This window comes from Nocardia sp. NPDC052112 (assembly GCF_040680135.1).
Lineage (GTDB): Bacteria > Actinomycetota > Actinomycetes > Mycobacteriales > Mycobacteriaceae > Nocardia.
The window spans coordinates 1-115,343 of sequence record NZ_JBFAWD010000013.1 but is presented as its reverse complement, the minus strand read 5'-3'; the positions used below and the strand labels follow the sequence as shown (position 1 = coordinate 115,343).

Sequence of the window (115,343 nt, the reverse complement as noted above, 5' to 3'; positions counted from 1 at the left end):
CGCACCCGCCCCGAAATCCGCCGCCAACGCCGTCAGCGCTCGCACGGCTGTTGGAATCATCTACTCGCGGCACCGCTTTGGCCCAAACACGGTGTCAACCTCGGTACGCTGCTTCGTACCTGCGATGCGGTCGGCGCGTGTATGGCGGTGCCACGCCGTCCCTGGGTGCCCGATGCGCTCGGCCACGGCAATACGCTGCGCCATCGCCAGTGTGTGCACTGGATCGACGGGCGGGTGGATCGATGGCTGCAGCGTCAGCGTGACGGGGGGTCGGCGATCGTTGGCGTGGAACTCACCGACGAATCCGTTCGACTCGCCGATCTGCCCGTCGCGCGCAAACGCACCGTCGTCGTGCTCGGCCACGAATCCACCGGTATCCCACCGGAGGGGCTGGAATTGCTGGATATGGCCGTCGAGATCCCGATGGTCGGCACGGGGCACAGCCTCAACGTCGCTGTCGCCGGTTCTTTGGTGCTCTACAAACTCGCTGGTCTGTGTTGAGGCGATCCGCGCGACCCAACCTCGCTTCCCCCGCGCTCACCATGCCGATCCTCCTCCCGAACGGCAAGGTCGACCTGAATCGAGGCCCCGAACCCGGTATCTCACCCGGAAACGAAGGCGGCGGCTGCGGGGTATTTGGCCAGCGCTTCGCCCGCGGCGATTTCCTCGGCGTCGGCGAGGAATTCATAGATCGTCGCGTTGATGCCGGTGGCGTGGGTTTCGGCGGCACGGGCCAGGATGGCTTCGCGGGATTCGACGGCGTCGCGGTGGTCGCCGAGTACGGTTTGCAGGCGTTTCGCGTCGGCACCGAGGTCCTTCGCGGACCCGCCGAGTACATCGGTCGCGCCTTCGCACGAGTAGCGCAGGCGCTTGGCGCCCTTGCGGATATCGTGCAGCAGTTCGACGCGCTCGGCGGGTGAGACGCTGGGTTCGGCGTAGACCAGCCGCCGCAGACGCTTGCGATCTTTGCGCAGGATGCGTTCGAAGACCTCGGCGGCGGACTGTTTCGACTTGTCGGCATCGAGCGGCGGCTCGGTGCGCCAGGCCGAAAGACGATGGCGCAGTGCGTGATAGCGGTGTTGATCGAGGGCGTCGAGAATCTCCGCATGCGCGCTCGTGTACCGGTCGCGTTCCGCGTCGACCAATTCGGTGCGCACCTGCTCCGTTGTGGCGGGCATATGGCCGTTGCCGGCCGCCTTCGGAACCGTCGATTTCGTTGCGAGCCGGGCGAATTCGCCCTGCGGCGCATGTGCGGCCAGCAGCGCCGTGAACCGTTCCGCCCGCACCTCGGCATCCCGCGCCACACCGAGCAGATCGGCCAGCCACTTCAGCTCATGCTGCATCTCGGCGATCGGCGTGGCTTCGAAGAGCGTGCGATAGGAGCGCAGCACACTGCGCAGTCTGCGCGTCGCAACCCGCATCTGGTGCACCGAATCCCAGGCGTCGGCACGGACGTCCGGTTCGGCGGCCAGCAGCCGGTCGACGTCGTCGCGCAGTGCGGTTACGACAGCGGTTCCGGCCCTGACCATGATCAGCTCACCTTCGCGAATCCGTCGGTTGCTTCGACGAGATGGTGGGTGATTCCCGGTTCCGCCGCGGCATGACCGGCATCGTCGACGATATGCAGTACCGAACCGGGCCAGGCGCGGTGCAATTCCCATGCGCTGGTCGCCGGGCAGACGACATCGTGGCGACCCTGCACGATGACGGCTGGGATATGCACGATCTTGTCGATATCGCGCAGCAGCTGTCCCTCGGCGAGGAATCCGCCATTGACGAAGTAGTGGTTTTCGATCGTGGCGAATGCCAGCGCGAACCGCGGCTCGGCGCTCTCCTGCACCCGATCCGAGTTCGGCAGTAGCGAACTCGTCGCCCCCTCCCAGGTGGACCAGGCAATGGCGGCCGCTTGGGCGACCTGCTGGTCGGGGGAGTGCAGCAGGCGGTGATACACCTGCACGAGATCGCTGTCGCGTTCGTCCACCGGCACCGGAGCCAGGAACTTCTCCCACTCGTCGGGGTAGATGTTGCCCGCGGCGCCGTTGTAGTACCAGTCGATCTCCTTGCGGCGCAACAGGAAGATCCCGCGCAGCACCAGCTCGGTGACTCGATCCGGATACTGTTGCGCATAGGCGAGCGCGAGCGTGGAACCCCACGATCCGCCGAATACCTGCCAGCGGTCGATGCCGAGATGAATACGCAGCGCTTCGATATCGGCGATCAGATGCCCGGTGGTGTTGGTCGCCAGACTGGCCCCGTCCGCGATATGCGGGGTGGACCGTCCGCAGCCACGCTGATCCAACAGCACGATCCGGTATGCGGCTGGATCGAAGAACTGCCGGTGGAACGGTTCGGTGCCGCCGCCGGGTCCGCCGTGCAGGAACACCACGGGCTTACCGTCCGGATTGCCGCTGATCTCCCAGTACACCGAATGGCCGTCGCCGACATCGAGCATGCCGGTTTCATACGGCTGGATCGCGGGGTAGAGAGTGCGCATCAGAAGGCAAGCCCCGAAGCCAGATCGGGCAGTTCCAGCGCCTCGATCGCCTGCTGGTGCACATCGGCGCAGCTCTTGGTGGTGATCCGGTCGATCATCGCCTTATCGGCGAGCACATGCCCGTTGATGCCACCGTTGCGCAGCGCCCATTCGTGTACCAGCGCATTGAGCCCGATCCGGCCCAACGTCGGACCCTGCACCCGCCAATTCGACAGCTCCGGGCGGATCATGTCGCACAGCTGGGTGGCGGAGGCGTCGGAGATCTCCAGGGTCGTCGGCGGTGCGCTGGTGGTCTTACCCGCGCTGGTGGCCGTCGCCGATCCGGTGGTCGAGCTCGAACTGCCGGTGGGCGCGGGGCTCGAGTCGTTCCCGCAGGCGGTGAGCGCCGCCGCGGCGAAAACGCCCGCCACCAGTAGCGTGCAGCGTGAAATCCAACGGGGTTGCGGCATCGGTACCTCTGCTCGTGTCGGTATTGTCGGCTTCGAGTCTGCCATTATTTGCCGCGTGTGGCCCGCACGAGTTTGCCGGGCGCCACCGATCAAGCCTGGTCAAAGCCCGCGCGCAGCTCGTCGAGCAAGCCGTTCAGAAAGCGTGCGAAGCGCGGTGGCGACGCATCGATGGTGCGCCACGGATGCAGGGCGACCAGTGGTGCCAGTCGGTCGGCGAGGGCGATTTCGGTATCGGTGACGGCATCGTGCTGCTGCCACTGGTCCAGGTACTCGGTGCGGTGCGGACCGCGCAGTACGCGCCAGCACAGCAATGGGTGGGTGATCACCGCATCACCCCAGTCGAACAGCGTGTTCGTCTCGGAATTGGTGAACACATTGCCCGGCTGCAGATCATTGTGTTCGATACTCAGCCTGCCGAATTCGGCGAGCCGCGCCGCGGCTTCGGCGATCGTCTCGCCGAGGCCCGGGACGCGTGGTTCGAAATGCCGGTACACCGTGATCAGTCGGGACGGTGGCAGATACGGTGTGCCGGTGGCACGCAGCTCATCGATGTGATCGCCGATCGCGAACTGGAGGTCGGCGTAGTAGCGGACCAACTCGGTCCACGCGGCGGCGCAATCCCGTGCGGTGGCACCGCCGTCGGGGCTGAGGAACCAGCCGTGATCCGGCTGCACTGCAAGGGGTTCGAGCACACTGCCGGGGCGCAGCCGTGCCAGCGCCTGGAGCAACGCCCCCTCGTGCGCACCGGCACGAGCATTGGCCTTCAACCATATCGGGCCCGCATCGGTCGGGATGCGCACGAGCAACGACCATGGCCGCCGTCGCGTTTCCTCCGGCTTCCCAACGATTTTCACGCCGCGATCGGTGAGGACTCCGGTAGCCCAGTCGAGCATCGGTTGCACGGGTCGGCCGAGCAGCGCTGCTGGTGCGTGCACCGCTCGGCCGGTCATCGTGAACTCAGAAGCTGTGCTCGGGGCCGGGGAAGGTGCCTCGACGCACCTCGTCGGCATAAGCGGCTGCGGCGGAACGCAATTCGTCGCCGATCCGGGCGAACCGCTTGACGAACTTGGCCGTCTTGCCGCTGGTGTAGCCCGCCATATCCTGCCAGACCAGTACCTGCGCATCGCATTCCGCGCCGGCACCGATGCCGATCGTCGGGATGGTCAGCTTGCGCGTCACCTGGCCGGCCAGTTCGGCGGGCACCATCTCCATCACCACGGAGAACGCACCGGCCTCCTGCACCGCGATGGCATCGGCGATGAGCTGTTCGGCGCCGTCGCCACGACCCTGCACCCGGAACCCACCGAGGGTATTGACACTCTGCGGGGTGAACCCGATGTGCGCCATTACCGGAATACCGGCCGAGGTGATCAGCGCGATCTGCTCGGCGACGCGCTCACCGCCCTCCAGCTTGACCGCGTGCGCACCGCCCTCCTTCATGAACCGGGTCGCGGTGGCCAACGCCTGCTGTGGCGAGGATTCGTAGGTGCCGAACGGCAGATCGGCCACCACCAGCGCATGCGGTGCACCACGGACCACACCACGGACCAGCGGGATGAGTTCGTCGACGGTGATCGGCACCGTGGTGTCGTAGCCGTAGACGACGTTGGCGGCGGAGTCGCCGACCAGCAGGACCGGAATACCGGCCTCTTCGAAGATGCGAGCGGAGGAATAGTCGTAGGCGGTCAACATGGACCACTTCTCGCCTTCGGCCTTCATCTGCTGCAGATGAGGTACCCGCGTCTTGCGCCTTGCCGGTTTGCCAGCGGCCGGAGCAGCGCCGTAGGCAGGGGTTTCCGCTTCGGATACGGACATCATCGTCCCTTTCGTGGTTGTCGCCTCGAGGCCCGTCCGGGTCCCCGGGTTTCTTGACAACATTCAGTGTGCACCGCGTATCCGGCCCGCTTAAGGCCAAGGGCGGTGCAATTGGTCACATCACAATGCCAACGCGACGACCGTCGGCCAGGTGACCAAGGCTCGAGGCAGCAAAAGATCCGGGGAGGCGGGGAGCACGGTGAGGCGAGCATGCCAGGATCTTCCACATGTCTGTGGTGCGTAGTGGGTCACGCGGTGTGCTGGTCGCGGTGGCGTTGGCAGTGGTGGCGGCCGGATGCAGCGCATCCACGGACGAGGCGGGTAGTCCGCTGCCCGCACCACCCGCCGGCCTGGAGAAGTTCTACAGCCAGACCGCGAACTGGGGTTCCTGCGATGATTTCGGCTCCCCCGACGACCGCCCCGCGCCCAATACCGAATGCACCCGCATCACCGTGCCCGTCGATTACGCCAAGCCCGACGGCATGACCGCGCAGCTCGCGCTGGCCCGAATCCCGGCCAGCGGCAAGCGCATCGGCTCCCTGCTGCTCAACCCGGGCGGGCCGGGGGTATCGGGCCTGTCGATGGCGGGTATCGCGGGTAAGACGCCGCTGGCCGAGCGCTTCGACCGGGTCGGGTTCGATCCGCGTGGTGTCGGCTCCTCGATCCCGACCGTCGCCTGTCTGACCGCACAGCAGAACGACGCCGAACGCGCCGAACCGCCGACCGACAACACCCCGGAGGGCATCACCACGGCCGAGGACGAGAACCGTCAGTTCGTCGGCCACTGCGTCGAGCGCACCGGCACGGAATTCCTGGCCCATGTCGGCACCCGCGAGGTGGTTCAGGATATGGACGTGATCCGTGCCGTACTCGGCGATCCGAAACTCAGCTACCTCGGCTACTCCTACGGCACCAGACTCGGCTCGGCCTATGCCGAGAAGTTCCCGGACAATGTGCGCGCCCTGGTACTCGACGGTGCGGTCGACTCATCGCAGGATCCGGTGCAGGAATCGCTGCGGCAGGCGGCGGGCTTCCAGCAGGCGTTCGAAGCCTACGCCGCCGAATGCGCCAAGCAGGCGGACTGCCCGCTCGGCACCGATCCGGCCCAGGCGGTCGCGCGGTTCCGTGCGCTGGTGAATCCGCTGGAGACCAAACCGGCCGCGACCACCGATCCGCGCGGACTCAGCTACAGCGATGCCATCACCGGCGTGCAGCAGGCGCTCTATTCCGATGATTTCTGGAAGGTGCTCACCCTCGGCCTGTCCGAATTGCGGGACGGGCGGGGTGACACGCTGCTGAAGCTCGCCGATCTGTACGACGGTCGCCGCGACGACGGCAACTACGACAACACGCAAGAGGCCTTCAACGCCATCCGCTGCGTCGATGATCCGCCGATCAGCGATCGTGCGGTGGCGGGCCGACAGGACTCCGAATACCGCAAGGCGGCGCCGTTCCTGGACGACGGTCGCGGCACCGGGGCCGCACCGCTGGAGTTGTGCGCCATCTGGCCGGTGCCGAACACCAGCACACCGCACAAGGTTTCGGCGCCGGGTCTGCCGAAGACGGTCGTGGTCTCGACCACCGAGGATCCCGCGACGCCGTATCAGGCCGGTGTCGACCTGGCCAACCAGCTGGGTGCCGCACTGATCACCTATCGGGGTACCCGACACACCGCGGCGCTGGTCGCCGGTGATCAGTGCCTGGACGACGCGGTGATCTCCTACCTCACCGATCTGAAGGTCCCGGAGGCCGGTCTGACCTGCTGATCGTGTGCTCGTCAAGCGATCTTGTACCCCGTGCGTTTCATTCCGAATGATGGGATTGCAATCCCTAAGCGCGTATGTAACACGGATTTAACGCCAGATGCTTACGCTCGGCGACATGGATCGCCAGAAGGAATTCGTGCTGCGGACGCTCGAAGAACGGGATATCCGCTTCGTGCGTCTCTGGTTCACCGACGTGTTGGGGTATCTCAAGTCCGTCGCCATCGCTCCAGCGGAGCTAGAGGGTGCCTTCGAAGAGGGCATCGGCTTCGACGGCTCGGCCATCGAGGGCTTCGCCCGGGTGTCCGAGGCCGATATGGTGGCGCGGCCGGATCCCTCGACCTTTCAGGTGCTGCCGTGGTCGACGAGCAAGGGCCACCAGCACTCCGCGCGCATGTTCTGCGATATCACCATGCCCGACGGTTCGCCGTCCTGGGCCGACCCGCGGCACGTGCTGCGGCGCCAGCTCAACAAGGCCGGTGACGTCGGGTTCAGCTGCTACGTGCATCCGGAGATCGAATTCTTCCTGCTGGAAAACGGCCCGCAGGACGGCTCGATGCCGACCCCGGCCGATTCCGGCGGCTTCTTCGATCAGGCCGTACACGATTCCGCCCCCAACTTCCGTCGCCACGCCATCGACGCACTGGAGTCGATGGGCATCTCGGTGGAGTTCAGCCACCACGAGGGCGCCCCGGGACAGCAGGAGATCGACCTGCGCTACGCCGACGCGCTGTCCATGGCCGACAACGTGATGACCTTCCGCTACCTGATCAAGGAAGTCGCCATCGACGAGGGTGTGCGCGCGACCTTCATGCCCAAGCCGTTCGCCCAGTATCCGGGCTCGGCCATGCACACGCATATGAGCCTGTTCGAGGGTGAGGCCAATGCGTTCCACGATCCCGATGATCCGATCAACCTCTCGGAGACCGCCCGCGCGTTCATCGCGGGCATCCTGGAGCACGCTCCGGAGATCAGCGCGATCACCAACCAGTGGGTGAACTCCTACAAGCGACTCATCCACGGCGGCGAGGCGCCGACCGCGGCCTCGTGGGGTCGGTCCAACCGTTCCGCGCTGGTGCGGGTGCCGATGTACACCCCGAACAAGGCATCCTCGCGTCGCGTCGAGATCCGCAGCCCAGATTCGGCCTGCAACCCCTATCTGACCTTCGCCGTACTGCTCGCGGCCGGTCTGCGTGGCATCGAGAAGGGCTACACGCTGCCGCCGGAGGCCGAGGACGATGTGTGGTCGCTGACCGCCGCCGAACGGCGCGCCATGGGCTTCCGCGAGTTGCCCGGCACGCTCGACGAGGCGCTGCAGTCGATGGAGCGCTCGGAGCTGGTCGCCGAGACGCTCGGTGAGCACGTCTTCGACTTCTTCCTGCGTAATAAGCGCCGGGAATGGGCCGACTACCGCAGCCAGGTGACGCCGTACGAGCTGAAGGAGTACCTCGGCCTCTAGTCGGTTAAACCGGCGAATCGGCTACGTTTACGACTCCTTTCCACCGTGCCTGGTGGAAACCGATGATCGGGCAACTAAGTTGGACTTATGGTCCGGCCGCCGTCTGCTCGTTCAGCTGTCCCTGGTGTCGGTCGGCTCGGCTTGCTCGAGCCGACCGCCGCCGCCTCGTTACGAGAGTTGGCTTGGGACAATATCGACAGCATTCCGGTGCTGTGGGCGCTGTCCCGCGCGCCCGATGCCGACCTCGCACTGCTGACGCTGACGCGGCTGCAGGCCGCGCTCGGCGATGACTGGTCCGAGCTCGATTCGACGCTGCGCAGCGATACCGCCTTGCGCGGCAGGCTTTTCGCACTCGTCGGATCGTCGAGCGCGTTCGCCGACCATCTGGTCGCCGACCCGGCCGTATGGCGAATTCTGCTGCGGGACAAGCTTCCCGCGCGCGAGGAGTTGATCGCGGACCTGCTCGCGGCGGTGCAAGCCGTACCAGTCGAGAGTCCGCATGCCGATGCCGTACTGCACCGGGCCGAGCAATCCGGTCCCGAGGCAATTCCACTGCTGCGCAAGCGATATCGCGATCAACTCATGCTCTTGGCCGCGCTGGATCTGGCGGCCACCGTGGAGAACGAGCCGGTGCTGCCGTATCAGGTGGTCGGCCGCCACCTCACCGATCTCGCCGACGCGGCATTGACCGCCGCACTGGCGGTGGCGGTGGCCAGGGTCTGCAAGGACGGACCGGTGCCGGTGCGGCTGGCGGTAATCGCCATGGGTAAGAGCGGTGCGTGCGAACTCAACTACGTCAGCGATGTCGATGTCGTCTTCGTGGCCGAACCGGCCGATGCCATCGCCACCCGCTTGGCCGCCGAGATGATGAGCGTGGGCAGCGCGGCTTTCTTCGAGGTCGATGCGGCGCTGCGGCCCGAGGGCAAGGCGGGTGCGCTGGTGCGCACGTTGGACTCGCATATCGCGTACTACAAGCGCTGGGCCAGGACCTGGGAGTTCCAGGCCCTGCTCAAGGCGCGGCCGATGACCGGCGATCTGGCGCTGGGGGAGCAGTACCGCGACGCGCTGATGTCCATGGTGTGGACCGCTGCCGAGCGTCCCGACTTCGTCGCCGATGTGCAGGCGATGCGGCGCCGGGTGGAGGATCTGGTCCCCGCCGATCTGCGCGAGCGTGAACTCAAACTCGGCCACGGCAGCCTGCGCGATGTCGAATTCGCCGTGCAGCTTCTGCAGTTGGTGCACGGCCGGGTGGATGAGACCCTGCACGTGCAGGACACCGTGGAAGCGCTGACGGCATTGGCCGCGGGTGGGTACGTCGGCCGCGACGATGCCGCGAATCTCACCGCCTCCTACGAATTCCTGCGTCTGCTCGAACACCGGCTGCAGTTGCAGCGGCTCAAGCGCACCCATACTCTGCCCGCCGCCGATGACGAGGAGGGCATGCGCTGGCTGGCCCGCGCCGCCCATATCCGCCCGGACGGACGGCAGGACGCGGTCGGTGTGCTCGGCACCGAGATTCGCCGAAATGCGGTGCGGGTGCGGCGTTTGCACGCCAAACTCTTCTATCGGCCACTGCTCGAATCGGTGGTCAAGATGGATCCCGACGCGCTGCGGCTGAGCCCGGACGCGGCGATCCGGCAGTTGGCGGCGCTCGGCTACGCGGCGCCGGAAAACGCACTCGGCCATTTGAAAGCGCTCACCGGCGGGGTATCGCGCAAGGGCCGGATTCAGGCACTGCTGCTGCCGACGCTGCTCGAATGGCTCGGGGACACACCGAATCCCGATGCCGGACTGCTCGCCTACCGGCGCGTCTCGGAGGGGCTGGACGATCAGATCTGGTTCCTGCGCGAATTGCGCGACGAGGGCGCGATCGCACAGCGGCTGATGATCGTGCTCGGCTCTTCGGAATATCTGCCGGATCTGCTGATCAATGCCCCGGACACGATTCGGATGTATGCCGACGGACCCGGCGGGCCGCTATTGCTCAGCCCGCAGCCGGAAGATGTCGCGCGCGGGATCCTTACCGCGGCGGCGCGCTACGACGATCCGAAACGGGCGGTGGCCGCAGCTCGTTCGCTGCGCAGGCACGAATTGGCGCGGGTGGCCTCGGCCGACCTACTCGGCATGCTGGACGTGCCGCAGGTGTGCCGGGCACTGTCGGCGGTGTGGGTCGCGGTGCTGGAAGCCGCACTGCGCGCGGTGATTCGGGCCAGCGAGGCCGAACTCGGGACACCGGCGCCGGCCGATTTCGCGGTGATCGGCATGGGGCGACTGGGCGGTTTGGAACTGGGCTACGGTTCCGATGCCGATGTGCTGTTCGTCTGTGATCCGCGTCCGGGCGCGGACGAGACCAGGGCCGTGAAGTGGGCGATCGGCATCGCGGAGAAGGTGCAGCGGTTGCTCGGTTCGCCGAGTACCGATCCGCCGCTGCAGGTCGACGCGGGACTGCGCCCGGAGGGGCGCAACGGTGCGCTGGTGCGCACGCTGGCCGCTTACGCCGCCTACTACGAGCAGTGGGCGCAGCCGTGGGAGGTACAGGCCCTGCTGCGGGCGCATCAGGTGGCCGGGGATCAGGACCTCGGTGTCCGGTTCCTGCGCACCATCGATAAGGTGCGCTATCCCGAGGGTGGGGTATCGGCGGAGGCGGTGCGCGAAATCCGCAGGATCAAGGCCAGGGTGGATGCCGAGCGTCTGCCACGCGGTGCGAATCCGGCGACCCACACCAAGCTCGGGCGCGGTGGCCTCGCCGATATCGAATGGACCGTGCAGCTGATGCAGCTGCGCTACGCCCACGATGTGCGCGCACTGCACAATACCTCGACGCTGCAATCCCTCGATGTCATCGAGCAGACCAAATTGCTTGCGGTCGAAGATGTTTCACTGTTGCGCGAAGCCTGGATCGCCGCGACCAAGGCGCGCAACGCGCTGGTGCTGGTGCGTGGCAAGCCCGCTGATCAACTACCCGGCCCTGGCCGTCTACTATCGGCCGTGGCGCGGGTCGCGGGGTGGCCGAACGATGACGGCAGCGAATTCCTGGACAACTACATGCGCGTCACGCGGCGGGCGAAAGCGGTAGTGGAGCGCGTCTTCGGGGGCTGAGGTCGGTCAGGGCAGAGCGATACCGGCGCGGTCGGCGCGTTTCCGGCCCCATTCGTAGAGGGCGGTGAGGACCGGGACCAGGCTCCAGCCTTCCTCGGTCAGATCGTATTCGACCTGGGGCGGGACGGTATCGAAGGTGGTGCGGCGGATGAGGCCGTCGGTCTCCAGGTCGCGCAACTGCTGGACGAGCATTTTCTCGCTGGTGCTCGGCATCAGGCGCCGCAGTTCGCCGTAGCGGCGCACACCCTCCTTGAGGTGGGCCAGGATGACCGGCTTCCATTTGCCGTCGATGAGGTCGACGGTCACCTCCACCGCGCAGTAGTAGCGCTTCTCCGGCATCGCTCGCCTCCCGGTACTCACCAAAAAGTGCGTTCTTGTAACACTGTAATCATCGGACTTACATGGAACTCGCACTGCGGCGCGGCCGCACCACATTCTGCAGACATGGAGTTCGATTCCCATGAAAGTCATCGTTTTCGACAGCTTCAAGCCCGGCGTGACGATGGAGACCATCACCCCTTATCTCCCCGAAGAGGTCGCCAATGTGTGGCGGCTGTGGAAGGCGGGCATCGTGCGCGAGAACTACGCCCGCGCCGATGAGCCGGGCGTGGTGATCGTCTTCGAGGTCGACAGCGTCGAGGAGGCCAAGCGCTATGTCGACGATTTCCCGCTGACCAAGGCCGGTCACCTGGAATGGACCTACGTTCCGGTGCAGGCGCCGTTACCGCTGGAGGCGCTGATGGATCCGTCCGCCGATGTCGCCGAGCCCTACGACCGGACGAAGGTGGTGTCGGTCTGATGCAATACGCCTACGGTCTGAGCATTCCGCAGACCCTCCCGGATGCTTGCGATCCGACCAGGATGGCGCTGCTCATCTACGACATGCAGGTCGGCATCGTCCGGCAGCTGCCGGACGGCGACAAGATCGTCCAGACCTGTGTGCAGCTGCGGGATGCGGCGCGGGAGAACGGTTTTCGCGTCTTCTACACCCGGCACATGTCACTGCCGCCCGCGGCGGCCGGTGTCGCGCAACTGCGTACGGCCATGGAGTGGCAGCGGGTCGACAATCCGAACGAGGTGAATTCCAGCTTCCCGCAGGGATCGCCGCAGTATCAGCTGGTCCCCGAGCTGACGCCCGGTCCGAACGAGGTGGTCATCGATAAGATCACCATGTCCGCTTTCGCGGCGACGCCGCTCGATATCGCCTTGCGCGACTTAGGGATCGACGCCTTCGCCATCGCGGGTATCGCCATGGAGGTCGGCATCGAACCCACCGTCCGACACAGTCTGGACCTGGGCTACCTGCCCATCCTGGTGACCGACGCGTGCGGCGCGGGCCATCCGGCCGCGGCCGAACGTGCCTTGGCCACACTGGCTTTCGCCGGAGGCTCGCTCACCACGGACGCCGCCGTGCTCGTCGAGCAGATGCACCGCCACTGAGCGGCAGCCGCGCCGGGCCGACCGCGGTCAGCATCTGGAAGCGGCGCACGAATTCGCGCAGCGCAATGCGGTCCTCATCGTCGAGCGGGCGGTACCCCCGCTCGGCGGTCACCGATACCGTGCTTCCCGCGCGCACCCGCAATTCGTCCCAACACCACGGCAGCACCGGTGTCAGCACGGTGTGCCCATTGCAGGTCACGGTGATTTGCGAGGTGAACCGGCCCGCGGTGGCCGCGAGGTCTTCGGCTGTATCGGCAGTGAGCGCGCCGGTCGCTGTGAACTCCTCGACATACATCGGAACCACCTCACTCTCTGCTGGCCAGTGTAGGAGGCCTGCGCATCCATGGGGTCTCCACAATCGCCGCACTTGGTCTCCATCGGTGCCGGCTAGGGTCTGGGCATGCGTAAGTGGGTGGACCGGGTGCTGCTCGGGCTGGGATGGTGCGCCTCGGCGGCCGGAGTGCTCGGGATCGTGCTGCATTTCGGAACGTGGCGGCGGCAGGTTCCGGTGCTGTTGGCGTCGGGGGCATCGTATTTGATGCTCGCGGCGGTGCTGGGGCTGGTGTTGTTCCTGATCGCGCGGGGATGGAAGAGTGCGGTGTCGGCCGGGGTGCTCGTCGCGGCGGTGTTGTGGACGCAGGTGCCGATGTTCGTGCCGGAGGGGCGGGCGGCGAGTGGGCCGGAAGTTTCGGTCATGCAGTCGAATCTGTTGTTCGGGAGGGGGGATGCGGCGGCGGTGGTTCGGGCCGTGCGGGAGCACCGGGTCGAGGTGCTCACCATCGACGAGTTGACGCCGGAACTCGCGCAGCGACTCGCGGCGGCCGGAATCGACGAGTTGCTGCCACATCAGTTCCTGCAGGCCCGTGGGGGCGGCAACGGTACCGGGATCTACAGCCGATATCCGTTACGGGACACCAAGAAATACGACGGTTTCTGGATGAACAATCTGTCCGCCACCATGGAGCATCCACGACGCGGGGCGGTCGCGGTGTTCGCATTCCATCCGGTGCCGCCATCGGTCGACTTCCCGGCGTGGAGTTCCGAGCTCGACCGGATTCGCGAAATACTGGACGCGCAACAGGGTCCCGCGATCGTCGGCGCGGATTTCAATGCCACCCGCGATCATTCGGCATTCCGTGCGCTGCTGCGCGGACGATTCGTCGCGGCGGCGGATCAGGCTGGTGCCGGGCCGATGCTCACCTATCCGGCGGATCGCCGGTGGGGTCCGGTGATCGGTATCGACCACATTCTGGTCGCCGACGGCACGGCGGCGGAGGTCCGCTCGCTGAGCATTCCGGGATCGGATCATCGCGCGATACTGGCACAGGTGCAGTTGAACGCCTGACGGGCGAATGCGCTCGGACGTATACGCGCGCAGGGGTTTCTGCGATTACCATGTGATCGCTCGACGGGCAGGCGTATGCGATACGCGCACCCATCGGGTCGGGGTTCGCCGAGGACGGACCCCGAGTGAGTTCGGGGAGGAAAGACCTGATGAGGACAAGACGGCTGCGGTTCGGGGTGGTCGCGGTATTGATGCTGGTCGCTGCGGCGCTGGTCGGCTGCGACGGCAAGGCCGGCCAGCAAGGGGCGAGCGCGGTGACCGCGGACAATCCGTGGGACCTCACCGGCGCGGTCTCCAACAATGGGCCGAGCGGCCCGCGCAAGGGTGTTCCGGACGCACCGCTCACCGCGGAGAACGGCGACGGCGGCGCGGTCGACGAACTCGCCCTCAACACCATCGCCGATCTGGAAGATTTCTGGAAGACCGAGTACGGCAAGAACTTTCCCGGCACCTTCAAGCCGGTGAGCCGCTACATCTCCTGGGATGCCAAGGCAGCCAAGGAGCAGGCGATCAAGTTCTGCAAGTCCAGCACCTATCATCTGGTCAACGCGGCCTACTGCAGCGTGGACCACACCATCGGGTGGGATCGCGGTGTGCTGCTGCCGCTGCTGCAGGAGAAGTACAGCGATATGGCGATCGTGATGGTGCTCGCGCACGAATACGGTCACTCGATCCAGGGCCAGGCCAAGATCGCCGGATTCTTCACCGGGACGCTGGTGAAGGAGCAGCAGGCCGACTGCCTGGCCGGTGTCTTCCTGCGCCATGTGGCGGAAGGGAATTCGGCGCATTTCACGCTGAATATGACCGACGGGCTCAATGCGGTCCTCGGCGCGACCATCGCCGTGCGCGATACCGATCCGGATAACCCGAAGAATGTGCACGGCTCCGCTTTCGAGCGGGTGACCGCGGTGCAGATCGGTTACACCGATGGCACCCAGGGCTGCAAGAAGATCAACAAGAAGGAGATCGAACAGCGCCGGGGCACCCTGCCCACGACATACGTGGACGGCGAGCAGGACGCCCAGCTTCCGGTCGACGTGGCGTCGCTGACCAGCCTGAGCCAGGCGCTGGCGAAGATCTTCCCGCTGCAGCAGGCGCCGCAGTACGACTACAACGGGATCACCGAGAATTGCTCGAAGGTGACCGCCACCGAGCCGGTCTCGTACTGCCCGAGTTCGAACAAGATCGGCACCGATGTGCCCGAACTCGCCAAACGCGGCGGGGCGATGAAGGGCGACGACGAACCGCTCTCGGCGGTGGTGGACGGTGACTACAACGCCTTCGCGGTCTTCATCTCCCGCTATGTCCTTGCCGTACAACAGGAACGCAAGCTCTCGATCTCCGGAGCCGAGACCGCCGGACTGCGCACCGCATGCCTCACCGGCGTCGTGACGACCAAGCTGAGCGAGCCCGGCAGTGATCCGCGGCTGTCGGCGAACGACCTCGACGAGGCGGTCTCCGGACTGCTCGCCGACGGTCTGGTCGCCAGCGATGTGGACGGCAAGGTGGTGGCCAGCGGCTTCCAGCGGTTGGAGGCGTTCCGCACCGGAGTCCTCGACGGTGAGCAGAACTGCCTGACGAACTATCGCTAGCGCGGTTCACTCGGCCGCTACGTGGGCCTCCAGCCACTCCAGGACATCGGAGAGCACCTTGTCCTGTTCGGGTTCATTGAAAACCTCGTGGTAGAGGCCCTCGTAGCGAATCACCGTGAGGTCTTTCGAGCCCGCGCCACGCTCGATCAGGTCGGTGCTCGATGGTGCCGCGATGGCGTCCGCGGTGCCGTGCAGCACCAGCACCGGCACGGTGAGCTTGTCCAGACGGCTCTTGACGAATTCGGTGGCGCTCAGCATCTCCATCGCGGTGCGGGCCGGGAGCTTGCCGCGGAAGACCAGCGGATCGTTGTCGTAGGCGCGGATCACCTCGGGATCGTGGCTGATCATCGACGAATCCAGTTTCAGCACACCGATATTCGGCGCGAACCGGGACAGCACTGGGCCGAGCAGGCGCTGCAGCGGATTGCCGACGGCGATATCCAGCGGCGGTGCCGACAGTACGATGCCGTCGACGTCGATCGGTGCCCGGACCGCCAGATACAGCGTGATCAGACTGCCCATCGAATGCGCGAGCAGGAACCGCGGCACATCCGGATGTTCACGGCTCGCGATCTTCAGCATCTCCACCACGTTGTCGGCGGCGCTCGCCATGGAACCGATATTCGCGTTATTGCCCGCCGACTTGCCGTGGCCGAGGTGGTCGAGCGCGTAGACCGCGAAACCGTTGTCCTCCAGGCGCTTTCCGACATGGGTGTAGCGGCCGGAATGCTCCGCGACGCCGTGCACGAGCACGATCACCGCGCGTGCGGTGCTATCGGGAAGCCAAGCCCGCCAAGCGATTCGGCTGCCGATGCCGTCGAATTCGCCGTCGGTGGCCGGTGTCGGCTCAGGGGACTCGCCGGTCGTCGGATCGGTTGTCATGCATCGGCTCCTTGGTTACGTGGCGGCGCCGCGAGCTGATCGATCAGCCGCCGATTGAACTCGATGAGCCGAGCGTAGTTCACCAGGGAGATGCGCTCGTCGGTTCCGTGGATCGTTTCCACATCGGCCTGGCTCAGCAGGATCGGGGCGAAGTTGCAGCGGGTGGTGGCGAGATCGTCGTAGTGCCGGGAATCGGTGGCGCCGGGGACGATGCCGGTGGTCACCGCGATGCCAGGGACGACGGACTCGGCCAGGCTCGCGATCATGTCGAATGCCGGGCCGGGCGGTCTGCCGGGGGAGGGCTCGGAAGTCATGCCGACGAGTTCGATCCGCACCTCCGGATCGCGCACCACCTTGCGGCAGTGCTCGAGCACCGATGCCACCGAATCGCCGGGCAGGATGCGGAAATTCACCAGCGCCTCGGCCTGCTGTGGCAGCACATTGGGTTTGACGCCGCCGCGGATGACCGTCGGCGCGGTCGTGGTGCGCACCAGCGCCTCGGTCTGTGGACGGGCCGCGAGTATCCGGGTGATCACCGGTGTGGCCAGTCCGGCGAAGCGGAGCAGGCGGCGGCGATATTCGGGCATCACCTGCCGCAGCCTGATGACCATGTCGGATACGACCGGCGTCAACCGCAGCGGCATCGGATGATCCTGGATCCGGCCCACCGCGCGGGCGATCCGGCCGACCGCGGTCTGCTTGCCGGGCATCGACGAATGCCCGCCCACCGCCGATACCGAAAGGCGAACGGTCGCGTAACCTTTCTCGCCCACCATGATCGAGGCCACCGGTCGGTCTATGTCGTCGGCGATATCGTCGAGAATGACGCCGCCTTCGTCGAGCAGTAGATCCGCGTGCACACCGGATTCGCGTAGCCGCTGCGCCATTCGCACCGCACCGTGATCCCCGAACACCTCCTCGTCGTGCCCGAATGCCAGATAGATGGTGTGCCGCGGGCGAATTCCCGCGGCGAGTGCGGATTCGACCGCCTCCAGAATCGCGATCAACCGACTCTTGTCATCGATAGCCCCACGACCCCAGATGAATTCGTCATCCACCACGCCCGCGAACGGCGGATGCGTCCACCGACGCAGATCATCGACGGGCACCACATCCTGATGGGCGAGCAGAATCGCCGATACCCGATCCGGCACGACGCCCGGCCAGCGATACAGCCTGCTGTGCCCGAAGCGCTCCAATTCCAGTTCGGCGTGTACCAGCGGGAACGACTGTTCCAGGTGTGCGCCCAACCGGAGGAATTCGGCGTCGCCGGGTTCGGTATCGACGGCGGCGGGCTCGGCGGCGTCCGGATGCTCGTAGGACACGGTCGCGCAGCGCAGGGCCTGCGCGAGGCGTTCGGCGACGTGGGTGTCGACGACCACCGGGCTGGTGTGGGTCGGTGTGGCGTTACCGGTCATCGAGGGCCGGTCTCGGTCGGCAGATTCATGGGCATCACTGCATTGTTCAACACGTCGAGCCCGAGTGCGCGGACCTTCTGGTCGCGCCACTTCGCCCAGGCCTCACTGGTGCCGCCGCTGAGGTCGGGGGTACGCGGGGTGCTGAGCAGGGGCAGATCCAGACGGGCCGCGAGGACGGTGACCTGGGCATTGGCGGCGGCATGGGACCAGACATCGTCGACGACATCGGTGATACGGACGCCGAGACGGTGCCCGGCGCTGATCGGCCAGTCCTGTGCCAGCAGTCTGATATCGGCGGTGTCGGCGACCGGAGCGATGCCACGGGTGATGATGGTGCCGCGGCCGTCGGGAGCGATATCGAACAGCTCGACCGCCGCCGTCGCGGTCGGCGGACCGGACAGGCGCAGCGTTGCCGTCGGAATTCCCGAGATGTGGGCCGTGATACTCAGCGGTTCGGAAATGGACCAGATCTCGCGATCGGGTCCGGGTAGCAGGCCGCGATCGGTATAGGTGCCGGTGCGCAGGTCGATCGGAATGCGGCGCGAATCCGCGGGCGGCCATGCGGTTTCGGAGCGCCAGCCGCCATCGAATTGGCCGACCGTGACGCGTGGGCCGGGCACCTCGATATCGCGGTCGGCGACATGTCTGTCGAAGAAGGCGAGTAGTTCGGTATCGAAATCCGTCGCGCCGCATTTGCTGTCGCAATCGCTGTGACCCCATTGGCCGAACCAGGCGCGGTGCTCGCCGGGGCCGAGCGCATTCCAGACGTCGAAGATGCGATACGCCCGGGTGTTGTAATCGAGAAAGCCCTGGCCGACGAACAGCGGAATGGTATTGCCGCGCAACTGTTCCACGAGATCGCGCTCGCGCCAGAAGGGCGTGGTCCGGTCGTGGTCGGTGGTGTTCGCCGCGAGTTGCTCGTAGCACTGGGGCGATGTCTGGACGGCGTTGGATTGGTATTCGGGGGAGTCGTCGGGTCGGCCGGGTGTAGAGGCGATGAGCAGATGTTCGAAACCCGTCATTTCGGCTGGGCGAATGCCCTGCTCGGTGACCGGCTTGCCGGAGAACTTCCAGGCGACGCCCTGCATGTACATATAGGAGTACGGATCGACATCCGGTCCGAATGCCGCGACGGCGGCCAGGCCCCCGGGCTTGTCGGCCAGCGCCATCATGCCGGTCCAGGCCTCGTAGGAGGTGCCGATCATACCGACCCGACCGGTAGACCAGGGCTGCCCCGCCGCCCATTGCACGGCGGTGGTCACATCCGACCGTTCGCCCGGCCCACCGAAATCCGGACATCCGGACGAGCCGCCGTAGCCGCGCAGATCCACGATGACGTAGGTATAGCCCGCGTTCAGGAACAGCGCCACGTGCAGGTCGTCGGTGGACGGTCCACCCTCGAGCCGCGGCACGCTCAGGTAGGCGGTATGCGAGCGATACGGGCTCACGGTCAGCACCACCGGTGTGCGGGTATCCGCGGCGATGCCCTGCGGGCGCAGGACATCGGCGTGCAGCCGGGTGCCGTCCGGCGCGGTGATGAAGCTCTGCGACCACTGAAACGGCACTCCGACCGGCTCCGCCGCCGTCACCGGCGCCAGCATCCCGAGTACCGATAGCACCCCGGTCAACCCACGCAACAGCATCGAACCCAGAGTCACCTGAGAACTATCGACCGCTGCTGGTCGATAGTCCAGACCCCGGAACCGGGGGTGTCACTCAGCGCTGCGCGGTCGGACCGAGGACCGGCTTCAGATCCAGCACCGGCGTGCCGTCGATCGCTTCTAAACCGTGCACGGTGAGCACGGGCCCGGCGATATCGGCGATCGTGACTCGATGCAGCCCGATCGGATTCGGCCGATGTGGGGCGCGTGTTGCGAACACCCCGGTGACCGGGCGGGTGCGATCGCCGCGCGGATGCACCGCGAGCACCTCCCGATCCGCCTGGTGCAACCAGGTGAAGACCAAAATCTCAGCGCCGGGTCGCAAGCCCGCCGTGCCCGCCACTACTGCGGGATCCAGCACAATCTCGGCGGGCGGCGCGCCTTCGTCGCCTTGCTTCGGCGCCTGCGCCGGATCGGTCAGTGGGGAGCGCACGCGGCCGATTGGGCGCACGTCATAGGTCTCGGCGGGCATGGGTCGATCCTCGCAAGTCGCCGCGATCATGGCTGCACAAGGCCGAACACATGTCGACCGTCGCGATCGTTGCTGGGTCAGCTCGGCACCGGCCCCAACTGCGGCTGGGCAATTCATGGGACTCGAGCTACCGACGGGCAATTTGCTTTTGCTATGGCCGGCGCGAAGGTTGTACTCGGTCAAAAAGATTCGGCTGGTGTCTCAGGTAGCTCGGCGTATGATCGGCCCAGTGCGAGTCCCCGGGGGGAGTATGAGTGAGCCGGTGACCACGGATTGGGACCTATTCGTGCGGTCGCTGGCACAATGCCTTGCCGAGCTACCTTCCCGGGCAACGCTGATCATCGCCGCGCCCGGCAATCGATACGTCCAATTCGTACAGTACGACATCAAACTGTCCGTCGAACTGGCGGGCAATTCCTATCTCGCGCAGCCCATCTCGCCGACCGGTGAACGCATGCTGCGCGATCTCGGCTGGCGCGAACCGGTGGCACGGCGCGAGATCGACAACTGGACCCGCACCCTACTCTGGCCACTGTCTTCGGACACCCTGCTCGGACTCGCGCGCTCGGTCGCCCTCGGCCTGCACGACGCGCTCGGTGTCGGCACACCCGCGGAGCTGCGCGCCATGGGGTGGACCGAGACCTCGGGTGATCTGGATCTCACCGCATTGGGCGAAATCGCGCGTCGCGGCATGAACTGACGCGGTGGGAAGACCCACCCGACGTGGCACTATTCTGTGAACATGGCAGTAGGCAAGGGCGGCACGCCGTCCAAGGAAGCGAAGGCCGCGGCGAAGGCGGCCCGCAAGCAGCAGTCGAAAGAACGCCGCCAGCAGCTCTGGCAGGCGTTCCAGATGCAGCGCAAGGAAGACAAGCTGCTGCTGCCCTTGATGATCGGCGCCGTCGTCGGCATCACGGTCGTATTCCTGGTGGTCGGCCTGATCTTCGGGCTGCAGTGGTTCCTGCTGCCGCTCGGTCTGCTGCTCGGTGTGCTCGTCGCGTTCATCATCTTCGGTCGCCGGGTGCAGCGGAATGTCTATGCCAAGGCCGAGGGCCAGGCGGGGGCGGCGGCCTGGGTGCTGGAAAACCTGCAGGGCAAATGGCGGGTCAACAATGGTGTCGCCGCGACCACCCAGCTGGACGCGGTGCATCGGGTGATCGGCCTGCCCGGCGTCATCCTGATCGGTGAGGGATCGCCGCAGCGGCTGAAGTCGCTACTGGCGCAGGAGAAGAAGCGCACCGCGCGGCTCATCGGCGACACCCCGATCTACGACATCGTCATCGGAAACGACGAGGGCCAGATCCCGCTGAAGGAGCTGCAGAAGCACCTCACCAAGCTGCCCCGCAATATCGATGCCAAGCGGATGGATCTCATCGAGGGTCGGCTGACCGCGCTGAGTTCGCGCACCGGTCCCGCACTGCCGAAGGGGCCGATGCCCGCGGGCGCCAAGATGCGCGGGGTGCAGCGCACCATCCGTCGGCGCTGATCGGTTTCGAGGCCCGCATCCCATCTGGTAGGGGTGCGGGCCTTCGGGTCTCCCCGGGGCGCTCAGGCCGCTCCGGTTCGCCCGGTGTCGAACAACCAGGTGATCCGGTCGTAGCCGACGGCGTGGTAGACGACGAGCACCGCGGTGAAGGCCAACGCCCAGCGTGGCAGTCCCGCGAGCCAGAACGCGGCCGCGCCGCCGAACAACACCACGATCTCGACCAGCAGACGCACCCAGCCGTCCACCGCGACCGGGGCCTTTCCACTGCGGCTCGGATCGCCGGGCACCGCGAACGTCCCCCAGATCGTGGCGGCGGCCAGTGGCAGCACCACCACCAGTACAGCGCGCCACGGGGAGTCGAACGCGCGCCAGCCGCAGACCGCGAACGACGAGATAGCGGTGAGTTCGAGGAACAGGCGAACCACCAGCATGACCGGATGCAACGACACCGCCGGAGCGTACTGTCCCGGCGACCGTGGCGAGGGACTAGCGCGAGCGGACCACCGCGGTGCCGGTGGCGCGATCGTGCATGCCGCGACCGTCGGCATCGGTGAACAGCGCAGGAACCACGAAGACCAGCAGCACCTGGCGGGCCAACGCGCGCACGAAACCGACGGCCACCGGCGCATCGACGCGGATGACGCGCAGCCGCAGGAAGTACTGACCCGGTGTGTACCCGAACAACGACACCGCGACGACGCCGATCACGAACCAGACGAGCAGGTTGGGTGTCGTGAGAGCACTCACAATCGCCTCGAAGTTCGACGGACGCGGGTCCCCGGCCGGAATATTCATCCCGGCGATGATCTTGTCCGGATTCGGCCGCACGATGATCGCGGTCACACCGAGCGAGATGAACCAGTCCACGACGAGCGCGACGATGCGTCGCAACATGCCGACCAGCGACCCGGCGCCCGAGCGCGGCAGACCCAGGTGCTGACCGGGGAACTCGGGGGTTGCCGGATCGCCCGGGTCCGCGGAAGGTCCGGAGAGCCAGGATCCGCTGATGCGTGCCATGACACTCAGGATAGGCCTCTACGACCGGTCGTAGGACACCGCACCAACCCAAGTTGACCTCGGCGAGCGCTGGAAAGAATGGCAGGATTACCATGCTGTTCGAGCCCAGGTGGCCTTCACCACCCACCCAGCCGCACGTGTAACACTGGCGAAACATAGCCTTGATTGCTGGGAAACATCGCGTCCATAGCGTCTGGACGCGACGAACCCATGCAATCGACACTGGCTGGGAACCGATCCGTAAGGAGAACAAGTGACGTTCAGCACGGCCGACGAGGTCATCCAGCACATCAAGGAAGAGGACGTCGAATACGTCGACATCCGCTTCAGTGATCTTCCCGGTGTGCAGCAGCACTTCTCGATCCCCGCGAAGGCTTTCACCGCTGACCTCGCTGAGGAAGGGCTAGCGTTCGACGGCTCCTCCGTCCGTGGCTTCCAGTCCATCGATGAGTCGGACATGCTGCTGCTCCCCGACTTCAGCACGGCGCGGCTGGACCCGTTCCGTCAGGCCAAGACGCTGAACCTCAACTTCTTCGTGCACGACCCGTTCACCCGGGAGGCCTACAGCCGCGACCCGCGTAACATCGCGCGCAAGGCGGAGGAGTACCTGCGCTCGACCGGTATCGCCGACACCGCGTACTTCGGCCCCGAGGCGGAGTTCTACATCTTCGACTCGATCCGCTACGACTCGGGCATGAACGGCGCCTTCTACGAGATCGAGTCGATCTCGGGCTCCTGGAACACCGGTAAGGAGTTCAACCCGGACGGCACCCGCAACCGCGGCTACAAGGTCCGCAACAAGGGTGGTTACTTCCCGGTCGCCCCGTACGACCACTACGTCGACCTGCGCGACAAGATCTCCACCAACCTGCAGAACGCGGGCTTCGAGCTCGAGCGCGGCCACCACGAGGTCGGCACCGCGGGCCAGGCCGAGATCAACTACAAGTTCAACACCCTGTTGCACGCGGCCGACGATCTGCAGCTGTTCAAGTACATCGTGAAGAACACCGCGTGGGCCGAGGGCAAGACCGTCACCTTCATGCCGAAGCCGCTCTTCGGTGACAACGGTTCGGGCATGCACGTGCACCAGTCGCTGTGGAAGGACGGCAAGCCGCTGTTCCACGACGAGGCCGGCTACGCGGGTCTGTCGGACCTCGCGCGCCACTACATCGGCGGCATCCTGCACCACGCGCCGTCGCTGCTGGCGTTCACCAACCCGACCGTGAACTCCTACCACCGCCTGGTCCCGGGCTACGAGGCCCCGATCAACCTGGTGTACTCGCAGCGCAACCGCTCCGCCGCGGTCCGCATCCCGGTCACCGGCAACAACCCGAAGGCCAAGCGCATCGAGTTCCGCGCCCCCGACTCCTCGGGCAACCCGTACCTGGCCTTCGCCGCCATGATGATGGCCGGCCTGGACGGCATCAAGAAGAAGATCGAGCCGAAGGCCCCGGTCGACAAGGACCTCTACGAGCTCCCGCCGGAGGAGGCCAAGGGCATCCCGCAGGCCCCCACCAGCCTGGCCTCGGTCATCGACCGCCTCGAGCAGGACCACGACTACCTGACCGAAGGCAACGTCTTCACCCCCGACCTCATCGAGACCTGGATCAGCCTCAAGCGCGAAAACGAAATCGCGCCGGTGAACCTGCGCCCGCACCCCTACGAGTTCGAGCTGTACTTCGACGTGTAAGTCGGTAGGTTGCTGCGCAGGCTTCGCTCCTGCGTTGTAAGACATGGAGCCCCATCCGTTTCGACGGGTGGGGCTCCGTCGTTTCTCGTGCGCACCAGCATGACCCGGACTGGTTATGGTGGGTATTCGCGCGCCACACCGGTTCGATCGCAAGGCAATTCGGAACCGGGATGTACGAGGGGGGTAGATGAGCGAAGTCTCGGTAGATCCGGAAAAGCTTCGGACACACGCTACGAATGTGGCGAAGCTCGGCCAGGTGGCCTCGATCTTTACTCGTCTCGACGGGTGTTCGTCAGTGCTGATCGCCGGGGCCGGTGGTGGGTTCGACGTGTATGCCGGGCTGCCGCTGGCCTTTACGTTGCGCGATGCCGGGGTCGCCGTACATTTTGCGAATCTCTCCTTCGCACGGCTGGACAGGCTTGGTGCTGATGCCTGGTTGAACGAGTATGTGGCTGCCATTACTCCGGATGCCTTGGGGCCGCCGGACACCTACTTTCCGGAGCGGGCTTTGGCGAGATGGTTTGCGCTGCAGAACGAGCCATCGACGGTCTTTGCCTTTCCGCGGGTTGGGGTGGTGGGTTTGCGCGCTGGCTACGAGATATTGGTCGAACGGCTGGGGGTTGATGCGATCGTGCTGGTCGACGGTGGGACCGACATTCTGTTGCGTGGGGACGAATATCTGTTGGGTACGCCGCAGGAAGATGCGGCGAGCCTGGCTGCGGTCGCTGGAATCGATTATGTGCCAGTGCGATTGGTGGCGAGCATCGGCTTCGGGATCGATGCGCACCACGGCGTCGACCATGTGCATGTCCTGGAGAACATCGCCGAGCTCGATGCGCGGGGTGCCTACCTCGGCGCCTTCTCGATATCGAGCCGTTCGACCGAGGCACAGCGGTACCGAGCTGCCGTCGAGCACGCCGCGGACTTGACGCCGAAGCGGCCCAGCCTGGTCAACGATCAGATAGCCGCAGCATTGTCCGGTCAGCATGGGAATGTGCCGATCCGTGGACGTAGTTGAGCTGACGATCTGTTCGTAAATCCTTTGATGGCAATGTATTTCACGTTCGACCTGCCGGGGCTGGCGGCGTACAACGCGTATCTGCCGAGTCTGGAGGACACGACCGATATCTCCGAGGTATCGCTGCGGATCGGACAATGTAGATGGCGCGCAAGCACTTCGGGCAGCTCGCCGGTCTCGAGGAGTTGTTCGGTCTCATACTGGCGGATCGTCTCCAGTGCCCGGTAGCGGGTGCCGCCCGCGGACGGCGCGGCGGTGAGCAGGCTCTGCTCGGCGAGCCTGGCCAGACCGTCCGCGACCGAGTTCGGTTCCAGCGGCGGATATCCGGCTACCTCGGCGGCGTCGGCGGCGGTGAACGGTGCGACGAAGACCGAGACACGTCGGAGCACGCACCGGTCCGAGTTGGTCAGCAGGGCCTGGCTCCAGTCGAGCATGGCCCGCACGGACCGATGTCGGTCGTCGGCACGGCGTCCACCGACCAGGAGGCGCAGCGGATCGGCGAGACTGGCGGTCAGACCGTCGAGACCGAGGGTGGGCAGCCTGGCGGCCGCGAGCTCGATCGGCAGCGCCAGACCGTCGAGCCGCTGGCAGACCTCGGTGACCTGATCCAATTGTTCCGGTTCGACGGGCCAGCCCAGGGCGGCGGCTCGGTCCAGGAACAACGCAATGGCATCCGCGGTGGCGGCATCATCGCCGAGAGATAGCGGTGGCACCGCGTAGACCTGCTCGAAGGGCACCATGAGCCGAGCGCGGCTGGTGGCCAGTACGGTCACGCGCGGGCAGTGCGCGAGCAGGCGCTCGATGAACGGTGCCGCGCCCTCGCGCAGATGCTCGCAGTTGTCGAGGACGAGCAGGGTGTGGCGGTCGGCGAGGGCGCTCAGCACCGAATCGTCGAGGCTGCGGCCCTGCTGTTCGCCGAGGCCGAGCGCACGGGCCACCGCGGATCCGGTCATCGCCGGATCGGTTACCGGTACGAGGTCGACGAACCATGCACCGTCGGCGAATTCACCGGCAAGATCTGCGGCAACGGCAAGGCCAGCCGCGTTTTGCCGACACCGCCGGGGCCGAGTGCGGTCACGTGGCGCTGCACCGCGACGGCCTGACGCAATTCGGCCTGCTCCCGGAGCCGGCCGACGAACGACGTCAATGGTGCGGGCAGGACGGCCACCGCCTCGCTCCGCTCGGCCCGGGTGAGCTCGGCCGCGCGCTGGGCGAGCGCCCGCCGGTCGGGGACGCCGACCTTGCGCAGCAGCGAGGACACATGGGTCTCCACGGTGCGCACCGAGATGTACAGCTGCGCGCCGATCTCGGCATTGCTGCGATGTTGTCCGATCAGAGTCAGGACTTCGGCCTCGCGGTCGGAGATCCCGGCAGCCACCTTCTGCGTTGACACGTCTCCATTCTCACGCACCGGTCCCGTAGCCGCGCGGGCATCGACCCGTGCTCACTCAGTGGTGCTTTCCGTGTTCGGCACGGATGTCGCGCCGCCGAGCGCTGCCTACCGTAATTCTCATCGCCGCAAGACGATCCGGACCACATCGCAGAAGGAGTACTCATGACCGCCGCCTCGGCCGCCTCGGCCGGGGGAATCAAGACCGTACTGCATCTCGTCTCCGACCTGGCGACGGCCAAGGAGGTCTACACCGCCCTGATCGGTGCACCGCCGCAGATCGACGGAACCTACTACGTCGGTTTCGACGTCGCGGGCCAGCACATCGGGCTGGTACCGGGCGGCGGACCGCAGCGCATGACCGCACCGGTGACGTACTGGCACGTGCCCGATATCGAGGCGAAGCTGGCCGAGGTCACGGCCGCGGGCGCCACTGTGCGCGAGCCTGTGCGCGATGTCGGTGCAGGTCGCCTGGTCGCCACCATCACCGATCCCGACGGCAATGTCCTGGGGCTGCTGCAGGACCGGTGAGCGCCCCCCGACGTTTTCAACCGAACCGATATCACGATCGACACCACAACGGAGGAACCGCAATGACCACAACCCGCACCACGAAGCGCAAGTCCACGGTGGGATTTTCGGAAGAAGAGCGAGCTGCGATGAAGGAGCACGCTCAGGAGCTCAAGACGGCCGCACGCCGCGGCGCGCGCAGCCAAGGCGGACGGCGAGTCCGATGTGCTCGCGAAAATCGCCGAAATGGTGGATTCGGATCGCGTCATGGCCGAGCGAATCCACGCCATCGTCAAGGCCAACGCGCCCGAGCTCAGCCCGAAGCTCTGGTACGGCATGCCCTCCTACGCCAGGGACGGCAAGGTCGTCTGCTTCTTCCAGACGGCGGAGAAGTTCAAGGCGCGGTACGCCACCCTCGGCTTCAACGACTCAGCGAGCCTCGACGACGGCACCATGTGGCCCACCGCCTTCGCGCTGACCGAATTGACCGCCGCCGATGAGACGCGGATCGGGGAGCTCGTCAAGAAAGCGGCGAGCTGAGAACTACGGCCTGCCACCGCGTCTGGTGGCAGGCCGTATGCATGGCTGGGATACTTCTGCGGTGGATGGTGCAGGGGGAAACACGACGCATGACTGGGCGAGCGCGGTGGACTTCGCCCACCTCGCCGAGATCCGTCGACAATGCCCACCGGGCGGTGTTCGGCACTTGATCCTCGAAGTCATCGCCTACGCGGCCGAGGAAGCCGAGTGCAACAACGGGGGACGACCGCCCGGATCGCAATTTGCCCGCGACGGATCGGGCGGCAGTCGAACAGCTGATGCGGTTGACGTCGCCGTGGCAGCGCCTCTCCGTCGACATCGCGATGCACGCTGAGGAGCACTGGATGAAGTTCGAAGCCCGGGTCCATTTCACATGACCTGGACTGAAGACGAGTACCTGCGAAACCTGCGGGAAGCGCGGGGCGACTATGCCTGGTTGATGCGGCGGTATGGCGGACGCACGTGGGAGGAGGCTGATGCGGAGGCGCGGGAGGCGTATCCGTATGAGTCGAGTGATCGGCCGTTTCGTGGAATCGAATTCCATGATGACGCTTGGCATTGGGCGATGTTGTCGATTCACGGCGCCATGTACTGGCGCGAGCATCCGGAGCTATTGGAGCCGTCTGCCGAGTATCTGAGGAGCCGAGGGGAGTAGCGGAAGTCTCGGTGGGTGGTATGCGGGTCTCGGTGAGTGGGGTAGTAGCGGCGGGATCGGAGAGAAAGTCAGCAGGGCGCGGGGAGACGGCTCTACTGTCCCGCGCCATGAAGAATTCAGTAATTGCTCTAATTGGTTCTGTCCTAGCGACATTCGCGTTGACCGCTACCGGCGCGCCGCCGATGGCGACGGCCGAGCCGACGGTGGAGAGTGCTGCGGCGCGGATCGAATTGCAAGGCGCGGTCAATGTTCGGGATATCGGCGGGTATCGGACGTATGACGGTGCGAAGGTCAAGTCCGGCAAGGCTATTCGGTCGGATTCGTTGGAGAAACTGACCGACTCCGATGTGCAGAAGCTCGGTGGATTGAATCTGAAGGCGGTCGTTGATCTGCGGACGTCCGCGGAGGTGCAGTTCATGGGCGCCGATAAGGTGCCCGCCGGGGTGCAGACGGTGGCGCGGCCGATCGATGACACCGGGTTGTTCCAGCAGATGATGGCGGCCATTCAGTCGCGGGACCCGCAGAAGCAGGAGGAACTGCTGGGGAACGGGAAGGCCGAGGAGATCATGGGCCGTGTCTATACCAGCTTCCTCAGTGCGGATTCGCGCGCGAAGTTCGGGCAGACGATTCGGGATCTGGCGGCCACCGACCGCGCGACGCTGTATCACTGCACCTCGGGTAAGGATCGAACCGGCTGGCTGACATATGTGGTGCTGCGGGCGGTCGGAGTACCGGAATCGACTGCGCGACAGGATTATCTGCTGTCGAATCAGTATCGAGCCGCCGCAGATGCCAAGCTGCGCGAGCAGGTGAAGCAGGCGGGGCTCATGCAGAATCCCGATCTGCTCATACCCCTGCAAGAGGTTCGTGACCAGTACCTGGATACCGCCATCGATGCGATGGAACAGGCCTACGGCGACTTCGGAAAGTTCCTGACCCAGGGCCTCGGCCTCGATGGCGGCACCCTGGTGCAGCTTCGAAAGAACTTGGTCGCCTAGCGAGACCGTCTCGGGCCCACCCCATTCCAAGGGGTGGGCCCGAATCACGCCCAGCCCAGCCTGAAGCACCCCTTGGACAAGTGATCACCATGCGCTCATGCAGCCAAACGTCGAGAGTGCAGCTGCACCAGCGCATTCTCGGCCGTTGTGCTTTGTTCTGCTGCATATCGAGTCATGGTCGCGCATAACGTATATAGCTTGTGCGAACTCATCAGTTCAGGTGCGGCAGTGGGGGGTTCAGATTGGGAGCAGCATGTGGACGAGTTCGGACAGTGAGACGCCGCCGGTGCCGAAGGATGCCACTAGGGCGTAGGCGATTAGTGCGTCCTTCATGGTGGGGTGTCGAGTCGGGGGTGGTGCGGTTGATGGCGGCGCCCACACCACGTCGATGTGGTGCGTTCCGGTCAGCATGAATTCACCCAGGACGTGATCGCGTTGGTCCTTTTGTCCTAGAACCAATGTGCTGGAGTGCAGGGTCGTCGGCAGCAGCCGCAAGATCCTGCCGTCGACCTCGGCGATCGCTCGGTAGGTCCACCGGCGGTAGAAGAGTCCGCGGCCGACGGTCAATCTGATGGGGCGATCGTTGATCGATGCCCGTAGCCGTTTGGCGTTGCGCGTGCCGATCGGTACGCGCTCGCGAGTGCGCGGGCCGATGCGCTCGATGGTCACCACGGTGGCATCGTCGAATACCGGTGTAGTGACTACTCTTTCGTCGGTCCGCGTGATCACGATCTTGCCGAAATGCTCGGTGTCGACAACGAAACGCTCTGGACTGATCAACAGGCTCCTTCGACGGTAACGAAACATCCTGCGGCGCTGGGGGATCAGCCCGTCTTCTTGGCCTGCTCGCGGACCGAACCCGCCAACGCATTGGGCATCGGTTCGTGCCGTACGTACGAGCGGGTGAAGTCACCGGTGCCGTGCGAGAGCGAGCGCAGATCTATGGCGTAGCGGGTGAGTTCGAGTTCGGGCACCTCGGCATGGATGCGCGTGCGGCCGGTGCCGTGCGGTTCGGTGCCCAGCACACGTCCGCGGCGTCCGGACAGATCGCTGAGCACCGGACCGACATAGTCGTCGGTTACCACTACCCATACTTCGGCGATCGGCTCGAGCAGGTCGATACCCGCGGCGGTCGCGGCCTCACGCAGTGCGAGTGCGCCAGCGGTCTGGAATGCGGCATCGGAAGAGTCGACCGAATGCGCCTTGCCGTCGAAGAGCGTCACGCGCATATCGACCAGTGGGTAACCGGCCGCCACCCCGCGCGCGGCCTGGGCGCGCACACCCTTCTCCACCGACGGAATGAATTGCCGCGGAACGACTCCGCCCACCACACGGTCGACGAATTCGATGCCCGACCCGCCCGGCAGTGGCTCCACCTCGATCTCGCAAACCGCGTACTGCCCGTGCCCGCCGGACTGTTTGACGTGCCTGCCCTTACCGGTTGCCTTGCCCGCGAACGTTTCCCGCAGCGCGACCTTGTGATCGACCACGTCCACCTGCACACCGAACCTGGTGCGCAACCGCTCCAGCGCGACATCGCGGTGCGCCTCGCCCAGACACCACAGCACGATCTGATGGGTATCCGGATTCTGCTCCAGCCGCACCGCGGGATCCTCGGCCGCCAGCCGGGACAGACCAGTGGAGAGTTTGTCCTCATCCGCCTTGCTGCGCGCGCGAATGGCGATGGGCAGCAGGGGATCCGGCATCCGCCAGGGTTCGATCAACAGCGGCGCGGCAGTGCCGGAGAGGGTGTCGCCGGTTTCCGCGCGACTCAGCTTGGTCACATAGGCGATATCACCGGCAATGGCCTGGCCGAGCGGGCGCTGCAGTTTGCCGAACGGCGCGGTGATGGCGCCGATGCGCTCGTCCACATCATGGCTTTCATGGCCGCGGTCCTCCAGTCCGTGACCGCACACATGCACCGTATCGTCGGGGTGCAGGGTGCCGGAGAAGACGCGAACCAGCGAGACGCGCCCGACATACGGATCCGACGCCGTGCGGATCACCTCGGCCGCCAGCGCGCCGTCTGGATCGCAGTGCAGGGGGGTCGATGCGGAACCGTTGGTGGTGGTGATGGCCGAGACCGCGTGCTCGGACGGGGTGGGAAAGCCGCCGATGATCAGCTCCAGCAGTTCGACGGTGCCGAGGCCCTGCTTGGCGCCCTCCGGGGCGGGCGCGCCGAACAGCACGGGATGGAAGCTGCCCCGGGCGACCGCCCGCTCGAGGTCCGCCACCAGCGCGGCCAGCTCGATCTCCTCGCCGCCGAGATAGCGCTCCATCAGGGTTTCGTCTTCGCTCTCGGCGATAATGCCCTCGATCAGCCGGTTGCGCGCCTCTTCGAGCAGCGGCAGCTGATCCGAAGACGGTTCGCACTCGACCTCCTCCCCGGAGGAGTAGTCCGCCACGCAGTGCGGCAGCAGCTCGACCAGACCGGTGACCGGGCGGTGGCCGTCCGGACCCTTCGGCCCATACACCGGAAGGTGCAGCGGGAGGATATTTTCCGAGGAGCCGCCGCCGAGCACGATGCGGCAGGTCTCGGTCATCTCTTCGAAATCGGCGCGCGCGGTATCTAGATGGGTGATCACGATCGCCCGCGGCATCCCGACCGCCGCGCACTCCTCCCACAGCGCGCGCGTGGCACCGCTCACGCCCTCCGCACCCTCCGCCGCCGAGATGACGAACAGCGCCGCATCCGCCGCCCGCAGACCCGCCCGCAGCTCACCGACGAAATCGGCGTATCCGGGGGTATCCAGCAGATTGACCTTGATCCCGCGCCAGGCCATCGGCACCACCGACAGCTGCACCGATCGGTGCTGGCGGTGCTCGATCTCGTCATAATCCGACAGCGACGTCCCGTCCTCCACCCGGCCCGCGCGATTGACCGCGCCCGCCGTGAGCGCCAACGCCTCTACCAACGTGGTCTTACCCGACCCGCTGTGCCCGACCAGCACCACATTCCGGATGTCCTCCGGCCGCTGCGCCGTCACAGCCTTACCGTTGGTCCCTGCAGACGCACTCGCTTTCTCGACCATGTGTCTCGCTTTCTCGGTCGACACCTACGGTCCTTCGAGCTTCCCACCAGCGGTCGCCTCGCGTGCACAGATCGGGCGATCCGGTCTGTTCAGGTGCGCGTCGGGTGGCGTGCATATGGGGTTCAGGGTCCGGCCGGACAGAGGCACATGGTCGGTGCAAGTGTGTGATGGGACGGTGTGCGGTCGGCATTACGCGTAATCGAGGATGACGGCTCGGGGGGCGAGTCGTCCTGGGCGTATCCCGTCGACCGACCAGTCTGCACCGGACTGGTGACGTGACACCCGGGCTGGCGACCGCCGCGGTCTGTCGTAAGTGGACCCCCACGTTCCGCGTACGACATGAGTGCTGTCGAAGTCACCGGCCGCAGCTGCGATGACACCATCGCGCCCGCCGAGGGTGCAGTCGTGGTATTTCGGGGGCACTATCGGCGTGCGCCGGGAATCGCGTCGACGTCGTTGGACAGGGGGAGTTTCGAACAGACGCTGCGGTCGCGGGCCAGTCCCGGGCCCTCACAGTAATCAGACATTCGCATCGCCTGCACGGATCAGGCGATCCGATGCGGTTCGGTGCAGAATGTCCCGATGGGACGCCGGTTCAGGAAGATCAATGACCGCTGAGCGGCTGTCGCCGGACCTCGCTCCCGTGTGGGCGGTGCTCCATCGCCGCCTGTCCACCGGTCAGGCGGTGCATCGGATCAAAGTCGGCCCACTCGATCCGAACCAGCAGGCCGCCATCGCCGATCTGTTCGGTTCACCGCGATTGCCCGGGCTGTACTGGACCGGCAGCCTCGCCGACATCGACGCGGTCCTGCTCGAGGTGACAGGGTGCGATGCCCGCGCCGTCGTCGAGCAACTGATTGGCCCCGTCGGAAACAGGTCCGCTGAGCGAGCAGCCGATGCCGCTGCGCGTCACGAGCTGTGGCGATGGTTGTCGGAGCACAACGTCGTTCGGGCCCAGCCCGCTTTGGCGACTTGGGTGTCGGCAGTGCAGCGCAATGGATTGATCGCGAAATCGGTCGAGCGCACGAGGTCCGAGCTGGAGCGGACCCTGCGGGTACTACACGAATTGCCCTGCCCCGGAACGCCATTGCCTGTATTCGCCGCCGAACTGCTGGGTGATCCACATGAACTCGACGAAGGCACCCGGGTGCAAGCAATGGTCGTGCGAGCGTTGACAGCGATCTACGGCACCGAACCTCCAGCGGATGCGGTCGGGTTGCGCGCACTGTGGGCGCGAGCGGGGATCGCTGACGACGAGTTGTCATCGACCGTCTTGGTCGCCGGACTGCCGATGTATGACACCGGCACCCCGATCGGCCATATCCTGCACTCCTGCGCGAGCGCCGGACTCGCTTCGGTGCTGACCCTGCAGCAGTTGCGGGTCCAGTCGGAGTCGATCAAGGTGGCAGACCGCGTATGGGTGGTCGAAAACCCCAGCGTGCTGGCGATGGCATTGACGCGTTTCGGTACCGGTTGCCCGCCGATGGTATGTACGTCCGGTTGGCCGAGCAGTGCCGGTGTGCTGCTGCTCGAGCAGTTGGCGCAGGCCGGGACCGAGTTGTACTACCACGGTGATTTCGACGGGGAAGGACTGCGTATCGCTGCGAATCTTGTGGCCAGGGTCGACGTAGTGCCGTGGCGGATGACCAGCGCTGACTATCTGCGGGCTGTTGGTGCCGACGGCCCCGAAGTCGGTCGAGTTACTCCGGTGCCCTGGGATCTCGAATTGTCCGAGCACATGCGTCGTACCGGTCGAGCGGTCCCCGAGGAACGCGTGGTCGAGGATCTGCTCGCGGATATCGGCGGCTGAGTCCGTCGCTCGTACGGGGACGAGCGCGGGATGTCGGCCCAGGCGTCTATCGTGGGCAACCGAGTCGCCAGCTAGGGGGAGCCGCTATGGATCCGATTCGTGTTCCGCCCGAGATGTTCCGTTTCACCAGCGGTGATCGGGCCGGGTTGTACGTATCGGTGCTGCATGCCTTCGGTGAGGCGAACGAACGTCTGGAGACCGCTCTCGGTATCGATGACGTCCGGGCTCGGCTGCGCACGGTCGGCTGGTTGGAGGCCATTGACGACGAGGATCTGACCTCGGCGCTGGATCAGTTGCGGGCCTGGAACCTTGTCGATGTCATCCAGAACCATTCCGAGAATTACCGCACCGCAACCGAATACGAACGTCGGAACCTGCAGTACTCACTCACCAGGCAGGGCGAGGCAGCGTTCGCCGGTGTCGTGCACGCTATGTCGGTGCTCGCGTCGAGCGGAGCGTTGCAGACCGCAGTACTCGACGCGATCTCGGATCGACTGGCCGACCTGCTGCACGAACTGGAGTCGGGCGCGGATCGCCGAGTCTTTATCGTACTGAGCGAGCTCGAATCCCACCTGGAGGCGTTGCGCGCCAATACAAAACAGTTCAATGGCGAACTGCAACGGCTGCTACGCGCCGAGGGTGTGGATCTCGGCGTGTTCCACGAGGTGAAGGCCGCGACGGTGGCCTATCTCCAAGAGTTCCTCACCAACATCGAGTACCGTACGCATACGATCGCTTCGCGAATCCAGGCCGTCGAGGATTTCGGCATCGCGCGGATGCACCAGCGCGCACTGCTCGGGGCCGAGCTGCCGAAGCTGACCGGCGCTGATCCCGGTGTCGCTTGGCTCGAGCATCGTCGAGCGAGGTGGGATGGAATACGGGCCTGGTTCCTACCTGTCGATGGATCGACGCCTCGCATCGATCAGCTCCGGCAGGTCGGCCGGAAAGCCATCATCACCCTATTGCAGGTTCTCGACCGGATCACCGAGTCCCGCAGGCGTTCCAGCAGTGCCGTGGCTGACTTTCGGGAGCTGGCACGGTGGTTCACGGTGCTGCCGGAACAGGACGATCTGCATCGGTTGTGGTCCACTGCATTCGGACTCAGCTCCGCGCGGCATCCGCACCTGGCCCACCCTGATCCAGAGTTGGTGAGCTATACCGCGCCCTGGGGCGAGGCGCCCGCGGTGGAGGTTTCGCCGCTGCTGCGTTCGTCCGGGCGCACCGAACGATTCGGTCGAACCGGCGCGATTCCGGACGTCGCGGCGATCAAGGCAGCGCGGGCAGCGCGCGCCGCAGTCGAGCGGGCCGAGCTGCAGGCCGCCTGGGACATGCTGGATACCGGTGGGGCCGTGCGTCTTTCGGCGTTCGGCGAGCTGGATCACGAGGTTTTCGAACGCTTGCTGGAGTTATTGGGGCGAGCCTTGAGCAACGCGCCGGACCGGAAGGGAACTCGGCGCGGCAGTACAACCGATGGTCGGATCGAGATCGTGCTGCGAAGACCGCCTGATGGCGGCATTGCCGAGCTGAAGACACCGCGCGGGATTTTTCGCGGACCCGACTACATCGTCGAGGTAACCGCGTCAGGACGTGATACGCGGCGAAGGGGAGCCTCGGCATGAGCGAGCGTAGCGAGCGAACAATAGTCACAGCCGAGCCGTCGCTCGTGCCGGAGCCGAGCGTCAGCGAGGCGCAGGCATGAGCGACCTCGCCAACCAACTGGTGATCGCCGAGCGTGAGGAGATAACGCGCGGTGTGCGGCATCTGCTCGCCGACCCGCTGATCACCGAACGGTCGGCGCCGGAAATCTTCGATGTCATTCGACGACGGCGCGATCCGATCGCGAAATGGTTCGACTACTACTGCGGGTGGACGTTGATGGTCGAACCGCGGCTCGGTTACGCCCGCCTGGTGAAGGTGCGTCCCGCCCTCGACGCGACTCGACCGGCACGGCGATTGCGTTCGACCAGAACGGAGTTCGATCGCCGCCGCTACGTCCTGCTGTGTGTGGTCGCCGCCGAGTTGTTCGCCGCACCAGTGACCACGATCGGCTTGTTGGCCGGACGGGTGCGCGCGGCCAGCGCGGCAGATCCGTTGGTGGCGAACTTCGATACCGCCAGCCGCGAGGAGCGGCGGGCGTTCGTGGATGTCCTTCGCCTGCTGGAATCATTCGGCGTGCTCGATGCGCTCGACGGTGCCGCCGACGCGTACGTGGAGTCGGACGCGGCCAAGGTGCTCTTCCGGGTCGACACGACCTTGCTGTTACGGCTGCTGGCGACCCCGGTAGGCCCCTCGCAGCTGGGCCTGCCCGCCGAGGAGGTGCCGTTGCGGTTCGACGAACTGCTCGCGGAGCTCACCCGGGAGGGTCGCTACGGCCTGGCCGGTTCGGTGTCGGGCAGGCACGCCGATATCGCCGGTGTGTCCGACACCCAGCGCAATTTATGGTTGCGCCACAGTGTCTTTCGTCGGTTGATCGACGATCCGGTCGTCTACTTCGACGAGCTCACCCCGGACGAGCGTGCCTACCTCGCCTCGCCCACCGGCAGACAGCTCATGCGCCGCGCCGCCGAACAAGGTGGATTCGTGCTCGAGGAACGTGCGGAGGGGGTGCTGTTGGTCGACCCGGACGGCATTGCCACCGACAGCCGTTTTCCCGATGACGCGGCAACCGCGAAGGTGGCCGCCCTGCTGCTCCTGGATACCATGCCGGGGCCGACCACAGTCGAGCAGTTGCAGCGCGCCGCCGCCGAACTGCTGGAACGGTTCCCGCGCTGGGCTCGCAGTTACCGCGGCGACGATGGTGCGCGCGAGCTGGTTTCCGACGCGGTATCCGAGCTGAAGTCGTTCGGGCTGGTGCGCACGTCGGCATCCGGGCTGGTGGCGCCGCGACACGCAGCGGCGCGCTACCGCGTCAGCGAAATCCGAACCTCCGATACGACAGAGGAATCTCAGTGACCGTGACCGAGCTGCCGCAGTCGTTTCCGGATATCGTCGAACCCGTTCGATGGAAACCAACTCGGGCGGGCATTCTCAACGTTTGGCGCTACTACGACGAGGTTTTCGAGTTCCATGAGGGCCGCCTGCTACTGCGCGGGCCGAATGGCAGTGGCAAATCGAAGGCTTTGGAGTTGTTGCTGCCGTACCTCTTCGATGCGAATCTGCGGGCCAACCGGCTATCGACATTCGGTACCAGTGAGCGGACCATGCATTGGAACATGATGGGGGAGGGCGCATCCGGTGCTACCCGGGTCGGTTACGTGTGGTTGGAGTTCCGACTGCCCGGGGCGACCGATCAATGGTTCACCTGTGGAGCCCGGCTGCAGGCCACCAGCCGAACCACTTCGGTACACGCGGACTACTTCATCACCGCGTTGCGGATCAGTGGAGCTGGCACCCTCGGCGGTCTCGAACTGACCGACTCCGGTCGCCCATTGACCCGCGCGGCCCTGGCAGAGCGCATCGGTGCCGATGGCAAGGTGTGTGACAATGCGGCCGAGTATCGCGACGAGGTGCGTTCGACGCTGTTCCCGACCCTGACCGAGCAGCGCTACGACGCGCTCATCACGGCATTGCTGCAGCTGCGGACTCCCAAACTCTCGCAACGGCTCGATCCATCGTTGTTGTCGACCTTGCTGTCCCGGGCCCTACCGCCGCTGGGCCAGGCCGAAATCGCCGATCTCGCAGAGGGGTTCGAACGACTCGACGCACAGCGGGAGCGGCTCGTCCGCTTGGACGCAGAGGTCGCGGCTACCCGCACGCTGGCCAGGCAGCAGCGGACCTATGCCCAGCGGGTGCTGCGTGCCGGAGCCGCCGGACTCATTTCCGCGACTTCGGAATTGGACCGGCTCTCGGCTGTCGCCAAGCAGTCGGCCGAAGAACATGCTCGCGTTGCGCAGCACAAACACGATGTCCAGGAACGCATCCGGACGGAGAATGTGGATCTGTCGAGTGCGCGGGCGCGACGAGATGGATTGATGAAATCCGAGGCATACAAGCAGGGTTTGGAACTCGACGAGCTCCGCAAACAGACGCGCGGTGCGCAACAGCGCGCGATCAAGGCCCGCGCCGAGGAACAGCGGCTGCGTCAGATCGCAGAGAACGATGCCGCCGAGCATGCGACGGCGATCGAGGCGGAGCGGGGCCGGGAACGCATCGCCACCGACAGCGGTATCGAAGCGCAACAGAGTGGGCATCGCGCCGGGCTCGGCGGTGTGTACGACGAACTCGCGAACGACCCCTGCGGGAGTGCGGCGCGGGCGCTATTGCGCGGCACGGTGCGCAGCAAGCGAGATCGCATGCGTGCCATGGCCGGTGCACTGGACGAACACGAACGCGCCGTAGGACTGCGTACCGCGGCCGAAAGAGATCTCGAGTCGGCGCGCACAGCTTTCGCGGACGCCAGGGAAGCCAACCTCCAGGCCTCCGAGGAACGAGAGCGGGAACTCGAAGAACTGCGTAATCGCCTGCAGGACTGGGCGAGTGGTTGCCGCGCACTTTCGTTCGCCGACGCGGTTGCGCTGGCCGATCTCGCGGATCGTGAATCGGTGGTGATCGAAGCGGTGAACAAAGTCGCGACTGCGGCGCTCGAGGTCGTAGCCGGACGAACAACCTTGTGCGAGAAGGAAATCAGCGACGCCCGGCGCGAGCGTGAGCAACGGATCGCCGATCGGGATCGGCTGGCGGATGAACACGACATTTCGCCCGCGCCGCCACATTGGCGCACCGCAGACCGTGGCCGGATGGTGGGCGCGCCGCTGTGGCGGCTGGTCGACTTCGCGCCGGATCTGCCCGGTGCGAGCGCCGCGGGAATCGAAGCCGCGCTCGAATCCGCCGGGCTGTTGGATGCGTGGATCGGGCCGCGCGGCGACATCGAAGGACACGATGTCTTTGCCGACTCGGACGCGCTGATACCAGTCACCGGCCGATCTTTGGCTGAAGTGCTTGTTGCTGTTCCAGATGCTGAGGTCGACGCCGTCGTCGTCCGTCGGCTGCTGGCCGCGATCGCGTTCGACGAACAGTTGCCGACCGGATCGGTGGTCGCGGTCGGTGCCGACGGCGGTTGGCGCATTGGCAATCTCACCGGCAGCTGGTCCAAGGAACAACCCGCCTACATCGGTGCCGCGACCCGCGAGCGCACCAGGCAACGTCACATTCAGCAGCTCGAAGACGAGATCGCCGACTACGACCGGACATTGGAACGGCTGCGCACCGACCGCCAACAGTTGGCGACCGTGCGTGAGCTCATCGAATTCGAACGCGACTCCCGACCGAAACACGACCTGCTGACCGCTGCCGAGAAGCGGCTCACCCGAACCGAATCCGACTTGGCCGCCGCCGACCACCTGGTCCGTGAACGGCTGGACAACGTAACCGCCGAACAAGTCGCGGTCAAACGTGCTTTGCACGCGCTGTCCGCCCTCGCGGCGGAAACCGGCCTACCCACCGACCGCGCCGCTCTTTCCTTGCTGGACAGTGCCATCGAAGACTTCTCCGGCCAAGCCGAGACCTGGCTCGACGCCCACCGCGATCTGCGCGCGGCCCGTGCCACCGCCGCCGACCGGGCCGATCGCGCCGAATCCTCCGCCGCGGAAGCCGTGGCACGAGCCGAAGCCGCTGCGGCGGCCGAGGACGAGCACCGCGGCCTGGCCGCCGAACTCGCGGCCATCGAGGAATCCGTCGGCCGCGACTACCGCTCGGTGCTGACCGAAATCGACCAGCTGCGCAGCCGAATCGACGAACTCACCGACAGCGTGGAGCACAACCGGACAACGGTTACCGACCTCGCCGGAAAACTGGGCAGCCTCGAAGCCCAGCACCGCACCGATGCCGAAGCCCGCGACCTGGCCGCCACACAGCGAGACGCTCTCGCGCTACGTTTCCGGCACCTGTCCGGCGGAATCTTCCCGGCCGACAGCGAAATCCCGGATCTGCCGACGTTCCGCGAAACTCTCGCGGGCTCGGAAGGCGTCCGTGCTGCACTCGACGCGGCCCGATCGGTCGCCGCGGCCTGGCCGACCATCCCACACACCCCCGCGAACCTCGGTGATGCGTTGCGTCGCCTAGCAGACTCCGTCCACGAATGCCGCACCGCGCTGTCCGCCCGCGCCGATCTCGACCTCGAAACCGACGACGACGTACAGGTTTTCACCGCTGTTGTCGACGGGGTTCGCGTCGGATGCGCCGAGCTACTGCGTATCTTGAGCGCCGAAGCGGACCAGAGCAAGAACGAGATCACCGAGCAGGAACGACAGCTGTTCGATCAGACGCTGACCGGCGATACCCGGCGACACCTCGCCGCCCGCATCCGGCAGGCAAACGAACTCGTCGACGGGATGAATGCACGTCTCGAGCGGGTGCGCACCGCGTCGAACGTTGCCGTGCAGTTGGTTTGGCAAGTGGGGCAAGACCTTCCACCGGGCACGAAGGCGGCCCGCGATCTGCTGCTCAAGGACCCGGTCCGGCTGAGCGACGCCGACCGAGAATCCCTGCACACCTTCCTTCGCGACCGCATCGAAGAAGCCAAAGCAGATGACACCGCCACCAGCTGGGAGCAGCAACTCGCCCAGGTCTTCGATTACACGGCGTGGCATCGGTTCGTAGTCAAGATCGATCGGGGGAACGGCGAGGGCTACAAGGAGCTGACCAAGAAGCTGCACGGTGCGCTGTCCGGCGGCGAGAAGGCCATCGCACTGCACCTGCCATTGTTCGCCGCCGTCGCCGCGCACTATCAGGCTGCGCCACAAGCACCCCGAGCCATCCTCCTGGACGAGGTGTTCGTCGGCGTCGACACCGCCAACCGCGGCCAGATCTTCGCGCTGCTGTCGGCGTTGGACCTGGACCTGATGCTGACCTCGGATCACGAGTGGTGCACGTATGCGGAGTTGAGCGGGATCGCGATCCATCAGATCGTGGGTGGAGATGGCGATGATGCAGTGACCACGGCGCGATTCACCTGGGACGGGCGGGAGTTGTTGCCGGCGTGATGGCTTGAAGACGGCGGCTCCGGGCATCCACGCGATGTGCGGAGCTGTTGACAACTTTCCCTACGGACTCGGTTCGGCCGTGCGGAGCAGCATGAGCAGTCCGTTTACGGCGGCGTACTTGTCCTCTGACAACGGATCCGTGGCAAAGTGCATCAAATCATTTCGCACATTACGAACCCTACTCAGGAGTTCCACGACTTGGTCATGATCGAGTCGCCATCCGAGCTTCCTCCAGCGATCGGGATCTTTGAGCAGATGCACATAGTTGCCGAAGGTGAGATCTGCGGCGTCTTTGACACGAGACTTCTGGTGGGGTGGGACCGCCGCTTTCAAGTCATCGAGATCGAAGTGCTCGACCGCTCGCCGGAGTCGGTTCTCTGCTTCTTCGATGAGTACGAAAGGCCTTGCGAGGGTGCCGAACTGCCAAGTGAGGTCCGAGGCGGTGAGGATACCGGTAACGCGGACACGATCCGGATCGCGGACGAAGATGAAACCCTTGTCGTAGATCACGCTGATCTGGTCGAGCAGCAGCGCATCGTGGTCGACGACAAGAGCCGGAACCGTGGCATTCGCCAAAGTCGGGTCCTCACTGGCGATATGAGCTTGTCCGATCGATTCCCAGGTCACCGCGCCGTGGTACGTGCCGTCTTCGTCGATCACCGCGACCTGTGAGAACTGATGTTGCAGCATCAGTGTTTTGGCGAAGGTGAGATCGACAGATGAGTACACCGAAACCAAACGGGCCGGAAGACTGCCCAAGCGGCGGGACATGGGTTCGGGCTCGGTCACGTCTTCGACGTCCTCGATGTTCTCGCCGCCATTGGTCACTGTGGACGGGCCGCCGGGCTCTGTGCCGAGCGGCACCAACGCCACGATGTCGCTCAGCGCGCCTTCGGTGAATGCTGGACGAGTGGTCAACCCCTTGCTCGCGAGGTCGGATTTGATCGTGGAAATGACTGGCGCGGTTCGGCGTTCGAGCCCCCAGTGCTCGAGCAGGCTTCGGATTGTCAACTCACGGGGCTTCGACGCATCCCGGGTGGCCGCGTCCTCGAGCAGTTCAGCCGAACTGGTGACCTCTTCGTCGCCGTCGAAACCGGGATCGGTGCCAAGTGCTGCCAGGTGGGCGATGCGCGCAGCGGCGTCGTGGCGCGTCAACCCGCATACGGTCAGCAGCGAGCCGAGACTGGCTCGCAAATCCGGCCTGATCGCTTCCCACGGCAAATCGGGACGAACCCAATCGACCTTTCGCACCTGCCGAAAGTCCTCGGGCTCATCGGCTCGATACTCGTAAGGTCCGCTCACTCGGCCGACCGCCACGTATCCGGGCCGGGTCTTCAGCGGCATGAGCACCAGGTCGCCGTACTTGATCTCGGTGTCGAATTTCCAGAGTTGACCGGTCCAGTTACCGATCACCGTTCGGCCGGCGTTCGGGTATGCCTTCTGTAGTGCGGCAGTGAGCTCTTGCCACGTCTGATAGGCGCTCAGATCGCCGACCTCAGCCCAACCGACTATCGCGAGGCCCTCGCTCAGCGCTCGGCTCTCGCGTTCCCCGTTTCGCCCGCTGCGGATCAGCCATGCGTGTGGTTCGCGCTGAAGATCACTGGACACGAGCTCATCTCCTCCCCACCTGTCAAAGCTCATCGGAACCCGAACAATTCATACCGCAGACTGCGTCGACGTGGGGAATGATTCGGACACTGTCGCGCACGAGCCGTTCGAGGTGCGGACCTCGGATTCGAATCGAGCCCTGCCGCGCGCACCTGCGATGGTGCTGATGTGCGCGGAAATATCGTGATCACTTGCGATTCATGGCGTCGAACACCCACAGGATGATCCAGATCGGTGCCCAGAGGCCGCAGGTGAGCAGCGTGAGTACCAAATGCAGTCCGTGGTTGACCCCGGGGCGTACGTAGACGACTCCGCGGCCCGTGGTGTTGTTCTGGGTGACCGAAATGATCGGCATCTGCGGATACATCGGCGGTGGCGTCGACACACCATACCCGGGTGGAACCGGTTGTGGTCCAGGCGAATACGAGTTCGGTGGTGGACCCTGGACCGGTTGCGGAGGGTACGTCATGTGTCGCGGCGTCGGTGTGAAGTTGACGCGGGCGGGCACTGGCGGCTCGGGGTGCGGCGTGGGTACGTCCGGCAGCGACGGTGCGGTAGGTCCGTCGTCCTCGAGTGATTTGTCGGATGGTCCGGTCATGTCTGATCAAGTCCTTCAGGTCGGGTGCGGGGTTCAGGACAGTCCGTCGAAGCTGCCGGTTGCCATGAGCGTGAGCAGGTGCAGCGGAATCTCGGCGTGCGGCACGATCGAAAGCCGGTAGACCCCGTTGTTCAGCCGGTCGCAGAGGACGACCGCGTTCGGCACGCTGCCGAGCGCGGCCTTATCAGCGTTGCAGGCGAATTCGGCGCCGTATCCGGAGTAGTGGCGGACGTGTGTTTCCGCGGACGCGGTACCCGCGGTGGCGGTGACGAACGCCGCCGTTGCGGCGACCAAGGCGGCGACGGTGATCTTGTGCATGGGATTGTCTCCAAATGTGTTGTGGGGATTGAGGATGGCAGCGAGGTTCGGTGCTTCGACTCCCGTCCTCGGGGCCGTGGTGTCGGGGCTATTCATCGGCCCGCCCGGTGGCGTGCCCGCCCGAGCCGTTGGAGCTGACTGCCATTGGCGGTGGCCAGGTCGGCGAGGCTGTTCGCACCGGCGAGAGCGGCGAGTCCGATCGCGATATCGGCCGTGGCGGCCGCGTCGGCACCGGCATGATGGTGGTCGTCCAGCGTGACACCCAGAGCGCCCGCGACGTAGGGCAACCTGTATTTCTCCAGCGACAGTTGCCTTTTCGACCACGCGTAAGTGCATCCATACATCCAGTCCGGCAGGTCAGCACCGGTGAAGGAGCACGCTCGGGTGAGGTTGTCCATGTCGAATGCGGCGTTGTGCGCGACCACCGGCAGGCCACCGATCACCGCCAACACCTCGGGCAGCCGCTGTGCGAAGCCGGGCTGACCAGCGACATCGGCCGGGGTGATCTTGTGGACGCGCACGTTGTACGGCGAGAATTCGCCGATCGGCGCCGGGGGCCGGCACAACCACGTGTGGGTAGCCACCCGGACACCGCCGCGCACGACGGCGACGCCGATCGAGCAGATGCTGCCGCGTTTGGGGTTGGCGGTCTCCACGTCGAACGCGGCGAAGGAGAGGTCGGTTGTCATCGGATTTCCTCCAAGGGGAGTGGATGGGCGGAAGGTCCGCCGAGTGGAACGAGGTATTCGCCTGCGGGGCACAGGGATTCGAATGTCGCCCAGGCATCGGCCATGGCCGGGGTAGCCGACTGCGACTCCGTAGATGGGCGTGCGAGATCTGACCGAGGCAGCGCGGCCTTGGTGAGACGGGCGGGACGCTGATCCGTCCCCTGTGTTGAGTTGTCGGGTGATTCAGCTCGAACGGCGTCTGTGGGAGAAGATGCGACGCTTTACCTGCCAGGCGTGGTCGGCGTGCACCCGCAGAGCCTCACGCCGGGTTCGCATTTCATCTCTCCTTTTGGTGCTGCACGACGTCGGGTCGGGCAGGCCGGAACACACGGCCGAGCGACGTCGGTCCGACACGCATGATGGTTGGGAAAGCTATTGGGGTGCAACCTGATTCGATTTTTGCCTGCGGCGGCGGCTCGGCCGCTCCGGGATGAGATGAACAGCAAAGCGTGATCTGCGGCGGCAAGTATCTCGGCGGCGCGCCGTATCCGGGTGGAACCGGTTGTGGTCTAGTGGGTTCGGCGGTGTATTCGGGTTCGGTTGTGGAGGGGCAAGCTGCGTCCCGCAGCATCGGCACGGGCAGGCAGCGGCGGATCGGTGACGAGATTCCCAGTTATCACTGTGCGTCTGGGATCAGCCCGAGTTGCTCCTTGACCTTGTTCGAGGCATCCCGAACTGGGCCGCGTTGGGTCGAGACCTTGTCGTCTGTCGAGATGATGTTGTTGCGCCATATCGTTGCGATACGCCGCCAATCGATCTCGGTGGCGAGGCGCTTGTACTGTTCGGATCGCCAGGTGAGGTCGGGGCTCTTGCGGATCTCGAACGCGACACGACCGATCACCACGAGTCCCGTCGCTGTCATATTGATGTACTTCTGCCGGAAGTCCGCGACCTGGTTGGCGGGTCCGCCGCTGGTGGGCAGTTCACAGATCTCGCGCCACGGATCCATGTGTTCGGACATGGTCTCGATGAGAGTGACTGCATCCGTGACAAATTCGTCGCGGGTCGTCTTGTTCCCGAGGAGCTGGGCACTCTGTCGCGCGACCGAATCCTCGGACAGGGCGTAGTCGGCGAACAGCAACTCCTTGACGAACTGACGAACCTGGTTGAGCAGGAAGACCGCCTGCGAGGCCTTCGGGAGGGTTTTCGCGGTGGAATCGACTCGGCCTCGGAAGAGGCGGGTCTGCTCGACGAGGTCCGCGAGCACACTGTTGACGGGCTCGCGAGTGTTGTATACCGCGAGCAGACTTGCCGGAATCTGCTTGGTCTGTGCGGCATCCGCGAAGTCCTGATGGATGCGTTTGAGGTCGTCCTCGACGACGATGAGCACCGCAAGGCTGTCGTCTTCGAAGCCGATACCCAGATCTACCAGCCCCGGAATAGCAGACCGACCGACGCCGTGGCCCTTGATGGCGGTGATGCGATGCTGACCATCCGTTACGTAGAACCGGACGCTGTCACCAATGACCATGAAGCCCAGCCGGTTCTTGAAATTGCCGCGGGGCACGTGCAGCGCGGGCAGCTGACGCGCATTCAGGGTGACCGGCGGCAGGATGTAGTCGTCCTGGTTCTCTCGCACGTAGCTGTTGATGTTCTTCACGTGGTCGGTCATCAGGGGCCGGTTCGTGGTGTTGGTGGGATCGCCGCCCTTGTCGACGGATTCGGAGACGACCTGGTGGGAGAGAAAAGAATACGGGAATGAGGTCGAGATCATCGTCCGCTGTCCCTGTTGGAATACGGTGCAGGGGAAGACACGAGCTCCTGCCGCTGCCGCATCGGCGGAAGCGGCCGTGAGCGCCTTGTCCAGGCCGTCGTGTTCCATCAGGCCCATGTGATTTTCGATCATGGTTATTTCCTTTGCTTCGGTACTGCCAGTGGATGATTGTTCGCAATGGGGCTCAGCTATGCGCCGCGACACCTCGCTGTTGAACGGGTGGCGTGGGGTTTCCGGCCCGATCGCCGACGGTCGTGATAATGGTCAAGATTGTTCTGCGAATGACGAATTTCGTTCTGTGACAGTGAAATCGGGAGAAAGTACTCTCGGTTCGATCCTGGTTCCAGCTGCTTCGATGCGCAGGCGGGCGAGTGCGGTCGCCGTGATAGATGCGCCTGGCCGTTCGGGTTATTGGTCCGTGTGTCAACGGGATTGGAGAGACAGCATGCTCAATCCCGGGCGCTGCCGGTGACGCTGATTACCGTGACCAATGCAAGCGCCTGTTCACATCAGCGGGATGCGACGCGCGAAACTCGGTGCTTGCGCCTACCTTAGCGCTAATAGAAGCCCGGATCGGACGGAGGTTCGTACGTCGAGTGACTGACTCTGAGCGACCTGATCGACGTTGTGCCCGTTATGCATTGGAATCCCTTATCGCGATCACCCAGTTGGGTGACCCGGACGATCCGAGTAGAACAGAATGACACAGTCTAGAGGTGATTGCAAACCGTTGATTGCAGATCCCCTTGTGTGCGATGGCATCTGGTGACGTTGCTGGATACGCGGTGTGCGCGCTGGTCCGTAACTTGGGAGGGTAGGTTGTCTGGCGGCGGGGTCGGCTGCCGTTGCGGTAGGTGGACAGTCTCGACGGGCGAGTCGATGCGACGTTGGCGGTGGTGGCTTTCACGAAGGTCACCGGGGGCCCAGTGCTGGAACGGCGTAATGACGGCAAACCAGTCAATGCCTTGGTCCGGCACGAATTGGTCTTCGCCTGGGTGAGACTGCTTGACTCGGCTACATCCGACTAGTCGGAAGTACGCGTATAGGTGATCGTGCAGGACTTCATCCGGCGCAGTTCGGGCACCTGGGCCCGCAGATCGTAACGAGACTCGTACGGCTGGAACATGTCGAGTCCGCGTCCCAGGATGACTCGCCATCCGGTATCGGTCGTGATCCAGCGGTCATGCAGAGCAGCTTGATCGCGGAACTGACAGCTGAATTCAATCCCCGCCTCGAGAACTGCCTTCTGGATCTCGATCAACGCGACCGTCTGCTTATGCCGGAACTCCGGAGTCTTGGTCTCCTCGACGGTATCCAGATGAACCTTGACCTCGCCGTCGAGCGGCTTCATGGCTGCGATGTCAGCGAGGAGCTCGAACAGATTCTGCAGCTGGTGAGGTTTTCGAATGTAGGGGTCGACGATTGTGATCTGGCGAGCATCCCGGAGGTAGGGAGTAATCAGGGTGCGATAGGAGTGGCCGCGCGAGTTGTCGGCAATGTCGATCGTCTTGGGCACCAAATCGACTGACGCGGGCTGTGCTTCGATGGCACTGACGGTAGGCACCTGGTCAGATGCGTCTATGTCGGCGGCATCGCGTTCATAGTACTGCGGGTAGTCACGTTCTTCTTGCGTCGTAACGTCGTGCCAGACGCCCGCAGCATCCGTGTACCCGAACTTGACCTCGTCCATCGTTCGGTCGATACGCAGGATCTGGTCCTTGACCCGCTTGCGGCCCTCGATGGCGAATCGCAGCAGCTCCTCGGTCTCCGCCTTGGTGGCGGCCCGGCTGGGATGGATGAGTTTCATCAAGCCGGAGAAGGTCTTTCGCACACCGTCGCGGTCGCGGGTGGAGATGGTGTCCGAGAGCTTGAAATGCGACGTGTAGCCGTCGGAGAGATCGAGCGAACGCAGGTGGGTGAGGGCTTCAGCCAGGTAATCGACGACGAAACCGTAACCGTCGGTGAACAGTTCACGGCGGATGATCGATACCTCCCAACCCGGGATGTAATGGTGCAGCCGGTCGAGGTAGGCAGAGTCGTGGTAGGACTGGGGGAGGACCTCGAACAGGTCCGAGTGCGCGAGCATTGCCGGAACCGGACGATTCGTATTGCCGATGAACACCATGGATGCCTCGGCACCTGTGGACTCCATGCCGCGGGAGAACGTCTTGTTCGCCATGTAGTTCTTCATGATATCGACCAGCGACTTCTCGACGCGCTTTTGGCCGGCGAACTCGTCGAAGGCGACCACGTCCCAGTACCCGACCAGGCCGATCTGGCCACTGGCATTGTTGACGAACAACTTTGGTACGGTCACCTCGCCACCGGAGATGAGCATGCCGTGCGGCGAGAACTCGGAATAGATGTGGGACTTGCCGGTTCCCTTGGGGCCGAGTTCGACCAGATTGTAGTTCCGTTCGACGAACGGGATGAGCCGGACCAGCTGCAGCAGCTTCTCTCGATCGGAGAGATGCTCGGGCGCGAAGCCGATGGTCTGGATCAGCAGGTCGATCCATTCCGTTGTGGTGAACTGGGAACGCTTGGCCACGTAGTCGTCGAAGTCGAACTGCCCCAGCTGAATTGGCCGCAGCGCTGCGATGAACCAGCGGGCTTCGTCGATGTCGCCGGAGGTGTATTCGAGGTCGACCATGCACCATACGCCGCCGGTGAGCAGTTTGGGCTGGCGCTTGACGATCCCGTCGTTGATGGGGATGTTCCGCAGCCCGAGGTTGGTGAAGGAGGCGATGTGGACGTCCCGGCGGTCGTCGAGCGTGACGCCGACCTTGTCGATGATCCGGTATCGGCCTTTGTCCCGGATGGTGGACTTGACCAGTTCCGCATCGCCGCGATGCACATAGTGCTGGGCCAGGATGTTGCGTACGTTCTCGATCCCGGCGTCGATGGTGGCCTCGTCGTCTCCGGCGGCGTACTGGGCGAGTAGAAACTCCAGTACATACCCGGGGACGACGGCATTGCCGCGAACCCGCCCGACCAGATCCTTACGAACGATGTAACCGGGGAAGGCAGCGTTCGCCTTGGCGTCGAGTTCGGACAGCGCTCGTGGTTCGGGCTGAGTTGACTCGCTCACCGGTTCGCGTTCCTCCGTGTCAGTTTGTCGGGCCCAGAGCGGTGGTCGCTCCGGACCTGGCCCGGAATCATTCGGATGCAAGCTTCAACCTTCCCACAGCGGCGTATGCAATGCACTTTGTTACAGCTGATCGAAGAATCCGCCGAAGCCGCGCTGCAGGACGACACGGGTGTCCTTGTAGCCGATCGGGGTGTCGCCCCGCATCTCATCGGCTCGGATCTCGACCTCCTTGCCGTTGTACTCCTGCGCTTCATCGCTGAGTACCAATTCGATGCGCACCACGCGTTCCCTGATGTCGTCGGTAGTGCTGTCCATATCGACATCGCGCGTATTGGACAGCAGCTTGCCGTCCGCCCACACACCGACGCGCAGATGCCGGGCGCGCACCGAGCCGGAGACCGCTTCCGCCTGGGTGAGGGTGACCACGACGGTGCTCGAGGTAACCGTCCGGCTGGTCGTGGAGAGCTCGACATTCACCTTTCGAATCTGCTTGCGGTGCTTCTTCTGCCGCAGCTCGATCAGAGGCACCACGACCTCTTGCAGTGTCGCTCCACCGTGCACGTACCGTACGCCGCGACCCTGCTTGCGCAGCCGGTAGAGCGAGCGCGGTATCTGTACCTGCACGTTGCCGATGAGACCCAGTTGCGCTGGCTCCCATAATGTGAAGGCCGCATCGGTTCGCAGTTCACGCCCGAGCACGAATCTGCGCTTGCTGTCGATGATGACGTCACCGTGCGCCTGTTCGCTGAGGAAGTCGTTGTCCTCGAGCTGCGCGGACTGATAGAGGAATCCGTGGTCGGCCGTGACGAGAACACGGCTGGTCCGCATGCTGGAGCGGCCGAATTTCCCTATCAGGGCGACGATTTCATCGATTGCCTGCCGACAGGCGTCGGGAGTGTGCTGCTCCGACTTCGCGCTGTCGCCGGTCGCGTCGATCCGATCGTGGTAGACCACCAACGCCGAATACTCCGACCACAGTTTGGCGAGCTCCTCGGCCGATTTCTGACCCGCCTCCTCGAAGCTGATCGCCTTGGCGCCAGCCTGTTTCCAAATCTTGTCGCGGTTGGTGAGCCCCCGGGTGGGCTGCCCGTCGGCGCGTACGGTTTCGGCGTCGACAAGCTCCAACTCCCGGTGCGGCAGATGTGCGGCCATGCCCAGCTGAGTGAACGACGGCAGCGGCGTGAGCCGGGGTTCGATTGTGGCGCTGAACCATTCATCTTCGGTGTTCATGCGGTCGGCGAGTTCACGGCCGACCTCATAGCGCAGCGCATCAGAGATGACGACGAGCGTTTTCGCCTTGGCGGGAAGATCCTTCTCCGCGAAGTCGGACAGTGATGTGATGCCGGGTACCTGCCAGGAATCCATGGAGTCGACGTACCGCTGCCAGGTATCGGCCAGTGGGCGTTGATACTCCTCGAGGTAGCGGTACTCAACTCGTTTCACGACCTCCGGGGGGACGCTGCCCTGCGCCTTGTCGCAGTGGTACCGGAAGGTGCGGTAGGCGCGGTCGATATCGTTCCACTCTTCGACGTATCGCCGTACGCCGTCGGCGGCGTCGGCCATCGTTGGCGCGAAGGTGTCGATCCGCGCCGTGCAGTCGGCTGCGGATTCAATTGCGCGATAGGCGTGTTCGTGTCTTCCGAACCACGGGGTGGTGGACCTGGTCCGCACCAGTGCGGCGATCTGGTCCGCGGTGGCCGTCTTGCCGAGCAAGCTGTCGGTCAGCGCTGCGAGCATTTTGGTGTCGACGAGCGGGAAGATGTCCAGTGTCGCCAGTTGCTCCACCGACGGGTACTCCGACCACACCCGATCCTTGATGTTGAGTTGCGTTTGCTCCCGTTCGGCTAGACGGGTGAATACGGTGCGCCAACCGGGATCGGTACGCCACCGTTCGAAATCGAGCCGCGCGGCATTGGTCGGGCCGTGCCAGCCGGTCCAGGCTCGCTCGAAGAACCAGGACGCCAAGACACCGACGTCATGCTTGTCGTCGTACCCGTAGATTCGGGCGCAGCCCTCCCATAGGAATTCGTCCAGTCCGTGTTCGACGAGCATTTCGTAGCCGTCGGTGCGGTCCTCGGTCAGATCCTCGAACAGGCGCTCGACAATCCGGTGCAGGCGATGACTGCCGGGGCCGTGTAATCCCAGTGCGGTGGCACTCAATACGCCGCGAAGATGGTCGTTCACCTGCTGGGAGGAGAGGCCCGACAGCTGACTCAGGTGTTCGCGGGCCGCAGCGACCTGCTTCGGCGTTCGCAGCACATTGGGGTGCTCGTCGAGTACCGTTGCTAGGTCGTAACCGTCGAGACCGAGATCGTGCATGAGCATCGCGGAGGTATCCGCCGTGAAGACCCCGTAGCCGACCTCGATGTCCAACAGCCAGTTGTCACGGAACGGTTCCGGGATCGGCCCGCCGCGGTATATGAGGCGCTTGACCGAATCCGAGTGGCCCGCATCGAGCGCGGCATACACCTCGTGCTTCACCCCGAACTCATTGCCCGACACCCTGAGCGTTTCGATCCCGGGGAAGTGTTCGGCCAGTGCCTCGGTGACCGAATCGATGATTTCTGTGTACTCGCCTTCCCGGTCCTGCCACGTGACCACGGGGGAGAGAGTGAAGTGGCCGACCAGCAGTTCGGCGATCCGCTGCGGAGACACCGGACTCACAGACCGCTCACCTTCTTCACCACACCCGCGAGCTTCGGATAGTTCTGCTTCACGCCGTCGTCCAGGTCGAGCTCGATCTCCGCGGTCGCGGCGGGGAACAGGTGGCTGTCGATCCAGGTGCGGACCTCGCGGAGCTCCACTCCCAATTGCTCACGCTCCTTACGTAGTTTCGTGGCCTCTCCCTTGGGGGCCGTCAGTAGGGCGTGGTCGATGTGCTCGACGCGGGCTTCGAGCTTTATGCAGTACTCCTCGGCGTAGTTCTGGTGGATCAAACCAAGCGTGGCGGGGATGTAGCGGTGCAGGTAGAACAATGCGTTGAAATTGCCCTTCGGGGATGAGACCTGCCAGTAGATCGGACGTTTCGAGTACATCTGAACGTGGTCACTGTAGAACTTGTCGAGGAAGTACTTGCGCAACGGCATCGGCTTGCCGCTGCCGAGGGCGTTTTCCAGCCATGAGACATTCGCGTCGACGTGCTCAGCTCCGAAAGCTGCGGACAGGAATTCCCGCAGTCGAGTGGCAATATCATCTTCAAAATAGCGTTCGGCAGTGATCGGGATGATTCCGTCGACGCTAGCGCTGAATTCTGAGTTGAGAACCCTGCTATCTAAATCGGAAATAGCGGAAGTTGCATCTGTGAGCACCAGCCCCGGTCTATCCAAGCTGTAGCGACCCACTATGCAGCCTACCGCATAGGATATGAGTTCTCTGGCGAGGTCGCGGTCGAACATTTCGCGATATTCTCGATCGCTTAGTGAACTATTCTTTGCGGGCGCGTATCTAAAGTAGGGGTTGCGGGCAAGGGATATCCTGCTCAATGGTATCTCGGTAGCCACCTCGCCCTCCAGTCCGTAAAGACTGGCAAAGTAGCTGTTGTTCTTCTCTTCGAGCTTCTGCGCGGAATGAGTATTGGATATTGCCCTGTCCCAGATGGTCTCAGCGTGGGACTCCAGTGTGCCATGTCCGCATGATGCCAGCGGGTTCCGCTCGAAATGCCACGAAGTCTCGTAGTCGTTCCAGTCGGCGCGGAAGAGTGACACCAGTTCTTCGACCATTCCAGCTACCGCACGCGGGTCCGCGGGAAGAATAGGGAGATTCGCAATGTGACCAACCTCGAAATGCAGTGTTGGCGAGAGGACTGCCAGCATTTTCTCGCATATCGATGAATTCAGGAACCCCATCAGGTAAATCATCTCAGTGCTTGAGGCGAACACCGCTTGGCCTACATGGCTGAAGATGAATTCGCTAGGATATTCGCGAAAGGAGGGAGGCCCTGACGATACGTTTGACCAGGAGATGCACGGTTTGAAGTAAAGGTCGGTGTTCTGTGGTCGTGAACGTTGCTTGCCTGATGCGTCGACAAAGTTCCTGATGGCGTGTCCGTCATTTTGCCAGTCTACAACGTAACCTTGATTTCCCCACCACTTTCGAAACGCACCCCCTTTGTTGTATGGGAACCAAAGAAGACCGGATTCCTTTGCCTCGAATCCGTTTGCCATCCCGAAGCCAATGTGACTGCTCGAAACCTCGAACCATTGACGAAGGAATCGATCGTTGTCCGCCGTAGCGAGGCCCTGTCGTGGTGAAGCGATCTCGGATAGTCTGACTCCTTTTGTGAACGCATCTTTCATCGCATCGGACAGCCAGTACACAATTGGCAAATCTGGGATAAGTGAGAAGTCGGATTGGAGCGTTACGAAACGGCCGTAGGAACTACTCTTGAAAAGTGCTTCGATAACCTCCGGCTTACGCACCTGTACATGCTCTTCAAACAAGCGGCGATATATCGCTCCGTATCCAGGGGAGGCGGGTGCATTGGTCATAACGAACGCATCGGATCCAAAGTCGGATCCGAACAGGCCGCGCCCAAGGTGAAGGAAGGACTCGATACGCTGTGTCTTGAGGAGCCACCCGCGAAACTTTGCAAAGGTCTTCAGAAACATCCACGAGGGGAGTACGATCATGCCCCATTGTCCCGATGGAACAGATATTTCTGTTGCTCGTACCATGAACGCTGTGAGCAGGTCGCCTTTGGCGTCCGAGTAGTTCTTCTCTATCCATCCTTTGAGAAGCGACCCCATATTGCCGCTGCCGAGATAGGGTGGGTTTGCGACCACCACGTGATATTGGCTATCTACCAGTGACTTCGCTTGGTGAACAAGCGTTTTCAACCGATCGACGGCTCTATGTATATAGAGCCCGTGCGTGCCGTGCTCAAGTGCCTTGAGCTGGGCTTCGAGCGACGCGACCACGTCGCCATCCACCCGAGCAAGAGATCCGAACGTGTCGGCGTCTGTGAACGAGTACAAAAGCCGCACCAATGCCACGCGGTCGACCGCGGCGTCCTCATGGGCGACCGCGTCCACGATGACCTGAACCTCATCCTCGGTGAACGACACCGGCTCGATGTGAATGATGTCCGGCCGCGCATCGCGAGTCAGGAATCGCCGGTCGAGCCTCCGTGCCTTCATCGCCAACGCGAACGACGCGAGCTGTGCCGCACGAGTGTCGATCTCCATGCCACGAAGGTTGTTTCGCAGAATCAGCTGAGGGATAGTGCTCTGTCGGCGGCCTTCCTCTTCATAGATCGCATACAGCAGGTCGAATGCGTACGTCAGCATGTGGCCCGAGCCGCAAGCCGGATCGACGACCCGGATCTCCTCGGGCGAGCTGACGGTCACACCGGTATCCGCTTGTCCGGGAACCGGATCGACGTAGTATTCCATGCTGTCCCGCAACCCGCTGGACGGTTTGGACCGCAGCCAGAGCCGTCCGAGCGAGTTCTCCACCAGGTACCGGACGATCCAGTGTGGGGTGAAAAGCTGGGTGACAGGCGGAAGTTCGGCCGCGTCGATTGGCGTCTTCGCATCGTTGATCTGGGCTTTCAGTTCCGCGTTGTAGAACTGGTACAGCCAGCCGACTACTTCCACATTCTCGCAGGCTTCGTCGTCCATGATCTGAACTGCCTGCGCCCGCACCGAGTTAGAGGCGAGGATGTCGACCGGGGTGAGCAGCCGAATCCAGTCGACCGCTGCGGGGAACACCTCCGGCATCGGCGCATGCCAGGCGCGGAAGATGGCCTGCAACAGCAGGGTGTATGCCTCCAGATCCCGATCCTGCGATACCCGGGTGCCGGACAGGAGATCGATGACGGCCGACCGCACGTCGTCGGGAACCTCGTCGGGGAACTCACCGGCATGCGCGCGGGTGAGAATCTCCGGCAACGCTGACGCCGAGCCCATTTCGGGGGAGACGATCCGGTACAGCCCGGAAAAGCCGTTCACGTCCATATACCGTGCGGCGGTGAGACGGTTGAACCACGTGTAGGCGGCCTGTTCGGCGGCACCGTCCACACCGCCACCGGCGACTGCGGATTTCAGCATGGTGATCTCGCGCGGGTACTCCAGCGCGGCATGCGGGTTGTCGAGCAGTTGTGTGATCCGGGCTCGCATCTGCTCGTTCAGCGAACGGCGCGAGGCGGTGGCGAAACTCTGCAGGGCCGCAGTGTTCTTCATCGGATGACCGTCTTGCCCTCCGCGATGGCCGTGAGCAGGCTCGCATGGAGCGCTTCGACGAACGTATCTACGTGTTCCTGGGTGGACAGCACGGTCGGCGCATTGGCTACCTGCACTGACGCCAGCTGAATGGTCGTTCGTTGGGGTGGTGCGGGCTTTGCGTCGACAGGGGGTGCGGCAGGTTCGTCGGGATTCGCCGCAGCTGCCGCATCGCCAGCCACTCCCGCGGTGTTCGTCGGTTCTTTGACCGGCTGCGAGACGATGAGCTGTTCGATGATCTGCTGGTACTGACTGGCGAACTTGGCTTGGGCCAGCGCGATCGCGCCGCGGCTGTTCATCCGCTCGATCCCAGTGAGCAGGGAATCGAACCGCGCGGTGGCCGCTGCCTGGGCCGTTCCGGTGGCGCTCCGGAACGCGGCTTCACCCAGTAGCGCGGTACGGCGCTGTTCAACCTCCCGTGTCAGCCGATCCCGATCGGCGGCCACCGTCGCGTTCAACCGATCGCACAGTTCCTCATGGAGTCTCTTGATCTGCGAGACCCCGTCGCCGCGGAAGAACTGCGGATTGGCCAGCAGCGCACGCAGGTGATCTGAGTCAACGCTGTCGGAGCCGTCGAGCTCGATGCCGCGCGAAGTCAAGAAGTCGCGTGCCTGGTCGACGATCTTGCATTGCGAGCCGTTCAGGAACGCGCGAATTGGATCGAGCAGATCGTCCTTGAGCTCCTGGAGATCCTCGGAAGGACCCGCGAGGAAGCCATCCAGATACCAGTCGTCCTCCTGCCCCTCCGTCGCGCCCAGCACAGCCGTGTGTGCTTGTTGCAGCTCTTCGGCGAACGGATAATTACGTGATGCCCAATCCGCGACCAGCGCAGCCGTTTTGGTCAGTTCCTGCCGGGCCAGTCGCACCAGCTCCTCGGCGGAGGCGGGGAGATTCGTGACGTCCGAGAACTCCGCGAGGAACTTCCGCAGCCGTGTCACCCTGGCCGGATCTTGTTCCCGCACCTCGTCGACGCTGATGTTCTTGTGCTTCGCGGTGTTCCGCAGCTCACCCGCGACCTGGGTGCGAGCCAGGACGCGGCCGTCGAGTGCCAATCGAATTCGGCCGGTGCGCACGCCGTGTGCGAGGGCGGCCAATACCGCCGTCGTCGACCAACCGAACGGGGGTAATGCGAATTCGTTCACAAGCGACGCCACCGTTGTCGTCTTGTGCTGGGTCTTCTCCATGCGCCGACGGTTGACCACCTGCTGGGTCAATGCCTCCAGGGTGGAGGTGACCTCGAAGTCGAGGACGTTCTCATGCTCGAGCAGCCGACCGAGATCCTTCTCGGTGTACCCGGCGACCCCACTCGCCTCATTGATGCGGGTGTACTTCGCCTCGATGGCGGTCTGCAAGGTGGTCTGCACCCGATCCTTGGCGGTGCCAGCCGGGACCGACAGTACCGCCCCGTTGTGGACGAACGTGGCGTGCTCGACCGCGTCCCGCAGCGCCTTGCGGACGTCCCCTTCACGCTCCATATTGCGGCGGCCGTGGGATTCCAGAATGCGGCGTCGCATTTCGGGAATTGACTTACGCAGTTGCAGCCGAAGGTAATCCTTGGTGCGAACCGAGAGCTGGACCTCTTCGACGGTGCTCTGGTTGAGGTCCAGTACCACGTAGACGGTTCCCGGCTCGCCGCTGGACTTGTACTGCATGTCCTGAATCGAGCCCTCACCCGAGGTCACGAAATGGATGCCGAGCGGTGCGCTGTTGCCCTGCCGCTCACCATCGAGCCACCGCTCCAGCTTGAGGTCCGTGCCGGTCTTGTCGTGGCGGACCTTCGCGGCCACACCGGAGGCCGCCACTACCTCGTCATTCAGTAGCTTCTTGACCTCGGTTTCGTTGAGATCGGTTCCCTTGATTGCCTTTTCGACATCCTGCTCCTCGTTTGTGAGGTAGGTGTAGGTCGAGCCATTGCGTTGCACGTACGTGTTGGCATGCAGCAGCTGAAGCGCTCGGTCGATGTCCTCGCGCAGCTCCGCCACGTTCGCTTCGATCTCGGGTGTCAGCAGCACCGCCAGGGACTGGGATGTCGCCTCGAACTCCTCGTTCCACTTGGTCATCAACAGTGCCTTGAGCACCCTGATGGCCAATGTCTTGTAAGGGCCGTCTGGGAGGTTCTCTTCCGCCAGATGCACATTCCGCTTGACTTCGGACAGCACCGAATTCTCGATGCCGTCATAGAACAGATCGAAGGTGGCGAGCGAGCCGACATCCTTGGATTTCAGCGCCGAGCCGATCTCCTTGGTGACACCCAGAAGTGACCGTTCACCCACCGACGCATGTCGGCCAGTGAAGGCATTGCTGTCCGACAGACCGCTCATAGCGGAGTGGAACAGCTCGAACTGGTAGTCCACGAACGGGTAGGTGCCGACGAATTCGTCGGCCGTCGCGTAGTTGCGATACACCCGCTGGCCTTGGAAGGCGAACAGTGATCGGAAGCGATCGGTATTCTGCTTGTAGATCGCCTCCAGCTCCTTCGCGCCGCCCGCGGTCTTCTCCAACAGGCGCTTCGACACCACTTCTTTCACGTTCTTCGAGTCCAGCTTGAGCTGGACCGCGAAGCGCGCCTGGATCTTTGAGAAGTCCTGCTTCTGGCTCTTGGTGCGGTCGCCGATGATGGAATCCATAACCTCCTGCGAGGTCACCACCACCCACGAGCGGCCGTGGCAGCGCGTGAACAGGCTCTCCGCGATGGTCTGAAGGCTCAGCATGAGCTTGGTGTCGTCGCCGATGAACTGGCCGATCTCATCGACGAAGAAGTTCAGCCGTGTCGCGGGATTCGATTGAGCAGCAAGCCATTCGGCCACCTCGTCGGCGAAGGACTCGATCGACATCGAGTAGTCGTCGCGATAGCTGGTCAATGGCTGGCGCAGGGAATTGCCGGTGATCTCCTTGTAGGCGGCCTCGACGGCGGGTTCGGCAAACGTCGGCGTATCGCGGCCCTTCTCCCAGGATTTGCCGGAGTGCCTTTCGAACGCCTGCCTGAACTGGTCGAAGAGCCCTTCCCGTGTCAGGTCCCGCTCGAATCGGGCGATATACGGCTGTCGGCCGAAGAATCCGCACGACTCGTAGAAGACCTGAACGAACACCTTCAGCAAGGCGTCGGGCTGATCCTTCTCGTTCTTGTCGACCTTCTCGTCGATATTGAAGAGCAGAGAACGAGCTGGTACCGCTGCCGCGCGCTGGATGGCGGCGCGAAGGAATCCGTCATCGGCGGATATCTTTTCGACGAATTCGGAGGCGACCTCGTCGCGGGTGATCCCCCCCGCTTTCACGTCACCGAGCAGATGCGCCAGCATCTTCAACAAGTGAGACTTACCGGAACCGAAGAAACCGGCGATCCAGACGCCGTTGGACTGCGGGGTACCCGGCTGCGTGTACACGTCCAATAGATCGCCGAGGTGCCGGGCGATCTCCTTGGTGATCACGTACTCGTTGAGCTCCGTGCGTAGCTGCGCAACGTTGGACGCCTTGACCACACCGTCCAGATCGCGGTCGATCGGTTTGGCCAGGATCTGTTCTATCTTCATCGGTGAGCCTCTTGGTCCAAGAGATCGAAAGCGCGGTAGTAGTCGTCATCGGTGAGCTTGTCGAACAACTCGAGGGACGAGCCCTGAGTGGCCGACTGCCTGTACGAGCCGGGGAAGATCAGCACCACCGGGATGTCGGAGACCAGTGGTTGCAGGGTGTTGAGGATCGCGTGCGCGCGTATCAGCGGAAACAAGCGCCCCACGTTGGACAGCACGATCACCTGCGGCGGCGGTACGTGGGTACCGACACGATCGGCGATCCGCGGTGACAGGTAATCGCTGGGCGACACCACATTCCCGACATCCTCACCGAACCTCGACTTCGGCAGCGATGGCTCGGCGGCCAGTATCTGCTCGAAGATCCCGGTCTCGTGCCACAGCTCCGACGCCAATGCCCACAGGTCGATCTCGCACACCTCGACGCCATCGTTGCGCAGTCGCGTCACCAGCCGTTTCCGGGCACTCGTGACCTTCGGCTCATCCTGCGGCCGATAGGTGAGGATGAAGTAGGGGACCTCGTTGACCAGGCCCTTCATCTCCAGAAACCGCTGTGAGCTCATGACTCGGTAAGCGTGCTCGAATCGTTGCTCGAACGTCAGGATGTCCGCGTTGCGGACCATCGAATCCCCCCGGGGTTTTCCCGAAAAAGTGGACCTAGGTCAGCTGGTTCGGGAGCGGCTGTTGAGTGACTGCTCGTAGTCGATCGGTGACTGCATTCCGATCGCCGAGGGTCGTCGCTGATGATCGTAGAAATGAATCCAATTGTCAACGGCAGCAATGAGTTCGATCTTAATCGTCTAGGTGTAGATCGCGGTCCCGCTGTAGCCGCGGCGACGGCTCCGCCACATCAGAAAAGCGATATCTTTGGCCTGTGCAGCGACTTTCGCTCGAAGCCGTGCCAGCTCGGCTCCCTCATGGGCCGAAAGTGGTTGGCCGCCAATACCGCCTGGATCACCGCAGCGGCCACCGGTCGGCTCGGCGGCAGCCATCCGGCGCCGCTCCGCACGTACCGACTTCGGCAGGTTCTCGTGCACATCCAGCTCGCGCGCAACCTCCCGCACAGAACGACCCGAGTCGATCAGCCGATCGGCAGCCTCCACCCGATACTCAGGTGAATACGACCGACGCGGACGAGGGATGATGAGCATTCTTCCAGGGGCCGACAGTCCTGCGGTCTCGGATGTCCGCCACGTCAGGAGAACCCCACCCGTCCATTTCGAACCAAGGTGGCGATTTGTACTACATCCATTGGGAAGCTGGTGAACAACTCGGGTGAGACGGTTTGGATCACATCAGCGACTGCGGGCGATGGCTGTGCCGGATGTACCCGGCCATCGGCATCGATGTACCCGGCCTCGCGCAACATCCGGAAGGTGTTCTGGCGCAGCTTGTTTCGAGTGGTCGGCTTCGTATCCCGAAGACCGTCCACCCAGGACGACTGTACGTTCCAGAAGGTGTCGAAATCGCCGGACGTCACGACTGGCCGTTCCCGCAGCACCTCGCGGCCGAAGTCGCGCAAGAACTGGTACCGAACGCACGCTGCCAGCCACATCAGGTGGCGGCCATCCTCAACCGGACCCTGCGCCAGCATTTCAACCCCTGACTTCGGGAGCTCTGTCAGTCGCTGCAGCACTTCACGGGTCACTCGCTCGGTCGACGACGCCGTGCGTTGCTGAACGACATTGGTCGAGACAGCCTTGCGGCGGACCGCGTCGGTGTCCGACATCGTTAGCATGAGGTCGGCGATCGCCGTAGCTTCCGCGCGCAGCAGCCCGCCTGTCGTGAACGACAAGCGGTAGGCGGCGTCGGGCACGTGAGACCTCCGGTCGGCGTGGGTGGTGCGGTGCACCGAATACCCTATGCCGAACGCCGACGTGAGCTGGCCGATGGTCCAGAACGGCAGGTCAGTGCGTCGGACTGAAGGCGCGCGAACCTTCAGCGCGGGCAGGCTGGAACACGATGATTTGGATGGCGCGGTTATGACGCGGGGCAAAGGAACCTCATGCGAACGGAGCACCGGCACAGGTGGCTCGGGCCATCCGAGCTAAACAGCCTAATGGGAGCTACCGGGCTGGCCAGTACGGCAGACTCGGTGCCTGCAGCCCTGATAGGTGAGCACTCAGTCAGCCTGACACAACGGGGGAAGGTGGGCAGGCTGACTTGGACCCGGAAGGGTGCAGGTATTTCAGCGAACCATGGGGGCGCCAGCTGCCTCGCCGAGCATCTGTAGAGACATAGTCCCCTCTGGACCGCAGTGTCCGGAGAGCTGGTGTCGGGCGCTCGATCGGATCCAGTGACAGGTAAGTACTGAACTAGTTTCGAAGTTGGGGGTAGTCTGGTCTCGTGGGCACCCGGACTTTCCCGTTCTCGACGCTGATCAACAAACAGACCAGTGTCTTTCCGGCGTTGGAGGATGCTGATGTCATCCTTGAGCGGCGTGATGCGGAGAATCTGGTGCTGATGCGGTCCGAGCGGTTCGAGGCGATGGTCAAAGGTCTTGGTCTGGCGGCTCGTTCGCTTGCGATCATCGCGAGGGTGAATCGGAGCCTGGCCGAGGAGGTTTTCGCGGAAGAGCTGCCGTGGCTGGTGTGGCTTCCGGAGCAAGCGCGTCCTCAATGCGTCAAGGAACTGCTGGATCACCTGCTAGCCGGATCTGAAACCGGTTTGCTGCTTCCGTTCGCGCGGGCACTGCGCGAATGGCAGTCGACTGCGGAGATCTATTCCGATCCGGAGTTGGCTCGCCGACTACGCGGACCGTTCGACACGACCGGTGCGGTCGATGCCGAACCTCCGGGTAGTGCCGATGGCTGAGAAGCTGGGTCGAGGAAGTGAAGCAAGGCGACCGACGGGCTGGATTGTCCGGTTGATCGACAGGCAGGCCGCAAACGGCTGGGCAGCGCTGCTAGCCCAAGCGCCTGACAATCTCGACCGGGCATGGATCGCGATAACCGCCGACCCACGTTGCCGGGATGAGCCATCGCGTCAGCATCGGCTCAATTCGACCTCGGTCGGGTCGACGTCGATGGTGTCGAGTTGGAGCAGTGGCAGTATGAGGTCACCGGTGGCGGTCGGATCTGGTATGCGATCGATGACGAACGACGGACTTTGTGGATAACTCAGGCTGGCACCGGTCATCCTCGCCAGACCGACAAGCGACGGCGCTGAAATAGTTCAGTCCCGTCGGATGAGCGTGCGTTACCGCTCGCTTCATCCGTAACTCCAGGTTGGCGGGCCCGGTCACCGCTTTGTGTTCGCCGCCGCTCGCCGAGTGGGTTGCCACCAGGCCGCGATCGACCGAGGTGATCGTGTGAGCATGGCTGTCGGACAAGCCATTTCACGCCGGAGGGTCATTGCGGGCGCAGGATGGTGCGCATCCAGTCGAGGGTGTGGTGCAGGCCGTCGGGTAGGAGGGTGGTGGGGTGCCAGCCCAGGAGGGCTCGCGCGTGAGTGAGATCCGGGCTCCGTGCGGTGACATCGGTGGTGCTGGCGGGGGCGACCTCTAGCCAGCCGCTGCCCGCGAGATCGATGACTGTACGCGCGAACTCGGCGAGCGTGACCGCGTTCGGGCCGCCGATATCGACCGGCCCGAACGCTTCGCTGTCGAGCATCGCGACCATAGCCTCGACCGTATCGGCCACGTAGACGAAAGATCGCGTGTCACCATCGATGACCTGCAGTGTCTGATCGCGCAGTGCGGCAGCACAGCAGGAGGCAGTGACGCGGCCGTCGCCCGGCCACAGGTGCGGACCGTACACCTCGAAGGGGCGGACGATGCCCACGTTCGCGCCTCGATAGTGGCGGGCGAGGGCCTCGGTGACGTGGCTACCCGCGGTGTTCGCGCTGAAAGTGCTTGCCGGGCCGATGTTTCCGAGGTGGCCTCGGCTTGGTGGCGCGTGGTGCGATTCGCCGGAAATCTCGGAGCCCGACGCCACGACGATGCGAGCGCCGCGACGCGCGGCCAGGTCGAGAGCCGCGAGGGTGCCGGTCGAGGCCGCCCGGAGGGTGTCGACCGGGCGCCGGGCGCTGGCTGTTGGGCTGCCCGGGCGCGCGAGATGCGCGATGTGGGTGACGGTGGCGAGGTCGGCGAGCGCGCCGGGTGCGGTCACATCGGCGGTGCGGAGGGTGAATCGCGGGTGCGCCGTGAGGTTTTCGATAGCGGCCCGGCGGCCGGTGCTCAGGTTGTCGATCGCGGTGACCCGGTCCCCGCGCTCGAGCAGTGCTCGGCACAGATGTGAGCCGAGCAAGCCCGCGCCTCCGGTGACGACGGTGTGATTCATGGTGGCGGTTCCGTGGCGGCTGGTGGCCGAGGTGTGCATGTGACGCGGGTGGGCGCTCGCGGGTGGCGGGTCATCGGTGCTGACGGTGTGGTTCATGATGGCAGTTCCCAGGGGCGGTGTCGGCGGGTGGAGTCGAGGGTGACGTGCCCGGCCGCGACGAGGGTGGCCAGGGCGGCGCGGCGGCGGGCGCAGTTGTGTTCGCGGTGTAGCTGCATCGCGCGGTGCGCCTCGTCGAGAGTCAATGGCGGAGTGGGCAAGTCGCATGTCCACGCTGTCGGCCACTGGACCGGACGTAGTGCGCAGTACGCTCGGGTAGGGCGATGGGTGGGGGCGGATCGGTGCGATCGGTCGGTCGGCCATACGCATCCGAGGGTGGTCACCGCGATAACGCATCCGGCGAGTACCGCCACCACACTCGACACCACATGCCACGGGGCCACGGCTGCTCACCCCTCCCGGCCGTCGTCCGGGCGCATATCGCGCGCCAGTTCGCGTAGTCCATCGAGAACCTGGTGCAGGGTAACGGGTTCCGGTGCGCCACAGGGAAATACCGAATCGGGTCCCGGCGTTCGCCGGGATGACGGTGGGGCGGTGGGAAATTCGATGCCACGCCGATGTGCGCGTTCGCGTGGACTCAATGTCTGCGGCGCGATCCGGCCGTACTGCACGAGTGTGCGGTAGGCGACCCATTTCCACGCGCACCGGTGGATCCGGCACTCCCGGTGCCGCCGCATCAGCCGATGCGCCAAGTCGATTTCGGCACTGCCGCAGATGCTCGGCGGGGTGCGGATCGACTCGTCGCTCATCAGGGCGCCAAGCCTTTTCGGCTCGAGGTGACCGTCATCGCCTTGGACGGGCCGAAGGCCACCTTCGGTCGACCAATGCTGGGGTTGACTCGGGGAATTCATCGCGCGGCCCCCGCCTCGACGCCCGGCGCGGGCTGCGCACTGCGTGCCCACGTGCTCGGCGGGGAAACCGTTTCCAGGTCGCACCCCGCATCGCAGACCAGGGCGGGCTGGTCGTTCACCTGCGCCAGATCGAAGACCACGATGACCTCGACGCCGAGCCCGGCGGCGATGCCGAGGGCATACCCGATCGGATCCGGTTCGTCGGCCGGTGGGCGGACCGTGTACACGCACCAGTAGCCCAATGCGCAAGCGTGCCGGTGTATTTCGTTCGCATGGCGAGGCGCGTGCAGTCCGGAGACATCCGCGCGGATGAACCCGATGGCTTTCGGCCTGCCGGTAGTCGGTGGCGGTTCGATGGCTTGCGTGTGTGGCATGAGACTCCCCGGAACATGTCGATGTGCGAGATCTGCTGGGGCGTCCGGGGAACGGGCAACAACGGATCAGCACGGGTCGCCGCGTCGGCTCGCGAGGGTGGTGCCGAGCGGAGACGCATGCCGCCGATGTTGTTGCGGTGCCGATAGATTCGAGAGCTTCGATGTCCCCGAACGCCTGACTCAGCACACCACCAGCGATATGCTGAACCAAGCCGAATCGGGTTAGTTGGACCCAAGTTGCTTGAAGCCCCAGCATGCGATGTACGTGCGATCCGGAATAGGTTCGATTCACCATCGGCGTCGATTCGATTTCTCAGGTGATTCCATTCGCTCTTGCGTAGGAGGCCCGATGTCCCCAACCGACGACGACGAAACCGAACCCTCGACCCTGGCCCGGCGACAGCTGGCCCGATTCCTTCGCGAGCGTCGCGAGGAAGCGGGCTTCAGCATCGCCAAAGCCGCATCACTCGTGGAGCTGAGCCAGCCTGCGCTACAGCGCATCGAGACAGCCAAGACCAAGAAAATCCGCGTGGTGGACGTGAAGGCGTTGTGCGAGGTGTATGAGGTGTCCCGCGCGGACACCACCCGCGCGGCCGAACTCGCCAAGCAAGCGCAGGTCACGTCGTGGTACACCGCGTTCGCGGGTCTCTACAGCGATGAAACCTTCCAAATGATCGTTGGACTGACAGCTTCCGCGCGTCAGCTGATCGCATACCAAGAGATCGCTCTGGGTCTGGTGCAGACCCCCGACTATGCACGGGCGATTATCAGCGCCCTGCCCGGCCAGGAGGATATCGACCGACGAGTAGAACTGCGCATGAAGCGCCAGACGATCATCACCCGCAAGACCGATCCGGTGAAACTCGAACTGCTGCTACATGAGTCGGCACTGCACCGTGTCATCGGTGGTCCACGCGTGATGGCCGCTCAGTTACGGCATCTGGCGGAGATCAGCACGTTGCCGAACGTGAGCCTTCGAATACTCCCATTCAGTGCTGGCTGCACCTGGGGGCTGTTACACGGCCCGTTCGTGATACTGGACTTCGGTCTCGACACCAAGGGCAACCCGGTCGAGCCGCCGTTGGTCTACTTCGAGGGTGCCGGTAAAGCCGACCTGTACCTGGAGGACGCCGATGATCTGCGGCGCTACCATGAGCTTGCTTCGGTCGTACGGAGTACTTCGCTCGATGAAGTGAAATCGCGAGACCTGCTCAGGCGGGTGGCAAGGGAGTATGCAGCGTGAGGACTGACCTATCCGGGGCGACGTGGTTCAAAAGCAGCTACAGCAGCAGCCAGACCGACTGTGTTGAGGTGGCGTGGCTTGCGGGTGGCGGTGTCGGCGTTCGTGACTCGAAGAACCCGACCGGCCCAGCATTGGTCTTCACTCCCAGCGAGTGGGACGCGTTCGCCGCGGGCGTGCGAGAGGGCGAATTCAAGGGAGCGTGAAGCGTGAAAGCTGACCTGTCCGGGGTGGACTGGTTCAAGAGCAGCCACAGCGGCAGCCAGAGTGCTTGCGTTGAGGTGGCATGGCTCGACGGTGGCAAGGTCGGCGTTCGCGATTCGAAGAACCCCACCGGCCCAGCGCTAGTTTTCACTCCAGGCGAATGGGATGCCTTCGCGGAGGGCGTGCAAGAGGGCCAATTCGACCGACCAGCCTGACTATCACTCCTACTTGATCACAGCAGCGGCCGAGTACTCGACTGCCGCCCCATAGCTCGACGGTGCGCACGGTTCACCACCGTGCGCACCGTCATATCGGGCGAACATCGGTGGAACCAAATGGGTTTCCGGTGCGTCCTACACGACGTACGGACTATTTGGCGGCCGGACGGGAGCAGTGGTGGGACGCCAGGGTGATCGAGGTGCGGCCGGTGGAACCGATCATCGACTCCGTGCGTCAGTATCAATACACAGGCGAACTGGAATGAGGCTCCCGGTGTCAGTGGGGAGCGCGGAGGGAGCGGTATGTCGTTCGAGGTCAATCCGGATGGCCTGCGAGGAGCAGCGGGTGTGATGGCTGCGCTTCCCACTGCGATCGATCAGGCTCCGCACTTGGGCGCGGGTCCGAACGCGGACAAGTTGAAAGGGTCAGCGGTCGGGACAGCGCTGGGTAAGTCGGACCCGTCGAGTAGGCGGGCCAAGGATGTGCTGAAGGCTCGGTTCAACCAGTTCTCCAGTCTGTTGGCGCTGTCGGCGGAAACCTTTCACGACACTGACCTCGATGCCGCGAAGCGGCTAGCCGCTATCGGCGATATCAACTCCGGCGACCCGCACGCAGGGAAGTAGCACGATGGCTACTCCAAGTGAGGTACTGAGTTGGGATTTGTCCGGGCTGCAGGCGGTGGCCGTCAATGCCACCGCGATAGCTGACGCGATCATCAAAGCCTCCGACACCATGTATGCCACGATCCACGACGACTTGGCCTGGAGCGGCGAAGCCAGACAGGCCGCAGAAGACAAGGCCGACCGGGAACGCACCCAGATGCGTGCAATCGCAACGGCATACGACGATCTCGCAACCGCGAGCGCTGGCGCAGCCCGAGATATGGCGCATCCACTTGCGGAGATCCGAACCATCTTCCAGCACTATGTTGTATCGCCGGTCACCGTCGCGGACGACTGGACCGTGAGCGGCGTGGAGGATTGGAATTCCGAGGCGGGAATGCAGCTTTCGAGACTCGCGGGCTTGGTCTCGAGTCTGGAAAGTTCGGATGCGCAGTGGGGCGCGAATATCGCGCAGGCGAATCAAGAACTCGACGCTATGGCGCCGGAGTCGGTGCTGACCGAGGCGACCAAGACGATCGAGGACGACAAGAAACAGGACTCTCGCTCGAATCCTGATCGTCTCCGTACGTCGGCGGCGGCGTTCCAACAGATCTTCGGCCGAGCGCCATCCAGTCCGACCGACTGGAAGACCGCCGAAGCATTGAATCCGAATAGTTACGATCCGAAATATCAGGGCGTGCCGCCGAATATCAAGGTCGCGCGCATCGAGCCGGTCCCCGGCCAGGGAGTGATTCGCACCGCTGCCTTCATCCCTGCTGCACAGGTGTTCAATGTGGATGCGGGCGGCATGAAGCTTAACTACGACATGGGTGACAATCGCTCGGAGGACCCCAACTTCGATCCTGAACATGCGCGTGTCACCACGTATGTCGATTACGAGAACGGCCTCATCATCACCCGGCAAAACCCATCGGTCACTGCATCGGGTGAAGTGAAGGTCGGTGAACCGGAAGTTCAGGCGTCGCAGCTTTCAAACGGTTCGGTCCTGATCCAATATGATGCGGCGAATCCGTTTGCTCCGCCGGGATCCGGCGTGACCGGCCATACCGTCAACGGTGAACTCGTCATATCCCCGACCAGCGGAAATCCAGGCACACCGAGAGTGATAGCAGGCGGTGAGATAACTAACTATCCCTCGATGGAGATCTACCAGGACAACTCCGCAGGAGACTCCCGGCCGGTGCTGATTGATCCGGCAGACTCCGGGAGTCAGTGGGGACCGCTCAGGAACCTACCTTTCTTTCACGAGGTAGGAGGGGGGAAAGAAATGTTCGAGCCGTTCCGAGCCGACTTCAACGATCCGAATTGGGAGCGAAATAAGCCGACGGCGCTGGGTAGTTCGAGCAATCCTCCGTCAGTCGTGGTTGTGCGCTAGTGAAACAACGTGATGGCGTCTTCGCGCATGGCCTGATATCGAACTCTGTTTTCTGGCAAGCAGCAACGATGGCAGTGCCCCTGGCTTCGGCGACGGCCGTGATGCTGTTCGGATTGGTGATCGGCCTGGCGGATGCGGCGTATCCAACGTTCGAGGTGTCCAAGCATCTGGTGTTCGCCGTCGTTACGTCCGTAATGGTCGCGGCTGTGGGATTACTTGTCTGGCGGGGAACGCCGCGGACGCTCGGTGCGGCCATCGGCACAGTGATACCTGGTCTGCTCCTCGTGCTCGTCTGGTTGGTGAACATATGAGCGGCCTACCATCGAAATATGCACGGCAGGACTGGTTCGGCCCCGAGTCGTTCATAGCCGTCGTCATCGGCATGGTCTCCATCTCGTTGCCCTACACGGGACTGGTCCCTCGCGACGCGATCTGGTTCATAACCGGACCACCCATCGCCGGTGGCCTACTCATCGCCATCAGCGCCGCTGGACTTCCACTCAGTGACAACACCCGCCGAGTAGGCGTCGGACTACTAGCCGCATTCGCCGGATTCCTGTTGTGCATCATCGGATTCCTCATCGGCCTCGCAATCGGGGCAATCTTCACCTAAAGAGCGGGAAGATTCTCCGATGACGGAATTGGTGAACCCCGCACGGTCCCTTGCCCTTTCACCCAGTGCGCTCCGAGCATTGCAGGACATCCAACTGGAGTCGCCGTCATATGCGGGTTCCCGGCCGCGGGCAAGACCATCGCTGCCCGGCTCCTGTCCGAGCTGCTCTCTCTCGATCAACAACGGTGGCCAGTACTTGACTGCTACGTACGTGACCGAGCGAATCGGACTGCGCGGCCAGGACCCGGTTGTCGCAGTCTCAGTGATCGACCCGGTGAAGGTTGAAATCACCTGGGCAGAATTGGAATCTGGATAACGAGTAAGACTGCGAGCGCCGTGCTCAGCTGCCGGACCAGCCGCAACGGTCGAGTACCAGTTCCCTGAATAGGACACCGGATGAGGTGCGGGGCGTGCTTCTCTCGCAATTGTGTTGTTACGCTATGTGTTCGACTCGCCGCTACGCGGAAACACTCGCCGAGCGGCCCGGGGCGTCCGATGCGTTGACAAAGACGGGAATCTCGCCGAAGATCGTGCGACACACCATCTTACGGTCGGATGAGAACGAACCGCGGCTACGGCTACGGTTCAGTCCCATGGGGGGAGCTCCGTGCACGGAGACACGATGCTGCAGCATCAGCTGCAGTATGCAAAAGGCAAGCTCCTCTCGATGATCGAGGATGCTGTCGGCAACGAGTTCGAGAAGCTCTTCCATCATCTGATGGAGCTGCGGCATGACGACTACATGGTGATACGGACACACGGCAATATCGGCGACCTCGGTGGCGATGGCTACCGTATGTCCACCCGACAGCTGTACGCCTGCTATGCCCCGGAGTCCTTCGACGTGTCGGAGGTTCGGGGCAAGTTCCGCAGCGACCTCGAGAGCGCCATTATCCACCGTCCGGAACAGTTTGAAACGTTCGTGTTCGTCCACAACGACCGACGCGGCGGGATCCACCCCGTCATCTCCGGGGTACTGGCCAATGCGAGAACCGACCATCCACACATCAGTTTTCAGCAAATGGGTCCGCGTAAGCTGTGGATCGAAGCCAGCTACCTCGACCGCCACAAGATGGAAGATCTCCTCGGCGAGAGAATCCCCGTAGATTTGGTCGCTTACAGCATCGGAATGGCCGACATCGAGCCGTTGCTCAAGCACATGGCCGAATCACGCAGGCGTCTGGTCACCGTCGAGCCGATCCCGCTGCCCACCACCCACAAAGCCGACTTCAACCGACTGTCCCAGTACGACCGGGATAGCCTGCAGGCCGGTCGGCCGTACTCCTACCTGGTCGAACAGTATTATCGCGGCGGACTCGACGTGCACGAGCGGGATGAAGTGGCGAATGGTTTTCGGGCGCACTACGAGCAAATGCGAATCGCGTACGGAGACGACTCGGACGAGATCATGCACCAGATGCGTTGCTACGTCCTCGGTCAGGAGATGGCCCGTCAGGCGCGCGACGAGGCCGCGAAGGCAGTGCTCGCATACTTTTTCGATGAATGTGACATCTTCGAAGTACCGCCACCCGGTTGGGAACCGGCACGCACCGGTCGAGGAGGAGCCGCATGATCACACCCACGAAGGGAATCGCGCCTGATCGCGCACTCCTCGCCGTCGGAGCCCAGATCGCCATCCAACTGGATCGGCCACTGACAGTCAGCCAGACGTGGTCTCGGCTGCGCAGCTGGCGGAGCGAAAATAACCATCCCGCCCCGATCTCATTCGGTTGGTTCGTCCTCGCACTGGACATGCTCCATGCTGTCGGCATCGTGGACCTGAAGGATGACTTGCTCGTCAGGAGGGCCGCCCATGCTGCGCTGGCTGACGGCTGACGACGAGCGGTTCAAGACGGTCCGGTTCGAACCCGGGCTGAATCTGCTGGTCGCGGAGAAGACCGGCACCTCGCGTTCCACGGACAGTCGGAACGGCTCGGGCAAGTCCAGCATGATCGAGCTGCTTCACTTCGTACTCGGCGCCCGCTACGACAGCAAGCATTTGGTAGCACGTAAGAACCTTCGTCGAGTTACCTTCACGCTTGCCTTGGACTGGCCGGGGCTGAGCGAATATCTTCATGTCAGCCGGAGAGCGAGTGATCCGAAGCAAGTCGCACTCACTCCCGGACTCTTGCGGATTTCTACGTTCAACCATGTCGCGGAGCAAAACGAAATACCGTCGATCTTCGACAGTTTCAAACTCCACACAATCGTGCAGTCCGATTCGGGTCGGGACTCATCTGCAGCTGAAGTAATTTCGGTCGATGAATGGCAGCGGATCATCGAACAGAAGCTGTTCGGACTTCCTGACGAGCATCCAGGCGTATCCGGACGCGCATTGCTCTCATTTCTGATCCGGAAAGTGGGCGACCACGGGTTCAATGAGGCTGTGCGCAGCTTTGCTCGGCAGCCGTAAGCTCAGGCATCGCCGAATATCGCTTATCTCCTCGGGCTCGACTCCACACTTGCTGCTCGATATCAGGAACTGGCCGCGAAGAAAGCTGCGCGCGATCAACTGAAGAAGGCGGTGAAAGACCCGATATTGGGCAGTGTCGTCGGAAATGCTGCCGATCTTCGCGGCGAAATGTCGATACAGAACGTGAAGATCGCCGAGCTTCGGCGCCAACTGAATTCATTTCGTGTCGTACCACAGTATGAATCACTTAAACAGCGAGCGGACGAGTTGACTCGGCACATTCAGGAGCTCAGCACCCAAGATTTCATCGATCAGCGAAATTTGGACCATCTCGACCGTGCGGTCGAGGAAACGATTGATCCCGAGGTCCGGTATCTGGAACAGGTCTACGATCAACTGGGGGTTGCCCTCCCGGAACAGACTCTGCGGCAGTTCGAGGATGTCAAGGATTTCCATGCGGCCGTCGTAAGAAATCGACGCACCTATCTGAAAGACGAGATCGAGGCGACTCGAAATAATCTCGAGCGCCGGAGACTCGAACGCGCCCGCCTCGACGAGGAACAGAGCCGCATCCTCGGGGAGTTGAGCGAAGGCGGTGCCTTGGAGGCTCTCACGACACTTCAGAAAGCATTGGCCCAAGAGGAAGCGAAACTCGGGGCACTCCAGCATCGGCTGGAGGCTGCCCAAACCGTCGAGGCGAGCAGCAGAGAGATAGACGCCGCCCGCGTCGATCTGACCCGCGCAGTGACCATAGATCTGGACGAACGTCAACCACAGATCGATGAGGCCACGCGACTCTTTCACGAATTGGTCAGCAAACTCTATGGAAACGACAGACCGGCATATCTGTCCGTCCAAGCGGGTCCGAGCAGCCTGAAGATCACCCCCAGGATATTGAGCGATGCCAGCCAGGGAATCAACAAGATGTCGATCTTCTGTTTTGACCTCACCATGGCCGTGATAGCTCATCGCGGCGGTCGCGGCCCAGACTTCTTGGTACACGATAGCCATATTTTCGACGGTGTGGACGACCGCCAACTTGCCCGTGCGCTCCAGGCTGCGGTCGAGCTCACCGAGTCAGAAAAAATGCAATACATCGTCACCATCAACGAAGACGACCTGTCGAAGGCGGAACGGCTCGGGTTCAAGCCCGAACCTTTCATTATCGAACCAAGATTGACGGACGGTGCCGAGAGTGGAGGGCTCTTCGGATTCCGGTTCGACCATTAATCGCCCAGCTACCATCAACCGTTCTGGAACCGCAGGACTGGCGTTGACTACGGCTCGGCTGAGACGTGCCGAAGCTGAGCGGCCAGGTCGTCAAAATACTGCTTCCCGCGCCAAAGTTGTCGATTCCCAATCACATACAGCCGCCGCTTAGCGCGTGACACGGCGACGTTGAGTAGGTTCGGCTTGGCCGCTGCCCAACTGCGAGCGCCTCCTTTATCCGGTGGGGTACCCAGTATCAGAATGACGACGTCGGACTCCTGCCCTTGCACCGTGTGGACAGTTCCGACGTTGCCCCGAGCGAAATCTCGGCCGATTGCCTGCTCCGCGATTTTCTTCGCACCCCGGACGACTTCTCGAAACGGGCTGATGACGCGAATATTCGTGGACGCGATACCGTAGCTGGTGGTCAATGTGGTCAGCACCTCGCGGAGTTTCTCGCCTTCCGCGGGCACCCAGTTGCCGTCCGCTTCCTCCACGCGAACGTCGAACCACGTATTCTCGCTGGGAAATTCGCCGCGCTGCGGGGTGCCGTAGACCATGAGGTCGCCGCCGTAGGCGATGCGATTGGACACTTCGAACATCGGGCGGTCGCAGCGCCGGTGCACACGTAGGGGTGCGCCTACCCACACCTGGTCCTCGCCGTCCGGGGTTGGGAGGGTAGTGCCGTGCCGGGCGAGTCGGTCCGCGACTCGTTGGACCGAGGTGAAGTCGGGGGTCCATTCCTCATCCAGCCTGTGGTGTCGCAGGATCGTCTGCTGTGCTGAGAAGGGCAGGGTGACAATGGGTTCCAACTGTTGGGGGTCGCCGACGATGACCGCTCGGCGCGCCCGCCATAGTCCGCCGGCGGCCTGTTGTGGAGTGGCCTGACCGGCCTCGTCGATGAAGAGCCAGCCGAGGGTTTCGCGCTGCAGTCCGGCTAGCAATCGGGGGAGGGATGCGAAGGTCGTGGAGACCATCGGCACCACGAGAAACAGTGTTTGCCACGCTGCCGCAATGGTTTCCGGCTTGGGGGTCGTCTTGACGTTGTTTCGGAGCAGGGAGGTGGCGGCGGCCAGGTTGCCGCGGATTCGGCGGGCTGCGTTGAGTATGAAGGCTTTGTGCAGCCGCAGAGCTTCCAGGAACAGTCGATGACGCGCGGCGCTGAATTCCTCGTCGGCCCAGGCGTTGCAGAGTTGGAACCGCTCATCGTCGGTCAGGATATCGCCGTAAGGTACTGTGCCGGGCCATCTTTCACGGGCATGATCGACCTGGGCGGAGGCCGTGTTCGCGGCAGCGATGGCGGCGCGATGCTCTTGTACCTTGTGCCGCCCGAGCGCCGCGGCGCTGGCGCACTCTGCTTCGGCATCCGCCAGGGCTGCCTTACGCTCATCGAACTCTCGCTTGGCTGCTTTCCTGGCCTCGACCAGCGCGATGCTGTCGGCGTGCCATCTTCTGCCCGCACGAAACAATGTCGACAGCGACACCCAGAAGCTTGGTTGTCGCCGATCGTGGTCGGCGACTTCGTCGCACGCCTGCCGGTACGACTGCTCGGCATCGTTGCATGGCTCCTGCGCCATTCGGTATTGCTCGCACCAGTATGTGTGGCGCGCTTCCGCGGACTCGATATCCGCCCAGGCGGCTGCGATGACTGTGTTCAGTCGGGTCAGTTCAGCGATGGCGTCGGCGATGTGTTGTCGCTCCCGCGCTAGTCGGTGAACTTCATTGCGCGCGTTCTTGAAGGCGGTGACGGCCGATGCCCAATCGGGCACTGTGTCGGGGTTGTCGATTGCCCACGCCAACGTGTCTTTCATCCCGAGATTGCTCTGGGCCGCCGGCTCGGCATTGTCCGTTGGATCGGACTGCGGTGTTCGTTCGGCCGATCGCTGCCCGGCGTCCTGTGCTCGGGGCTCGGGTGAGCCATTACCGAACCAGAATTTACCGACGAATTCTCTTCGATTCGACATTTTGCCCAGGACTGCGGCGATCAACCCCCATGCGTCTTGGTCGAGCACCAGTGACGCGAGATCGGTGAAATAGTCGGCGGCCAGGACGTCGTCCTCGACTCCCGCCACTGCCGCCACGCCCGGTATCTCCGCGGTGACATTCGTGGCCGCGTCGTTGCTTGCCGTTGCGAGGACGATCTCGAAACCGGTCAGCGCGGGGAGCAAGCCATGGACATCTGGGGCGTAGGTGGTCCCAACGAGCTGAACACTTTCGATCATTCCGGTGAAAGCCTTGGCGGGACGGTCCAATTCGGCGAGCCGGGACGCGCGCTCGGCAACGATCGCGGCGAGCACGTCACGCAGCATCGTGGTCTTGCCGGTGCCAGGCGGGCCGTTCACCGCGAAAACACCTGCGCCATCGCCGAGTTCGGTCATCAGCTGATTCACCGCGAACTGCTGGCTCAGTACCAGCGGTTTGTGTACAGCACCTGGCCATCGCCCAATCGGAAAGAGCTGCGGTGCAACACCATTGACCACAGATTGCGGTCGATTCCGCACATCGACGCGGCGCTCGACGGGAACGTCGCGTACATCGGTGAGATAGTTCCGCAGCGCGGTCCCGATGTCGCCCTTGCGAACAGCCGATTCGACCCGCGCAAGATCCTCTGCTAGAAAGCCGTTCAGGAATGCCTGATCGCTCGCCTCCTCGGCGTAACGCTTCGAGATCTGCGTGCATCTGATCCGTAATCCCTTGGCGCCGAGCGCCTCTCTGATGTCGAGTGCATCGCCGAGTTGGACGACGAACCTGTGCAGATCCGCAGAGGTCAAACTCAGTGCAGGCGCCGGGGATTCGTCTGACGCGATAGACCGATCGTTGCTGGGAGTCGGACGAGTGAGGAGTTTTTCGGCGAAAGTGCCCGCGACGGTACCGGCGATGCCGCCGATCACGGGACCCGCGAGGGCGGTGCCCGCGGCGGTAGCAGCCGCGGTCGCGGCGGCGCCCGCTCCCTTCTTGACCGCCTCCGAAGTCGCGGCCCGCGTTTGCCTGCCGAGAGCGTCGACAGTTCGCGACAATGGGGATTGTGGCTGATCTGCTTGTCTGGCGTTACCCACATTGGGCGGCGCCAGCTTGTTGAGGCCTGCGATGAAGCCGAGTTCGTCATCCTCGAATCCGTCCAGCCAGCCACGATTCTTTGGACCTGGCGACCGAAGCCGACTCATCGCCCACGCACACGCCGACAGGGTCGGCGAGTTCTCCACAAGTGCGCCATCCGCGTTCACGGTAAACGCGAACATCGCCGTGGTGTCGTCGCGCCGACCATCAGGCTGGCTACGGTCCGCACCGAACACCCGGATCAGCTCGTCGCGAACCTTCATCACGTCGTAGAGGCCACCGTAAACCGTGTACTGCCAAGTCTTTCCGTGCTCCAGAGGAGTCCGCCGCAACCGATGATCAGGGTCCCACGGTGCGAGATCGTCGGCCGCCACGTCCACGACGACGGGGTTAGGAACCTGGTTGGAGCGCCGCGTCAGCTCGGGAACCTTTTGTGGACTGAACATTTCGATCGCTCGCCAGAATTGCACGAGCTGTGCGGCGTGCTCGGCCCCGCTCATTGATAACCCCCTCGTCAGTACCACCCGCCACAGCAACGACTCGACCACGGTACGCCTCGTCCCGAATTCGGTGCGAATCTCGACTGTCGTTTCACTGCTGCGCGGTGGGCTTTCGGTCTGTCGGTCGCGATATACCGCTATGTGGACGCCGACGGTGCGACTCACGTGGCGGCGATTCCTCGGTTGGCGCGTACCGGCAGCATCACTGGTCTGATCGTCCGGCTGGGAGCACTTGATTCGCTCGCCAGGACGTCACGCAGATCTTCTGTGTCGACGATAGAGCTAAACATAGATTAACCAAGTATTAGCTGTAAATGTTTATGCTGCCCGATCCGTGCACCAACCCGCGTCGATGCCGCCATGGCGTTCCTGTTCGAGGCTCTTCACCGTCAAACCTGAAGCCAAACTTGTTGAACTATCAATACGCAGGTAGACGTCGCGCTAGTGGGGCACGGGCTCGCAGTAGTCTCCGTTGTCCTCTTACCTTGCGCACGAAAGAGGCGCACAATGAATGCGATACGCCGGGTTCGGGGGTTGGGATCGACGGGTAGCTGGATATCCGCCGACAGCATTTGGGCGGGCATCCGCAGTGATGACAGCGTCTACATACTGGGTGGCGGCGTCCGGACCCGCCGCTGGCATCGCGGCCAGGCTTCGTACCACGCTCAATGCCGGGTACCGCGAATGTTGCGTGTAGCGACGTGGCCGCATCCGCCAGTTCGGCACCATCAATCGAAAGGAAGCGCGATGTCACAGCAAAACAAGGGCACTGCCAAGCGCATCTTCGACGCATGGAACATGCGAGACCTCGACGTATTCGACGAGGTGATTGCGGCTGATTGCATCAACCACGATCCACAGAACCCGTTCGCCGATGTCCATGGATCCGACGGTTTCAAAAAGCTCGCGCAGATGTATCTCGCCGCGTTCTCGGATCAACGGTTCTTGGTCAACGAACAGATCGCAGAAGGCGATTTCGTCACTACCCGTTGGACGGCGACAGGCACCAACGACGGCGAGATGTTGGGTATGTCCCCGACAGGCAAATCAGCGGTCGTTCAGGGAATCACAATCAGTCGCTTCCGGGACGGCAAGATCGTCGAAAGCTGGGGATGTTGGGACACGCTCGGGATGATGCAGCAACTCGGTGTCGTCCAGCCGGCGCACCCTGCAACAACCTGACTCGCGCCTCGCTACTGTTGGATAAAGTCAAGTGCGGCACCGAAATCCGAGTCGGCGGTCGTGTACGCCACGACAAGCCGGGTTTCGCTGACGCCTAGTTCGCTATAGCCTCCCAGAGCAAACCGTGTCAAGGGCGATCGGTGCTATCGAACGAACCAGCCCGACGACCGCAATGAGGCCCGCGAGAACATCTACGATTCGCGCGTGCGCGGTCTCTTACCGAGGTGCTGAACTCCGCCATTGAGGCTGCGATGCAGTCGCGGCGCTCCGTGTTCGATCTGGAATCGATGCAGCCAGTGGCGATCGAACCCGGCCGCCTGGTCCGATCGCCGCAGCGACACCTCAGCTGCCGAAGCGCGCCAGGACGGAGCTGGCCTCCTGGGAGGCGGTGCCCTCGTCAGCGAGATGCGCCATGGCTGGGGAGATTTCGCGGCCGTGGTGGGCCATTGCCTGGGCATAGAGGCGGCCCGCGCGGTAGGAGGAGCGGACCAGCGGTCCGGCCATGACACCGGCGAAGCCGATTTGCTCTGCCATGCGGGAGTGCTCGACGAATTCCTCCGGCTTGACCCAGCGGTCGACCGGGTGGTGGCGCGGCGAGGGGCGCAGGTATTGGGTGATGGTGAGGATGTCGCAGCCCGCCTCGTGCAGATCACGCATGGCCTGGGTGACCTCCTCCGGGGTTTCACCCATGCCGAGGATCAGGTTCGACTTGGTGACCAGGCCGTCTTCGCGGGCCGCGGTCAGCACGGCGAGGGAGCGCTCGTAGCGGAATGCCGGGCGGATCCGCTTGAAGATGCGCGGCACCGTCTCCAGGTTGTGCGCGAGCACTTCGGGGCGCGCGGAGAAGACTTCGGCGAGTTGTTCGGGGACGGCATTGAAGTCCGGGATGAGCAGTTCGACACCGGTATTCGGGTTCAAAGCCTTGATGGCGCGGACGGTTTCGGCGTAGAGCCAGGCGCCGCCGTCGGTGAGATCGTCGCGGGCGACGCCGGTGATGGTGGAGTAGCGCAGGCCCATCGCCTGCACGCTTTCGGCGACCCGGCGCGGCTCGTCGCGATCGAGTGCGGCCGGTTTGCCGGTGTCGATCTGGCAGAAGTCGCAACGGCGGGTGCACTGTTCGCCGCCGATCAGGAAGGTGGCCTCACGGTCTTCCCAGCATTCGAAGATATTCGGACAGCCCGCCTCCTCGCACACCGTGTGCAGGCCCTCGCGTTTCACCAGGCCCTTGAGTTCGGTGTACTCGGGGCCCATCTTGGCTCGGGTCCGAATCCATTGAGGCTTGCGCTCGATCGGGGTCTCCGCGTTGCGCGCCTCGATGCGTAGCAGTTTGCGTCCTGCCGGTGCTGAAGCTGAGGTCACCCGATCGACCTTACGCCTGCCGCGCGCCGCCGTCGGATGCAGTCCATCACTGTCCCGGGCAACGTGACAGCAGCCGACTCATTCGGCTTTCTCAGGCCCCACGACGGGTGCGGCGCGGACGATATCGCGCGCGGTCACCGGGAGTTCGCCATTGAGCGCGCGGGTGATCGCATCGGCGACGAGCGGCTTCACCTCGGCCACCGTGACCTCCCGGCCGAGCTCGCGCGTCAACGTGGTGACACCGGCGTCGCGGATACCACACGGGACGATGGCCTGGAAGCCGTCGAGCGCGGAGTTGCAGTTGAGCGAGATGCCGTGCAGCGCAACGCCCTGCTGTACCCGCACGCCGATCTGGGCGACCTTGCGCTCGGAGTAGAGCTCGGTGGCGGGCAGCCAGACACCCGAGCGGCCCTCGACCCGGCCGCATTCCAGGCCGAGGTCGGTGCAAACGGTGATGAGCGCTTCTTCCAGCCTGCGCACGTAGTGGACGACATCCACCGGCTCAGCCAGCCGCACGATCGGATAGCCGACGAGCTGCCCCGGCCCGTGCCAGGTGATCTTGCCGCCGCGATCGACCTGTACCACCGGGCTGCCATCGATCGGCAGATCCTCGGCCTCGGTGCGGCGCCCCGCGGTGTAGACCGACGGATGCTCGAGCAGGAGCAGATGGTCGGCTCCTCGGCCCTCGGCTCGCTGCGCGGCGATCGACCGCTGCAGGTCCCAGGCGCTGTGGTAATCGATGAGTCCGAGATCCTCGACCACGATCGGGGTCGTATCGAATCTGGCGGACCAAGTGGTACGCGTGTCGTTCACGTCCTCGACGGTACGCCGAATGTGACGATTCGATAAACTATCCCGGTGTGGGCGATGCCACAGGGTTGCCGGGTTTGGCATCGGGTGCGAGTGTGTGTGCTGGTCCACGAGGTATAGCCCAGGTACCCGGCTCCGTCTCTCGTCAGCCGGACGCCAGGCCCGTAAACCCCATGCAACCCTTTGATTCGGGCGGCTAACCAGGTCTGGTGTGCGGCTGGTGTCAGTCACCCTCGATCGGCAGGGTCAACTGCATCAGGGTCAAGTCCATCCAGCGACCGAACTTCCGGCCGACCTCCGGGAGTTCCCCGACGGTGCGGAAATCGAATCGCTCGTGCAGCGCGATCGAACCGGTATTGCCGGATTCGATGGCGGCGACCATGGCGTGCACGTCGGCTGCCTGGCGGGCGCGCTCGATGAGCTCGGTGAGCAGGGCGCTCGCGATACCGCGGCGGTGGAAGCGGTCGGCGACATAGACCGAATTCTCCACGGTGAAGCGATAACCCGATCGGGTCCGCCACGGGCCGTAGCTGGCGTAACCGGCGACCTCGCCGCCGATATCGGCGACCAGAATGGGCAGCCCGGCGGCGCTGCGCCCGCGGAACCAGGCTTGTCGATCGTCGAGATCGACCTGCTCGTGATCCCAGATGGCGGTGGAGGTGGCGATATTCGCGTTGTGGATGACCAGGATCTCGGGCAGATCGCCCTCGTGCGCGTCACGAATGACGCTGGCGGGTCGGGTGTCCAGCTCGGTCATCGATCTACTCCATGGTGGGTCTTCGCCAGGCCGTGTCAACGGTCGTCATCGCGGCCGAGGGCGGCCGCCAGCGCCGCACCGATCGTCTGGTGCTGGAACGGATAACCAGCATCTTCCAGTGCCGTCGGAATCGCCCGCGGCCCGTTCAGGATCGCCTCTTCGGCGAATTCGCCGATCAGCGCGCGTAATGCGAACGCGGGCACCACAAATGGGGTCGGCCGGTGCAGCACCCGGCCGAGTGCCCGATTGAATTCGGCATTGGTGACCGGTGCCGGACCGACCGAATTGATCGGCCCCGCAACGCTGTCGTGGGTGAGCGCGAAGATGATCGCGCCGATCTCGTCGGCCATCGAGATCCACGGCGTGTACTGCCGTCCATTGCCGAGTCGCCCGCCGAGTCCGAGCGAATACAGCGGCTGCAACATGCCGAGCATGCCACCGTGCTGGGACAGCACCACGGCACTGCGCAGCAGCACCGTGCGTATGCCCGCGTCGACGGCGGGTTTGGTCGCTGCCTCCCAATCCCGGCAGAGGGTGGCGAGGAAACCTGTTCCCGCGGAGGTGGTTTCGTCGACCACCCGGTTACCGGTGGCGCCGCCGTAGTAGTGCACGCCGCTGGCATTCACCAGCACCGACACACCGGCGGCGGCGACCGCATTGGCCAGGACATCGGTCGGGGTGAGTCGGCTGTCGCGCAATTGCTGTTTGTAGCTGCCGTTCCAGCGCCGCGCGCCGATGCTCGCCCCGCAGAGGTTGACCACCGCGTCGGTGTGCCGCAGGGCCCGCTCGTCCAGGTCGGCGCGAGCGGGATCCCAGCGGTATTCGTCCGGCGCATTGGGTGGGCGACGTACCAATCTGGCGACTTCGTGCCCCTCGCGGCGCAGCGCCGCGACGAGTGCCGTCCCGATCAGACCGGACGAGCCGGCGATCACCACCTTCATGCGCGACAGACGACCCTTTCCGATTACAGACCGAGGTCCGCCTCGAACGCCGCTTCCTCGAGCCGGTGCCGGATCGTGGTCAGGAAACGACCGGCGTCGGCACCATCGATGAGGCGGTGATCGTAGGTGAGTGGCAGGTAGCACATCGACCGGACACCGATGGACTCGTTGCCGGTCTCATCGGTCACCACCACCGGACGCTTGACGATCGCACCCGTGCCGAGCATGCCCGCCTGCGGCGGAACCAGGATCGGGGTGTCGAACAGCGCGCCCTGGCTACCGATATTGGTGATGGTGAAGGTGCCACCGGCCAGCTCGTCCGGCTTGAGGCCGCCGGTGCGGGCACGGTTGGCGATATCGGCGATGGCGCGGGCCAGTCCGGCCAGCGACAGGTCGCTGGCGTTGTGGATCACCGGGGACAGCAGGCCCTGCTCGGTGTCGACGGCGATGCCGAGGTGCACCGAGGCGTGGTAGGTGATCTCCTTGGTGGTCTCGTCGTAGCTGGCATTCACATTGGGGTGTACGCCGAGCGCCTCGACGACCGCCTTGGCGAAGAACGGCAGGAACGTCAGATTGACGCCCTCGCGCTCCTTGAACGCGGCCTTGGTCTGGCTGCGCAGTGCCGCGATCTTGGTGACGTCCGCCTCGTGCACCTGGGTCAGCTGCGCGGTGGTCTGCAGCGATTCCCGGGTCTTGGTCGCGGTGATCTGGCGAATGCGGCTCGCCTTCTGCACGGTGCCGCGCAGGTGCGCCAGCTGCGACGGGGCCGCCGGGGCGGGTGCCTTCGCGGCCGGTGCGGCTGCCGTGGGGGCGGGGGCCGGAGCCGGCGCCTTCTTGGCCTCGACGGCGGCGAGCACATCCTGCTTGCGGATGCGTCCGCCGACACCGGAGCCGGTAACGGTCGCGAGATCGACGCCGTTCTCCTCGGCCAGCTTGCGGACCAGCGGGGTGACGTACGGGGTCGCGCCGTTGCCGGAGGTGTCCGGAGCCGGAGCCGGAGCCGTGGCGGCCGGAGCCGGAGCGGGGGCCGGGGCAGGAGCGGTGGCTGCGGGAGCCGGAGCAGGCGCGGGAGCCGGGGCTGGTGCGGGAGCCGGGGCTGGTGCGGGAGCCGGGGCTGGTGCGGGAGCCGGGGCTGGTGCGGGAGCCGGCGCGGCCGGGGCCGGGGCCGGGGCAGCGGGTGCCGGAGCGGCGACTGCGGGGGCACCGCTACCGATCACGCCGAGCTGTCCACCGACGGCGATCACGTCGTCTTCCTGTGCGGAGATTTCCAGCAGGGTACCGGCGACGGGCGAGGGGATCTCGGTGTCGACCTTGTCGGTGGAGACCTCGAGTAGCGGCTCGTCGACGGCGACCTGATCACCGACCTGCTTGAGCCAGCGGGTGACAGTGCCCTCGGTGACCGACTCGCCGAGTTCCGGCATCTTGACCGGGGTGCCCGACGCGGCGGCGGGGGCGGCGGCCGGAGCCGCGGGTGCGGGGGCCGCAGTGGCGGCGGCCGGCGCGGGGGCCGGTTCCGGTGCCGGGACGGGTGCGGGTGCGGGCGCGGCTTCAGGTGCGGGTGCGGCGGCGGGCGCGGGCGCTTCGCCGGCTTCGCTGATCACACCGAGCTCACCGCCGACCTCGACGACATCATCCTCGGCTGCGACGATCTTCGACAACACACCCGCCGCCGGCGACGGGATCTCGGTGTCGACCTTGTCGGTGGAGACCTCGAGCAGTGGCTCGTCGACCTCGACCGTGTCTCCTTCCTGCTTCAGCCACCTGGTCACCGTTCCCTCGGTGACGCTCTCACCAAGAGCCGGCATCTGGACGGAGAAGGCCATGTCCGTTGACTCCTCTGACTGCTCGACGGGTTCTACAACAGTTGATCTCACTGCGAACACCCACCGCGGGTCGCGGTGGGTGTCCGAAAGCCACCGATCATTGTGCGTGGCACCGGAGATCTGTGTGGTTCTTGTACCGCGATCCATCCTTGCACTCGCTCGCGAGACGTGTAGCACAGGGCAGTGAACTACACGGGGCTGGCAAGATGGAATGGCCGGTGCCGAGCAGTCGGTCACCGGTGGAAGGAGGTCGGCGTCGTTGGGTTTGCTGGATCGTTTCCGAGGCGGCGCGGCGCGGGGTGGCAGCGCTTTACGTGCGGGTTCGGGTAGTGGTAGCGATGCCCGCTACCTCGCCGAGTGGGTGCGCACCCACACCGGGGTGGAGGGCTACGTGGAGCCCAAGACGACGGTGACGGATGTCACTGTCGTATTGATCGCGGCCGACGGTGAATGGACCCGTCGCATCGTCGGCGAGCGCGGCGCACAGCGGCTAGCCAGGGATTTGCGAATTCCGGTCTACGACGTCCGCAAGACCGGTTATCCGCAACGGATGCGCGACTACGACGCCCGCAAGCGGATCGAGCGCCAGCGGGCGCTGGAACCCGATTCGGGCGACTTGTAGGTCTGTTCTTTTCGTTCAATTTGTTCGCGGATCGCGATGCGACGCCCAGGGCATCCGGACGCCGCATCGGCATTCGGCTACTCCGCCGCGTCGGACCGATCCTCGTGCGCGATGTCCTCGATCACCGAGACCAGGGTGCGGACCGGAACTCCGGTGCCGCCCTTGCCGATGTAGCCGAACGGACCGCCGGTGTTGTAGGCCGGACCCGCGACGTCCAGGTGTGCCCACTGCACACCCTCGGGGACGAACTCCTTGAGGAAGATCCCGGCCGAGAGCATGCCGCCCCAGCGGTGCGATGCGACATTCGCCAGATCGGCGACCTTGGAGTTCAGATCGGCGCGCAGTTCGGCGGGCAGCGGCATGGCCCAGCCGTTTTCACCGGCCAGCCGGGACAGCCGCGCGACGCGGTCGCGGAAATCGTCGGTGCCCATCACGCCGGGGGTGCGGGTGCCGAGCGCGACCATCTGCGCGCCGGTGAGGGTGGCGACATCGATGAGGTACTCGGGATCGTCCTCGCTCGCGCGCACGATCGCGTCGGCCAGGATCAGGCGGCCCTCGGCATCGGTGTTGAGCACCTCGACGGTCTTACCGCCGTACTGGGTGAGGACATCGCCGGGGCGCTGCGCGGTGGCCGAGGGCATGTTCTCCGCCATCGGCACGGTCGCGATCACAGTTACCGGGAGCTCCAGCTTGGCGGCGGCGACGGTCGCGGCGATGACCGCGGCGGCGCCCGCCATATCGGAGGTCATATTTTCCATATTCGCGGCGGGCTTGATGGAGATGCCGCCGGTGTCGAAGGTGATGCCCTTGCCGATGAGTGCGATCTTCTTGGGGCCGCCGCTGTAGGTCAGGCGCACCAGGCGGGGCTGGCGCGAGGAGCCCTTGCCGACGCCGAGCACCCCGCCGTAGCCGCCCTCGGCGAGCGCCTGCTCGTCGAGCACCTCGACCTGCAGGCCCGCGCCCTCGGCCAGCGCCTTTGCCCGTGCGGCGAATTCGGCCGGGTACAGGTGGCTGGGCGGGGTGTTGACCAACTCGCGTGCGGTCGCGATGGATTCGGCGACCACCCAGTCGTGGTTGAAGCCCTTGCGGTAGGACACGCTCGGGTCGCCGACCAGGAGTTGGACTTTGCGCACCGGCTGCTCGTCCGGCTTGCCCTCGGCATTCTCGGATTTGAACGCGGTGAAGGAGTACGCGCCGAGGAAGAACCCTTCGGCGGTAGGGCCGATGCCGCCCTCGAGACCCGACAGCGTGGTCACGGCCAAGCCGACACCGGTCAGCGCACGCCCGGCGACGCCGGCCGAGCGGCGGATCTGTTCGGCATCGATCTTGTCCGCGGCGCCGAGTCCGACGGCGAGCACACTTTTCACGCCGAGGCCCGCGGGCGCGGGAATCCGGGTGAGCTCCTCCGCCTTACCCTTCGCGCCGACGGCGCGCAGCTGTTCCTGCAGCGCCGCGCGGACATCAGGGGCGAGGATATGGTCGACGAATTCGTCCTCCAGTGTGGCGATCGTCGGGCCGTCGTCACCGGACACCAGGCCGATCACCAACACATCGGTGTCGGCGCTGATGGTGTCGACCAGGTCCAGGTCCGGTCCGAGCGAGCGATCTGCAACAGCGGTCATGGGCACAGGCTATTCGGTCTGCTCCGGCCGGCGCATCGCGACGCCATCGCATAACAGCTGCGTGCGCGGTGGTGTGCGGCGAAACGCCTGCAACACCGCTGGGTGCCGCATACCTTTGCAGTTCCGCATCGTTATCTACAGCTGATCGATCTGGGCTGATCGTCACAGCGCCGGATGTGCTCAACCCACCCCGTCGGCTCCGCCGACTGCCGTCCCCTAGGCTCAGCGCGTGACCGATGCGAACCTGCGGCAGGGCCCGATCCATGCTGTCCACGTCGAGCTCGGGGCGAAGTTCGCGCCGTTCGGCGGATGGGAGATGCCGGTCTCGTACGCGGGGACGGTCGGTGAACACCAGGCGGTTCGCACGACCGTCGGGCTGTTCGATGTGAGTCACCTCGGCAAGGCCACCGTCCGCGGCACCGGAGCGGCGGAGTTCGTGAACTCGGCGCTCACCAACGACCTCGCTCGGATCCGGCCGGGCAAAGCGCAGTACACCCTGTGCTGTGCGCCCGACGGTGGGGTGATCGACGATCTGATCGCCTACTACGTCAGCGATGACGAGATCTTCCTGGTGCCCAATGCCGCCAATACCGCGGCGGTGGTCACGGAACTGCGGAAGGCCGCGCCGGAGGGCATCACCGTGACCGATGAACATCGCGAGTACGGGGTGTTCGCGGTGCAAGGGCGGCACTCGACGGCGGTGCTCACCGCACTCGGGCTGCCGACCGATATGGAGTACATGGCCTACGCCGACGCCGAATGGGACGGCCGCCGGATTCGGGTCTGCCGTACCGGATACACCGGTGAACACGGCTATGAACTGCTGCCGCGGTGGGCCGATGCCGAGCCGCTGTTCCGCGCGCTCGTCGAGCAGGTCCGCCAACACGATGGGCAGCCCGCAGGGCTCGGTGCTCGCGATACGTTGCGCACCGAGATGGGTTATCCGCTGCACGGACATGAACTGTCGCTGGCGATTTCGCCCGTGCAGGCGCGCTGCGGGTGGGCGATCGGCTGGCAGAAGTCCGAGTTCTGGGGTAAAGCCGCACTGGAGCAGGAGAAGTCGGCTGGTCCGCGTCGAATCCTGTTGGGGCTGAAGGCGCTCGATCGCGGTGTGCTGCGCCAGGGACAGACCGTGCTGCGTGCCGGTGCGCCCGTCGGTGAAACCACTTCCGGCACCTTCTCGCCCACGCTGCAGATCGGCATCGCCCTCGCCCTGCTCGATACCGCGGCGGGGATCGAACCCGGTGCCGAGGTCGATGTCGATGTCCGTGGGCGACGGCTGCGGTGCGAGGTCGTGCGCCCGCCGTTCGTCGATACCAAGACCAAATAGTCGGCGTCTCGCGCGAGACCCGTCTGTACTGCGGGTTATCGGCAGGTTGCGCGTGTGCGTTCGCGGCGGGCCGACACGCGCACCGCGGCGGATCGGCGCCGGATAGGATCAGGCTCATGACCGTTGCCGCACAGTTCACCCATGTTCCGCATCCCGCGCCCACTTCGGCGCAGCGGGTACAGGAGATTCTGGCGGCGCCGGGATTCGGGCGCTTCTTCACCGACCACATGGTTTCCATCGACTACACCGAGGGCGAAGGCTGGAGCAATGCCCGGGTCGAGCCCTACGGGCCATTGGCGTTGGATCCGGCGACGATGGTGTTCCACTACGGCCAGGCCATCTTCGAGGGGCTGAAGGCCTACCGGCAGAACGACGGCAGCATCTCCTGCTTCCGCATCGACGCGAATGCGGCACGCTTCCGCAAGTCCGCGCGCCGGATGGCGATGGCGGAGTTGCCCGAGGAACTTTTCATCGAATCCGTGCGTCAACTGCTCGAGGTCGACGGGAGCTGGGTGCCGGCGGCCGGTGGTGAGGAATCGCTTTACCTGCGGCCGTTCATGTTCGCCACCGAGGCCGGACTCGGTGTGAAGCCCGCCTCCGCCTACAAATACCTGCTGCTGGGATCGCCTGCGGGCGCGTACTTCCCGCGCGGGGTGAAGCCGGTGCGGGTCTGGCTGTCGACCGAATACGTGCGGGCCGCACCCGGCGGTACCGGTGAGGCGAAGGTCGCGGGTAACTACGCGGCCTCGCTGCTGGCCCAGGCGCAGGCCTCCGAGCAGGGCTGTGATCAGGTTGTCTGGCTCGATGCCTGTGAGCGCCGCTATGTCGAGGAGATGGGTACCAACAACCTGTTCTTCGTCTTCGGCTCCGGTTCCGAGGCGCGGCTGGTCACGCCGGAACTGTCCGGCTCACTGTTGCCCGGTATCACCCGCGATTCGCTGCTCACCCTCGCCGCCGATTCGGGCTATGTGGTCGAGGAGCGCAAGGTTTCGGTCGAGGAGTGGCGCAAGGGTGCCGAATCCGGTGAGATCACTGAGGTTTTCGCCTGCGGCACCGCCGCCGTGATCACACCCGTCGGCTGGGTTCGTTCCGCCGATGGTGAGTTCGCGATCGGCGGTGGCGAACCCGGCGAGGTCACCATGGCGTTGCGTGACACCCTCACCGGAATCCAGCGCGGCACTTTCGAAGATATCCACGGGTGGATGCGCGGCATGTGACTGCGGCGACTCGAGAAATGCCGCAGCCGTGTGCCGTTCGCGGGTCAGCTGGGCATGAAGGCGCGCCATTCCTCCAGGGTTTGCGGGCGCATGACATAGTTGGCGTCCTTGACCGTGGAGAGCGCGGCGGAGGGCTCCTGGGAATACCAGTGGCCCGGATAGACGACCGGGTCGCCGGATAGGTCGGCCAGGTAGCGCAGGCTGCGGAACATGGCGTCGGAGTCGCCGCCGGGAAAGTCGGTGCGGCCGCAGCCGTCGATGAAGAGGGTGTCGCCCGCGATGAGGCGATTGTCGAACAGGAAGCACTGGCTGCCGGGGGTGTGGCCGGGGGTGTGCAGCAGTTCGATATCGAAGGTGCCTACGCCGACCTTGTCGCAGTGTTCATGTCCGGTCAGTTCGCTCGGCGCGATGCCGGTGACATTGGCGACCCAGGACAGTTCCTCGGCGTTGACGTGCACCGGGACACTCGTCTTCTCGAGCAGCTCACGCACCCCGCGCAAAGTGAATCCCAGCATGGTGCCGCCGACATGGTCCGGGTGATGGTGGGTGGCGAGCACCCCGGTCAGCCGCAGCCCGTCGGCCTCGGCGATATCCACCAGTTCGCCGGCCGCATACGCCGGGTCCACCACCACACATTCGCCGGTCTCCCGATCGCCGATCAGATATGCGAAATTTCGCATCTGCGTCGCGATCGGATCTCCAACAGCGAAATCTCGACCGGACAGCAGTTGACGAAAATACAGACGCTCGGAAGACATACCGTCCACTGTATTGCCTGACCCAGACAATGCGCGCACCGTGCCAGCTATCTCGGTGGACGGGATTGGCGATTCCTCGGTACAGGTTGGTCGGGTCAGGCGCCAAGGGACAGTCCGGCGGCGGTGATGGCGACGGATATCTCGAGTGTCGCACCGAGGATGTCGCCGGAGAGGCCACCGAAGCGGCGAATGCAATGTCGGGCCAGCAGGGTCGAAATGCCCAGGGCGACAACGATAACGAGGGGGCCGACCCAGCGGTGCTCCGGTACGGCGAGTATGCCCGCGGCAACGGCGAGTGCGGACCAGAGTGCGACGGTGATCGAATGTTGGGTCCCGGCGACCAAGGCGCCGAAGCCGGTGTCGGGCGCGGCGGTGCTGCCGTGCCGACAGGCGAGGACCACCATCACGCGGCCGACGGCTACCGCCAGCACGACCGCGAGCCACCGCTCGGCCTGCGCCAGCGCCGCGAACGAAAACGCTTGGATCCCAACGGCGAACACAATCGCCGCCGCCCCGAACGGTCCCGCGCCGCCACTCTTCATGATCTCTCTGGCCCGCTCGGGCGAACCATAGGACCCCAACCCGTCCATCGTGTCGGCCAACCCATCCAGATGCATCCCCCGAGTAACGAGCGCCAACCCGGCAACCATCACCAGCCCGGCAACCGCCGCACTCGCCCCGCCCCACACCAACACCCAGAGCACCCCGACCCCGCTCACTCCGAGCCCTACCCCGACCAACGGCGCCAACCCGATCGCCTGCCCCGCTGCCGCTCGGTCGACGCTGTCGGGCCCCCGCACCGGCAACACCGTCAGCCACGACACCGCGAGCCGCACGCCGTTCATACCCGCCGACCTGAGCAAGACAGCTATTTCCGCAAGTCCGGCGGCGCGATCCCCTCGGCGTCGACGCTGGGCTCGGCTTCGGCTTCGGCCGCCGAATCGGCTGTGCTCACACCGGCTTCGGCGAAGGTGGCCATTTCAGCGAGGGTGGCTACGGCGGCGCGGAGGATGGGCAGGGCGGTCAGGGCGCCGGAGCCTTCGCCGAGGCGCATATCGAGGTCGAGGAGGGGATCGAGGCGGAGCTGGCGCAGGGCGAGGGTGTGCGCGGGTTCGGTGGAGCGGTGCCCCGCGAGCCACCAGGCGCTGGCACCAGCGGCCAGGTCCTCGGCAACCAGGGCGGCCGCGGTGACGACCACGCCGTCGAGAATGACCGGAGTCCGGCGGGTCGCGGCCTGGGCGAGGAAGCCCGCCATGGCGGCGAAGTCCGCGCCCGCGGCTACCCGCAGCAACTCGACCGGATCCTTGGCGACCGGGCGGGCACGGCGCATGGCGTCGCGAATCGCGGCGACCTTGCGGATCCAGCCGGCATCGTCCACGCCGGTACCCCGGCCGACAGCGGCGATGGGTTCGGTATCGGTGAGGGTCGCGATGAGGACGGTGGCGGGGGTCGTATTGCCGATGCCCATATCGCCCGCGATCAGCAGGTCGGCGCCCGCATCGATTTCCTCGTCGGCGATTGCCTTGCCCGCGGCGAGCGCGGCATGGATCTCGTCCTCGCTGAGTGCGTCTTCGCGATCGATCGCCCCGCTCGAGCGCCGCACTTTATGCTTGGCGACCTGCGGATCGGTATCGGTGTCGACGGAAATATCGACGACACGCACGGTTGCGTCGGCCACTGCGGCCAGCGTATTCACCGCCGCGCCGCCGCCGACGAAATTGGCGACCATCTGCGCGGTCACTTCACTCGGATATGCCGAAACACCATGGCGCGCAATACCGTGATCCCCGGCGAACACCACCACCCGCGCCCGCTCGAACTGCTTCGGCGGGCACACACCCTGACATGCCGACACCCAATTTCCGAGCGTCTCGAGCCGCCCGAGCGCCCCACCGGGTTTGGTCAGCTGCGCCTGCCGCTGCTCCGCCGCCGCCCGAATCCCCGCATCGGGTGGCACAACCGGTCCGAATCCGTCTGTCACTATCGAGCCTTTCCGGGTCGGGGCAGTTCATTCCTGACACCGCGCAGTCCGTGTCCGGCCCAATCTTGCCGCCACCTCCACCACCCCGCACCACCGGGCGGCTACTTCAAGCGGAGGGGAAGACCGGCGACTATGAGGAAGGCTTCATCGCAGGTTTGCGCGAGGCGTTGGTTGAGTATGCCGATTTCATCGCGGAAGAGGCGGCCGGAACGGGTGGCCGGGATGACACCCATGCCTACCTCGGGGGTGACGATCACCAAGCGACCGGGATAGTCGGCGACGGCAGTGACCAAGGCATCGGCGTCGGGGCCGATGGTGCCGCGTGCGGCATCCCACGCCTCGCGGGCGTCGATACGGGCGGTGAGCCAGGTGCCGATATCGTCGATCAGTGTGGTTCCGGTCGAGGGAGCCGCGGTGAGAACCGTTGCCGGATCGGCGCTTTCGATGACCGTCCAGTCCGCGGGCCTGCGGTCGCGGTGGCGGGCGATGCGCTCGGCGAAGTCGAGATCGGCCGGATCGGGAATCGCGGTGGCGATATAGCGCACCGGGCCGCCCTCGGCGGCCAATACCTCCGCGAACGTCGACTTACCGGATCGCGCGCCGCCGAGCACGAGGATGCGGTGCGCGCGGCTGCTGGGAGATGAGCGGTCCGACACGGCAGCACCGTATCAATCAGCCGCGCTCAAGCTCGTTGTTCGGTCGCCTCCGCGGCCCCGAACCGGCGGCGATACTCGGTCGGCGCGATACCGACGATCTTCTGGAAGTGGTGCCGCAGCAGCGCACCGGATCCGAAGCCTGCTTGCGCGGCAATATGTTCCAGACCCTCGTCGGAGTCCTCCAGCAGATGCTTCGCATACAGCACCCGCTGATTGGTCAGCCATTTCACCGGTGTGGTTCCGGTTTCGGCGGCGAAGCGGCGGGCGAAGGTGCGCGTGGACATTATCGAGCGGGCTGCCAGATCGTCGATGGTGTGCGGCAGGTCGAGGTTTTCGCTCATCCACTGCAATGTGGAGCTGAGACTGTCGGAGGTGCATTCGGGCACGGGATGTTCGATGAATTGGCGTTGCCCGCCATCGCGCTGCGGCGGCACCACCATGCGCCGTGCGATCGCGTTCGCGACGGAACTGCCGATCTCGCGGCGCACCAGATGCAGGCACGCATCGATCCCCGCGGCCGTGCCCGCCGAGGTGATCAGATTCCCCTCATCGACGAACAACACATCGGGATCGACCGTGGCCAGCGGGAACCGCGCCGCCAGCTGGTCGACGTAGCGCCAGTGTGTCGTGCATTTGCGGCCGTCGAGCAGTCCGGCCGCCCCGGCCAGGAACGCACCGGAACATACGGTGAGCACGATCGCCCCGGCATCCGACGCCGCCCGGATCGCAGCGACGACCTGCGGATCGGGCCCGTGTTCGAAGGCCGATGCGGGGAATGCCGGAATCGCCACCAGATCGGCCTTCGCCAGCTCCTCCAGCCCGAACTCCGGGGTGACGGTGATACCGGGCGTCGTGGACGGCAGCGGCTTCCCCGGCTCGGCCCCACATACCTTGAAATCGAATCCGGGCAGCCCGTCCGCGGTCCGATCGAGTCCGAAAACCTCACAGACCACGCCGAATTCGAACATGGCCAGACGCTCGGAGAGCACCACGGCGACCTTGGACAGCATGGAGTCAGCGTACCTGGCTGGATCTTTACGAACAATGTCAGAACAGCCACTTTCGGCGGTAAATCATCGAGCGCAAAATTACTGCCATGATTACTTTTCTCGTCAGCATGGCGGTCGTGGTGGGCTTCGCGGTTCTGATCACCCGGGGTGGCGGTCACGCCGGATCAGCGAATGTCATCGATCGCGACGCCCAGCGCCTGCAATCCGATCTGTCCGCCATCCTCACCCACTCCCATCACCACTGAGGGGTGCTCGGGACGCTGTGGCTCCGATGCTGCTCTCCCGACCACAACGGAGCGAGTCTTACGAGCGACGTTCGCGGCCCGTCTCGCGTCCGAGCCGTCGAAGCGCATGCGACGCAGTCGCGAGTCTCGACGGCTCGGACGCGAGACAGCAGGGGGCACCGAACCCGCGGCGCAGGCGCGGCAAATCAAACACTGTCGCCGGGCCCTACCCGCGGCTTCGGTGCCCGCATCTTGCGGATCTGCGAGGCCCGGACGAAGGCGTACCAACCCAGCTTGTAGCCGGTATCGGTGCTGTCCGGGAAACGCTCACGCACCCGGCCGTTGACGATCCGGCCGAGCAGGAAGCCCTCGGCGATCATGAAGACCATCATCACCAGCATGGCCAGCGTCACAATCGACTGCAGCGCGGGCGCGACGAACATCGACAGGATCAAGACCAGCGCCATCGGCATGAACAATCCGACCAAGTTGCGCCGGGCGTCGACGATATCGCGTACGAAGGCCCGCACCGGGCCCTGATCGCGGGGCAGCAGGTACTTGTCCTCGCCGGCCAGCATCCTGGCGCGCCGGTCCTGGGCGGCCAGCCGACGCTCGGCGGAGGCCGCCTTGCGGTCCTCGCGGTTACCGCGCGTGGCCTTGCGCCGGGCGCGGGCCTCCTTCGCGGTGAGTGGGGCCGGGGCCACCGGGCCGCGCCGGTTGCCTTGGGCGTCACGACGTTTCGGAGTCGGTCGGCCCTTGCCTTCGGTGGCGGTGGCCGCTTTGGTAGTGGAGACTGCGGTCGAGCCGCCGTCCGAGCCCGCCGTCTGGTCGGCGCTCTCGTCGGTGGTGCTGGACTCGCCGCGACGGAACAATTTCACGCGACCAGGCTATTCGATGCGGTACCCCACCGGAAATGAGGTCGGTGGGAGGTTGTGTCCACCGCGCCACCCGGTGGTGGCAAGATGGGGGAATAACAGCCCGCTGAGTAGTGTTGTCAGCCACGAGCCGTGCGCTGTTCACGGGTTGAACACAGCTGTCTTGAGGAGAGTTCATGACTGTGCAAGACGAGACGACCACCCACGGTGTGACTCTGACCGATGCCGCCGCCAGCAAGGCGAAGGCGCTGCTCGACCAGGAGGGTCGCGACGACCTCGCGCTGCGCATCGCCGTGCAGCCCGGCGGTTGCGCCGGCCTGCGCTATCAGCTCTTCTTCGACGACCGCTCGCTCGACGGTGACCTGACCGTCGATTTCGGCGGTGTCAAGCTGGCCGTCGACCGGATGAGCGCGCCGTATGTGCAGGGCGCCTCGATCGACTTCGTCGACACCATCGAGAAGCAGGGCTTCACGATCGACAATCCGAATGCGACGGGTTCCTGCGCCTGCGGCGACTCCTTCAACTGACACCTCCGCCGTCCGCCGATTGTTGCCGGGGCGAAGAAGTCATGGGTGCTCGGCGGATGCGGTAATTGATACGGTGAAGGCGCGGGTTGGTATCCCCCGCGCCTTTCGTCGTCTGTCGCCTACTCGAAGGGGCTCAGCCTCGTGTCCATCGCCGTGTCCGCGTCCATTGCGACCGACCATCTCATGCGCTTCCCCGGACGGTTCGCCGACGCGCTGCTGGCCGATCAGCTCGACCACGTTTCGGTGAGCTTTCTCGTCGATGATCTGCAGATCCGCAAGGGCGGTGTCGCGGGCAACATCGCCTACGCCATGGGCGTCCTGAACCGTACACCGTTGCTCGTCGGCGCGGTCGGTGCCGATTTCGCGGAATATGGCGCCTGGCTGGAGAAGCACGGTGTCGACTGCTCGACCGTCAAGATCTCGGATCGGGCGCACACCGCGCGCTTCGTCTGCACCACCGATGACGATATGGCCCAGATCGCCTCGTTCTACCCGGGGGCGATGAGTGAGGCCCGCGACATCTCGATCGGCGAACTCGCCGAGCAGCACACCCTCGACCTGGTGCTCATCGGCGCCAACGATCCCGAGGCGATGCTGCGCCACACCGCCGAATGCCGCGAACTCGGCATCCCGTTCGCCGCCGACCCGTCCCAGCAGCTGGCCCGCCTCGACGGCGATCAGGCCGTGCAGCTGATCGACGGCGCCGCATATCTTTTCACCAATAAGTACGAATGGGCGCTGCTGCTGCAGAAGACCGGTCTGAGCGAGGAAGAGATCGCGCGCAAGGTCGGTATCCGGGTCACCACGCTCGGCAAGGACGGCGTGCAGATCTTCGACCGCGACGGCACCGAGGTGACCGTCGGTGTGGTCCCCGAGGTGAACAAGGTCGAGCCCACCGGCGTCGGCGATGCCTTCCGCGCGGGCTTCCTGACCGGCCACACCACTGGGCTCTCGTTGGAGCGCTCCGCCCAATTGGGTTCGCTCATCGCGGTTCTCGTACTCGAGACCATGGGCACCCAGGAGTGGACCCTCAACAAGGACGATGCTCTCGAACGCCTCACCAACGCCTACGGCCCCGACGTCGCGGACGACATCAAGCCCCTTCTCTGACCCGACACCGATCTCGAACGGCCGCACCCTGACCCGGTGCGACCGTTCGCATCAGCCCACCGCGCCGCTCCCACGTGGTATCCGGTTCCGCGCACGCTCGAGCGCGCGAGAAGGTGCGCGGCACAGTCGTGCCGCGCTGAGACGGCGTTGCCGTTGCCCGCGAATCGGTGCGGGACGTGCGAAAAGGTGCGCGCGCAGTGGTGGCGCGCTGAGACGACGTTGCCGCGTCAGTGTGGTTCCTGTGTAGCGCACGTTTTGTTACGCCGCGCACGAATTCGGTGCGCGGCGTGCGAAAAGGTGTGCGGCCCAGTCGCGCCGAGGCGACGTTGCCGCGTCACGTGCTGGGCAACACAATGTGCGCGGCTGTGGGTGACTACAGCGAAACGGGGTAGACCGGCTCCTGGATGTCGGGGGTGATGCGCTTTTCGACGAAGATGCCGTGCCACACCATGAAGACCAGCAGGGTCCACAGGCGGCGGCTGTGGTCGCCGCGGCCCGCGCGGTGGTCTTCGAGCATGCCCTTGATCGCGCCCTTGTCCAGCAGGTGATCGGTCTGCGATTCGGCGATCTGCAGGTGCGCCCAGTCGTACAGTTCGGTACCGCGCAACCAATGCCGCAGCGGAACCGGGAAACCCAGTTTCGCCCGGTGCAGCACATGCGGCGGCACGATGCCCTCCAGCGCCTGGCGCAGTGCGTATTTCGTGGTCTCCTTGGTGATCTTCTGCTCGAAGGGCAGCTGCTCGGCGACCTTCAGCACCTCGGAGTCCAGGAAGGGTACGCGCAGCTCGAGCGAATTCGCCATGGTCATCTTGTCGGCCTTGACCAGGATGTCGCCACGCAGCCAGGTGTAGAGATCCAGATGCTGCATGCGCGCCACCGGATCCCAGCCGCGCGACTGCGCGTAGATCGGCGCGGTGACGTCCTGATGAGTCCACTCCGGCCGGAATTCCCGCAGCACTGCCCGCAACTGCGCGTCGCTGAAGCTGCGTGCGTTGCCGTAGTAGCGCTCCTCGAGGGGAAGTGAGCCGCGGTGCAGCAGACTCTTGCCGCGGGTGCCGTCCGGAATCCGCTCCGACAGCCTGCCCGCCAGCTTGCGTATCCCGCGCGGCAGATATTCGAAGGGCTCGAGCGACAACGGTTCCCGGTAGATCGTGTAGCCGCCGAACAGCTCGTCGGCACCCTCACCGGAGAGCACCACCTTGACGTGCTTGCGCGCCTCCTTGGCGACGAAATACAGCGGGACAAGCGCCGGGTCGGCCACGGGATCGTCGAGGTACCAGACGATTTCCGGAATCGCGGCCGCGAATTCGGCGGGGGAGACCACCTTCACGATATGCCGCGCGCCGATCGCCTCCGCGCTCTCGGCGGCCACATCGACCTCGGAATAGCCCTCGCGTTCGAAGCCGGTGGTGAAGGTGATCAGCTTCGGGTTGTGCCGCATGGCCAGCGCCGCGACCGCGGTGGAGTCGATGCCGCCGGACAGGAACGAACCGACCGTCACATCCGCGCGCATATGCTTGGCGACCGAGTCCTCCAGGGCCTCGGCGATATCGCGATAGCGGGCCGCCGCCGATCCCGGTGCGAAGGCCCGCACCTTGAATTGCGGGTCGAAATAGCGGGTGATCCGCGGCGCCTCGCCCGCTCGCACGGTCGCGTAGTGTCCGGATTCCAGGCGACGGATGTCCTTGTGCAGGGTCTCCGGCTCCGGCACGTACTGCAGCACCGTGTAGTGCTCCAGCGCCCGCGGATCCAGCGCGTCGGACAGCCCGAGTGCGGGCAGCAGCTCCAGCAGGCTCTTCTTCTCGCTGCCGAACGCCGTACCGCCGGGGCCTGTCGCCAGGAACAGCGGCTTGATCCCGAACGGATCGCGCGCGAGGAACAGCTCCTGGGCTTCGGTATCCCAGATCGCGAAGGCGAACATGCCGCGCAGCTTGCGCACCGCCTCCGGACCCCAGTAGTGGAAGGCCGCGACGATCGCCTCGCTATCGCCCTCGGTCTCGAAGATCTTGCCGTTCGGGTATTCCTCGGCGTGCGCCTTCGCGAGCTCCTCGCGGATCTCGATGTAGTTGTAGATCTCACCGTTGAAGGTCAGCGCGTAGCGCTCCCGGTTCTCCGCCGGACCCCAGCGCAGCGGCTGGTGCGAATGCTCGATATCGATGATCGACAGGCGGTTGAAGCCGTAGATCACATGATCGTCGTGCCAGGTGCCGCGCTCGTCCGGGCCGCGATGGCGCACGCAGTGCAGGGCGTCGTACACCCGCTCTACGACATCGTCGGTTGCCGCATCAGATGTCAGAAATCCGAGCAGTCCACACACGGCGTCGGCAACCTCGTTTCCTACTTGGTACGGGCACTGGCCCGATTCACTGGGTGGCTGCGCCCGATAGGTGGGCGCACAGGGCGAAATCTCGTGTCCGAGTATGCCGCACGGGGCGGATTCGCGTGTCGCGCACACCGGACAGATGGGCACCGAAATGTTGTGTCCGCCTGCATCGCACCTGTCCGATTCGGTCGCGGCGCCGGCGTTGTACTGCGACGATGTCCGGGTGACCGGATCAACCCCCGCATCGGCGGAGTGTCGAATCCGACCCGACGTCAAACGGGGTGCCGGTTTGGTCTACGCTGCGTAGTACTCAGGACATTCTCAGTCGGATCGCGCGCGAAGCAAGCGACCGACGGAATGCCCTGAAACGTGCTTAGGACGTACCGCCGGGCGATCGCAACCCGAGCGGTGCACTGTCGGAATGTGTGGCGACCAGGAAGGCGTGAGCGTGGCGCACAAGGCGAGCGACGAGAGCGGGGCACGCCCCGTGAAGGCTCGGCGGTATTTACCCACCCCGCCGACTTCGTCGGCCAACCATCCCCCCAGCCGCATTCTTCGGCGGGCCGGGCTGGCGGTGTCCCTGGGGATCACCGCGATGCTCGTCTCGGGCTGCTCGATCGACAATGTTTGGCTGCGATTCGGCTGGCCCTCGGGCATTACGCCGCAGGCTACCCGGATGCGGGAACTGTGGACCTGGTCGGTCATCGCGGCATTGGCAATGGGTGTGCTGGTGTGGGGTCTGACCTTCTGGACCGTCACCTTCCACCGCAAGAAGAAGGACTCCCCGGAGTTCCCGCGTCAGACCGGTTACAACGTGCCGCTGGAGCTGACCTACACGGCCGTGCCGTTCGTCATCATCGCGGTGCTGTTCTACTTCACCGTGGTCGTGCAGAACTACGTGCACGAGAAGATCGATAATCCGGACGTGACCGTCGACGTGACCGCCTTCCAGTGGAACTGGAAATTCGGCTACCGCGATGTCGACTTCAAGGACGGCTACCGCTTCGACGGCATCGATAAGGCCCGCGAGGACGCCAACCAGGAACAGCTCGAGGAGTACAAGGAGCGGACCAAGGACGGTCACCCGCAGCCGGGCCCGGTGCACGGCAAGCCGGAGAACGACATCCTGTCCTACCTGCACTACGACAAGGTCGAGACCGTCGGCTCCAGCAGCGAGATTCCGGTGCTCGTGTTGCCGACCAACAAGGTCATCGAATTCCAACTGGCCGCCGCCGATGTGGTGCACGCCTTCTGGGTGCCGGAGTTCCTGTTCAAGCGCGACGTGATGCCGAATCCGAAGGAAAACCACTCGGACAACGTCTTCCAGATCACCAAGATCGAGAAGGAAGGCGCGTTCGTCGGCCGCTGCGCCGAGATGTGCGGCACCTTCCACTCGATGATGAACTTCGAGGTCCGTGCGGTATCGCCGGAGAAGTTCACCAAGTACATCGATGCGCGCAAGGCGGGTAAGACCAACGCCGAGGCGCTCGAGTCCATCGGTGAATCCCCGGTCGCGACCTCCACCCAGCCGTTCAACACCAAGCGCGACACCAAGAGCGCGTCCGCGGTAGAGAGCAAGTGAGGACTGATCTGATATGAAGATCGAAGCGCGGATTTTCGAACTGCTGACGGTGTTCTTCATCATCGTGGCGGTCATCTACGGCTACTTCACCGGCCAGTCGCGGACCGGTGTCGAGTGGGCGGGCACCACCGCGACGGTGCTGACCGCTGGTCTTTCGCTCATCATCGGCACCTACTTCCGTTTTGTCGCGCGTCGCCTCGACCTGCGCCCGGAGGACTACGAGGATGCCGAGATCGTGGACGGCGCGGGCGATCTGGGCTTCTTCTCGCCCGGCAGCTTCTGGCCCATCACCCTGGCCGGCGCGGGCTCCATCACCGCACTCGGCCTGGCGTTCTTCCAGTTCTGGCTGATCGGCATCGGTGTGGTCTGCATCCTCGGCGCGGCCGCCGGTCTGGTCTTCGAGTACTACCTCGGCCCCGAAAAGCACTGAGCGAACAGCTCTTTCCGAAGCGCCCCACCGGAATCCGGTGGGGCGCTTCGGTGTTTCAGGGGATCAGCCGGGGAGATCGAGGAGACCAGTGTGCGAGCAGCTCACCCAGACATCTCTACCCGGGCGAAGCGGGAGAGGATGCGGTTGGTGGAGCGCGGTGCGACGCATGCCAGTCCGCGCAGGGTGCGTGCGAAGCGAGGTTCGAGGCGGGCCGGACGAGTGCGGATGGCCGTTTCGATCAGGCGGGCGGCATCGGTCGGTTCCAGCGCGGGCTCGGTGACGTAGTGCGCGATGGCGCCGGTATCCGGTTGGACGGCCGGATAGTGGACGGCGGTCACCTGGATGCCGCGCGGTGCGAGTTCCGCGTCCACGCATTGACCGAAGGTGGTCCAAGCGGCCTGGGAGCTGGCGTAGGAGGCGAAATTCGGAGTGGCGCCGGTCTTCAGGCTCCACGGGCCGACATTGATCACCTGGCCGGAGCCGGATTCCAGCATGGCGGGCAGCAGGCCGAGCGTCAGGCGCAGTGGACCGAAGTAGTTGGTCGCCATCATGCGCTGGTAGTCCCGGAAGCGGTCCAAGGATTGCGAAACGGGTCGGCGCAGCGGGCGACCCGCATTGTTGATCAGCACATCGACGCGGCCTAAATCGCTGAGCACCCAGTCGACGAGCTGATCGACGTCACCGAGTGCGGAGATATCGCAGCGGAACCAATTCGCCGCACCGCCCGCATCGACGATCTGATTACAGGTCGCGACGAGTTGATCTCCGCGCCGGGCGACCAGCAGGACCTGCGCGCCTTGCTCGGCCAGCAGGGTGGCGGTGGCGCGACCGATTTCGGAACACGCATCCGTCACGAGAATCCGCAGACCGTCGAGCGATTCGGGCCGCTGACGCCGACGATCCGGCAAACGGGTTGGAGCAGTGCGGAATTCGAGCATCAGAGCAACCTTCACCGTAGATGGGCTGAACCAACGCATCGACACCCCGCCGACAGTGCCGAAGTCGACCGCGGCCGCCAACAGATTGCCGAACCACCGGAGGGGCGGCGAAGCTATTTGCTGGCGACTATATGCGGCGCGACCCAGTCTAATCCGCGGAGTCGTACCGCAGGGCGTGTTCGGATGCGCAGATCTCATCGATTCCGGTAACGATGTCGCGCAACAGTTCTGAGGGCAGCGCCGAGGGCCGCAAACGGCAGGTGAAGGTGATCAGTCCGTGGTCCTCGACCGCGAGTCCGCGTGCTTGTGCCTCCTCGCGCAGGTATTTCGAGCGCACGCCGTAGGTCATCGCGGAGATAACGGTGAAGCATCCGGTCCGCTCACGGTGCCCAGCAAACAAATCGTGCAGTCTGTAGAAAACCGAGCTATAGGTCGACAGCGGCGCGAAAATCGCGACCCGGTAGGCGGGTCCGCGTTCCGAGGAGCTGATGACCGTATCGGCCAAATACTCCGCATCGCGCAGCGTCAGCACCTTCGGGGCGAACATGAGCGCGCCGGCCGCGGCATTGCGCACCGGTGCGCCCGCGCGGCCGCCCGCGGCGGAGGCGATGACGCCCAGCGACTTCCTGGTCTTGCTGCCGACCTCACGGCGCGCACGCAGCGAGCGGGTGGGCGTGGTGGGGTAGAGACTCGACCACTGACCGAACCGCACGGTGCCCAACTGCACATGGCCGGTGCCGACCGGCCGCGACACCTTCAGCGGCGCGGTATCGACCCAACGACCGACCTGCAGTGTGACATTGCCCGGCCGGGCGATTTCGGCGTAAGCGTGTTCGACGAAGGAGTCGAAATCGAGGAAGCGGTCGGCATCGGTGGTGAGCCAGGTGTGGTCCTTATCGATATCGACCACATCGAGGGTGAGCGCGGTGATGATGCCCGCTCGCCCGCCCGCGCCGAGGATCCGGTGGAAGCGCTCGGTGTGGTGGTTGCGTCCGCACGTGCCGATGCGTCCGTCCGGATCGACGTACTCCAGGTCCACGATCTGATCGATGAACATGCCGTACTTGTGCGATGCCGTACTGACACCACCGACCGATGCGAAACCGCCCGCGGTGATATCGCGGTGGTCGCCGATGATCGGCAGACCGAGCCCGTGCGCGCCGAGGCGCCGATCGATATCGGAGAGTTTGGCGCCCGCCTGCACGCGCACGGTGCGCCTGCCGAGGTTGATATCGAGCACCGCATTCATCTTTCGCAGGGAGAGCACCGTACGCGGATCCGGCAACGACAGACCGTCGTCGATCGGTTCGCCGCCACGCACCGTGAGGTTCTCCGCGCGCCCGCGTGAATTCCGCACCGTGCGAACGACATCCGCGGTATCACGAGGTAGATATTCTTCGGCGGCGACAGTGTGCGGCGTGCTCATGGACCGAAAGCTAACCACAGCGCGGCCTCCGATGCTCGTTCGATCTTGTCGGTTACCGGACCGGCGCCGCGATCCGCTGGCTGAACAGGACGGATCCGGTCGCATCGCACAGGTTGACCGTCAGTTCCCTTGACTTGCCATCGATCAGCACCTCACCGAAATGTTGGAAGCTGTCCAGCGGTGAGGCGTTCTGAACGGCCGGTGCGTGCACGAAGACCGCCTCCGGACCGAAGGTGGCGTCGAGTGGATTCGGACCGAACGCACCGGCATTCAGCGGTCCGGATACGAACTCCCAGAACTCGTCGAAGTCGGTGAAGGCGGCGCGTTCGGGCGAATAGTGGTGGGCCGCGGTGTAGTGCACATCGGCGGTCAGCCAGACCACGCCGCCCACCTTGTTCGCTTTGATCGCCGAGAGCACTTGCGCGATTTCGGTTTCCCGGCCGGAGGGGGCGCCGTTGTCGCCATTGGCGGGGCCCTCGTAGGCCGTCACCTTCTGTTCACCGTCCTTGACGACAAGGCCGAGCGGTAGGTCATTGGCGACGATCTTCCAGGTGGCCTTGGAGTCGCGCAGCCCCTCGATGAGCCACTTCGTCTGTTCCGGACCGAAAATGCGACCGCTGGGTCCGTTGTCGATGTCGTTGGTGTCCTTATAGGTCCGCATATCCAGGACGAAGATGTCCAGCAGCGGACCGTAGGCGATCTTGCGGTAGAGCCGGCCGTCGACCGCCTCCCTGGGCTCCAATGGCATCCACTCGTGGAAGGCCTGCCAGGAACGCGTCGCGAGGGTGTCCATGCTGCGCTCGCTATAACCTTTGGTCTCGGCGACCAGGCCGCCGTGGTACCAGTTGTTGACGGTTTCGTGGTCGTCCCACTGGACCACCTGGGCGACCGAGGTGTTGAAGCGGCGGTAGTTCTGGTCGGTCAGGTTGTAGGCGTAGTTGCCACGGAACTGGTCCAGGGTCTGCGCGACAGCGCTTTTCGCCTCGGAGACGGTATTGCGCCAGATCCGGCCGTCGGGCAGCGTCACCGATTCCTGCAGCGGAACGTCGGCGTAGATCGAGTCACCCGAGTGGATGAACAGATGCGGGTCGCGCGCGGCCATGGCGGAGAAGATCTTCATACCGCCGAGTTCGGGGTTGATGCCGTAGCCCTGGCCGACCACATCGCCGGACCACTGCAGTTCGATATCGGACGTGCCGGTGGGCACGGTGCGGAAAACCCCGGTGATCGGTTCGGAGGTGGCGCCGTCCTCGCCTTCGAGGGTGACCCGGTAGTGCACCTGCTGGCCCGCGGGCAGCCCGTTGACGCGCACGCGTCCGGTGCCGTCGGAATCCGGGGTGAGCAGTGGGCCGGTGAACCGTTTGGCATCGGCGAAGGATTCGGTGGCGGCGGTCTCCACGATCAGCTTCGCGGGCCGATCGGAGCGCGCCCAGATCAGTGCGCCGTCGGTGCGCGGATCGCCCACCGCGACACCGTGGGTGAGATTCGGGCGCGGACGGACCAATGCGGGCCCGTCGTTCGAGCAGGCGGCGAGTGCGGGGACCGCGACGAGACCGAGGGCGGAGGTGCGCAGCACGGTGCGCCGGGAGATGCCGAAGTCCGTACCAGTCATTGGCCCACCTTGGCGCAACGAGTCCAACACCATGTGAACTCCCATCGTCGGTCCGGCCAACAGGCGCCGGGTATCAGCTGCGGGTGTGATCATTCCGGGATCGACCCGGACCTCGGATGGCCGAAGGCTCGAACCGGGATGGTTCGGGCCGTGCGGTACTCAGCGGGTGTTGTCGCAGAGGATTTCGAATGCGCGGACCGCATCCTCCGGGAAGACCAATACGCGATGGCGGGTGGGGTGGGCCGGGCCGATGGTGGCGCGGATCCCGTTATCGCGCAGCAGGTCGCGGACCGTGCGGGCGGCGGTTTCGGTGGCCACCGTCGCGGCCGCGACGAGCAGGCCGTAGTCCTCGGTAGCCGGCTCATGCGCGCGCGTGAGCCACATCATGGGGTGTGCCTTTCGCCGTCGGAGATTCGGTCCTGGTACTTCTGTAGCACGGCGAGCTGTTTGCGTTCCTCGGCATGCTCGATCTCGAAGTATCGCTCTGATTCCGCAACGGGATCCGGCCGCAGGAAGCTGCCGGTGCCCGGTTTGCCCGCCGAACCGAGTTTGTTCATCTTCTTCGGGATCGCCGCGCCCTGGTAGGCCAGTGGCACCGGATGGCCGTGCTCGTCGACCGGTCCCAGTGATTGATGCACCTCGATGTACTCACCGTGCGGCAGTCGCTTGATTATGCCGGTTTCGATGCCGTGCTCCAGCACTGCCCGGTCGCTGCGCTGCAGACCTATGCAGAACCGGTAGGTGATGAAGTACGCGATCGGCGGTGCGATCAACAGCCCGATGCGGCCCATCCAGGTGGTGGCATTGAGCGAGATGTCGAACTTCAACGCGATGATGTCATTGACGCAGCTGAGCGTCAGCACCACGTAGAAGGTGATCGCCATCGCGCCGATTCCGCTGCGCACCGGCACGTCTCGCGGCCGCTGCAACAGATTGTGCGCCGCGTAATCCTTGGTGAGCCGCTTCTCGATCCACGGGTAGGCGGGCAAGATCACCAGGACAATACCCATCACCACGGCCACCCAGAATGCCGCCGGGATGGTGTAGTTGCCGAGGTATATCTCCCACGGCGGCATGAGCCGGGTCAGGCCATCGGTCCACATCATGTAGAAGTCCGGCTGCGAGCCCGCCGATACCTGCGCCGGGTTGTAGGGCCCGAGCTCCCAGATCGGATTGATCTGGAATACACCGCCCATGACCGCCACCGTGGCGAGGGTGAACATGAAGAACGCACCCTGGTCCGCGGCGAATACCGGCACAATGCGCGCACCGATGACATTGCGCTCGGTGCGACCCGGTCCCGGGAATTGCGTGTGCTTCTGATACCAGACCAACGCGATATGCGCGGCGATCAGCGCGAGCATGATGCCGGGGAACAGCAGCACATGCGTGATGAACAGCCGAGGAATCAGCACCTCGCCCGGGAATTCGCCGCCGAAAAGGGCGAAGTGGATCCAGGTTCCGACGATCGGGATGCTCATTGTGATGCCGCCCAGCGGTGCCCGCAGGCCGGTGCCCGACAGCAGATCGTCGGGCAGGCTGTAGCCGAAGTAGCCCTCGAACATCGCCAGTATCAACAGTGCCGAGCCGATCACCCAGTTCGCCTCGCGCGGTTTGCGGAATGCGCCGGTGAAGAAGATCCGCAGGCAGTGCACGATGATGGCGGCCAGGAACATCAGTGCCGCCCAATGGTGTACCTGCCGGACGAACAGGCCGCCGCGCACCTCGAACGAAATATCGAGGGAGCTGGCATAGGCCGCCGACATATGCACACCGCGCAGCGGTTGGTACGCACCGTCGTAGACCACTTCGGTCATCGATGGATCGAAGTACAGCGTCAGGTAGATGCCCGAGATCAGCAGAATGATGAAGCTGTACAACGCGATCTCGCCGAGCAGGAAGGCCCAGTGCGTCGGAAAGACCTTATTGATCGAACGTTTCACGAAGGCCGCGGCGCGGTACCGCTCGTCCGCGGCGTCGGCATGGTGCGCCGCCTTGGAGCTCATCGCGCGACCGGCGTCCGAGCCCGGTGGTGCCATCTCGTAACGAATGAACTGCACAGGCATTGTCATCTCCTTCTCGATCGGTAGCCGGCTACGCATAAGACGGTTGCGCGGTCCGAAACGTGACGGCCTGGATGCGAGAGGTGCTGGTGAGTGCGGGTTATGAGGCGAATGCCCTGATCGAGCCCTGATGGGTGGCCCTGCCTGTGACGGAGATCTCGTCAGGGCTCGGGGAGTTCGTTCAACGCGGCGAGGAAGTCGTCCGATGGATAGATGCGCAGCGCGTCACCGGTGTGCTGGGTGGCGGCGGCCAACTCGATGGTGCCACCGTGCCACCAGTAGACATCCTGGCTGACGGGCCACGGACGCTGTGTGTAATCGAGCACCGCGACCTGGGCCAGCACCGTGGTCGCGGGGACGACTTCGAGATCGGCCACCGGATGCGCGTAGATATGCCGTTGGGATGGCACCACGAATACCGCACCCGCCGGTCCGATCACGGGGTATTGGTCGAGCCAGCACGCGTGTGCGGTGATGTAGTCGGAGATACCGGACAGCATGGTGATTTCGACACCTTCGGCATTCGGTGTATCGATCCGATGGGTGACAGCCTCCAGTGGACCGTCGCCGCGGGTGTTCTGCTCGGCGAGGGCGAACAGGTCGTATTCGTCGATCGGCCATTGCCGCGACATCGGATAGGTGACCGGCGCCATGGTGTGTACCTGATCGATCAGCACCCGCTGGATCAGGCCCGGTGCGACCTGGCGACACACCACATCCGGTGCGCCGCCGTGCCCCGAGTAGAGCCGGGTCCTGATGAGCCCCTGCATCATCGCGAAGTCGTCGGTGTCGAGCGGATCGCTGTCGACCTCCAGATCGACCAGCCCGGTACTCAAATAGTCGGCCACCAATGCCGGCCACTGATCCGGCGGCTCATCCGCGGCCATTCGCCGCAAATTCGTCAGCCCGACCATCACATCCCCTGCGGGCCCGGACAACATCACGTCGTCGGCCGCCGCCACCCGACACGAATACCCCAATTGATGCGCCGCCGCCACAGCGAGAGACAACAACAGATCCGGCGCTACCTCCGACACCGTGACTCCCTCGCTCGTCTTGCGGTGCACCAGCTTTCACCCCAGCACCCCGCATTTGCCGCACCCGCAACCCTTACCCCGTGATTGTGCCTCTCCGGCGCGCCACGCACCCGGGTGTTGGGTGAGTTCGCCCACCCGAGAGCGGCCACGGGCACGCAGCCGGCCCGGTAGGGTAATCGGAATTCCGGCACGACAGGTCTTGTCGCGTCGGGGCGATGCGACGGAGGGGAACCGTGTCGGATCTGGATGACCGGGTAGAGCTCGCGGTGGAATGGTTGCGCCGGAATCAGTTGGCGGATGGGCTCGGCGGTGCCGGTTGGGGATGGGTCTCTGATGTGCCGCCGAATCCGCAGAACACCGCGGAGGTCGTGTGCGCCCTGACCGAGGCGGGCCGGGAAGTGCCACGGGCCGACGAGGTTTCGGCGTTGGTGCGCCGCTCGGTCGTGGCCAGGGAGAGCGGCGAGTGGGCGTTTCAATCGCCCATCGATGTGTCCTGGCGGCTGCGCGCGCTGCAGGCGCTCGGCGTCGCGCCGACGGATCCGGATGTGGTCGACTCGATGCGAGCGCTGCTCTCCGAGCAGGATGCGGACAGTGGCGGCTGGCGCTTCTCCCGAGGGGCGGGCCCGATTTCGGTGACCGCCACGGCGAATTCGATTCGGGCGCTTGCCGGCATCGGGACCGAACACGAGGAGGCCGCGCAGGCACTGCTGCATGGCACCACATTTCTGGTGACGTCGATGCTGGACAACGACCCGCGCGTGCGGCCGGTATACGCCTGCGCCTATGTGGCTTTCGTGGTCGCACGACCGGAGATCGCCGCGCTCGGCGGCAAACGCCTCGATCGGGTGCGCGAACTCGCGGTCGGGCGATTGCTCGAAGGTCTGCGCCAGCGGGAGGAGCCCGTCGAGGAAGAGGCCTTCCGCCGCAATGAAGTCGCCGACACCTGGCGACATCTGAGCCTGCATCTGGCGGTCGGTGCCGTCGTCGTAGCGGATAGTCAGGCGATCTTCGATCCGGGTGTGCGGCAGGGCCTGGTCGATCTGCTCGACCTGCAGGAGACGGCGGCCCTGCATGCGCATCGCGGCGGATTCCGCACCTCGGCAGAGGGTTTCGTCACTTCGTATGCCACGGTGCAAGGATTGGAGGCGATGACATATGCGCGCGCGGCGGTCAACGAGCGGGTCAGCCCGGCACGGGTATTCGACATGATCTGTCGTGTCGATGGTGTGCACCACGGGGATGCGCAGCAGGTCATCGCCGTAGACGGCCGGGCGGTGATGATGAATAGTCACGCGGGTGCCCTGGTGCTCGCGGCCACCGGATCGGCGGGTCTGACCATCGCCGTGCTTGCGGTGGTGTTCGCCGATGAACTCGGGGTGGTCGGCAGCCGGACGCTGGTGGTGTGGGGGACCCTGTTCATCGCACTGGGCAGCTTCACCGGCGTGGCGACGCGGCTGCCTTCGGTCCCGAAGGTCCGGATCGCGGCGGCGGTATTCGCGGCCTTCACCGCGGTGGTGCTACCCGTGGTGACCTTCCTTTTGTCGTCGTGAAAACCGCCTATCGGTCGCTGGCCCTGCTGGTGGTTGCCACCAGCCTGTGGGGCGCGTCGAGCGCATGCATCGCTCACACTGCCGCAACGGGTTTCGCGGCGGGGGCGCCGGTGGCCGCGGGTGGTGCGGTATCGCTGCTGCTGTGTGCGGTTGCGGTCGGCGACAATCCGGTGCGGGCTTTTGTCTCTGGACCCGTTCTGTTCCTCCGATTGGGGGCGCTGGAGGTGGTGAACCTCGCGTTCTATGCCGCTGCTTTGCGGATCGGCCCGCTCCCGGTCGTCGTGGCGCTGCATCTGACCGCACCGGTGTTGATCATCGCGACCCATATCGCGCGCGGGATACGTGCACTGAATCTGATGGTGGTCGTCGAGTCGGTGCTCGTCGGGGCGGCCATCTGTCTGGTGGCCGGTCGTCCGCCCGCGGGCACGCCCGCCTGGCAGGCACTGCTGGCCTGTGTCCTGGCCGTGGCCAGTGCCGCCTGCGTCGCGTTGTTGATCACTCTGGTCGCGCGCGAATCCGCGGACCGTGCCACACTGTCCGCCGCCGGTCTGCAACTGCTGTGCGCCGGAGTTCTCGGGGCACCGCTGCTGGTGCTCAGGCAGCCATCGGCGGTAGCGGCAACTGAATTGGCGGTGATCGGTGCGGCGCTACTCGGCCCGGGATTCGCGTGCTACTGGTGGGCGTTGCGGCGATTGGATGCCACGACCGCGGGGATCGTCGGGCTCAACGAGGCCATCGTCGCCTCGATCATCGGCACCGCGGTCGCGGGTAGCCATGTCACCGCGGCAACACTGCTCGCCGGAGCCCTGGTGCTCATGGCCGTGGGACTCGAGGTGCGAACGACCCGGGCGTCCGGTGCGCCGCGGCCACGAACGCCGCACACGTATCGGGATGTTTATCCCCGGTGGCTGTCTCGACTCCGCTATTGACATCCACCGCGAACGGACGCACCCGCGTGATGGCATCGGCGACATTGTCGGGACCGAGCCCACCGGCGAGGATGACCGGGCAGCCCAGTTCGTGCAGCGCTGTCACGACGGCCGCGCTCACCGACCAGTCGTGGGTACGTCCGGTACCGCCCAAGCGGTCGGCGGTGCGCGAATCGAGCAGTACCGCATCGCAATCCGCGGCGGCCTGACGGGCCGCATCGACGGCCTCCGGTCCGGTGACGTGCACCGCCCTGATGATCTTCCGGCCACCTGCGGTCTTTCGGACCGCACGGACAGTATCGATCGTGACGAGCCCGTGGACCTGAATCGCGTCCACGCCGACGCGGTCGGCCAGGTCCACGATCGCGGCCGCGTCCTCCAGATGGGTGACCAGGACACGGGAGACGAAGGGCGGAGCCAGCCGCGACAGCGCCGCCGCGCGCTCGGCATCTAGGGCATCTTCACTGAAATGGGTGATCCCGGAGATGAATCCGATCGCGTCGGCACCGGCGGCCAGCGCGATCCGCAAATCGTCCTCGGACCTGATCCCGCAAATCTTTGCGCGCACCGTCACGACTCAACGATATCCGTGCGGTGGGCGCGGCGGTGCGCGCCGGGCGGTGTGACTACCGAAAACCGAACGAGCCCGGTGCGTTCGGCACCGGGCTCGTGGAGTTGAAGGTCTAGCTGGCGGCCGTCTCCGGAATGCGGGGGGCCTCGGGGACGGATCCGCTGGGGACGCCCTTTTTCAGGCTGGCGGCGTAGACGTCGACGTACTCTTGGCCGCCGAGCTGCATGAGGTCGTACATGACCTCATCGGTGACGGCGCGTTCGACGAAGCGGTTGCCGCCCATGCCTTCGTAGCGGGAGAAGTCGATGGGGGCGCCGAATTTGACGGTGACCTTGTGGCGGCGCCAGCGGAACGGGCCGGGCGGGCAGACTTCGAAGGTGCCGATGACGGCGACCGGGATGACCGGAACGCCGGTCTCGAGCGCGAGGCGGGCCAGGCCGGTCTTGCCCTTGTACAGGCGACCGTCAGGGGAGCGGGTGCCCTCCGGGTAGAGGCCGACGAGGTGACCCTTGTCGAGCAGCTTGCGCGCGGCATTCAGCGCGTCCTCGGCCGCGTCGGCGCCGCTGCGGTCGATCGGGTACTGGCCGGTGGCACTGAAGAAGAACTTCTGCAGCCGTCCCTTGAAGCCGGGGGTGGTGAAGTACTCGGCCTTGGCGAGATAGCTGATGCGACGCGGGCTCATCAGGGGAGCGAACAACCAGTCCGAGAAGGACAGGTGGTTCCCGGCCAGGATGGCCGGTCCGTCGGCGGGGATGTGTTCCACGCCTTCGACCGTCGGACGGTTGTAGAGGTGCATGAACGGTCCTGGGAACAGGTACTTCAGCATCCAGTAGAGCATGGCGTCCTAACCCCCGCGGCCGGGATCGTTTACGGGTACAACCGTCAGTTGCCGACTTTACCGCTGGGTACAGATCACATCCAAGCGGAGCGGCGTATCTCACCACATGTTCTCGAGTATTGATAATCGACCGCCCCGCGGCGTGAGCGACGGGCCCGGAGGCGGTAGCGGAGCGTGACCACGGAGGGTGACCCGGGGGCGCCGCAATCGAATTCAGTGGGTGGAACGAGCCACCCAGGACCGGCCGCGGCCGGTCTCGGCGAGGGTGGTCCTGGCGAGCTCCGCCGCACCGATCATCCCAGCTGCCTCACCGAGCTGCGTGGTCCGGATCCGGGCGAGCGGCCGATGCCCCGCGCCGGTGATCGCCCGCGCATACTCTTCGCGGGCCTCGTCCAGGAACAGCGGCGCCGAACTGCTTACGCCACCGGCGATCACGATCAGCCCGGGGTCGAAGATATCGCTGACGAATGCCAGCCCGAGCCCGAGCCAGCGGGCGAAATCGGCCATGACCGCCACCGCCAACGGGTCGCCGTCCTGGGCGGCCCCGGCCACCCGGCGTCCGGTCAGCGAACCGGGATCGCGCAGCACCTCGCGCGCCAGCACCGTCGAATGCACCGGATCGGTGGCCAGCATTTCGATCGCGGTGTCGACCAGAGCCGGTCCGCTGCAATACCGTTCCCAGCAGCCGCGCTTACCGCACGGACAGGACCGGCCCTGCGGCACCACCTGCAGATGGCCCAGCTCCGGTGCGACACCGTGGGTACCCCGATACAGTTCGCCATCGATGAGCAGGGCCGCGCCGATGCCGGTGCCGATCGCTACGAGCACCGAATTGTGCCCGCCCGCCGCCGCGCCGAATCGGTACTCTGCCCACATGGCGGCATTGGCGTCGTGCTCGAGGATCACCGGTAGTTCGAGACGGTCGGTGAGCCGCTGCGCGACCGGGGTGTCCTGCCAGGGTAGGTGCGGTGCGAAGCGCACCGTAGAGCGATCGGCATTGATGAATCCGGCTACCGCGAGCCCGACCGCGCCGATCGGATGTCGGCGGCACAGCTCTCGAACCGCACGATCCAGCGCGTTCTCCAGCGCCCTCGCCGAATGCGGGGTCGGCGCCACCACGGTGTCGAGCACCTCACCGTCACCATCTACTACCGATGCGCGAATATTGGTGCCGCCGACGTCGATACCGACGGTCAGCGGTCGCGCATCCGCTACTCGCGCCGTCATGCCTTGATCGTCACGGGGATGCCGATATAGCGGGATCGCTTGCGCCCGACCGGAGTCGACTGCTTTGTGCGGGTATCCGCTTCGGCGGGTGTGGATTCGGTGTCCGGTTCCTCGTCGTGCTGTGCGGCGGCAAACGAATGATCGTGCGGCACACCGTCTTCGGGCATCACCGGCTCAACAGGCACTCCGGCGAGCGCCTCGCGCAGCACCGTGACGATCGCGGTGCCGTGATCGGCTACCACCGCGAGCACATCGTGATGCTCACCGCGCATCAGCGCCGCGGCCGCACAGACCGGGCACCAACTGCAACTCGACCAGTCCGGCTGTCCGTCGGCAGCGCGCCGCAGCGTGGGTTCGACCCGCTCGAGCACTGCCTCGGCCAGCAGCTTCAATTCCGCGGCGAATTCGCCGAGGCCGTCACCGGGCTCGGCGGTGCCGGGCCAGTCGTTCGATTCGGTCATACCGGCCACGCTTCCGGGTCCGGGTGGAAACGCACGACCAGATAGCCGTTATCGAGTTCGGCGCCATCGACCGTGCACCGTCGCAATACCGGCGCCAGGCGCACCCGGCGTCGCACCCCGTCCGCTCCCACGATCAAATCGTCCTCCACTCGTCCCAGTCGCAGCGTCGCCGGATCGGCGACAGGCAGGTGCATCCGCAACGCGTACACCGAATGCAGGCCGGTGCCCGATTCCAATCGAACCACCGGCTCGCCGGAACTTGTGCGAACCTCCGCCGGATTGTCGCCCAGCGTGGACTCGGCATTCAACCGCTCACCCGGGTCCATCGCATGCGACAGCGTGGACAGGGACGTGAGTCCGACCGGTTCGGGCCCGGTGTGCTGGGCGATCAGCACCCGTGTCCCGTGCATACCCCGTTGTAGCCGGTTCACCACATCCAATTGTTCGGCGCGTCGGTTCAGATACCACTGCACTGCGGGATGGGAAGCCACCTCCAGTGCGGTCGGCGGGGGCACGGCGGGCAGCACCTTGTTTACCACGACTGCGTCCAACCGCAGACCGAGCAGCACCGCCGCCGAACGCACCCGCTCCGATTCGGCGATGGCGACCTGCTCGGCGACGGTGATCAGTCGCGCGCCGGTGCGGCCGTGATCGGCGAGTAGATCACGCACCTCGGTCACCGACCTGACGATCCGCTCCACCGTGGTGGCCAGTACCGCACGCCGCAAGTCGGTGCCGACCGCACTCATCGCCCGCGCATGCGGCGGCCAGATCCGCTCCACATATCCGAGCAGGGTTTCCGGTGCGGTGATGATGCGCAACATATCCGCCGAGGGTGGGCAATCCACCACGATCACATCCCAGTCGTCCTCGGCGGCGAACTGGGTGATCTCCACCAGCATCAACAGTTCCTGCACGCCGGGCAGTCCGGTCAGCTCCGCCGGATCCATTGCGGCCGGATCGATGCCGTGATCGTGGTCGGTTCCGGTCGCGAGCATCCGCACCACCTCGCGGAAGCGATCCTCCAGCAGCGCAAGGGAATCGACCTCGATCACATCGAGGCCCTGCAGCACGCTCGCGACCCCGGGCACGGTGCCGGGATCGTGCGAAAATCGGAAGCCGAGCGCGTCGCCGAGCGAATGGGCTTGATCGAGTGAGGCCACCAGCACCCGCTGCCCCGCACGGGCATAGGCCATGGCGGTAGCGCAGGCCAATGTCGTCTTGCCGACCCCGCCCTTACCGATGAACAGTTCGACCCGAGTCACGGCGGCCTCGGGCTTGCGCGCGATCAGCCTTCGACCCGTTTCTTCAGTTCCTTGAGCGCGGTATCGGTGATCACCTTCTCGGCCTTGCGCTTGAACATGCCGATCATCGGGATATTCAGGTCGACAGTCAGCTCGTAGGTCACCTCGGTGGTGCCGTCGGGCCGGTCGATGAGTTCGTAGGTGCCGTCCTGCGCCTTCTGCAGTTCGCCGTTGATCAGCGTCCAGCTGACCGATTTGTCGTCGGGCCGCCAGGTGTAGGACAGCACGTAGGTGTCCTTGACGACTCCGGCATCCAGGACGAAGCGCGCGGTTCGGGCCCGGCCGTCGGCGCTCTTCTCCAGCACCTCAACGGTTTTCGCCGCCGAGACCCACTCCGGGTAGGACTCCAGATCGGCGATGACGGACATCACCCGCTGCGACGGTGCGTCGATGATGATCGACCTCTGGGTCCTGTCGGCCATGGCGGACAACGATTCCTTTCAGCTGCGGTCTGTGCTCGTGTGCGTCAGCGGGGCTCGTGTGCGTCAGCGGGCGTTCGGGGCGGCGTGCGCCGGTACGACACCGGCGGCACGGCCCGCCTCCAGCCTGGCCTTGATCTCGAACGACATATTCTTGCCCGCGACCCGGCGCGCCCGATTGGCGGCGGCGAGATCCCGTGTCGGCGCCTTCGGTTCGGCGTGCAGGAAGTAATGCAGGATCACCCCGTCCAGTGCGGGCTCCAGCCATACTTCCATGGTTCCGGTCAGCGCACCGGTGACCGACCAGCGAATACCCTTGTCGGCCCGGTCTTCCCGGACGGCGAGGGTGAGATCGGGCCACCAGCGGCGCCAGTTGTTCTCCCCGGCCAGGATCTCGGCGACCGCGGCCCCGGGCGCGGCGACAAACGTCTGATCAGCGACCTGAATACTGCTCACGGCTGCGCCTCGCTGACGCTCGGCTCCGCCGTGCGCAGAGCGCGCTGGCACATGGTTCGCTCGCTTCGCTCGCTCACGACTGCGCCTCGCTGACGCTCGACTCCACCGTGCGCAGAGCGCGCTGGCACATGGTTCGCTCGCTCACGACTGCGCCTCGCTGACGCTCGACTCCACCGTGCGCAGAAGCGCGCTGTGCCTTTGGTTCATTCGCTGGCGCTCACTCACAGCCCGAGCGTAGTAGATCACAGTCCCGAACGGTGAGCCGCCGTCGCCTTATTGCAGCAGCTGACGCAGCCGAGCGCCCAGGCTGTCCCAGCGCCACTGTTCCTCGACCCACGCGCGTCCCGCCGCGCCCATCTCGGCGGCGGCATCGCGATCGGACAGGATGTCGACGATGGCGTCGGCGATCTCGGTGGTCTTGCGTCCGTCGACGACGCGACCGGTCTTGCCCTCCAGCACGGTTTCCGGCGCACCGCCCGAACGTCCGGCGACCACCGGCACTCCGGACGCCGAGGCCTCCAGATACACGATGCCAAGACCTTCGACATCGAGCCCGGCACCGCGGGTGCGGCTCGGCATGGCGAACACATCGGCCAGGGTGTGGTGGGCCGCCAGTTCGCTGGACGGGACCCGGCCGGTGAAGACCACGTCATCGGTGACGCCGAGGGCCGCCGCGAGCGCATGCAACTTTTCCTCGTACGGTCCGCCCCCCGCGACCACCAGCACCGCACCGGGAATCCGCGCTCGGATCTCGAGCATGGCGACAATCAACGCGTCCTGTCCCTTGCGTGGAACCAGTCGGGACAGACACAGAATGGTCGGCCGATCACCGAGGCCGTAGCGCTCGCGCAATTCCGCGCGCGCGGCCGGATCCGGCCGGAACGCCTCGGTATCGACACCCGGCGGCAGATATTCGAGTGCGGCATTCCGCCCGAACGCCGAGGCGAACCGGCCGCGGGTATACCGGCTGACATAGGTGACGACATCGGTGTGCTCGCCGATCACGCGCAGCGCCTGCCGCGCACCCGGCAGCATGGACCAGCCGACTTCGTGGCCGTGGGTGCTGGCCAGAATCCGGGTCGCGCCCGCGCGCCGCAGCATCGGCGACAGCAGTGCCAGTGGTGCTGCCGCACCGAACCAGACCGTGTCGCAGTTCTCGCTGCGCAGCAGGCGCGCCGCCCGCCGCAACACCAGCGGGGTCGGCAGCATCAGCGTGGTCGGGTGGCGCACCACCTGGAACTTCTGCTTGGCATCGAATTTCAGATGACTGTCGCCACGCCACCGCGGGGCATAAACGACCAGATCATCGGGCGGCAGCTCACCGGCCAGCGCCTGCAGATACGACTGGATACCGCCCGGCCGCGGCGGGAAATCATTGGTAACCAGCAGAGTTCGAGCCATGCGAACAAACTACTGTGTCTAATTTGCCGCGCCTGCGGCGCTGTGTCTTTGGCCGCGCCTTCGGCGCGGCGGGTTCGCGGCCCCCTGGTGTCTCGCGTCCGAGCCGTCGAGACTCGCGCCTTCGTCGCATGCGCTTCGACGGC

Annotated in this window: 105 protein-coding genes (1 of these 105 running past the window's edge); 43 read left to right on the top strand and 62 right to left on the bottom strand. The window is 64.8% G+C overall.

Annotated elements, in window-relative coordinates; all coding sequences use genetic code 11:
• Positions 1–501, top strand: partial view of a TrmH family RNA methyltransferase gene (locus AB0L58_RS24885; RefSeq protein WP_364390034.1) — the 3' portion only. The gene continues 18 nt to the left of window position 1, outside the view; 501 of the gene's 519 nt are visible here — the last part of the coding sequence; its start codon lies beyond the left edge, outside the window; it ends in the stop codon at positions 499–501.
• Positions 502–602: 101 nt separating this feature from the next.
• Here AB0L58_RS24885 and AB0L58_RS24880 read toward each other — a convergent pair whose 3' ends face one another.
• The 5 genes from AB0L58_RS24880 to panB form a co-directional block, all read right to left on the bottom strand.
• Positions 603–1,529 (bottom strand): CHAD domain-containing protein, encoded by a 927-nt coding sequence (locus AB0L58_RS24880; RefSeq protein WP_364390033.1) that lies wholly within the window; start codon positions 1,527–1,529, stop codon positions 603–605.
• Between the two features lie 2 nt (positions 1,530–1,531).
• Positions 1,532–2,494: a prolyl aminopeptidase gene (gene pip, locus AB0L58_RS24875; protein ID WP_364390031.1), complete on the bottom strand. Its 963-nt coding sequence runs from the start codon at positions 2,492–2,494 to the stop codon at positions 1,532–1,534.
• On the bottom strand, positions 2,494–2,943 hold the full coding sequence (locus tag AB0L58_RS24870; RefSeq protein ID WP_364390030.1) for a hypothetical protein: 450 nt from the start codon (positions 2,941–2,943) through the stop codon (positions 2,494–2,496). The genes pip and AB0L58_RS24870 overlap by 1 nt, the downstream gene beginning before the upstream one ends.
• Positions 2,944–3,032: 89 nt before the next feature.
• On the bottom strand, positions 3,033–3,893 hold the full coding sequence (locus tag AB0L58_RS24865) for a hypothetical protein (protein WP_364390029.1): 861 nt from the start codon (positions 3,891–3,893) through the stop codon (positions 3,033–3,035).
• Between the two features lie 7 nt (positions 3,894–3,900).
• Positions 3,901–4,758, bottom strand: a complete 858-nt coding sequence (gene panB, locus AB0L58_RS24860) for a 3-methyl-2-oxobutanoate hydroxymethyltransferase (protein WP_364390155.1) — start codon at positions 4,756–4,758, stop codon at positions 3,901–3,903.
• Positions 4,759–4,985: 227 nt separating this feature from the next.
• Between panB and AB0L58_RS24855 the strand changes: the two genes are divergently transcribed.
• The 3 genes from AB0L58_RS24855 to AB0L58_RS24845 all read left to right on the top strand — a co-directional run bounded on the left by AB0L58_RS24855 (position 4,986) and on the right by AB0L58_RS24845 (position 11,079).
• Positions 4,986–6,524 carry an alpha/beta hydrolase gene (locus tag AB0L58_RS24855; protein WP_364390028.1) on the top strand — a complete coding sequence of 513 codons (1,539 nt, stop codon included), beginning with the start codon at positions 4,986–4,988 and terminating at the stop codon, positions 6,522–6,524.
• Positions 6,525–6,639: 115 nt separating this feature from the next.
• Positions 6,640–7,980 (top strand): glutamine synthetase family protein, encoded by a 1,341-nt coding sequence (locus tag AB0L58_RS24850; protein WP_364390027.1) that lies wholly within the window; start codon positions 6,640–6,642, stop codon positions 7,978–7,980.
• A gap of 87 nt (positions 7,981–8,067) precedes the next feature.
• Positions 8,068–11,079: a bifunctional [glutamine synthetase] adenylyltransferase/[glutamine synthetase]-adenylyl-L-tyrosine phosphorylase gene (locus tag AB0L58_RS24845; RefSeq protein ID WP_364390026.1), complete on the top strand. Its 3,012-nt coding sequence runs from the start codon at positions 8,068–8,070 to the stop codon at positions 11,077–11,079.
• A gap of 6 nt (positions 11,080–11,085) precedes the next feature.
• Here AB0L58_RS24845 and AB0L58_RS24840 read toward each other — a convergent pair whose 3' ends face one another.
• Complete coding sequence (locus AB0L58_RS24840; RefSeq protein WP_364390025.1) at positions 11,086–11,418, bottom strand: helix-turn-helix domain-containing protein; 333 nt, start codon at positions 11,416–11,418, stop codon at positions 11,086–11,088.
• Between the two features lie 121 nt (positions 11,419–11,539).
• Between AB0L58_RS24840 and AB0L58_RS24835 the strand changes: the two genes are divergently transcribed.
• On the top strand, positions 11,540–11,878 hold the full coding sequence (locus AB0L58_RS24835; protein WP_364390023.1) for a hypothetical protein: 339 nt from the start codon (positions 11,540–11,542) through the stop codon (positions 11,876–11,878).
• On the top strand, positions 11,878–12,519 hold the full coding sequence (locus tag AB0L58_RS24830; RefSeq protein ID WP_364390022.1) for a cysteine hydrolase: 642 nt from the start codon (positions 11,878–11,880) through the stop codon (positions 12,517–12,519). Before AB0L58_RS24835 ends, AB0L58_RS24830 begins: the two co-directional genes overlap by 1 nt.
• Here AB0L58_RS24830 and AB0L58_RS24825 read toward each other — a convergent pair.
• Entirely contained in the window at positions 12,473–12,814 is a 342-nt protein-coding gene (locus AB0L58_RS24825; protein ID WP_364390021.1) for a hypothetical protein, read from the bottom strand. The two genes, AB0L58_RS24830 and AB0L58_RS24825, sit on opposite strands and share 47 nt — an antisense overlap.
• 105 nt (positions 12,815–12,919) lie before the next feature.
• Between AB0L58_RS24825 and AB0L58_RS24820 the strand changes: the two genes are divergently transcribed.
• The gene (locus AB0L58_RS24820) at positions 12,920–13,864 is read left to right on the top strand and encodes an endonuclease/exonuclease/phosphatase family protein (RefSeq protein ID WP_364390020.1); all 945 of its coding nucleotides are present in this window, start codon (positions 12,920–12,922) and stop codon (positions 13,862–13,864) included.
• A gap of 149 nt (positions 13,865–14,013) precedes the next feature.
• Complete coding sequence (locus AB0L58_RS24815; protein WP_364390019.1) at positions 14,014–15,456, top strand: metallopeptidase; 1,443 nt, start codon at positions 14,014–14,016, stop codon at positions 15,454–15,456.
• A 6-nt stretch (positions 15,457–15,462) separates the two neighbouring features.
• Here the strand turns inward: AB0L58_RS24815 and AB0L58_RS24810 are convergent, their stop codons facing one another.
• Genes AB0L58_RS24810 through tsaA form a run of 4 tightly spaced genes read right to left on the bottom strand, consistent with a single transcriptional unit; the run spans position 15,463 to position 19,889 of the window.
• Entirely contained in the window at positions 15,463–16,338 is an 876-nt protein-coding gene (locus tag AB0L58_RS24810; protein ID WP_364390018.1) for a lysophospholipase, read from the bottom strand.
• A complete protein-coding gene (locus AB0L58_RS24805; RefSeq protein ID WP_364390017.1) occupies positions 16,335–17,756 on the bottom strand; it encodes a M20/M25/M40 family metallo-hydrolase in 1,422 nt (473 codons plus the stop codon). The genes AB0L58_RS24810 and AB0L58_RS24805 overlap by 4 nt, the downstream gene beginning before the upstream one ends.
• The gene (locus tag AB0L58_RS24800; protein ID WP_364390016.1) at positions 17,753–19,414 is read right to left on the bottom strand and encodes a CocE/NonD family hydrolase; all 1,662 of its coding nucleotides are present in this window, start codon (positions 19,412–19,414) and stop codon (positions 17,753–17,755) included. Before AB0L58_RS24800 ends, AB0L58_RS24805 begins: the two co-directional genes overlap by 4 nt.
• 58 nt (positions 19,415–19,472) lie before the next feature.
• Positions 19,473–19,889, bottom strand: coding sequence for a tRNA (N6-threonylcarbamoyladenosine(37)-N6)-methyltransferase TrmO (gene tsaA, locus AB0L58_RS24795; RefSeq protein ID WP_364390015.1), 417 nt, complete (start codon positions 19,887–19,889; stop codon positions 19,473–19,475).
• 250 nt (positions 19,890–20,139) lie between these two features.
• Between tsaA and AB0L58_RS24790 the strand changes: the two genes are divergently transcribed.
• Positions 20,140–20,589, top strand: coding sequence for a hypothetical protein (locus AB0L58_RS24790; protein WP_364390014.1), 450 nt, complete (start codon positions 20,140–20,142; stop codon positions 20,587–20,589).
• 42 nt (positions 20,590–20,631) lie between these two features.
• Positions 20,632–21,375: a DUF4191 domain-containing protein gene (locus AB0L58_RS24785; protein ID WP_364390013.1), complete on the top strand. Its 744-nt coding sequence runs from the start codon at positions 20,632–20,634 to the stop codon at positions 21,373–21,375.
• Between the two features lie 62 nt (positions 21,376–21,437).
• Here the strand turns inward: AB0L58_RS24785 and AB0L58_RS24780 are convergent, their stop codons facing one another.
• Complete coding sequence (locus AB0L58_RS24780; protein WP_364390012.1) at positions 21,438–21,824, bottom strand: YrdB family protein; 387 nt, start codon at positions 21,822–21,824, stop codon at positions 21,438–21,440.
• Positions 21,825–21,861: 37 nt separating this feature from the next.
• Positions 21,862–22,392, bottom strand: a complete 531-nt coding sequence (locus tag AB0L58_RS24775; RefSeq protein ID WP_364390011.1) for an RDD family protein — start codon at positions 22,390–22,392, stop codon at positions 21,862–21,864.
• A gap of 253 nt (positions 22,393–22,645) precedes the next feature.
• On the opposite strand from AB0L58_RS24775, the gene glnA reads away from it, so the two are divergent.
• The gene (gene glnA / locus AB0L58_RS24770; protein WP_364390010.1) at positions 22,646–24,082 is read left to right on the top strand and encodes a type I glutamate--ammonia ligase; all 1,437 of its coding nucleotides are present in this window, start codon (positions 22,646–22,648) and stop codon (positions 24,080–24,082) included.
• Between the two features lie 187 nt (positions 24,083–24,269).
• Entirely contained in the window at positions 24,270–25,100 is an 831-nt protein-coding gene (locus tag AB0L58_RS24765; protein WP_364390009.1) for a DUF1152 domain-containing protein, read from the top strand.
• On the opposite strand, the gene AB0L58_RS24760 is transcribed toward AB0L58_RS24765, so the two are convergent.
• Together AB0L58_RS24760 and AB0L58_RS24755 are read right to left on the bottom strand one after the other, a co-directional pair.
• Positions 25,064–26,053 (bottom strand): hypothetical protein, encoded by a 990-nt coding sequence (locus AB0L58_RS24760; protein WP_364390008.1) that lies wholly within the window; start codon positions 26,051–26,053, stop codon positions 25,064–25,066. The genes AB0L58_RS24765 and AB0L58_RS24760 overlap by 37 nt on opposite strands.
• 11 nt (positions 26,054–26,064) lie before the next feature.
• On the bottom strand, positions 26,065–26,493 hold the full coding sequence (locus AB0L58_RS24755; protein WP_364390006.1) for a LuxR C-terminal-related transcriptional regulator: 429 nt from the start codon (positions 26,491–26,493) through the stop codon (positions 26,065–26,067).
• 162 nt (positions 26,494–26,655) lie between these two features.
• On the opposite strand from AB0L58_RS24755, the gene AB0L58_RS24750 reads away from it, so the two are divergent.
• The 4 genes from AB0L58_RS24750 (at position 26,656) to AB0L58_RS24735 (ending at position 29,193) form a co-directional block, all read left to right on the top strand.
• Complete coding sequence (locus tag AB0L58_RS24750; protein ID WP_364390005.1) at positions 26,656–27,021, top strand: VOC family protein; 366 nt, start codon at positions 26,656–26,658, stop codon at positions 27,019–27,021.
• Between the two features lie 225 nt (positions 27,022–27,246).
• Positions 27,247–27,540 carry a DUF1801 domain-containing protein gene (locus tag AB0L58_RS24745; RefSeq protein ID WP_364390003.1) on the top strand — a complete coding sequence of 98 codons (294 nt, stop codon included), beginning with the start codon at positions 27,247–27,249 and terminating at the stop codon, positions 27,538–27,540.
• Positions 27,541–27,913: 373 nt separating this feature from the next.
• Positions 27,914–28,195 (top strand): hypothetical protein, encoded by a 282-nt coding sequence (locus AB0L58_RS24740; RefSeq protein WP_364390002.1) that lies wholly within the window; start codon positions 27,914–27,916, stop codon positions 28,193–28,195.
• Positions 28,196–28,353: 158 nt separating this feature from the next.
• Positions 28,354–29,193: a tyrosine-protein phosphatase gene (locus AB0L58_RS24735; RefSeq protein ID WP_364390001.1), complete on the top strand. Its 840-nt coding sequence runs from the start codon at positions 28,354–28,356 to the stop codon at positions 29,191–29,193.
• A gap of 237 nt (positions 29,194–29,430) precedes the next feature.
• Here the strand turns inward: AB0L58_RS24735 and AB0L58_RS24730 are convergent, their stop codons facing one another.
• Together AB0L58_RS24730 and AB0L58_RS24725 are read right to left on the bottom strand one after the other, a co-directional pair.
• Complete coding sequence (locus AB0L58_RS24730; RefSeq protein WP_364389999.1) at positions 29,431–29,973, bottom strand: hypothetical protein; 543 nt, start codon at positions 29,971–29,973, stop codon at positions 29,431–29,433.
• 44 nt (positions 29,974–30,017) lie between these two features.
• Positions 30,018–32,225 carry an elongation factor G-like protein EF-G2 gene (locus AB0L58_RS24725; RefSeq protein ID WP_364389998.1) on the bottom strand — a complete coding sequence of 736 codons (2,208 nt, stop codon included), beginning with the start codon at positions 32,223–32,225 and terminating at the stop codon, positions 30,018–30,020.
• A 607-nt stretch (positions 32,226–32,832) separates the two neighbouring features.
• On the opposite strand from AB0L58_RS24725, the gene AB0L58_RS24720 reads away from it, so the two are divergent.
• From AB0L58_RS24720 to AB0L58_RS24705, 4 genes are all read left to right on the top strand, one after another.
• Positions 32,833–34,035, top strand: coding sequence for a TIGR02679 family protein (locus AB0L58_RS24720; protein ID WP_364389997.1), 1,203 nt, complete (start codon positions 32,833–32,835; stop codon positions 34,033–34,035).
• An 86-nt stretch (positions 34,036–34,121) separates the two neighbouring features.
• Positions 34,122–35,654, top strand: a complete 1,533-nt coding sequence (locus tag AB0L58_RS24715; protein ID WP_364389996.1) for a TIGR02677 family protein — start codon at positions 34,122–34,124, stop codon at positions 35,652–35,654.
• Positions 35,655–35,730: 76 nt separating this feature from the next.
• Positions 35,731–36,987 carry a TIGR02678 family protein gene (locus AB0L58_RS24710; RefSeq protein WP_364389995.1) on the top strand — a complete coding sequence of 419 codons (1,257 nt, stop codon included), beginning with the start codon at positions 35,731–35,733 and terminating at the stop codon, positions 36,985–36,987.
• Entirely contained in the window at positions 36,984–41,015 is a 4,032-nt protein-coding gene (locus AB0L58_RS24705) for a TIGR02680 family protein (protein WP_364389993.1), read from the top strand. Before AB0L58_RS24710 ends, AB0L58_RS24705 begins: the two co-directional genes overlap by 4 nt.
• A gap of 60 nt (positions 41,016–41,075) precedes the next feature.
• Here AB0L58_RS24705 and AB0L58_RS24700 read toward each other — a convergent pair whose 3' ends face one another.
• From AB0L58_RS24700 to AB0L58_RS24645, 12 genes are all read right to left on the bottom strand, one after another.
• The gene (locus AB0L58_RS24700; protein ID WP_364389991.1) at positions 41,076–42,623 is read right to left on the bottom strand and encodes a CBS domain-containing protein; all 1,548 of its coding nucleotides are present in this window, start codon (positions 42,621–42,623) and stop codon (positions 41,076–41,078) included.
• 187 nt (positions 42,624–42,810) lie between these two features.
• Positions 42,811–42,978 carry a hypothetical protein gene (locus tag AB0L58_RS24695; RefSeq protein WP_364389989.1) on the bottom strand — a complete coding sequence of 56 codons (168 nt, stop codon included), beginning with the start codon at positions 42,976–42,978 and terminating at the stop codon, positions 42,811–42,813.
• 276 nt (positions 42,979–43,254) lie between these two features.
• Positions 43,255–43,539 carry a hypothetical protein gene (locus AB0L58_RS24690; protein WP_364389988.1) on the bottom strand — a complete coding sequence of 95 codons (285 nt, stop codon included), beginning with the start codon at positions 43,537–43,539 and terminating at the stop codon, positions 43,255–43,257.
• 92 nt (positions 43,540–43,631) lie between these two features.
• Positions 43,632–44,228: an exonuclease domain-containing protein gene (locus AB0L58_RS24685; RefSeq protein ID WP_364389987.1), complete on the bottom strand. Its 597-nt coding sequence runs from the start codon at positions 44,226–44,228 to the stop codon at positions 43,632–43,634.
• A 655-nt stretch (positions 44,229–44,883) separates the two neighbouring features.
• A complete protein-coding gene (locus AB0L58_RS24680) occupies positions 44,884–46,113 on the bottom strand; it encodes a DNA sulfur modification protein DndB (protein WP_364389986.1) in 1,230 nt (409 codons plus the stop codon).
• Positions 46,114–47,005: 892 nt separating this feature from the next.
• A complete protein-coding gene (gene brxL, locus AB0L58_RS24675) occupies positions 47,006–49,069 on the bottom strand; it encodes a BREX system Lon protease-like protein BrxL (protein WP_364389985.1) in 2,064 nt (687 codons plus the stop codon).
• Positions 49,070–49,189: 120 nt separating this feature from the next.
• Positions 49,190–51,733 (bottom strand): BREX-1 system phosphatase PglZ type A, encoded by a 2,544-nt coding sequence (gene pglZ, locus AB0L58_RS24670; RefSeq protein WP_364389984.1) that lies wholly within the window; start codon positions 51,731–51,733, stop codon positions 49,190–49,192.
• Positions 51,730–55,248 (bottom strand): BREX-1 system adenine-specific DNA-methyltransferase PglX, encoded by a 3,519-nt coding sequence (pglX, locus tag AB0L58_RS24665; RefSeq protein WP_364389983.1) that lies wholly within the window; start codon positions 55,246–55,248, stop codon positions 51,730–51,732. The genes pglZ and pglX overlap by 4 nt, the downstream gene beginning before the upstream one ends.
• Positions 55,245–58,817 (bottom strand): BREX system P-loop protein BrxC, encoded by a 3,573-nt coding sequence (gene brxC / locus AB0L58_RS24660; protein WP_364389982.1) that lies wholly within the window; start codon positions 58,815–58,817, stop codon positions 55,245–55,247. The genes pglX and brxC overlap by 4 nt, the downstream gene beginning before the upstream one ends.
• Positions 58,814–59,437: a DUF1788 domain-containing protein gene (locus AB0L58_RS24655; protein WP_364389981.1), complete on the bottom strand. Its 624-nt coding sequence runs from the start codon at positions 59,435–59,437 to the stop codon at positions 58,814–58,816. The genes brxC and AB0L58_RS24655 overlap by 4 nt, the downstream gene beginning before the upstream one ends.
• A 177-nt stretch (positions 59,438–59,614) precedes the next feature.
• Positions 59,615–59,965 carry a transposase gene (locus AB0L58_RS24650; RefSeq protein WP_364389980.1) on the bottom strand — a complete coding sequence of 117 codons (351 nt, stop codon included), beginning with the start codon at positions 59,963–59,965 and terminating at the stop codon, positions 59,615–59,617.
• Positions 59,966–60,009: 44 nt separating this feature from the next.
• Positions 60,010–60,810 (bottom strand): DUF1819 family protein, encoded by an 801-nt coding sequence (locus AB0L58_RS24645; RefSeq protein WP_364389979.1) that lies wholly within the window; start codon positions 60,808–60,810, stop codon positions 60,010–60,012.
• A 350-nt stretch (positions 60,811–61,160) separates the two neighbouring features.
• On the opposite strand from AB0L58_RS24645, the gene AB0L58_RS24640 reads away from it, so the two are divergent.
• Positions 61,161–61,628: a hypothetical protein gene (locus tag AB0L58_RS24640; RefSeq protein WP_364389978.1), complete on the top strand. Its 468-nt coding sequence runs from the start codon at positions 61,161–61,163 to the stop codon at positions 61,626–61,628.
• Between the two features lie 171 nt (positions 61,629–61,799).
• Here the strand turns inward: AB0L58_RS24640 and AB0L58_RS24635 are convergent, their stop codons facing one another.
• The 5 genes from AB0L58_RS24635 to AB0L58_RS24615 form a co-directional block, all read right to left on the bottom strand.
• A complete protein-coding gene (locus AB0L58_RS24635; RefSeq protein ID WP_364389977.1) occupies positions 61,800–61,952 on the bottom strand; it encodes a hypothetical protein in 153 nt (50 codons plus the stop codon).
• 212 nt (positions 61,953–62,164) lie between these two features.
• Positions 62,165–63,190: an NAD-dependent epimerase/dehydratase family protein gene (locus tag AB0L58_RS24630; RefSeq protein ID WP_364389976.1), complete on the bottom strand. Its 1,026-nt coding sequence runs from the start codon at positions 63,188–63,190 to the stop codon at positions 62,165–62,167.
• Positions 63,187–63,351 (bottom strand): hypothetical protein, encoded by a 165-nt coding sequence (locus tag AB0L58_RS24625; protein ID WP_354952382.1) that lies wholly within the window; start codon positions 63,349–63,351, stop codon positions 63,187–63,189. Before AB0L58_RS24625 ends, AB0L58_RS24630 begins: the two co-directional genes overlap by 4 nt.
• Before the next feature lie 189 nt (positions 63,352–63,540).
• Positions 63,541–63,900, bottom strand: coding sequence for a hypothetical protein (locus AB0L58_RS24620; RefSeq protein ID WP_364389974.1), 360 nt, complete (start codon positions 63,898–63,900; stop codon positions 63,541–63,543).
• A 98-nt stretch (positions 63,901–63,998) separates the two neighbouring features.
• Positions 63,999–64,376: a hypothetical protein gene (locus AB0L58_RS24615; protein WP_354952378.1), complete on the bottom strand. Its 378-nt coding sequence runs from the start codon at positions 64,374–64,376 to the stop codon at positions 63,999–64,001.
• 259 nt (positions 64,377–64,635) lie between these two features.
• Here AB0L58_RS24615 and AB0L58_RS24610 point away from each other — a divergent pair, with 259 nt between their 5' ends.
• The 11 genes from AB0L58_RS24610 (at position 64,636) to AB0L58_RS24560 (ending at position 72,293) form a co-directional block, all read left to right on the top strand.
• Complete coding sequence (locus tag AB0L58_RS24610; protein WP_364389972.1) at positions 64,636–65,619, top strand: helix-turn-helix transcriptional regulator; 984 nt, start codon at positions 64,636–64,638, stop codon at positions 65,617–65,619.
• Positions 65,616–65,822, top strand: a complete 207-nt coding sequence (locus AB0L58_RS24605) for a DUF397 domain-containing protein (RefSeq protein ID WP_364389971.1) — start codon at positions 65,616–65,618, stop codon at positions 65,820–65,822. Before AB0L58_RS24610 ends, AB0L58_RS24605 begins: the two co-directional genes overlap by 4 nt.
• 3 nt (positions 65,823–65,825) lie before the next feature.
• A complete protein-coding gene (locus AB0L58_RS24600) occupies positions 65,826–66,035 on the top strand; it encodes a DUF397 domain-containing protein (protein WP_364389970.1) in 210 nt (69 codons plus the stop codon).
• 354 nt (positions 66,036–66,389) lie between these two features.
• On the top strand, positions 66,390–66,662 hold the full coding sequence (locus AB0L58_RS24595; RefSeq protein ID WP_364389968.1) for a hypothetical protein: 273 nt from the start codon (positions 66,390–66,392) through the stop codon (positions 66,660–66,662).
• Positions 66,663–66,666: 4 nt separating this feature from the next.
• Positions 66,667–68,037: a hypothetical protein gene (locus tag AB0L58_RS24590; protein WP_364389967.1), complete on the top strand. Its 1,371-nt coding sequence runs from the start codon at positions 66,667–66,669 to the stop codon at positions 68,035–68,037.
• The gene (locus AB0L58_RS24585) at positions 68,037–68,348 is read left to right on the top strand and encodes a hypothetical protein (protein WP_354959830.1); all 312 of its coding nucleotides are present in this window, start codon (positions 68,037–68,039) and stop codon (positions 68,346–68,348) included. Before AB0L58_RS24590 ends, AB0L58_RS24585 begins: the two co-directional genes overlap by 1 nt.
• A complete protein-coding gene (locus AB0L58_RS24580) occupies positions 68,345–68,650 on the top strand; it encodes a hypothetical protein (protein WP_364389966.1) in 306 nt (101 codons plus the stop codon). Before AB0L58_RS24585 ends, AB0L58_RS24580 begins: the two co-directional genes overlap by 4 nt.
• A 622-nt stretch (positions 68,651–69,272) precedes the next feature.
• Positions 69,273–70,223, top strand: coding sequence for an ABC-three component system protein (locus tag AB0L58_RS24575; RefSeq protein ID WP_364389965.1), 951 nt, complete (start codon positions 69,273–69,275; stop codon positions 70,221–70,223).
• Positions 70,220–70,486: an ABC-three component system middle component 6 gene (locus AB0L58_RS24570; RefSeq protein ID WP_354959833.1), complete on the top strand. Its 267-nt coding sequence runs from the start codon at positions 70,220–70,222 to the stop codon at positions 70,484–70,486. The genes AB0L58_RS24575 and AB0L58_RS24570 overlap by 4 nt, the downstream gene beginning before the upstream one ends.
• Positions 70,464–71,063: a hypothetical protein gene (locus AB0L58_RS24565; RefSeq protein WP_364389964.1), complete on the top strand. Its 600-nt coding sequence runs from the start codon at positions 70,464–70,466 to the stop codon at positions 71,061–71,063. The genes AB0L58_RS24570 and AB0L58_RS24565 overlap by 23 nt, the downstream gene beginning before the upstream one ends.
• Positions 71,064–71,174: 111 nt before the next feature.
• Positions 71,175–72,293: an ABC-three component system protein gene (locus AB0L58_RS24560; protein WP_364389963.1), complete on the top strand. Its 1,119-nt coding sequence runs from the start codon at positions 71,175–71,177 to the stop codon at positions 72,291–72,293.
• A gap of 47 nt (positions 72,294–72,340) precedes the next feature.
• On the opposite strand, the gene AB0L58_RS24555 is transcribed toward AB0L58_RS24560, so the two are convergent.
• Entirely contained in the window at positions 72,341–75,829 is a 3,489-nt protein-coding gene (locus AB0L58_RS24555; protein ID WP_364389962.1) for an ATP-binding protein, read from the bottom strand.
• Between the two features lie 747 nt (positions 75,830–76,576).
• On the opposite strand from AB0L58_RS24555, the gene AB0L58_RS24550 reads away from it, so the two are divergent.
• Positions 76,577–77,011, top strand: a complete 435-nt coding sequence (locus AB0L58_RS24550) for an ester cyclase (RefSeq protein ID WP_364389961.1) — start codon at positions 76,577–76,579, stop codon at positions 77,009–77,011.
• A 342-nt stretch (positions 77,012–77,353) separates the two neighbouring features.
• Here AB0L58_RS24550 and lipA read toward each other — a convergent pair whose 3' ends face one another.
• From lipA to sucB, 5 genes are all read right to left on the bottom strand, one after another.
• Positions 77,354–78,370 (bottom strand): lipoyl synthase, encoded by a 1,017-nt coding sequence (gene lipA / locus AB0L58_RS24545; RefSeq protein WP_364389960.1) that lies wholly within the window; start codon positions 78,368–78,370, stop codon positions 77,354–77,356.
• A gap of 78 nt (positions 78,371–78,448) precedes the next feature.
• Positions 78,449–79,183, bottom strand: a complete 735-nt coding sequence (gene lipB, locus AB0L58_RS24540; protein WP_364389959.1) for a lipoyl(octanoyl) transferase LipB — start codon at positions 79,181–79,183, stop codon at positions 78,449–78,451.
• 220 nt (positions 79,184–79,403) lie between these two features.
• Positions 79,404–79,937: an N-acetyltransferase family protein gene (locus AB0L58_RS24535; RefSeq protein WP_364389958.1), complete on the bottom strand. Its 534-nt coding sequence runs from the start codon at positions 79,935–79,937 to the stop codon at positions 79,404–79,406.
• 35 nt (positions 79,938–79,972) lie between these two features.
• The gene (locus tag AB0L58_RS24530) at positions 79,973–80,878 is read right to left on the bottom strand and encodes a TIGR01777 family oxidoreductase (protein WP_364389957.1); all 906 of its coding nucleotides are present in this window, start codon (positions 80,876–80,878) and stop codon (positions 79,973–79,975) included.
• Positions 80,879–80,901: 23 nt separating this feature from the next.
• On the bottom strand, positions 80,902–82,701 hold the full coding sequence (gene sucB / locus AB0L58_RS24525) for a 2-oxoglutarate dehydrogenase, E2 component, dihydrolipoamide succinyltransferase (protein ID WP_364389956.1): 1,800 nt from the start codon (positions 82,699–82,701) through the stop codon (positions 80,902–80,904).
• A gap of 259 nt (positions 82,702–82,960) precedes the next feature.
• Here sucB and AB0L58_RS24520 point away from each other — a divergent pair, with 259 nt between their 5' ends.
• Positions 82,961–83,323, top strand: coding sequence for an oxidoreductase (locus AB0L58_RS24520; protein ID WP_364389955.1), 363 nt, complete (start codon positions 82,961–82,963; stop codon positions 83,321–83,323).
• A 77-nt stretch (positions 83,324–83,400) separates the two neighbouring features.
• On the opposite strand, the gene AB0L58_RS24515 is transcribed toward AB0L58_RS24520, so the two are convergent.
• On the bottom strand, positions 83,401–84,945 hold the full coding sequence (locus AB0L58_RS24515) for a leucyl aminopeptidase (protein ID WP_364389954.1): 1,545 nt from the start codon (positions 84,943–84,945) through the stop codon (positions 83,401–83,403).
• A 229-nt stretch (positions 84,946–85,174) separates the two neighbouring features.
• Between AB0L58_RS24515 and gcvT the strand changes: the two genes are divergently transcribed.
• A complete protein-coding gene (gene gcvT / locus AB0L58_RS24510) occupies positions 85,175–86,275 on the top strand; it encodes a glycine cleavage system aminomethyltransferase GcvT (RefSeq protein WP_364389953.1) in 1,101 nt (366 codons plus the stop codon).
• A 116-nt stretch (positions 86,276–86,391) separates the two neighbouring features.
• Entirely contained in the window at positions 86,392–87,492 is a 1,101-nt protein-coding gene (locus AB0L58_RS24505) for a branched-chain amino acid aminotransferase (RefSeq protein ID WP_364389951.1), read from the top strand.
• Between the two features lie 44 nt (positions 87,493–87,536).
• Here AB0L58_RS24505 and AB0L58_RS24500 read toward each other — a convergent pair whose 3' ends face one another.
• From AB0L58_RS24500 to AB0L58_RS24480, 5 genes are all read right to left on the bottom strand, one after another.
• Positions 87,537–88,250, bottom strand: coding sequence for an MBL fold metallo-hydrolase (locus AB0L58_RS24500; protein ID WP_364389949.1), 714 nt, complete (start codon positions 88,248–88,250; stop codon positions 87,537–87,539).
• Positions 88,251–88,345: 95 nt separating this feature from the next.
• Positions 88,346–89,095: an adenosylcobinamide-GDP ribazoletransferase gene (locus tag AB0L58_RS24495; protein ID WP_364389947.1), complete on the bottom strand. Its 750-nt coding sequence runs from the start codon at positions 89,093–89,095 to the stop codon at positions 88,346–88,348.
• A 23-nt stretch (positions 89,096–89,118) separates the two neighbouring features.
• Positions 89,119–90,231: a nicotinate-nucleotide--dimethylbenzimidazole phosphoribosyltransferase gene (cobT, locus tag AB0L58_RS24490; RefSeq protein WP_364389946.1), complete on the bottom strand. Its 1,113-nt coding sequence runs from the start codon at positions 90,229–90,231 to the stop codon at positions 89,119–89,121.
• 101 nt (positions 90,232–90,332) lie between these two features.
• Positions 90,333–90,887, bottom strand: coding sequence for a bifunctional adenosylcobinamide kinase/adenosylcobinamide-phosphate guanylyltransferase (gene cobU / locus AB0L58_RS24485; RefSeq protein WP_364389945.1), 555 nt, complete (start codon positions 90,885–90,887; stop codon positions 90,333–90,335).
• Between the two features lie 26 nt (positions 90,888–90,913).
• Positions 90,914–91,897, bottom strand: coding sequence for a helix-turn-helix domain-containing protein (locus AB0L58_RS24480; protein WP_364389944.1), 984 nt, complete (start codon positions 91,895–91,897; stop codon positions 90,914–90,916).
• Between the two features lie 86 nt (positions 91,898–91,983).
• Here AB0L58_RS24480 and AB0L58_RS24475 point away from each other — a divergent pair, with 86 nt between their 5' ends.
• Positions 91,984–92,142 (top strand): hypothetical protein, encoded by a 159-nt coding sequence (locus tag AB0L58_RS24475; protein WP_364389943.1) that lies wholly within the window; start codon positions 91,984–91,986, stop codon positions 92,140–92,142.
• A gap of 185 nt (positions 92,143–92,327) precedes the next feature.
• Here the strand turns inward: AB0L58_RS24475 and AB0L58_RS24470 are convergent, their stop codons facing one another.
• On the bottom strand, positions 92,328–92,999 hold the full coding sequence (locus AB0L58_RS24470) for a DUF3043 domain-containing protein (protein ID WP_364389942.1): 672 nt from the start codon (positions 92,997–92,999) through the stop codon (positions 92,328–92,330).
• Between the two features lie 173 nt (positions 93,000–93,172).
• On the opposite strand from AB0L58_RS24470, the gene AB0L58_RS24465 reads away from it, so the two are divergent.
• Together AB0L58_RS24465 and AB0L58_RS24460 are read left to right on the top strand one after the other, a co-directional pair.
• Positions 93,173–93,523, top strand: a complete 351-nt coding sequence (locus AB0L58_RS24465) for an iron-sulfur cluster assembly accessory protein (protein ID WP_040688522.1) — start codon at positions 93,173–93,175, stop codon at positions 93,521–93,523.
• A gap of 141 nt (positions 93,524–93,664) precedes the next feature.
• Positions 93,665–94,633 (top strand): carbohydrate kinase family protein, encoded by a 969-nt coding sequence (locus AB0L58_RS24460; RefSeq protein ID WP_364389940.1) that lies wholly within the window; start codon positions 93,665–93,667, stop codon positions 94,631–94,633.
• A gap of 373 nt (positions 94,634–95,006) precedes the next feature.
• Here the strand turns inward: AB0L58_RS24460 and asnB are convergent, their stop codons facing one another.
• On the bottom strand, positions 95,007–96,950 hold the full coding sequence (gene asnB, locus AB0L58_RS24455; protein WP_364389939.1) for an asparagine synthase (glutamine-hydrolyzing): 1,944 nt from the start codon (positions 96,948–96,950) through the stop codon (positions 95,007–95,009).
• Between the two features lie 601 nt (positions 96,951–97,551).
• Here asnB and AB0L58_RS24450 point away from each other — a divergent pair.
• Together AB0L58_RS24450 and AB0L58_RS24445 are read left to right on the top strand one after the other, a co-directional pair.
• Entirely contained in the window at positions 97,552–98,538 is a 987-nt protein-coding gene (locus tag AB0L58_RS24450) for a cytochrome c oxidase subunit II (protein WP_364390154.1), read from the top strand.
• Positions 98,539–98,551: 13 nt separating this feature from the next.
• Positions 98,552–98,968 (top strand): cytochrome c oxidase subunit 4, encoded by a 417-nt coding sequence (locus AB0L58_RS24445; protein WP_364389938.1) that lies wholly within the window; start codon positions 98,552–98,554, stop codon positions 98,966–98,968.
• A gap of 101 nt (positions 98,969–99,069) precedes the next feature.
• On the opposite strand, the gene AB0L58_RS24440 is transcribed toward AB0L58_RS24445, so the two are convergent.
• The 6 genes from AB0L58_RS24440 to AB0L58_RS24415 form a co-directional block, all read right to left on the bottom strand.
• A complete protein-coding gene (locus AB0L58_RS24440; protein WP_364389937.1) occupies positions 99,070–99,906 on the bottom strand; it encodes an SDR family NAD(P)-dependent oxidoreductase in 837 nt (278 codons plus the stop codon).
• Positions 99,907–100,054: 148 nt separating this feature from the next.
• Complete coding sequence (locus AB0L58_RS24435; RefSeq protein WP_364389936.1) at positions 100,055–101,332, bottom strand: FAD-binding oxidoreductase; 1,278 nt, start codon at positions 101,330–101,332, stop codon at positions 100,055–100,057.
• A gap of 52 nt (positions 101,333–101,384) precedes the next feature.
• Positions 101,385–102,944, bottom strand: a complete 1,560-nt coding sequence (locus AB0L58_RS24430) for an alkaline phosphatase D family protein (protein WP_364389935.1) — start codon at positions 102,942–102,944, stop codon at positions 101,385–101,387.
• Positions 102,945–103,103: 159 nt separating this feature from the next.
• Positions 103,104–103,331, bottom strand: a complete 228-nt coding sequence (locus AB0L58_RS24425) for a hypothetical protein (protein WP_364389934.1) — start codon at positions 103,329–103,331, stop codon at positions 103,104–103,106.
• Entirely contained in the window at positions 103,328–104,950 is a 1,623-nt protein-coding gene (locus tag AB0L58_RS24420; protein WP_364390153.1) for a cytochrome bc complex cytochrome b subunit, read from the bottom strand. Before AB0L58_RS24420 ends, AB0L58_RS24425 begins: the two co-directional genes overlap by 4 nt.
• A 218-nt stretch (positions 104,951–105,168) precedes the next feature.
• Complete coding sequence (locus AB0L58_RS24415; RefSeq protein WP_364389932.1) at positions 105,169–106,044, bottom strand: hypothetical protein; 876 nt, start codon at positions 106,042–106,044, stop codon at positions 105,169–105,171.
• Between the two features lie 233 nt (positions 106,045–106,277).
• Between AB0L58_RS24415 and AB0L58_RS24410 the strand changes: the two genes are divergently transcribed.
• Both AB0L58_RS24410 and AB0L58_RS24405 read left to right on the top strand, forming a co-directional pair.
• A complete protein-coding gene (locus tag AB0L58_RS24410) occupies positions 106,278–107,594 on the top strand; it encodes a prenyltransferase/squalene oxidase repeat-containing protein (RefSeq protein ID WP_364389930.1) in 1,317 nt (438 codons plus the stop codon).
• Positions 107,591–108,523, top strand: a complete 933-nt coding sequence (locus AB0L58_RS24405; protein ID WP_364389929.1) for a DMT family transporter — start codon at positions 107,591–107,593, stop codon at positions 108,521–108,523. The genes AB0L58_RS24410 and AB0L58_RS24405 overlap by 4 nt, the downstream gene beginning before the upstream one ends.
• Here AB0L58_RS24405 and AB0L58_RS24400 read toward each other — a convergent pair.
• The 8 genes from AB0L58_RS24400 to AB0L58_RS24365 form a co-directional block, all read right to left on the bottom strand.
• A complete protein-coding gene (locus tag AB0L58_RS24400) occupies positions 108,408–109,097 on the bottom strand; it encodes a phosphoribosylanthranilate isomerase (RefSeq protein WP_364389927.1) in 690 nt (229 codons plus the stop codon). The genes AB0L58_RS24405 and AB0L58_RS24400 overlap by 116 nt on opposite strands.
• Before the next feature lie 109 nt (positions 109,098–109,206).
• Positions 109,207–109,932: a lysophospholipid acyltransferase family protein gene (locus AB0L58_RS24395; protein ID WP_364389926.1), complete on the bottom strand. Its 726-nt coding sequence runs from the start codon at positions 109,930–109,932 to the stop codon at positions 109,207–109,209.
• 213 nt (positions 109,933–110,145) lie between these two features.
• Positions 110,146–111,159 carry an ROK family protein gene (locus AB0L58_RS24390; RefSeq protein WP_364389925.1) on the bottom strand — a complete coding sequence of 338 codons (1,014 nt, stop codon included), beginning with the start codon at positions 111,157–111,159 and terminating at the stop codon, positions 110,146–110,148.
• Complete coding sequence (locus tag AB0L58_RS24385; RefSeq protein WP_364389924.1) at positions 111,156–111,620, bottom strand: hypothetical protein; 465 nt, start codon at positions 111,618–111,620, stop codon at positions 111,156–111,158. The genes AB0L58_RS24390 and AB0L58_RS24385 overlap by 4 nt, the downstream gene beginning before the upstream one ends.
• Positions 111,617–112,885: an ArsA family ATPase gene (locus AB0L58_RS24380; RefSeq protein WP_364389922.1), complete on the bottom strand. Its 1,269-nt coding sequence runs from the start codon at positions 112,883–112,885 to the stop codon at positions 111,617–111,619. The genes AB0L58_RS24385 and AB0L58_RS24380 overlap by 4 nt, the downstream gene beginning before the upstream one ends.
• A 23-nt stretch (positions 112,886–112,908) precedes the next feature.
• On the bottom strand, positions 112,909–113,346 hold the full coding sequence (locus AB0L58_RS24375) for an SRPBCC family protein (RefSeq protein ID WP_364389921.1): 438 nt from the start codon (positions 113,344–113,346) through the stop codon (positions 112,909–112,911).
• 63 nt (positions 113,347–113,409) lie between these two features.
• Complete coding sequence (locus AB0L58_RS24370) at positions 113,410–113,799, bottom strand: polyketide cyclase / dehydrase and lipid transport (RefSeq protein WP_364389920.1); 390 nt, start codon at positions 113,797–113,799, stop codon at positions 113,410–113,412.
• Positions 113,800–114,072: 273 nt separating this feature from the next.
• On the bottom strand, positions 114,073–115,200 hold the full coding sequence (locus AB0L58_RS24365; protein WP_364389919.1) for a glycosyltransferase family 4 protein: 1,128 nt from the start codon (positions 115,198–115,200) through the stop codon (positions 114,073–114,075).
• Between the last annotated feature and the right edge of the window lie 143 nt (positions 115,201–115,343).

What these genes read in the sequence shown, in the direction of transcription:
- AB0L58_RS24880 (WP_364390033.1), bottom strand. Translation starts at nt 1,529, where the DNA reads ATGGTCAGGGCCGGAACCGCTGTCGTAACCGCACTGCGCGACGACGTC.
- pip (WP_364390031.1), bottom strand. Translation starts at nt 2,494, where the DNA reads ATGCGCACTCTCTACCCCGCGATCCAGCCGTATGAAACCGGCATGCTC.
- AB0L58_RS24870 (WP_364390030.1), bottom strand. Translation starts at nt 2,943, where the DNA reads ATGCCGCAACCCCGTTGGATTTCACGCTGCACGCTACTGGTGGCGGGC.
- AB0L58_RS24865 (WP_364390029.1), bottom strand. Translation starts at nt 3,893, where the DNA reads ATGACCGGCCGAGCGGTGCACGCACCAGCAGCGCTGCTCGGCCGACCC.
- panB (WP_364390155.1), bottom strand. Translation starts at nt 4,758, where the DNA reads ATGTCCGTATCCGAAGCGGAAACCCCTGCCTACGGCGCTGCTCCGGCC.
- AB0L58_RS24855 (WP_364390028.1), top strand. Translation starts at nt 4,986, where the DNA reads ATGTCTGTGGTGCGTAGTGGGTCACGCGGTGTGCTGGTCGCGGTGGCG.
- AB0L58_RS24850 (WP_364390027.1), top strand. Translation starts at nt 6,640, where the DNA reads ATGGATCGCCAGAAGGAATTCGTGCTGCGGACGCTCGAAGAACGGGAT.
- AB0L58_RS24845 (WP_364390026.1), top strand. Translation starts at nt 8,068, where the DNA reads ATGGTCCGGCCGCCGTCTGCTCGTTCAGCTGTCCCTGGTGTCGGTCGG.
- AB0L58_RS24840 (WP_364390025.1), bottom strand. Translation starts at nt 11,418, where the DNA reads ATGCCGGAGAAGCGCTACTACTGCGCGGTGGAGGTGACCGTCGACCTC.
- AB0L58_RS24835 (WP_364390023.1), top strand. Translation starts at nt 11,540, where the DNA reads ATGAAAGTCATCGTTTTCGACAGCTTCAAGCCCGGCGTGACGATGGAG.
- AB0L58_RS24830 (WP_364390022.1), top strand. Translation starts at nt 11,878, where the DNA reads ATGCAATACGCCTACGGTCTGAGCATTCCGCAGACCCTCCCGGATGCT.
- AB0L58_RS24825 (WP_364390021.1), bottom strand. Translation starts at nt 12,814, where the DNA reads ATGTATGTCGAGGAGTTCACAGCGACCGGCGCGCTCACTGCCGATACA.
- AB0L58_RS24820 (WP_364390020.1), top strand. Translation starts at nt 12,920, where the DNA reads ATGCGTAAGTGGGTGGACCGGGTGCTGCTCGGGCTGGGATGGTGCGCC.
- AB0L58_RS24815 (WP_364390019.1), top strand. Translation starts at nt 14,014, where the DNA reads ATGAGGACAAGACGGCTGCGGTTCGGGGTGGTCGCGGTATTGATGCTG.
- AB0L58_RS24810 (WP_364390018.1), bottom strand. Translation starts at nt 16,338, where the DNA reads ATGACAACCGATCCGACGACCGGCGAGTCCCCTGAGCCGACACCGGCC.
- AB0L58_RS24805 (WP_364390017.1), bottom strand. Translation starts at nt 17,756, where the DNA reads ATGACCGGTAACGCCACACCGACCCACACCAGCCCGGTGGTCGTCGAC.
- tsaA (WP_364390015.1), bottom strand. Translation starts at nt 19,889, where the DNA reads ATGCCCGCCGAGACCTATGACGTGCGCCCAATCGGCCGCGTGCGCTCC.
- AB0L58_RS24790 (WP_364390014.1), top strand. Translation starts at nt 20,140, where the DNA reads ATGAGTGAGCCGGTGACCACGGATTGGGACCTATTCGTGCGGTCGCTG.
- AB0L58_RS24785 (WP_364390013.1), top strand. Translation starts at nt 20,632, where the DNA reads ATGGCAGTAGGCAAGGGCGGCACGCCGTCCAAGGAAGCGAAGGCCGCG.
- AB0L58_RS24775 (WP_364390011.1), bottom strand. Translation starts at nt 22,392, where the DNA reads ATGGCACGCATCAGCGGATCCTGGCTCTCCGGACCTTCCGCGGACCCG.
- AB0L58_RS24765 (WP_364390009.1), top strand. Translation starts at nt 24,270, where the DNA reads ATGAGCGAAGTCTCGGTAGATCCGGAAAAGCTTCGGACACACGCTACG.
- AB0L58_RS24760 (WP_364390008.1), bottom strand. Translation starts at nt 26,053, where the DNA reads ATGACCGGATCCGCGGTGGCCCGTGCGCTCGGCCTCGGCGAACAGCAG.
- AB0L58_RS24750 (WP_364390005.1), top strand. Translation starts at nt 26,656, where the DNA reads ATGACCGCCGCCTCGGCCGCCTCGGCCGGGGGAATCAAGACCGTACTG.
- AB0L58_RS24745 (WP_364390003.1), top strand. Translation starts at nt 27,247, where the DNA reads ATGGTGGATTCGGATCGCGTCATGGCCGAGCGAATCCACGCCATCGTC.
- AB0L58_RS24740 (WP_364390002.1), top strand. Translation starts at nt 27,914, where the DNA reads ATGACCTGGACTGAAGACGAGTACCTGCGAAACCTGCGGGAAGCGCGG.
- AB0L58_RS24725 (WP_364389998.1), bottom strand. Translation starts at nt 32,225, where the DNA reads ATGGTCGAGAAAGCGAGTGCGTCTGCAGGGACCAACGGTAAGGCTGTG.
- AB0L58_RS24720 (WP_364389997.1), top strand. Translation starts at nt 32,833, where the DNA reads ATGACCGCTGAGCGGCTGTCGCCGGACCTCGCTCCCGTGTGGGCGGTG.
- AB0L58_RS24715 (WP_364389996.1), top strand. Translation starts at nt 34,122, where the DNA reads ATGGATCCGATTCGTGTTCCGCCCGAGATGTTCCGTTTCACCAGCGGT.
- AB0L58_RS24710 (WP_364389995.1), top strand. Translation starts at nt 35,731, where the DNA reads ATGAGCGACCTCGCCAACCAACTGGTGATCGCCGAGCGTGAGGAGATA.
- AB0L58_RS24695 (WP_364389989.1), bottom strand. Translation starts at nt 42,978, where the DNA reads ATGCCGATCATTTCGGTCACCCAGAACAACACCACGGGCCGCGGAGTC.
- AB0L58_RS24690 (WP_364389988.1), bottom strand. Translation starts at nt 43,539, where the DNA reads ATGCACAAGATCACCGTCGCCGCCTTGGTCGCCGCAACGGCGGCGTTC.
- AB0L58_RS24685 (WP_364389987.1), bottom strand. Translation starts at nt 44,228, where the DNA reads ATGACAACCGACCTCTCCTTCGCCGCGTTCGACGTGGAGACCGCCAAC.
- AB0L58_RS24680 (WP_364389986.1), bottom strand. Translation starts at nt 46,113, where the DNA reads ATGATCGAAAATCACATGGGCCTGATGGAACACGACGGCCTGGACAAG.
- pglX (WP_364389983.1), bottom strand. Translation starts at nt 55,248, where the DNA reads ATGAAGAACACTGCGGCCCTGCAGAGTTTCGCCACCGCCTCGCGCCGT.
- brxC (WP_364389982.1), bottom strand. Translation starts at nt 58,817, where the DNA reads ATGAAGATAGAACAGATCCTGGCCAAACCGATCGACCGCGATCTGGAC.
- AB0L58_RS24655 (WP_364389981.1), bottom strand. Translation starts at nt 59,437, where the DNA reads ATGGTCCGCAACGCGGACATCCTGACGTTCGAGCAACGATTCGAGCAC.
- AB0L58_RS24650 (WP_364389980.1), bottom strand. Translation starts at nt 59,965, where the DNA reads ATGCTCATCATCCCTCGTCCGCGTCGGTCGTATTCACCTGAGTATCGG.
- AB0L58_RS24635 (WP_364389977.1), bottom strand. Translation starts at nt 61,952, where the DNA reads ATGACCGGTGCCAGCCTGAGTTATCCACAAAGTCCGTCGTTCGTCATC.
- AB0L58_RS24630 (WP_364389976.1), bottom strand. Translation starts at nt 63,190, where the DNA reads ATGAACCACACCGTCAGCACCGATGACCCGCCACCCGCGAGCGCCCAC.
- AB0L58_RS24620 (WP_364389974.1), bottom strand. Translation starts at nt 63,900, where the DNA reads ATGAGCGACGAGTCGATCCGCACCCCGCCGAGCATCTGCGGCAGTGCC.
- AB0L58_RS24615 (WP_354952378.1), bottom strand. Translation starts at nt 64,376, where the DNA reads ATGCCACACACGCAAGCCATCGAACCGCCACCGACTACCGGCAGGCCG.
- AB0L58_RS24610 (WP_364389972.1), top strand. Translation starts at nt 64,636, where the DNA reads ATGTACGTGCGATCCGGAATAGGTTCGATTCACCATCGGCGTCGATTC.
- AB0L58_RS24595 (WP_364389968.1), top strand. Translation starts at nt 66,390, where the DNA reads ATGGCTGCGCTTCCCACTGCGATCGATCAGGCTCCGCACTTGGGCGCG.
- AB0L58_RS24590 (WP_364389967.1), top strand. Translation starts at nt 66,667, where the DNA reads ATGGCTACTCCAAGTGAGGTACTGAGTTGGGATTTGTCCGGGCTGCAG.
- AB0L58_RS24580 (WP_364389966.1), top strand. Translation starts at nt 68,345, where the DNA reads ATGAGCGGCCTACCATCGAAATATGCACGGCAGGACTGGTTCGGCCCC.
- AB0L58_RS24575 (WP_364389965.1), top strand. Translation starts at nt 69,273, where the DNA reads ATGCTGCAGCATCAGCTGCAGTATGCAAAAGGCAAGCTCCTCTCGATG.
- AB0L58_RS24570 (WP_354959833.1), top strand. Translation starts at nt 70,220, where the DNA reads ATGATCACACCCACGAAGGGAATCGCGCCTGATCGCGCACTCCTCGCC.
- AB0L58_RS24565 (WP_364389964.1), top strand. Translation starts at nt 70,464, where the DNA reads ATGCTGCGCTGGCTGACGGCTGACGACGAGCGGTTCAAGACGGTCCGG.
- AB0L58_RS24555 (WP_364389962.1), bottom strand. Translation starts at nt 75,829, where the DNA reads ATGAGCGGGGCCGAGCACGCCGCACAGCTCGTGCAATTCTGGCGAGCG.
- AB0L58_RS24550 (WP_364389961.1), top strand. Translation starts at nt 76,577, where the DNA reads ATGTCACAGCAAAACAAGGGCACTGCCAAGCGCATCTTCGACGCATGG.
- AB0L58_RS24535 (WP_364389958.1), bottom strand. Translation starts at nt 79,937, where the DNA reads ATGACCGAGCTGGACACCCGACCCGCCAGCGTCATTCGTGACGCGCAC.
- AB0L58_RS24530 (WP_364389957.1), bottom strand. Translation starts at nt 80,878, where the DNA reads ATGAAGGTGGTGATCGCCGGCTCGTCCGGTCTGATCGGGACGGCACTC.
- sucB (WP_364389956.1), bottom strand. Translation starts at nt 82,701, where the DNA reads ATGGCCTTCTCCGTCCAGATGCCGGCTCTTGGTGAGAGCGTCACCGAG.
- AB0L58_RS24515 (WP_364389954.1), bottom strand. Translation starts at nt 84,945, where the DNA reads ATGACCGCTGTTGCAGATCGCTCGCTCGGACCGGACCTGGACCTGGTC.
- AB0L58_RS24505 (WP_364389951.1), top strand. Translation starts at nt 86,392, where the DNA reads ATGACCGTTGCCGCACAGTTCACCCATGTTCCGCATCCCGCGCCCACT.
- AB0L58_RS24500 (WP_364389949.1), bottom strand. Translation starts at nt 88,250, where the DNA reads ATGTCTTCCGAGCGTCTGTATTTTCGTCAACTGCTGTCCGGTCGAGAT.
- AB0L58_RS24495 (WP_364389947.1), bottom strand. Translation starts at nt 89,095, where the DNA reads ATGAACGGCGTGCGGCTCGCGGTGTCGTGGCTGACGGTGTTGCCGGTG.
- AB0L58_RS24480 (WP_364389944.1), bottom strand. Translation starts at nt 91,897, where the DNA reads ATGCTGTCCAAGGTCGCCGTGGTGCTCTCCGAGCGTCTGGCCATGTTC.
- AB0L58_RS24475 (WP_364389943.1), top strand. Translation starts at nt 91,984, where the DNA reads ATGATTACTTTTCTCGTCAGCATGGCGGTCGTGGTGGGCTTCGCGGTT.
- AB0L58_RS24465 (WP_040688522.1), top strand. Translation starts at nt 93,173, where the DNA reads ATGACTGTGCAAGACGAGACGACCACCCACGGTGTGACTCTGACCGAT.
- AB0L58_RS24450 (WP_364390154.1), top strand. Translation starts at nt 97,552, where the DNA reads ATGCTCGTCTCGGGCTGCTCGATCGACAATGTTTGGCTGCGATTCGGC.
- AB0L58_RS24445 (WP_364389938.1), top strand. Translation starts at nt 98,552, where the DNA reads ATGAAGATCGAAGCGCGGATTTTCGAACTGCTGACGGTGTTCTTCATC.
- AB0L58_RS24440 (WP_364389937.1), bottom strand. Translation starts at nt 99,906, where the DNA reads ATGCTCGAATTCCGCACTGCTCCAACCCGTTTGCCGGATCGTCGGCGT.
- AB0L58_RS24435 (WP_364389936.1), bottom strand. Translation starts at nt 101,332, where the DNA reads ATGAGCACGCCGCACACTGTCGCCGCCGAAGAATATCTACCTCGTGAT.
- AB0L58_RS24430 (WP_364389935.1), bottom strand. Translation starts at nt 102,944, where the DNA reads ATGACTGGTACGGACTTCGGCATCTCCCGGCGCACCGTGCTGCGCACC.
- AB0L58_RS24425 (WP_364389934.1), bottom strand. Translation starts at nt 103,331, where the DNA reads ATGATGTGGCTCACGCGCGCGCATGAGCCGGCTACCGAGGACTACGGC.
- AB0L58_RS24420 (WP_364390153.1), bottom strand. Translation starts at nt 104,950, where the DNA reads ATGAGCTCCAAGGCGGCGCACCATGCCGACGCCGCGGACGAGCGGTAC.
- AB0L58_RS24395 (WP_364389926.1), bottom strand. Translation starts at nt 109,932, where the DNA reads ATGCTCTACTGGATGCTGAAGTACCTGTTCCCAGGACCGTTCATGCAC.
- AB0L58_RS24390 (WP_364389925.1), bottom strand. Translation starts at nt 111,159, where the DNA reads ATGACGGCGCGAGTAGCGGATGCGCGACCGCTGACCGTCGGTATCGAC.
- AB0L58_RS24385 (WP_364389924.1), bottom strand. Translation starts at nt 111,620, where the DNA reads ATGACCGAATCGAACGACTGGCCCGGCACCGCCGAGCCCGGTGACGGC.
- AB0L58_RS24375 (WP_364389921.1), bottom strand. Translation starts at nt 113,346, where the DNA reads ATGGCCGACAGGACCCAGAGGTCGATCATCATCGACGCACCGTCGCAG.
- AB0L58_RS24365 (WP_364389919.1), bottom strand. Translation starts at nt 115,200, where the DNA reads ATGGCTCGAACTCTGCTGGTTACCAATGATTTCCCGCCGCGGCCGGGC.